Here is a 113,851-nt window from a genome sequence, read left to right as displayed (position 1 = left end):
CATCGATCCTTGCGATCACCTCGCTGAATCGCTTGAAAAAGCGTATCGACCCGCGGCGCGTGAACGGCGGTGTGTTTCTGGGTCTGAACGGCACTGTTGTGAAATCCCATGGCGGCGCAGATGCGACTGGCGTATCGGCGGCGATCAAGCTGGCCTTTACTCTGGCGCAATCGGGCTTTTCCGAAAAATTAGCCGCGCGGGTTGCATCCACGGCCCAGCTTGCACAAGATGCCGCGCAATCAGCGCCGCAGACCGATAAATAACCAAAAAAAAGGCAGTACCCCAAAATGGCAGGCCGTTCAGTTGTAGTAGGTGTCGGGCATTATTTGCCGGAACGCATCGTTCCCAATTCCGAGTTTGAGAGAACGCTGGACACAACCGACGAATGGATCCGCACCCGCTCGGGCATTGAGCGCCGCCACTTTGCCGCCGAGGATGAGACCACCTCGGATCTGGCGACAAAGGCGGCAGAGGCCGCTTTGGAAGACGCCAGCTTGAGCGCGGACGATATTGACGCCATCATTGTTGCGACTTCAACCGCTGATCTGACCTTTCCGTCTGCTGCGACCATGGTTCAGGCGCAGCTTGGCATGACCAATGGCTTCGCCTTTGACATACAGGCGGTTTGCGCAGGATTCGTTTTTGCACTTTCCAACGCAAATGCGCTGATTGTTTCCGGTCAGGCCAAGCGTGTGCTGGTGATCGGCGCCGAGACGTTCTCTCGGATCATGGACTGGACCGATCGATCCACCTGTGTCCTCTTCGGCGACGGCGCGGGAGCTTTGGTGCTGGAAGCGCAAGAGGGCGAAGGCACCGCCGCAGATCGCGGCATTCTGGCAACCGACCTGAATTCGGACGGCCGTTACAAGGATCTTCTTTATGTGGATGGGGGCGTATCAACCCAATCCACCGGGCACCTACGTATGCAAGGCAACCAGGTGTTCCGCCATGCCGTTGAAAAACTTACGAAAACTGCGGAAACGGCATTGGATCGTGCGGGCCTCAGCAATGCGGATGTGGACTGGATCGTTCCGCATCAGGCCAATATCCGGATCATTCAGGGCACCGCCAAGAAAATGGGCCTGCCGATGGAAAATGTTGTGGTCACGGTTCAGGATCACGGTAACACCTCGGCTGCGTCTATTCCTTTGGCGCTATCAGTCGGCAAACAGCGCGGCCAGATCAAGCAAGGTGACCTGATCGTAACCGAAGCCATTGGTGGTGGGCTGGCATGGGGCGCGGTGGTTCTGCGCTGGTAACCGGCGCAAACCGGCTTACACAGCCTCTTGCAATTCATTGATATTGACAGCGAATTTGCCATAGCCATATGCTCTGATATCAACAAGGGGAAATGGCATGGGCGACAAAACACTGACTCGAATGGATCTGAGCGAAGCCGTCTTTCGTGAAGTTGGACTGTCACGAAACGAAAGCGCGCAGCTGGTGGAAAGCGTCTTGAACCACATGTCTGACGCTCTGGTTCGTGGTGAGCAGGTCAAAATCTCGTCCTTCGGCACCTTCAGTGTACGCGACAAGACCGCCCGCGTTGGTCGCAACCCCAAAACCGGTGAAGAAGTCCCGATTCAGCCGCGCCGCGTGCTGACGTTCCGCCCGTCGCATCTGATGAAGGATCGCGTCGCTGCCGGGAATCGCAAGTAACCCCGAGGTCTCGCGGATATGAGCAAGTCTCCCGACGCGTTTCGCACCATCAGCGAAGTTGCGGATTGGCTTGGTGTTCAAGCCCATGTTTTGCGTTTCTGGGAAAGCCGGTTCACGCAGGTGAAACCGGTCAAACGCGCGGGTGGACGCCGGTATTATCGCCCCAATGACATGCGGCTTTTGGGGGGGATCAAAAAACTGCTCCACGAAGACGGAATCACCATCAAAGGCGTTCAGCGCATCCTGCGCGAGCAAGGCGTGGCACATGTCGTATCGCTGTCCCCGTCTTTGGACGAACACTCCCCTGACCCGGCATTACCTGTTGAAGACACCGTGGTGCCATTTGAACCGAAACCCGCGGCCGCCACTGAACAGATCCATATGGATTTGGGTGAGCCCTCTGCACCATCGGTGAAAGAAGAAGCTCGGATCGACTCAGCCCCATCTGCCATTCAGAAGCCAGATTCGGAACCTGAACTTGATACCGCCCCTTTGATCGGGGGAATCGCATCCCTGGCGTGGAACCGGGCCGAGTTTGACGACGACCTGCTGCGCCGCATCGCGCCGATCGCAAAAGACCTGCGTTACTGGCTGGACCGTGTGGAAACACAGGCGGCGGGTTAGGAAAAAAAGGCAGTGTTTTCCTCTTGCCCCTGCCGGGAAAATCTTTATGAACACCCCAACGTCGGGCTATGGCGCAGCCTGGTAGCGCGTCCGTCTGGGGGACGGAAGGTCGCAGGTTCGAGTCCTGCTAGCCCGACCAAATCACACCGACGTTTATGGCACACAGGCCAGATCCCGCTCTGGCACCAGAGGGGATCGAGATGACAGGTGTTTGCCCGAACCAACAGATTGAGGCGATGATCGCGCGCAGCGAAATCACCGCCAGCCCGGACGTTCTGTCTGCACAGATTCAACCCGCTAGCCTTGATTTACGTCTGGGAACAGTCGCTTACCGAGTCCGTGCTTCGTTTCTTGCAGGCGAAGGGCGAACCGTCGCCGATCGTTTGACCGAGTTCGAGATGCACCGCATCGATATTTCGGCTGGTGCTGTTCTGGAAAAAGGCTGCGTCTATCTGGTGCCCCTGATGGAATCGCTCGCCCTGCCCGAGGATGTCAGTGCCGTGGCAAATGCCAAAAGCTCGACCGGGCGGCTGGACCTTTTGACCCGGACCATCACCGATGGCGGCTCCGAATTTGACCGGGTGCCTGCGGGATATACGGGACCGCTCTATGCGGAAATCTGCCCGCGTTCCTTCTCGGTTTTGGTGCGGCCCGGGATGCGCTTGAACCAGATCCGTTTCCGTCAGGGTCAGGCCGTGCTCTCGGATGCCGAGTTGACGGCTTTGCACGTCGAGTCGCCACTGGTGGATGGTCCTGCCGTCATTCAGGACGGTTTGGGCTTTTCCGTTGATCTGCAACTTCCCGATACCGATCTGGTTGGCTACCGTGCCAAGCCACACACCGGCGTGATCGATCTGGATCGTATCGGCGAATACGACCCGCAGGACTATTGGGAAGAAGTGCGCACCAAGGATGGCTGCATCATCCTGGACCCCGGCGCGTTCTATATCCTTGTCAGCCGTGAGGCGGTGCACATTCCACCAATGTACGCCGCTGAAATGGCACCCTATCTGGCGATGGTTGGTGAATTCCGAGTGCACTATGCCGGGTTCTTTGACCCCGGTTTTGGCCATGCCGCTGCCGGTGGGGCCGGATCCCGAGGTGTGCTTGAGGTACGCTGCCACGAAGCACCGTTCGTGCTGGAGCATGGGCAGGTTGTCGGGCGTCTGGTCTACGAGAAAATGACCGAAATGCCCACGCAGCTATACGGCGCAGGCATCGCCTCGAACTATCAGGGTCAGGGTTTGAAACTGTCGAAGCACTTCAAAGCTGTAAGCTAAACCTTAAAACTTCATGAACCGGCGCATTTGCCGGGTCACACGCTGTGCTTGCCTCAGGCTCTGCGCATGGCGTGGCGCGCTGACTTGCCTGGGCCCTTTCGACGTGCCCGATCTGTCGCCCTTTCGGCTGGCCATGTCGATGCCCTTGTTCACACCCTTATTGACCAAACGGCGCATGACCTGACGCACAATCATATCGATGATCCGGTTTGCATTCATCGCTCAACTCCGTGTCTTCTCGCTCAAAGATATGCGGTTTATGCGGCAATAAAAGGGCTGCGCGATCACTCTTCCTCGAACAGTTCGGTCTGGTCTTCGTCGACCTCGTCCTCGGACCCTTCACCCAACGGAATAGCACCCGGTGGAGGCCGGTTCTCCAGAAGCCCCGCGGCCCTTAATTCTTTCAGCCCCGGCAAGTCACGCGCATTTTCCAGACCAAAGTGGTCCAAGAATTCGGGCGTAACCACAAAGGTCACTGGACGGCCCGGGGTCATGCGGCGGCGGCCCAGTTTGATCCACTCCATCTCGAGCAACTGGTCGATGGTTCCGCGTGAAACCGACACGCCCCGGATTTCCTCGATCTCGGCCCGCGTGCAGGGCTGATGATAAGCGACGATGGCCAGCGTTTCGATCGCCGCCCGGCTCAGCTTGCGGGTCTCGACCGTTTCCTTCTGCATCAGAAAACCCAAATCAGGGGCCGTGCGGATGGCCCAGGCATCACCGACACGCACCACACGCACGCCGCGTCCTTCATAGCGTTTTTGAAGCAATTCAACGGCTTGCGCCGCATCGCTGCCATGGGGCATCCGGGCTTCCAGATCCGCGATTGTCACCGGCTCAGAGCTGGCGAACAACACGGCCTCGACCATACGCTCTTGTTCCGCCAGCGGAGGTGCTTCGAACAGTGTGCCGGTTTCTTCAGGGGCGTCAGTCACGTGTTTCGGTCCTCTTGCGCAGATGGATCGGAGCAAATGTCTCGCTCTGCTTCATCTCCATATGTCCTTCTTTCACCAGCTCCAACGAGGCCGCAAAGGTCGCCGCTGTTGCTGACCTGCGGCGTACAGGGTCGGCATCCCAGCCGTCAGGCAGATAGGTCTCCATATCGGTCCACGTCCCGGCAAACCCGATCAACGGACGCATCCGTTCCAGCGCCTGCTCCATTGTGAATACAGCATCGCGATCCATCACAAAGGGGCGGAACTCATCACGGGTGCGGATACGGGCATAGCCCTGCATCAGATCCAGCAGCGTGGCGGAATAGGTTACGGTTCGGATACGGGTGATATCTTCGCCCTGCCCGCGCCTAAAGAAATCGCGACCCAACTGATCGCGCGCCATCAAACGCGCGGCAGCGTCGCGCATGGCCTGAAGGCGCTCCAACTGAAACGCAAGATGCGCTGCCAGTTCCTCGCCCGACGGCCCTTCGTCATCGGGGTCGGGTGGCAGCAGCAAGCGAGATTTCAAGAAGGCCAGCCAGGCCGCCATGACCAGATAGTCGGCGGCCAGTTCGATCCTCAGCGCCCGCGCCTTTTCGACAAAGGTCAGGTACTGCTGCGCAAGTGCCAGAACCGAGATTTTCCTCAGATCAACCTTCTGCGTACGTGACAGGGTCAGCAGAACATCCAGCGGACCTTCGAACCCGTCGACATCAACAATCAGCGCTTCGGCCGCAAGACGATCCGCGACCGAGACAGGGTCTTCGCTGAAAAGGTTATCGTTCATATACCTGCCCGCCCATTAGGGCAGATAGTTCAGCCTCGGCGGCAGGGATGTCAAGTTCCTGAGGAGGTTTGCGCATCGCCAGCGCCTGTTCTGCGCGGGCTTGTGCCTGATCCGTCATCTCTCCGGCGGATTCCATCACTTCGGCACGGTCCGTAAAACTGCCGTTGCAATGCAGAACAACGTCGCAGCCTGCCTGAATGGCCTGACGTGACACATCGGCCGGCGTACCGCTCAGCGCTTTCATCCCGATATCGTCGGTCATGATCAGCCCGTTGAACCCGATCTTTTCACGGATCAAACCCATCATGGTCTTAGAAATCGTAGCTGGTTGCGGGTCGATCTGATCGTATACCAGATGCGCGGTCATCCCCATCGGCAAATCGTTCAGAGCGCGGAAGGGTGCGAAATCGCTGCTGTCCAACGTGTCCATCGGCAGATCAACATGCGGCAGGTCATAGTGGCTGTCCAGCGTAGCACAACCATGACCGGGCATATGTTTGATTACTGGCAGAACACCCCCGTCCAAGTGCCCTTCTGCCACGGCCTTACCGATCTGGGAAATCTTATCAGGATCAGAAGCATAGCAGCGGTTCTTCAGAAAAGCGTGCGTATCCGACCGCGCCACATCAACCATGGGGGCGCAGTTGCTGTCGATACCCAAGCCGAACAGTTCGTCAGCAATCAGGCGATAGCGTAGATACATGGCCCGCTCGGCCTGATCGCCTGATCGCGTCACGTGATCCAACGGTGGCAGCCATTCGCGGGCCAGAGGTGCGCGCAGGCGCTGCACGCGCCCGCCTTCCTGATCAATGGTGATGGGGCAATTACGACCAACCGCCTCGCGGAAATCATCGCACAAGGCACGCACCTGATCGGCGCTTTCGATGTTGCGGGCAAACAGGATGAACCCAAACGGGTTCATCTGGCGAAACAGGTCTCTTTCCTCCTGCGTCAGGCGCAGGCCTTCGGCGTCGGTGATCGTGGCGCCAAATTTCACCGCACGGCTACCGGGATGCAATCGGCCCCTTGAGCGACCAGCGCAGCACAGAACTGGCGCGAGTCACTCAGGTCTTCGAAACCCAGAACGCGCAGACGATAGAAGGTTCGGCCGCCGCTTGAAGTTTTCTGAATAACGCGTTGCTTTCCATCCATATATTCACCGAACCGACCACTCAGACGATCCCATTCGGCCTGGGCCACCTGAGTACTGTCATAGGCCCCAAGCTGCGCAAGGCGTGTGCCTTTGGTCAGCGTATCGGGATCGGCATCCAAGCCAACCGCAGCCTTGACGGCGGCGTTGATGGCGCCCTCAGACGCTTCGCTGGGCGAAACTTGACTGCGTGCCGGGCGTTTAGCCGGGCGCAACGACCTGCGGACCCCCGGCAATTCGGCAATAGCCGGGTCCGGCAAGGCCGCGGCAAAATCGGCAGGATCGATTGCCGGTTCTTCCTCGGGCGTGGACAGCGATGCAACCTGCACGCCCTCTTCAAACTCTTGTTGGGTTTTGGCCGCCTCACCTGCCAGTTCCGCCACCAGCGCGTCTACTGCATTCTGACGCAGTCGCGCGGCTTCCTGGGTTGAGATCGGCTCTTCCACCACATGCAGCGCCGGGGTTGGCTTCAGATCACCACCGGGCAAGTCTTCTGCAGTCAGCGATACCGGGCGCGGCGCAAGGATCAGACGATCCGCCGGGGCGGCGGCGGTGCCTTCGGCCGCAACGGCATTCACGGCCAACCCCTGGTGATCTGCGGGAGTGCCGCCCGGGTTTTCCGGCTGCACGCGCATCGGCCCTTCGGCTGCGCGCACAACGGGCACGCCACTTACATCCCGCATGACCAGTTGATACCCCCAAAAGCCGACACCAGCGACCAACGCCAAGGATGCAACAGCCCCAAGAACGTTAACCATCTGGCCCAGTCCAAACGTGCCGCGCGGCGCGTCATAGTCCTGCATATCCTCTGGATATTCATACGCATCCTCAGGATGCGCCTGATTCGGGTAATGAATCTGCCCGGGGCTTTGGTGCCCCGAGTAATCGTAACTCGCCATGTCCGCCTCACTGCCCGTTTAGCGCCTGAAAATAAGGCGCGCGGGTCATTTCTTGCCTACCTCGTACCGGCGGTTCGGGCGATATTTGTTACCGCATCTCCTGCGCCGGGGTAACGCCAAGAATACCCAAGCCCGCTGAAATCACAACAGAAACGGCCCGGGCCAGTGCGATTTTTGACTGGCTTGTGGCAACATCGCCATCCTGAATGAAACGCAACTGGGTTTCTTCATTGCCCTTGTTCCACAGCGCGTGGAAATCCCCTGCAAGTTCATACAGATAGAAGGCAACACGGTGTGGTTCATTGGTGCGCGCGGCGATTTCCACCAGACGTGGCCATTCGGCCAGTTTCTTGGCGACGGTCAGTTCCGAAGCGTGATCGTTCTTGCGTAAATCGGCCCCGGCAAGCGCTGCGTCATCAGCCGCAATTCCAGCCTCAGCGGCGCGGCGCAGAACGCTCATGACGCGGGCATGGGCATATTGCACATAGAATACGGGGTTCTCGCGGCTCTGTTCCAGCACCTTGTCGAAATCGAAGTCCAACGGCGCGTCGTTCTTGCGGGTCAGCATGACAAACCGGGTCACATCAGGGCCGACCTGATCGACCACATCACGCAGAGTGACAAAGTTCCCTGCCCGCTTGGACATCTTGAATGGCTCGCCATTCTTCCACAGTTTCACCAGCTGGGTCAGCTTGATATCCAGCGGCACCTTGCCGTCGGACAGAGCCGAAACAGCCGCTTTCATCCGCTTGACGTAACCGCCATGGTCCGCCCCAAACACGTCGATCAACGCGTCAAAGCCACGGCTCACCTTGTCATAGTGATACGCGATATCGGGGGCGAAATAGGTCCAGCTGCCATCCGATTTCTTAACCGGACGGTCGACGTCATCGCCATGCTCGGTCGATTTGAACAGGGTCTGCTCGCGCGGTTCCCAATCCTCGGGCTTCTTGCCCTTGGGCGGTTCCAGCACGCCTTCATAGATCAGGCCTTTGTCGGTCAGCGATTTCAACGCCGCCTCGATCCGGCCTGTGCCATACAGTGATTTCTCTGAGAAAAACACATCCATCTCGACACCCAGCGCCTTCAGGTCAGCGCGGATCAAATCCATCATCGCTTCGGTCGAAAACTCGCGCAACTCTTCCAGCCATTCGCTTTCCGGCTTATCGATCAGGCTGTCGCCATATTTTTCTTTCAGCGCCTCACCGATCGGGATCAGATAGTCGCCCGGGTACAGACCCTCGGCAATCTCGGGGCTCAGCCCGTTGGCCTCGCGATACCGCTCATACGCGGAGCGCGCCAACACATCCACCTGCGCGCCACCATCATTGATATAGTATTCGCGGGTCACATCGTGACCCGAATAGGCCAGCAAACTGGCCAAAGCGTCCCCGAACACCGCGCCCCGTGTATGCCCCACATGCAGTGGACCAGTCGGGTTGGCTGAAACATATTCGACGTTGACCTTTTGCCCCTGCCCCATGGTCGATCGTCCATAGTTGGAGCCCTTATCCAGCACCGCGGCCAGCACGCCCTGCCAGACGGACGGCGCGAGACGCAGGTTCAGAAAGCCCGGCCCGGCAACCTCGGCGCTGGTGATCCGGTCATCGGCTGCCAGTTTCCCAGCCAGCACATCGGCAATATCACGCGGCTTCAACTTGGCCGGTTTCGCCAAAACCATCGCGGCGTTGGTCGCCATGTCACCATGCGCTGAATCTCGCGGAGGTTCGACCGCCACGTTGTCAAAGCTCAGCCCTTCCGGCAGAGCGCCCTCGGACTGCATCTGTGCCAGCGCGTCCAGTACAAGGCCGCGGATCTCGGAAAACAGGTTCATTTCGGATGTCCTTTTGCTTGCCCGGCGGTTTACCACGCAACACAGCAAGGTCAATGGAAGCCTAATGTTTAAGCTTGGTTTCGAGGTGTAGCACGTTAATCTCAGCCTGAATTCAACACTCGGAGACCCGCATGCGCTGCACCCTGCCTCTTGCCCTGCTTTTGACGATCGCCCTGCCCGCTCAGGCTGAAATGCCTCAACCACAGGGCCACGTGCTGCTGACGCTTGGCGGCGCTGTCAGCGAATCCAACTTGCCTGCGCGAGGCGAGAACGACGGCGGTTTGCTGGGCTATCTGGAAGTCACACATGACGGCGCAGCCGGATTTGATGCGGCCATGCTGGATGCGCTGGAGCAATTTGAGATCAAAATTCCCTACGGCGCCCCGGGCAATCAACGAGACTATGCGTTCTCAGGTCCTCTCCTTTCCGAGGTCATGATCATGGCCGGAGCCGAAGGGAAAAAGGCCCTGCCCATGGCACTGGATGGATATCAGGCCGAAATCGAGTGGGACAGCATCGCAACAAACAAACCAATCGTTGCCACGCACGCCGATGACGCCCCGTTGGGGATCGGCGGGTACGGCCCCACGATGATCGTGTTCCCGCCCACCGATGACGCCGACCAATCCGCAAAACAGGCAGGTCAGCAAGTCTGGGCCATCGCCTATATCGCTGTAGAGTGATCAGCCGGTCAGCCGCTCATGATCCTGCAAGGCAAAGCGGTCGGTCATACCTGCGATATAGTCCGATACAATACGTGCCAATGCCGTCTCGTCTCTGGCTGCTTCAATGTCATCGTGCCAGCGTGCCGGCATTTGCCTGGGGTCGTTGAGATAGATCGGAAATAGGTCTTCCACTATCTTTGCGACCTCCGCCCGAACTTTCATCACGCTGGGCGCGCGATACATCCGGGTAAACAGAAACGCCCGGATTTCGCGAAGCTGCGCCCAAACCCCATCAGAGAACTGAATAACAGGATGACCCAGATGGCGGATGTCCTCGACCGACTGCGCCCCCGAGCTCTCGATCAAGTCACGGGACGTGTTGATGACGTCTGACACCATCACACCGAACACCCGCCGTAACGCCTCGTGACGCCTGCGATAGTCATCCAGCGCTGGGTATTTCGAATCTACCTCAGCATAACAAGCCCCAACGATTGGCAGGTCTCGCAAATCATCATCTGCGAACAACCCTGCGCGCAGACCGTCCAGAAGATCGTGGTTGTTGTAGGCAATATCGTCAGACAGCGCTGCAACCTGCGCTTCAGCGCTGGCATGGGTGTGCAATTCCAGATCGAAACCCTGATTGCACTCGGCCAGCGCCCAAGGCAGATCACCATTGACCGGACCATTGTGCTTTGCGATACCCTCCAGACAATCCCAGGTCAGGTTACAACCATCAAATTCCGCGTAGTGGCGCTCTAACTTTGTGACGATCCGAATGGCCTGTGCGTTGTGATCAAAACCGCCAAAGGGCTCCATCAACGCATGCAAAGCGTCCTCACCGGTGTGGCCAAAAGGCGTATGTCCCAGGTCATGAGCCAGCGCCACGGCTTCCGTCAACTCCGGGTTCAGGCCCAACGCCCCGGCAATGGTTCGCGCCACCTGAGCCACTTCTATGGAATGGGTCAAACGGGTGCGATAGCTGTCGCCTTCATGCTCGACAAACACTTGCGTCTTGTGCTTGAGCCGCCGAAAGGCGCTGGCATGAATGATCCTGTCCCGGTCACGCTGAAAACATGACCGGAAACTGCTCTCCTCCTCAGGTACCAGCCGCCCTCTTGCGCGCGCCGGATCCGAGGCAAAACTCGCTCTGACCAAAGGTCTAGTCCTTGTCGCCTGTCCTTGGGTTCCATATATTGTAGGATGCTGAGGAAATAAACCTTTGGAGAGCGGCATGAATCTGCCCCCGACAGTCACTGAACGCGCTTTTGAACGTCTGGCCGAGATCGGCGCCGCAGACCAGGGTCAAGCCCTGCGTGTTGCAGTGGAAGGCGGCGGTTGCTCAGGCTTTCAATACGAAATCGCGCTGGACGCTCCAAAAGAGGATGACCTGGTCCTTGAGGGCAAAGGTCAGAAAGTCATCGTTGATGCGATCTCGCTGCCTTTTCTGGAAAACGCAGTTATCGACTTCACTCAAGAACTGATTGGCGCGCGATTTGTGATCGACAACCCCAATGCCACCTCTTCCTGCGGTTGCGGCACGTCCTTTTCGATGTGAGCGCGATGGGGGCCTTGCCCCCACACCCCCAGGATATTTTTAGCCAGATGAAGCAGGGATCCGCTCTCTGATCCAACGACCAGAGAGCTTCACCTGGCGCGGACATCGGCGTCCCCGCCTGTACCGCCACTTCAATTTGAGAAAAATAGGTTAAAGATCCGTTTCTTCATCTGGCTTAAAATATCCCGGAGCGCGAGGCAGAGCCTCGCATACTCGCTCTCCGACTTGCCGTTGGGCTCGTTCTGAGCGATAGGTGCGACAGTGCTTCGGAGGATTGCGCATGAAAATCGCCACGTTCAATATCAACGGAATCAAAGCGCGGGCCGAAGCCCTTCCGCGGTGGCTAGATGACGCACAACCTGATGTCGTTCTCTTGCAAGAGATCAAATCCATCGACGAGAACTTCCCCCGCGAAATGTTTGAAGAGCGTGGGTATAACGTGGAAACCCACGGGCAAAAGAGTTTCAATGGCGTAGCAATCCTGTCGAAACTGCCTTTGGAAGACGTCTCGCGCGGCCTGCCGGGGGATAATCAAGATGAACAAGCGCGCTGGATCGAAGCGACCGTCATCGGCAAAAAGGCGCTTCGAATCTGCGGTTTGTACCTGCCCAATGGCAACCCGGTACCCGGCCCGAAATACGACTATAAACTGGACTGGATGGAACGGCTGTATCAGCGCGCGCGTGATCTTCTGGACAGTGAAGAACCGGCCCTGATGGCGGGCGACTACAATATCATTCCGCAGGCCGAAGATGCCAAACGTCCTGAAGCCTGGCGGGAGGACGCCCTGTTCCGGCCCGAAAGCCGCGCGGCGTTTCGCAAGATTCTGAACCTTGGGTTTACTGAAGCATTCCGGACCACAACCCAAGGCCATGGGCACTATTCATTCTGGGATTATCAGGCGGGTGCATGGAACCGGAATGACGGCATTCGGATCGACCATTTCCTGCTGACACCACAGGCTGCGGACTTGATGCGTGATTGCCGGATCGATTTTGAGATTCGGGGACACGAAAAGCCCTCGGACCATGTGCCGGTTTGGGTTGATCTGGATCTGTGATTCCTCACCCGGTCGGATCGTAGCTGTAGATCCAATCGTATCGCTGCGCAAACCTTGGACCAAGCGCCATCAAAGCAGCTTGAGCGGCCAGACGCATTGGGCCGCTCAGGTGAAAGTTTCGCGCGTTTGATCCTGCGGTCGCGACGACTTTTTGCGCGCGTGGTTTCCGGAAACTCTCATAGGCGGCCAACGCCTTCACGACACCCGACTGCGCCTCGAAGGCGCGGGCAAGGCACCACGCATCCTCCAACGCCAAACAGGCCCCTTGCGCCATGAACGGCAACGTAGGATGTGCTGCATCCCCTAGCAGGGCGAGGCGGCCGTTTTGCCATTTCTCGGCAACCGGGCGCAGGAACAAAGCCCAAATGTTGACCTGCTCGATCTGCGCAAGAATATCACCCACCTCACCACCGAAATCGGCAAAGCGCGCGCGCAAGTCCTCTGGGTGTCCCTCCTGCCGCCATCCTTCCTCGCGCCAGTCCGACCGTTCTTCGATCGCCACGACATTCATTAGGCTCTGATCGCGCAGAGGATACGTCACCACGTGACGCCCAGGCCCCATGGTCAGCGCGGCACGCGGCGTCTGGTCGGGATGGCTCCACGGGATCGTGGCACGCCATGCGACTTGATGGGTGAAGGCGGGAGTTTCAGGCCCGTTGAGGATCGGCCGGATCACGCTGCGCCCGCCATCTGCTGCAATAGCACATTCGGCGCGCAGCCTTTCGCCGCTTTCCAGAACAATCTCGGCCTCTCCGGAGTGTTTCCGCACTTCAGTCACGCGAGACCCAAGGCATATCTCTACTCCGGCGTGCACCGCGGCTTTGTGCAGTAAGTCAAGCAGGTCGGCGCGATGGTAGTAATAGGTCGGTCCTGCAGCGGGACTGGGTACGCGACTGATGACCCGTCCATTGCGATAGTCGCGCAGCACAGTACCAAATGATTTCTGCCCAAAGGCAGGTTTATCATCCGCAACCCCAAGGGCCCGCAGCACAGACATGCCGTTGGCGCTGATTTGCAGGCCCGCTCCGACTTCGGTCAGTTCGCTGGCTTGTTCGAGCACTGTGACCTGTGCGCCCCTGACACGCAACGCAAGCGCGGCCGCCAGACCACCGATGCCGCCGCCAATGACACAGAATTTCAGACCGTTGATATTCATGCCCCCGCCTTAACGCAAAAACGCCGGGGCCACAGGCCCCGGCGCTTATGTTTTTTACCCTGAGCCCGGCGATCAATCGTCGCGGTGGACCTTTTCCCGGCGCTCGTGACGTTCCTGTGCCTCAAGCGTCATGGTGGCAATCGGACGCGCATCCAGACGTTTCAGCGAAATCGGGTCACCAGTCTTTTCGCAGTATCCGTATTCGCCTTCTTCGATACGGCGCAGGGCCGAGTCGATCTTGGCGACCAGTTTGCGCTGACGATCCCGGGTACGCAGTTCAAGCGCGCGGTCTGTTTCTTCGCTGGCGCGGTCTGCGACGTCCGGAATGTTACGAGTGTTGTCCTGCAGCCCTTCGATCGTGTCGCGGCTGCCTGCCAATAGCTCTGTCTTCCAATCCAGCAGCTTGCGGCGAAAATACTCAAGCTGACGATCATTCATGAAAGGTTCATCTTCGGCCGGACGGTAATCTTCCGGCAGAAAAACTTCCTGCTTCATATTTGCTCCCTCGGTATGGCCAGAAACGTCGGTCGCGGCTGTTTCACCTGACATTTGGCTCTCCCTTCTGCGCAGCGTTTAGCCGACGGGCGGTGGAATGTCACTACACAAACGTTGCGTCCACATGTGCCCGCGTGGATTTGTCTAACTATGAGACAAACATCAACAAAACCTTGTTTTTCTATGAAATTCAGCAGGCATTTTTAGGGCGAACCGCACGATGCCAAGCTTTGGCAGCGCGCGAATCAAGCAAAAGGGGTTGGAGATGCAGCAAAAATCCTGTTGACCGACGCAGGGACGCGGGTTGTCAAAATCCTTGCCTCTCTGTAACCCGGAAAACACAATTCACCCATCCATGCCATAAAACCACACGAGAGGCTCATGACCGCACGTTTTCAAGGCACTGCCGAATATGTCGCCACGGACGATCTGACCATTGCCGTGAACGCTGCCGTCACACTCGAACGCCCTCTGCTGGTCAAGGGTGAACCCGGCACCGGCAAGACCGAGTTGGCCAAACAGGTGGCCGGGGCGTTGGGGTTGCGGATGATCGAGTGGAACGTGAAATCCACCACGCGTGCGCAACAGGGCCTGTATGAATACGATGCGGTCAGCCGACTGCGCGACAGTCAGTTGGGTGAAGAGCGTGTGCATGACGTGTCGAATTATATCCGCAAGGGTAAGCTTTGGCAGGCGTTCGAGGCCGATGAAAAGGTCGTTCTGCTGATCGATGAGATCGACAAGGCGGATATCGAGTTTCCCAACGACCTTTTGCAGGAACTCGACAAGATGGAGTTCCATGTCTACGAGACCGCCGAAACGATCCGGGCCAAGAACCGTCCCATCGTCATCATCACGTCGAACAATGAAAAGGAACTGCCCGACGCGTTTCTGCGCCGGTGTTTCTTTCACTACATCCGCTTCCCTGACGAGGCCACGATGCGCCGCATCGTCGAGGTGCATCACCCGGGCATAAAAGACGCACTTCTGACTACTGCGCTGACCCAGTTCTATGAAATCCGCGAGACGCAGGGGTTGAAGAAAAAGCCATCGACCTCAGAGGTTCTGGACTGGCTGAAACTGCTGCTGGCCGAAGATCTGAGCGCCGAAGACCTCAAGCGCGACGGGGCCAGCGCCCTGCCCAAATTGCACGGGGCGTTGCTAAAAAATGAGCAGGATGTGCACTTGTTCGAACGTCTGGCCTTTATGGCGCGTGGCAAACGATAGCCAACACCTGTACAATCGGTGATCTTGGGTTGCGTTGCTGCACCCCGAATGCCAGCATCGCGACAGTAACAAGTTCAAACCCACAGAATTGGATACACCGCTTGGCGAATGCACTGAAAATCCGCCCACTTCGCGCCGAGGACAAAGACCAGTGGGCTGATATGTGGCGGGACTATCTGGCATTTTACGAAACCACCCTGCCTCCTGAGATGTACGAGACAACATTCTCCAGACTTTTGGATGAAGACCCTCAAGACTTCTCGTGTTTTGTCGCGGAACAGGATGGCGCTCTGGTCGGGCTGACGCATTACCTGTTTCATCGACATGCGTGGAAGGTGGAAAAGGTGTGCTATCTGCAAGACCTGTTCGCCAGACCCGAAACCCGTGGAAAGGGGGTTGGACGTGCGCTGATCCAGGCGGTTTATGACGAGGCCGACCGGCAAGGTGCCCCGTCGGTCTACTGGCTGACGCAGGAGTTCAACCACACCGCGCGGCAGCTGTATGATCGCATCGGAACGCTCTCACCGTTCATCAAGTACGTCCGCTCATGATGCGTTGGTCCGCTTTGGTGCTGGCACTGTTTGTGACGGGCTGCACATCGGTTCAAACAATCGAACTGTCCGAAAAAGTGACCTCGGTCGAAGTGGCGCTTCCTCCAACCAAGTCGTTCGGCTCTCCTCGTCCATGGCCACCCGCGCGGTCCAACAAGAACATCGCTGCTGACTTTGTGTCGTTGCATTTCGCGTTGGAAAGCGGGGCCGCCCTGCCCGTATTCACCCGGTTTGAAACGCCGGTCACGGTGCGGCTGACCGGGTCGCCGACCGCCAGTATGCAGCAGGACCTGACGCACCTGCTGAACCGACTGAAACGCGAAGCCGGGATCAATATCCGGCAGATCCGTGAGGGTCAGGCCAATATCACGATCGAGGCGGTCAGTCAGGAAGACATCCTGCGCATTCTGCCCAATGCGGCCTGTTTCGTGGTTCCAAATGCCTCAAGCCTGGACGAGTATCGCCGTGACCGCCGGAAAGCCAAAAGCAGTTGGACCGAGTTACGCCAACGTGAACGGCTGGGCATTTTCATTCCTTATGATGTCAGCCCTCAGGAAATACGCGATTGTCTGCATGAAGAGCTGGCTCAGGCGCTGGGGCCGCTGAATGACCTCTATCATCTGCCGGATTCAGTGTTCAACGACGACAACATTCACACCGTTCTGACCGGGTTTGACATGTTGATCCTGCGCGCCGCTTATGCGCCTGAGCTGCGAACGGGAATGAGCCGGGAACAGGTCGAGGCCGTGATCCCCGGAGTGCTGAGCCGCCTGAACCCGCGCGGGGACAGATTGGCTGTGCAACCCGCGACCGAAACGCCCCGCGAATGGGTCGAAGCCATTCAAAAATCGGTGGGCCCCGGGCCGGGATCGCCCCGGCAAATGAGGGCTGCCAGAAAAGCGGCCCGCATCGGCCAGCAATTGGGGTGGGCGGATCACCGCCGCGCCTACCCTCACTACCTTATGGGGCGGATGGAGCAATTCCGCGACCCGAACGAAGCACTGAGACAGTTCCAGATCGCGCAGCAATTTCTGAAGGCAACGCCTGGAACCGAGGTCCACAGGGCCTATGTCACCACTCAGACCACTGCCTTTGCGCTGGCTCAAGATCAGGGACCCCGCGCTTTACCCGAACTGAACGACGCCATCGACGTGATGACCCGCGCCGAGAACGCCTCGATCCTGGCCACGTTGCTGCTGTTGAAATCCGAGGCGCTGAAACAGGCCGGACAGGTTCAACAGGCCCGTTCGGTCAGGCTGGACAGTCTGGGTTGGGCGCGATACGGCTTTGGCTCGGATCTGGTGGCCCGGTCTTTGGTTGAAAGCGCGGGTCAGCGGGCCTCGGGCAGCACGACAGACGGATGAAACACACATGGTGGTAGTTCTGGGAATGGCGATACTGGGAGCAATCCTGGGCGCTTTGACCGCGAAGAAACGCAACGGCAACGGGGCCGATATGGCGCAATATGCAGCCGGTTACGGGATCGCGTTTGCGCTGATCGGTCTGGTGATCTCGCTGGTTCTGGTCCGTTTGGTGGGCTAACGCGATGTTTCTGCCCTTTTTCGAAAACCTCCGCAAAGCTGGTATTCCCGTTTCCTTACGCGAATACCTGACCTTTCTGGAGGGTATGAAAAAGGGCCTTGCCACCTATGATGTCGAAGCGTTCTATTACCTCGCCCGCGTGTCGATGGTGAAGGACGAACGCAACATCGACAAGTTCGACCGCGCTTTTGCAGCCAGTTTCGATGGGCTGAACGAGATCTGTTTCGATCAGGTTCTGGAAGCCGTGGATATCCCTGCCGAATGGCTGGCCAAGATGGCCGAAAAACACCTGTCGGACGAGGAAAAGGCCGAGATCGAAGCGCTTGGCGGTTTTGACAAGTTGATGGAAACCCTGCGCGAGCGGCTGAAAGATCAACAGGGCCGCCATCAGGGCGGCAACAAGTGGATCGGCACGGCCGGGACCTCTCCGTTTGGCGCCTATGGGTATAACCCCGAAGGTGTCCGCATTGGCCAAAAGGAAAGCCGCCATCAGCGCGCCGTCAAAGTCTGGGATAAACGGGAATTCAAGAACTTAGACGACACAGTTGAACTGGGCACCCGCAACATCAAAGTCGCTCTGAAACGTTTACGCCGCTGGGCCCGTGAAGGTGCGGCTGAAGAGTTGGATCTGGACGGCACCATCCGGGCCACGGCTGAACACGGCTATCTCGACGTCAAGACCCGCCCCGAGCGTCACAACGCGGTCAAGGTTCTGTTGTTTCTGGATGTCGGCGGCTCGATGGATCCGCATATCAAAGTGGTCGAGGAGCTTTTCTCGGCCGCCCGCACCGAGTTCAAGCATCTGGAATACTACTATTTCCACAATTGTCTTTATGAAGGCGTATGGCGCGACAACCACCGTCGCTGGGATCAGCAGACGCCTACCCACGAAGTGCTACGCACCTATGGCGGTGATTACAAGTGCATCTTTGTCGGCGACGCCTCGATGAGTCCCTACGAAATCGCCTATCCCGGTGGTGCCAATGAACATTGGAACCAGGAAGCCGGTCAGGTTTGGTTAGCGCGCGCGCGTGAGCAATGGGCGTCAAATCTTTGGATCAACCCGGTGCCCGAGAAATATTGGGAATACACTCATTCCGTTAACATGATCCGAGAGATTTTCGAGGATCGTATGGTGCCGATGACGCTGGCCGGCTTGGAACGAGGCATGAGGGAACTTACCCGCTAGCCAAAGTAAGGCCCCAAGTGCCGCCTTATTGTTTCCTGATTCCAAACAGACCTCAAATACAATCCTTCCCAAGCGCATATTGCTTACGATCACAGTGCAAGAGACTCCTAAGGGCTCGTCGATTTTCAGTTTCGTGGTAAGGTGCAAGCGGGTCGAAGCTTGGGGGCAGACATGACCAACCACAAATTAAGAAATCTTCTTGCGTCCGTGGCAACCGCCACATCATTGATTGTTACGTTCGGGGCGGCCGCGACGTTTGCACTTGCGCCGGATACTGCCATTGCAAAGAACGGCAAGGGGAATGGGAATTCTGGGAAAGCCGACAATGGGGGCGGATCTAAAGGAAAAGGAAACTCGTCAAGGGGGTCGCAGGCCGACGGCGGTGGTAAAGGAAACTCCGGAAAAGCCGACAAAGGAAACGGAAACTCCTCAAAAGGATCCCGTGCAAATAGTGCCGGCAAAAACAAACCCAAAGGCAAGGCCTCAGTTTCGGGGAAAGGTGCTGGCGCGAAAAAGCAACACGCCGCCAAGACAAAAAAGTCTAAATCTAACGTTGGTGGAAACCAAAAAGCTCGGCGAGTCTCGCTTGGCGAATTTGGGCGAGAATTCAAGAAGGATGTCCAGCAACTGTTTGGGAAGCAGCCTAAAAAGAAGTCGAACGGCAAGTCCGCAAATTTGAAACGCGCATACCAGACCGTTTCGGTCAAACCGATCGAACGTTCTTTACGTCCTGTTGTCCGGTATGATGTTACTCCTAACTTGGATGGCCGCAAGAAACACCGCTATCATGACCCGCTGGTTGCTGCGATCACCGATCCTTACGGGTCGGACAAGCTGCGCAATCTGAATGCATCGAAAGCGGCGGCTCCTGCCTTCCAGAACGCTGCGGCCAACAGCAATGTTGGGAAAATCGCCACTTATCAGGCTGCTGCCGCGGAATACTACGATTTGCGCGGGCAGTTGTATGACACGCGACGCGATTTGCGGGATCTGAACGAAAGTTATGATGGGCAAAGCAGCGACCAGATTGCCGATGACATTGCAGCGCTTGATCCGAATGATCCGGATTACGACAGCAAACGTGAAGCTCTGGAATCCGAATTGCGGGACGCTGAAGCATATGAGGAAACACGCGACGGATTGCGCGCCGATCTGAAAGACTTTCGGCATCAGACAAATGATGCCCTGCAAGAGGCTGAAGATGCGTTCTTTAACGCCTCCAAAGGGCGTAGTCTGACCAAAGATACCTTGGGAGATTTCCATGACAATCTTGGGCTTCCGCAACCCAAGAACCGTTACAAAGACGATGTAACGGTGCAACCGGTGCCTCACGATCCAAGCTATCACCAGTATTCTCAGACCCATAACTACAATGCGAAAGAAACCGAGTATCAACTTCGCTTTGGCACGCCTCATGACGTTAAAAAACACCGCTATCATGACCCGCTGGTTGCTGCGATCACCAATCCTTATGGCTCGGGCAAGCTGCGCAATCTGAATGCGTCGAAAGCGGCGGCCCCGGCCTTCCAGAACGCTGCGGCCAACAGCAATGTTGGGAAAATCGCCACTTATCAGGCTGCTGCCGCGGAATATTACGACTTGCGCGGGCAGTTGTATGACACGCGACGCGATTTGCGAGATCTGAACGAAAGTTACGACGGGCGAAGCAGCGACCAGATTGCCGATGACATCGCTGCGCTTGATCCCGGAGACTCGGACTACAACGAGAAACTCGATGCGTTGGATAACGAACTGCGGGACGCGCAGACCTTTGAGGAGGCTCGGGACGCTCTGCGCGCTGGTTTGAGAGATTTGAGGACGGATAGCCTAGTCGCGCAAAAAGAGGCTGAACACGCGTTTTTTGAAGCCTCCAAGGGGTCCACACTGACAATCGGAACTCTGGCTGACCTACATGAAAACCTGAAGCTTCCAGCACTAGGGAAGTAAGTATATTCCCGGCAGTACAAAACGTTATTGAAGCGTCTGACAGCGCCATTGTGCCTTGCCGAACTCGCGACGAAGAACCATATCTGGGCTATGATCAAACTCACTCCGATCCTTCTGGCCTTACTATACGGCCTGGCTATGTACCGGATTTCCGTCTGGCGCACCCATCGAGAACTGGATGCGAAATCAACGGAACTGGCCGACCCAGCGCTGAAACGCATGACGGACCGGCTGGCCGCTGCTTTGGGTATCGATCGGGTGCCGGTCTATATCTACGAGATCGACCCAGTGAACGGGCTGGCCGCTCCGGACGGGCGGATTTTCATTACGCGCGGGTTTTATCGGAAGTTTCGCAATGGCGAGGTATCGGCCGAGGAAATGGCCAGTGTCATCGCGCATGAGCTCGGGCATGTAGCCCTTGGACATGCGCGGCGGCGGATGATTGATTTTTCCGGTCAGAATGCGATGCGGACGGCATTGATATTGGTACTGAACCGGTTCATCCCGTTCATCGGCGCGATGATTGCCAACGCGTTGACCGCCCTTTTGGCCTCACGCCTGTCACGTGGGGATGAATATGAGGCGGATGAATATGCTGCCGCATTGCTGACCAAGGCCGGTATCGGCATAGGACCGCAGAAGTCACTGTTTCACAAGTTGGAGGACCTGACGCAGCAGCGCGCCGGTGTCGTTCCGGCGTGGTTGATGAGTCACCCCAAGACGGACGAGCGGATTGCAGCGTTGGAAGCTCTTGAGCAGCGTTGGGACCGTGGATGAGGGTGTGCAGCGAGAGGCCAGCCTCTCGCGCTCTCAGGGATATTTTTAGCCAGATGTAGGTGGACCTCGTTTAGCTGCTGAGGGCTTTGCCAAGGCGTGGCAGGCGGGCTTTCTTCATTAGTGCGCGCAGGGTCCATTTGTCGCCCGAGAGACGGTTGGCCTCGGCAAGGATCTGAATGCCGAGCGCGTTCAAGCCTTCCGGGTCCGACTGCCAGAACCCAAGCAGCAGAGTGTCGGGATCGCGACGCTCAAGCCCCTCTTCGGACAGGATATTTCGCGGGAAATCCTTGGCGTTCACTGTGACAATCATAACGGCAGAGGTCGCAACTGCCGTCGCCAGCACATGTATGTCAGCGGCATCCGGCAGCCAAAGTCGGTTTTGCAGACCTTCATTCGATGCGTGCTCGGCATTTGGCCAGTTGGCTTGTGTCAGTGCGATTTCGGCACGCGCTTGTGCCTCACCGGTGGGGCCCAGTTTGCGCGCCGCCCGGGCCCATTCTTCGAGGATGCGTGCGGACCATATCGGGGTAAAATGACCAAGACGTGCTGCACCCAACAGCATCTCGCGCATCACCGTGGGGTAGATGACGCAGGTGTCGAGCACGGCTTTCATAGTCGGTAGAACACCGCTTTGAGATAGCCGCTTTCCGCCAGTTGCGGCAATTGCGGGTGATCCGGTCCTGCAAACCCGGTATGGATCAGTTGCGCCTGCCGTCCGGCGCGACCGATCCCGCGGGACGAGGCATCGCGAAAACGGCCCAGATCAGCGGCATGCGAGCATGAGCACAACCCCAGATAACCGCCGGGTTTGACCAGAGCTGCGGCCAGTCGGGCGATCCGTTCATAAGCGCGCAGACCCGCATCCAGCGCCTGTCTCGAAGGCGCAAAAGCGGGCGGGTCGCAGATCACCACATCGAACTGCGCCCCCTCTTCCCCCAGTTGGGTCAGCACGTCAAACGCATCGCCTTGCCGGGTTTGAAACTTGTCGGAAAAACCTGAAGCTTCGGCCCCACTTGCAGCCAGTGCCAGTGCGGCGGCGGAACCATCGACGGACAGCGCTTGTTCTGCACCGCCTGCAAGCATGGCAAGACCAAAACCGCCCACATGGCTGAAGACGTCCAGCACCTGCGCGCCCGGTTGCACAAGCCGCGCAGCGAAGGCATGGTTGGGGCGCTGATCATAGAACAGGCCGGTTTTTTGCCCACCGGTCAGATCGGCCATATAGGTCGCGCCATTCATCGGCACCGGTAGCGGTGCATCAGGTGCAGTGCCGTGCAGAGTTTGATTGGTGTCGTCCAGCCCTTCCAACCCGCGTGTGCGACCCGAAGCGTTCTTCAGCACAGTGGTCACGCCTGTGACTTTGAGCAAAGCAGTGGTTAGCAGGTCCAGATGCGCTTCGGCCCAGGCCGCGTTCGGCTGGATGACGCAGGCATCGCCAAAGCGATCGATGATCACGCCAGGAAAGCCGTCCGCTTCGGCATGGATCAGGCGATAATATGGGGTGTCAAATAGACTTTCGCGCATCTCAAGGGCGCGTTGCAGGCGGGTTTGGAACCACACGGCGTCAAGCTGCGCGTCAATATCACGGTCCAGCACCCGGCACATGATCTTGGACTCGGGGTTGACCGCCACCAGCGCGATGGGCGCGCGTTTGTCATCCTCAAGCACGGCCAAAGCGCCCGCCGGGATCTTGCGCGTGCGGCGGTCGGTGACGATGTCATTGGCATAGACCCAGGGGAAACCATGACGCAGGCCGCGCGCATTGGCTTTGGGTTTCAGGCGGATACGGGGGCGGTCGGCAGATTGGGTCATGGCGCCCTCATAGTCGGGAACGCGCCGGTGGAAAAGCCCTAGCGGTTACGAGATCTCCATCCACCCCGGCGTTTGGGGGCCTGAGCCGCCTGAAGGCCCTCGCTCAGCACCTGAGTCATAGGATGATCTGGGTTCTGATCTACGTAGCCCGCGTGCAATTCTGCCAGCGCCGTATTCTGATCGCGATCGGCGGGCAGGCTGAGCGCCCAGTCCAGAAAGATGCTGCGGCATTCCGGCAAGGTGATGCCTTCGATGCGATAGGCTTCGCGGATCAAGCCCTTGTGGTCGTTGGGATCAGTGCTGCGCGCCATCTTCGCCCCCTTTAATTACGCCACCGATCAGATCGGCTGCGGTCTCATAGCTCTCTTGCAATGCCGCCTGTAGGGCCTCGACCTGTTCGAACCCGGTCGCCCGGCACAAAAAGGCCGCACCGCCCTCGCCGATCTTATCGGCTTCGATGACCTTGCCAGAAAGCAGCCGCGCCGCGCATTGCACAGACCAGCATAAGTTATAGCAATCTTTCAAAGATTGCGCCTGCGCGACATCCAGCAACCCGGTAGCGACGGCCCCATCCAAACCGGACGATACATCGCGCTGTTGAGACCCGGCCAACAAGGCGCCAGTTTCCGCCATCAGCTCGATATCCATCAAACGGCCGGGACCGTTCTTGGCATCCCAGATGCCCGCAGGCGCCTTGGCGGCGGCCAGACGCGCACGCATCTCGGCCACTTCGCGAAGGACTTTATCCTGATCCCTTGGGCGTGACAGGAATTCGGTCCGGAAGGTTTCAATGTCCCCAGCCAACCCCGCGTCCCCCGCAACGACATGCGCACGGGTCAGGGCCAGGTGCTCCCACACCCAGGCTTCATTTTGCTGATAGTTGGTAAAGCTGGCCCAGCTTGTTGCCACCGGCCCCTGGTTGCCTGAGGGACGCAATCGCATATCGACCTCATACAAGCGCCCTTGGGACATGGGGGCCGAGAGTGCAGTGATCAGCGCCTGCGTAAACCGGGCGTAATAAGTCCGCGTCGCCAGTGGGCGCGGGCCATCCGACATCTCTTGGTCCAGGGGGTCATAGATCACGATCATGTCCAAATCGGATTGCGAGTTGATGCGCCCTGCCCCAAGCGACCCCATACCCAGAATGGCGGCTCCTCGCCCTGGCGCGGGACCATGTTTGCGGGCGAAGTTGTCCGTGACATGAGGGAGTATGGCAGCGATCACCGACTGCGCAAGCTCTGCATATTGCTGACCGGCCTGTGCCCCATCGATCAGGCCCCGCAGATGATGCACGCCGATGCGAAAATGCCATTCCTTGCACCAGCGCCGCGCCAGATCAAGCTGGGATTCATAGTCCGTTTCTTCCGACAGAGCCTGTACCAGTTCGATCTGCAGCGCCTCTTGCCCTGGCCAATCGGTAAAGAAACTGCCCCCAATCACCGCATCAAACACAGACGCGTTGCGCGACAGATGCGAGGCAAGCGCATGGGATGTGCCAACAATATCGACCAAAAGGTCAATCAGATGCGGGTTTGCTTCGAACAGTGAAAACAGCTGCACCCCGGCGGGCAGACCGGCCAGAAACCCGTCCAAGGCCATAAGCGCCTCGTCCGGTTTGGCCGTTTTGGCAAGGCGTGATAGCAATTCGGGCCGCAGGCGTTCGAAAATCCGAGCGCCGCGCTGGCTTCGCAAGGCCGGATACGTCGTCCAACGGGCCAGTATGTTTTTGTCGAACTCCACGTCCTGAACCAGCGCGGGGGCTGGTGAGTGGCCCGGAGCGAAGAACCCCTCGGTCAACTCATGCACCTCAGTCAGGCGGCGGGTTAGGTCTTGTGTCAACTCGGCGCTGCTGATCCCCATCAGGCAAGCGACCCGTTCTATCCCATCCGGCGAATTTGGCACTTTATGGGTCTGAGCGTCGTGAATCATCTGAATGCGGTGTTCGACCTCGCGGTGCGCCCGGTAATGATCGGTCAGTTTTTCGGCCACGTCCTGCGGCACCCAGCCCTTCGAGGCCAGTGCAGCCAGCCCCGGAACAGTCCCCCTCACCCGCAAGTCCGCGTCGCGGCCGCCCGCGATCAGTTGACGGGTCTGGGTAAAGAACTCGATCTCTCGGATACCGCCCTGCCCCAGCTTCATGTCGTGGCCGGGAATCGACAAAGACCCACCTGTTCCTTTGTTTTCCCGGATACGCAGACGCATATCGTGGGCGTCCTGAATGGCGGCAAAGTCCAGATGGCGGCGCCATACAAAGGGGCGCAGGCTGTCCAGAAATCGTTGACCCGCGGCCAGATCCCCAGCACAGGGCCGCGCCTTGATGTAAGCCGCGCGCTCCCAGGTACGGCCAAGGCTTTCATAGTACCGTTCAGCCGCCTCCATCGCCATGCAAACCGGTGTCACGGCGGGATCGGGGCGCAGCCTCAGATCGGTTCGAAACACATACCCATCAGCCGTCTTGTCGCTGAGCGTTGCGCAGAAATTCCGCGTTGCCCGAACCATACCCTGCCGGGCCTCATAAAAGTCATCTGGGTCAAATCGCGTCTCGTCAAACAGAACGATCAGATCTATGTCCGAGCTGTAGTTCAGCTCATGCGCGCCCATCTTGCCCATCGCCAGGATGACCAAACCGGCTGCAGTTTCGACATCTTCCTCGGTCATCCCGGGCAGCTTTTTGCGCCGGATCAATGCTGCAATCTCGGCCTTGGCTGCAATATCCGCTGCCAGAGCTCCGAAATCGGTCAGTGCCGCCGTGACCTTCTCCAAAGACCAAGCACCTGCAATATCGGCCAATGCCGTGAGCAGAGCCATTCGCCGCTTGGCTTGCCGCAAGCCGGGCTTCAACTGGTCTGGCGGCAGGTCGCGTGCAGCGGTCATGACCTCCGCCAGCGCTTGATCCGGTTGCATCAGGGCCTCAGGCAGCCAATCCTTCTCCCGCTCGATCAGACCTTTCAGATAAGGGCTGGACCCGGCGGTTCCCGCAACCAAATCCCCTAACCCCTTAGTCAATCCTGGGATCAAAGCCCGTGCCTCGTCGCCTAAAGACGGATCAAAAGCACGTGGAAGTCGGGTAATAGCAAGAGCGTCAGTCATGCCCGCAAACTGCGCATTGCCGTGTGTGATCGTCAATGGGGCATTCTGATCAGATCTCCTGAAGAGGTGTGTCCTGACTGAAGCTGTTGACCCAGACATCGTTTCTTCTTTCCCAGAGCGAGGAAATCAGCATGGTGTCACGCCGTGTTGCACCCGGTCGCAGATATTCTGCCCGATAGGACAACAGCACAATGTCAGGCGTCAAAACGCGCAACCGCGCATCGCTCAGGTCAAACTCCGCCATCGTCGGCGCGTCCGCAAATTGACCGACATGATCGTCTCGATTGGCAAACCCGGTGGGATAAACCCCCAAAAAATCCGCACTCAGCAAAGCCCGGTCCGCGTTTGCATTTCCTTCCACCAGCGCCATCCATACCTGTTTTTCCAGATCCAGGATATCATTCAGCGCAGGCGCCGTTTTGTTTTCAGTCATATTCATTGTTGTGTGACACTTGTTATTGCAGGAAACTGGAAGAAGCCGGAAGGGCGTTGTAAAAAAGGGCTCATCGCCAAGCACCTCCCTAAAAGTTGCTTGAACCATAGTGGCTTTCAAAAACCGTTAAAATGGGCGTCTGCGCTTCGGTTCTAAAAATTGTGACACCAAATACTGCAATCCCTCTTGAGTGCCGCAATACCTGATTAAACAAGCCGTATGAGGCGCACTTGTCACTCGTGCCGGTGATGGATTTGTTGGTTAAACTCGGTCGGGAAAGCGAGCTGTCGGGTATGATCGACAGCCGACCACCGATCTCAACTCTGTCTGGTGGGCTCCAGGGCATGCGAGGTGGCGACACGATCACCATCACGATCGCACCACCGCCAGGTACCGATCCGGCAGAGATCGCGTGCATGGTGCGAGACCAGATTGAGCGCCTCAAACAAAAGCGGAACGCGGATCTTAATGACCGGGTGGATTACTGATGCAGTTTGGCGGTGTGATGATGGCGCTCGGTGTTTTCCGGTTTGGCATGTCAAACGGGGCCTATCAAAAGATGGCCCGAAGTGCCGGGCATCGCTGGACCGAGGTCAACCGGATCGGGCGGGAAGCCGCCCTGCAATACTTGGGCCAAAGCGCTCAGCAAATCACCATTGAAGGGGTCATTTACCTGCATTTCAAAGTTGGTTTGCGGCAGGTAGAGTTGATGCGGGCGCAGGCAGCTTTGAAGATGCTGTTGATGATGGTCGACAGGTTGGGTGGGGTCTGAAAGCGCTGGGTGATTGTTCAGGTCGAGGAACGCAAAAGCTACTTCATGCCTGACGGGGGCCCGCGCCAGATCGAATTCTCTCTGACGTCAAAACCCTATGGCCCGGATGCACAGGGCCTCACAGGTTTGATCGGGGGTATTCTGTGACAACGTACCGAACCATCGACGGCGACATGGTAGATGAAATCTGCAAGGCTCATTACGGCCGCGAGGATTTCGCCATTGTCGTCTACGAAGCCAACCCCGGCCTGGCAGCAATGGGGCCGGTCCTGCCGAAGGGGCTGGTGATCACCCTCCCGGTTGTTCAGCAACATCCGGTCAGGACACCAAAACGGCTTTGGGGTTGAGGCATGGAAATCGACTTTCGCATCCTCGCAGACGGCACCGATGTCACGGCATCATTTCAGGATCGTCTGATCAGTATGACGATCACTAACAAAGCCGGGTCCAAGTCTGACACCGCAGAGTTCCGCGTGGACAACCATGACTTTCAGTTGGCCCGGCCCCCGACCGGCGCGGCGCTGGAGATGGCAATGGGCTTTACCGGCAATCTGGTGTCGATGGGCCGTTTTGTGGTCGATGACCGGTCTGGCGACTTCGACCCGGCCACCCTTACAATCGACGCGAAGGCGACGGACATGCTGGGCGAAGTCCGCGCCCGAAAAACGCGCGACTGGCTGGGTCTCTCGATCGAGCGGATCGTTGGACAGATCGCAGGTGAACGCGGCCTGAAGGCGGTTATCAGCGACAGTCTGAAGGCGACGTCAAGAAGCGACCCAGTATTGACGTTCTGACCGAAGAGCAGAAACTGAATTTCGGCAACGGCGTCGGCCCCTAATGGATGCCGGGCTGGATACAGAGACTGATTACCCATACCGCCAGTTGGTTCTTCAAGGTCGCAAGTTTTGGATATGGCGTGCGGTCGATTAGCATAGCGTCGTGCTGAACGAAATCCTCCAACCGAAACGGGACAAACGGGCAGCAAATCGGTTGTTGCGGCGTTTGATAAGGAGTCTCGGCTTCATTCCCAAACGTATCATCACCGACAAGCCAAGGTCGTATAGTGCTACCAAGCGAGAGGTCGCCCCGGGCCTGGATCATTGGTCGCACAAGGGCCTAAACAACCGCGCTTAAAACAACCACTTGCCGTTCCGAAAGCGAGAGTGAGCGATGCAAGGGTATCGGTCTCCAGGCGGACTTCAGCGGTTCGTGGGGACCCATTCAATCATCCGTAATTGCATCAGCGTTCCCGCTCGCCGCCGCTCCGCCTCAACACTTCGATACCACCGTCTCGAGGCATATGGCGTCTGGAATGCAGCCACCCGAGCAGCTTGAAACCTAAGCATCAGCATTGCTTGGTCGACCGGAAATTAACGTGACAACACCCTCTCCTCAAATCTCAGCAAAAACGGTCCACTCTGAACGTCTGAGAAATACAGATGCTAACAGCAATCGTCCGACTTGACCTTCAGACCCAGCACGATCTCCTTGACGCAGACCTTGCTGATATCCTGATCGATACCGAGGCATTTCGCAAGGCGCTGCGCCTCGTCAAGGCAATCCTTGTCTTTGGGCTTGTCGGCGTTGTAGGGCCGTTTGATATCCGGGTCGAGCCGATAGGTCATGCCGCCGACGAGCCCATCATTGGCCAGAACATCAATGCGGATATCCCGGTCCGAGGCCGTTTCGACCGAGTCGCGCGTGAAGGGCTGTCCGGGATGCAGTTTGATGAACACCTCGCGCTTGGCCCCCGAGGCCAGCGAAAAGCCCGCGCCCACACCGACGAGCTCCAGCCGCCAGCCACGATCACGCAGAAGTCTGGGCAGATGGATGTCGAAAGTCATCTGACCGCGTTCCGGGTTGGGATTGCCCGCCCAGAAACTCACATTGTCGAGCCCGGCCATCAGGCCCTGCTCGCCGCCGCCGCCCGGAACCGGATTGACGTTTCGCTGACCCACATTGTTGTCGTTGGGGACAAGACGCCATTCGGGGATGGTTTCACCGGCGGTGAAATTGTCGATATTCGACGCATCGCCATCGGCGGTCACGACTATCAGCATGCAATCATGACCGTAGGCGTTGATGTTCGGCGTCCAATCGAACGGTCCGATGATCTTTTCTTCGGAATCGTTCGCGCCCAGCGTGCCGGCATTGACTGACGGCGTGCTGAAAGCCTCGAAATCAGCGGGCCAGTTGAGCCCGGCCCCGGGTTTCGTGTGATAGCCGTAGACAACCACGTTCTGCGCCTGCGCCGTGCCCCGGTTCTTGATCTTCACATAGGCGTAATTCACTTCGTTCAGGGCCGGTTCCTGGTGGGCCTCGATCCCGTCCGCCATGCGCCGGTTCCATATCGTCGTGGTGTTCCAGTGGACATGCTGAAAGTCATACCCTCCGGCGCGCCCGTCATCGATATAGACATCGGTATCGGGCGGATCACCGGCGGTCGTTATCGTCCCGTCCGGAGCGATGCCATCGACCACCAGCGGAGTCTGATATTCGCCCTGCTGTTCGAAACACCAGCGCAGCACCTTGTGATAGGCACCACCAAAGACGCCTTCGCTGGTCCAGTTGAGCGCGTCGGTGCTCATCAGCTGATCGCAGAAATCACGCGCATAGGCGGGATTGGTGCCCGAGGTGAGGTCCCCGATCGCGCGCATGATCAGATACATCGACATGCGCGAGGCAAACTGTCGGCGGCCCAGATTGGGATGATCACCACCAATGGCGCGATAGAACCGGAACAGTGTCGTCGACAGTATCTCTTCGGACGGATAGCCGCCGGTATCGCGCGAGCCGTTCCAGGCCCAGCCATCCGCGATGTCCCGGTCTGCCCGGCGGTTCAGGGATGGATGCCATGGCACATAGGTGAACCGGAGATCACCCGGCTTGCTGACCGCGGTGCCATCGACGCCCCAGCAGTTCGAGTCCGGGTCGAAATAGATCATCGACAGAACGTCACCGGCGCTGTGACAAAAGCCGAAATTGGCGAAGTCGACCCCTTCATAGAGGATGCCGTGGCCCAGCACTTCGTGCAGGTGCACGCGGGGGTCGGCGGCGCGGCCCAGCGGATTCGTGGTATCGGTGGTATCCATCAGGCCGTAGCCCACGGACCCGATGCCGCCCGACCCGTTGCCGTTGCAGAGCGCGTTGATCGTATTGTTCGACCAGTACCGGATATCGACGGGGATCGGAAAGCTCGTATTCGCCATGTAATCGCCGATCACGGTAAAGCCCAAATCCTCCATCGTCCGAAAGATCCGGTCGACATGGAAATAGCCACTCACGGACGCGAAATCATGCGTCCGGGCATCATAGTCGAAATCGGTGCCTGTGGGTTCGGTGGGTTCTCCGGGATCGAGGCCGGCAACCTGCGTCACTTCCGCATAAGTGCCGATCAGCGACTGCGTGCCGCCCGAGGGCGGATCGAGGTTTTGCAGTGTCACGTCGTCCCTCTGGGGATTGAGCGTTGCGTTGTTCGACGCGCTGTTCAACGCGGTGTTGCCGGTCTTGGTGATCGGGTCGTCTTCGAACACCAGCCCGTCGACGCAGCCCGAGAGCGAGCGCAGGTATAGAACGGCATTGCTTTCCAACTCGACCAGCATGCGCCAGACCCGTTTATCCGCACCGACCGTCAGCTCGAAATTGACCTCGGCCACCATGTAATCCGACCCATCCTTGATCCGGTCGGGGACGGCCGGCAGATCGAAGGGCTGCGGCATTCCGTGATCGAACACCTCCCCCCCGCTGCGCTTGCTCCGGCGGCGGGCTGGCGCGTCGTCCTCCTGGATGACCGGGTTCGGATCGTGCCGGTGATGCGGATCGAGGCGGAGGTCGGGATCAAAACGGTAGATCCAGAACCGCCCCTGGATCAAACGGCTAGAGACCCGCTGATCCTCGCCACTTTCCTGGAAGGTAAGCGCCTTGCGGATCAGGTCGCTGCCCGGCTGCTCGCCATCTTCTCCGGCCTCGCCCGCGGCAGGCCCGAAGGTGGTCGTGCGCAGGTCGGCGTTCGCGCGCAGGGCATGGGTCTGGGTCGTGACGGTATTCGCGTTCACAAACACCGACCGCCACCGGTCTATCGTCTTGCGCGACGGCAGCTTGGCATCGACGCCAGGCACTGTCGTGTCCTCCGAGGCGATGACGCGGTTGGGTCCCTGCTTGATGGTGACGCGCAGTCCGGCGCGCCAGACCGGCACGTTGAGGTAAGTCTGGAAGAACCCGTAGACGCGCCCGTCGAACCGCCCCTTTTCGTCGGACAGCCGGTAGTCTTCCGGGGCTTTCTTCGGATCGAGATACGTGACCTTCGTTTCAAGATTGTCGAGGCGTGGCGTCGCGATTTCGTAGACGCTTGCCAGATCCCGCAGATAGCGTGTCGCCGTCGCCAGCCCGCCGCCTCCAACCGGACTTTCCCAGTATTGCTGGCTATGGCGGATCTTGCGGACATGGTTCCCGTCATCGGTGCGGACATGCGCTTTCAGGTCGGAACGATAAAATTCTTTCATGACAAATGTCTCCCATAGTCTGTTTGTTACGACTTCTTGCGGGCAGTCTTGGAGCGTCTCTTCGCGGGGGATTTCCGGGATTTGCGGGCCCTGATGACGACCGAGACCGAGATGCCGCCGATCACGGTGCCATCATCATCGCGCTGGACCAGATCGACGCGGATCCGGTCGCCCTCGCTGGCATCTTTCGGGGCGGTCAACCGCAATGTGGCGGGCAACAGTTCGCACTCGCGCAGCCCAAGCGCGATGCCACTGGACGCGGCGCGATCAAAAACAACCTCTTCGTTGCCTTTCGTATCCTTGCGCAGGCGCGCCGTCAGCCGCATATCGGGCCATACGCGCGGCTTCTTCTCAGCGGCTTTTCCGGGCGGAAATGTCATCTCGGACCCCGGAGCGAGGTCGAATACGGCGGTGTCATTGCTCGCGTCCAGCAGCTCGGTCAGTTCCACACGTGCTTCGGTCAGAAAGCGTAGGCCGACGTTTTTCCTGGGCGGCGCGGATCGTGCGACATGCGCGAAGATGCCGCTGCGCCGCACCGCCCGGCCCAGCGCCGGGGCGCTTTGACTGCGGATCGCGGCCGACAGCATAGGGCCCTTGACGGATTGCCAGAGCTCGAGAACCACGCGGCGGGAGGTAAGCACGGCACGATTGCCGATCACAAAGGCCATTTCCGCAGTCTCGCCCGGCGCCATCTCGACGACCGAGAGATTTTTCTGCCCGAGGTTGTTGGAGTCCCAGACATGAGATCCTGTGGCGATTGCGTCCCCGGTGAAATAGGCGGCGGACAGCCAGCAGGCATGGGTGCCCTCGGGCGGGACATTGTCCGCTTCCCACTTGACGACCGCGATCTGCGGCTCGTCCGGCACTAGATTGAGTATCCCGATCATTGCGGTATGCGGGACGAAATCGTTCGGGTGCACGAATTGCGTTCCGGCCCATTCCTGAACAGCGTGGGTGACCAGCACGAGACGTGCGATGCCTTCTCCGCGATTGTGCAACCGCGTATGAAACCAGTTGTCGGTCCCGGCTTCCGGGTTCTGATGCGCGGTGCCGCCATCGTTCTGATTGCGAATCCACAGGTCCGGCGAATTCCAAAAACTGCCGCTCGACGGCTCGTCTCCGTCATCGCCTGAATTGTCCCGCATGTAGACGTCGACCTCAAGCGGGGGAAACAGGTCGAGAAGATCGTCCAGTGCCTCGACGCATTCCCCCGAGGCAGTTGTACAGGTGGCGTTGTAGGGGGTGTGGATCGCCCGCCAGCCAAGATTGCGCGCCGCCTCGATATGGTTCAGTGTTTCGGTGATGAAAACCGTGCGTATGCTGCCCGCCGTGTACCCAACCTTGCTCAGCGCGTGGTCAAAGATTTCCGGGTCCGGCTTGCTCTTGGGCGGATCAAATTCCGAGGAAAACGTGATCGCGTCGAATTTTGCGGCGTCCAGCCCGTAGTCATTGAGCTTGTCGATCATCAGCGCATTCGTCATCCCGACCGGCTGGTTGGACAGAATCCCGATCCGGTAGCCGCGTTGCCAGAGCGTCTCGATCGTGGCGACCGCGTCAGGCAGCGGCACCCGGTTGTCGGATGGCCCGTGAACCAGGGTGTTGCCCAGGTCGAAATATAGAACGGGAGGTGTCATTGCCGCGGCTCCATTTCTTCAGGGTTTCCCAGGCCGTAGGACACGCCACCCACTGCCCGGCCTTCGCGATCGCTTTGGACGAGGTCGATACGACCGCCTTTCGGCGGGGTCTTTGGCGCGCGCAGACAGAGCTGGAAGTGATGCTCCTGCCCCGGCAACAGCCCGATGAGTAGGCCAGCCCTTGGCCCGGGATCGAACGCGATGGCCAGCCCGCCCTCGCGGGTTTTCACCAGGCGCGCGCCCTGCGCGCCGCCCACAGGCCAAAGCTGCGATCTCTTCACGAAGGTAAGGCTTGATCCCGGTGCCGGGCGCAGGGTTGCAGATCCGCCGACCAACAGAATTGGTCCGGGATCCAGGATGGCACTCTTCGCTTTTGCGGCGTGCGGCGCATCGGCGGTCTTCAGCCGTTCGGCGCTGCGAAACAGGGCCTCGACCCGCGCGGGATCGCGATGGGTGAGCTGCACCTCGACGGCGCGCGCGGTGCGTGAACGCAGCAGTTCCAGCCGGTGAAATTCCGCAAATTTCCGGTAGCGGCTGCCGATGCGCAGGGCATAGTGTTCCCATTCATTGGGGGCCAGATCGACAACCGTCATGTTGCGCTGCGCCAGCGTGTCCTCTTCCCAGACATGCCGTCCGGGAACCGGCCGATCGTCCAGACACCATGCCATGGCCAGCAGACAGCCATGAGTGCCTTCGGCCGGAATGTCGCCCGCAGGCCAGCGGGTGTGCATGATCTGTGACGCCCCCGGCGCCAGATCGAACCCGACGGCCACACCGGTCAGTGGAAACCAGTCGCCCGGATAGACGAACTCGGTTCCCGCCCAGACCTGCAGCTTGAAGCCCACGACGAAGGACCGGGCGGTTGCGGAACCGCGATTTCTCACCCGGGCATAAAGCCAGTTGTCCTGACCGAATTCCGGGCTTTGCGGGCTGGTGCCGCCATCTTCGGCCTGTCGCACCCACACGTCAGGCGACAGCCAGAAGGTCCCCGAATAAGGCTCGGTACCGGTATCATCAGACGCATCGCGCAGGTGCAGATTGGCTGCACCAGGCTGGGCGGTATCGCCGCCATAGACAAAACGCTCAAAGTAGTCCGCGATGGGCATATGCCCGGATCTGCGGATCAGTTCAGCTTCGATCCCTGGGGTGTTGTAGTGGCGTCGCTGCGCGGATTGATAGATCGCGGACATATGACTTTGCAGCGCATTGATCCCGATGTCAGCGGCGATACCCGAAAAGACGCTGGCGCCATGCCCGTAGGACGCCCCCGGCGTGGTCCGCGCCCAGGGGTTCCCCGGCCACAGCGTGACCGGCGGGTCCGCCAAATCCAGCGGAGTCGCGGATGGCCCGCCCGCCCCAGTGTTGTAACTCGTCCATGCCTCGTCCAGCCACCCGTCCTGACCCTGTGCCGGGACCAGACCGCGGGCCCACCAGCTGTGGAAAACTTCGTGCGAGAGCGCCCCGGTGCTGGTCGTGGTGGCCCCGTCATATTCCATGTTGTGATAGCCGGGATCCGTCAGAAGAGCGACGTAACGCCCGCCGTGACGGTAGGGGCCAATTTGCGAGGTATTGGTTGCAAGATCCGCGGCGATGCTTGCAGCGCCGGATGCCAGATCGACGCTATCGCTGGTGCGTCTTGCCACCTCGATCGAAACCGCCTGCCCCCCAGGCAGGATGGTGTTCTGCGTTTGCGTCGTGATCCTGTCCGCAGCCTCAATCACCAAAAAATGCGAACAGGGTGCGAAATCTGCTGGAAACTCGATCGACCAGTGATTTGTCCCCAACACGGAAACGGCACCGTTCGACATCAGCACATGCGCGGGCGCGCCCGACATCGAGATGTCCAGCGTGACGGGAAACGCCCCCCACAGCATGGACGAAGGCAGCCAGCTTTCCAGATACCGTGCCGGGTTCAGATCACTGAGGAAGAAATCGAATGACAGGCGCGACGATCCGGCCTCCCAGATAAGGCCCCGGGAGTTGGGTGACGCCGGCTGCTGCAACGCATAGTCCAGGCTCAGCAGGTGCGATGTGCCTGCGATCAGCCAATGTTCGAGAATGCGCATCTCGGCGTTGACGCCACCGCCGAAGTCGTGATGCGCCATATCCGAAGGGCTAATTGATACACCGTCGAGCGTTGCGGACGCAATCGTCTGCCTGAGATCAAAGACCGGAAAGCCATCATGCAACCCCAAGGTGAACGCCATCTCTGCTGTTGCGGAGGCGGTCTTTGCAGCAGCATCAATCGCATAGGTTGCTGTGACCGATTCAATTTTGACCGGGACTGCAAATAGCCCATCAACCGTCACCGCTGCAGGTGCGTATCTAAATTCATTCTCCACGAAAAAATCCCGTCAAATGCCGTCACATATGGATCGAGATTTCGATCTGTTGCCGACATCTTAATAACGCTCGACCATACACCAATAACGGGCATTTGTCACGAAAGCTGGTGCCCGAAGATGGCGCCCGGCAACCGATCATTTCGGATTCGTGCCTGTGCGAAACCGCCACTCTTCGGTGCTTTTGCCGCACCTGCGGCCAAGGCTGGTGGCAGGTGATAAACGAATTCAAGGTGATATGCGGACAAGCTCACCAATGGGCGCAGCCTAAACAGGTCGTTTCGGTCACCTCGCGGTGCAGTGGTTCAGACAAACCACCGGCGCAATAGCAGTCTGCCTTTAAATTCGTCGAGCGGAGAATCCCGCTCTGTCCTTCGCTATGATTCTTGCACCTGACCGCAGCCAATGAGCCGATTGGGAATCACTTATCGTGTTACGATGAATGTCAGGCCCGGAGGCGTCTACACCTTCAAAGCCTCCTGGAATGAAACAGACAGCAAGGAGCGTATCATCTCGTTTGCTACAAGCGCCACCGACCTCAGATCCGATGACTATGTTACCCCATTCGACCACATCGCGGTTTTTGACAAGGTTCTGTCTCAAACTTCGTCCCTACCTGTCAGGTTGACTGCTTTTCTGGTGGCGCGCACTAGAACATAACAGGAGCATACCGTGACGCTCTCATTTAAGGGTGCGCATTTTCCGAAAGACGTGATCTTGCGCGCGGTTTTCTTCCACCTGCGCTACTGTGTGTCATACCGGGTATGGCAATTTGATAGAGGCTGCAAACGATTGAGGGCGGCAAGAACGTTGTCATCTTGTGCCACGCAGCTGCCGTTCGCTGTGGTTGCGGCACGTGTTGGCTCCAATGGCGGCAATAGTGCAGAATCGGACTACAAAACTCTTACGCTCTAATCTGAAGCTGGAATTTAGTGCAGCAGCCAATCGACCTTGAACGTCTGCGGGAATAGTCGCAATTTTGCACGGATGGCGGCAGCGCGCCAATTTACATCCCTTCAAAGGAGAAGAAATTGCTGACTGAGTTTTTCGCGTCCGTCGCATTTGACATCATTGAAACGCCAGCGCGTTTCGTAGTCACGTTCTGGCACGGGCTGGTCACACTCCTTGAGCCAAGTCCCGATACGCTGAGCAAAAGTGATTGGCTATCCTTCTGGTCAACAATTGGTGCGGCACTTGGTACTGCGGTGTTAGCTCTAGTAGCGGCTGGTTTCACGATTGCGAGAATGAACCGCCAAATAAAGTTAATGCGAGAGCAAATTCAATTAACGGAGGCCCACGAGAAGAGACGAGATTTGCTGCAATTGGCAACAAAAAAGGAAAGTATGATCTTAGATTGGACATTTTCCAATCTGGCTCCCAGCCATGAGTTGGTTCGGAAACTGATAGAAAGAATGGTTGAAAAGGGGGAGCTTCCAGGTGACCGAAACTATGAAATCTTCACGCACCATGAAAGCAAGATGGTCAAAATCCAAAGTCCGGATAAGCCTCTGGATTATTCGCGAATCTCAGAATTCTCGGGTCCAGTTCACTACGTAAAGTCAGCGATCGATCTATTTGGCGAAGATGAAGTCAGGTCAAAGTACGCCGATCAATCCGACGATTTTTTCAACTTGCGCCCTCAAATCGCTTCCATCGCAGGAACCTACTATCACCTAGTTTATGTTGTTAGGGACTTGGTGAGTAAAGGATTTGGGATCGACGAAGCTGCAGTTCTGCTTGGAGCAACCACAGATATTTCTCGGGTGCTTTATAGCATAGGGGCGATTGACCAAGTACTTTACGATCTCTCGAAGCTATTCTCGGACGTCGGGCTCTTCGATTTTAGGACTATAAAGATCCAAATGTCAGAGCGCTGGCTACAAGAGCTTGCCAGCAGCGACCTTGTTGATCCCAACACACAGTCATCCGATTTGGTTACTGAGATTATGCAGTACCCTGATAGCCGCGACTATGTATTTAAGACACACCTCCAGAGTGACCCGAGCAAGCGGTTTATCCGTGAAGATAGAAAATGGCGGTTAGAGCCAGAGTGCTAAACTTTGTATTGGCGCCTCTCTGCCGCTGTTGTCTTTCCCTGAACGATCACTCGGCGCCGTTTGCGACGTGCCGCACGTGCAGAAGGCCGAAGCGTGACTAACGGCGACAGTGGGCTCACTTCAGCCTGAGTTTAGAGTTGCTGCAAACATCCGTGTCAAAGTTTGCAAGGATCCGTGGCGCGCTACATACATCCGCGCCCTGCGATCCGAGATGTTCTGCGTCAACCGAATGGCGGAATGTAAATCTTTTTCACATTACCCCTTGCATCACCCGAAAGCGCCCCCATCTAGACAATGTGAAAACAGTTTACATCAACCCTGGAGAGCTTTCATGACTGCACTTTCCGACCCCGCCGTCCCCGCAAATCCGGGATGGCTTTACCGAATTGAAGCCTGGCTGGACGACAAAGGCAAAGGGGCCTGGATCGCCGCCATGGTCCTTGGTTTCATATTCTTCTGGCCCGTTGGCCTTGCCCTTCTGGCCTACATGATCTGGAGCAAACGCATGTTCAGCAAATCCTGCAGCCGCCGCAAATCCTGGCACAGCCACATGAGCGCAATGAAGCCTTCGGGAAACAGCGCGTTTGACGCCTACAAGACCGATACCCTGGCCCGTCTGGAACGCGAACAACAGGATTTCGAGGCTTTCCTGCGCCGCCTGCGCGAAGCCAAGGATAAGGCCGAGTTCGACCAGTTCATGGACGATCGCGCACGCGAAAACCACGAAGACGACGGCAACGGCGCGCCTGCTTGATGAGCCTTGCCCTGACCCGGTATTTCGGGTCAGGGTGCCTCAACCCCTATTTCGGACATGAAGAATGAACCATCTGCCTGACCCGGATACCCAACCCGAATTCTACAGCTCGGTCGCGACCAAGCGATTTGTCGCGTGGCTGTTCGATGTCGCGTTCATCTCGCTGCTCTGTACGGTCGCAATCCTTCTCACCGCAGGTTTGGGCCTGTTCTTTCTGGCTCTGATTTACGCGGTTGTCAGCTTCGTCTACCGCGTCGTGACCATCGCCAACGGCTCCGCCACGCTTGGAATGCGGTTCATGGGGATCGAGCTTCGTGATGCATTTGGCGAGCGTATGGATATGGGCAAGGCCATCGCGCACACTGCTGGCTACTTCGTCAGCATGGCCGTTGCCGTAATCCAGATCATTTCGGTCATCATGATGTTGACCAGCGCCCGCGGTCAGGGGCTGACCGACAGTTTCCTGGGCACGGTCATGATCAACCAAAGGGCGTGAAAACCAGCTGCGTGAATCACTTGGCGGTCTCGGGAACGATTGTTATCATCCGTCCCGAGGCTAAATGGGAACTTCATGCGACACACGCTGCCAATAGCGCCACAGTTTTATGTAACCGCCCCGCAACCCTGCCCTTATCTCGACGGCAGGATGGAGCGTAAACTGTTCACAGCCCTTCAAGGCGAAGGCGCGGAACAGCTGAACAATTCACTGTCTCAACAGGGGTTTCGTCGATCTCAGAATGTGCTCTACCGACCCTCCTGCACGGATTGCGCCGCCTGTCTGTCCGCCCGAATAGATGTCTCGGCCTTCCGCGCCACCAAAAGCCAGAAGCGCGCGGCCAGGCGCAACGGGTATCTGCTACGCCGCGCAACATCGCCCTGGGCCACGGACGAACAATACGAGCTGTTCCGCCGTTATCTCGATACCCGGCACGCCGACGGGGGTATGGCGGACATGGACGTGTTCGAATTTGCCGCCATGGTCGAAGAAACCCCGATCCGCAGCCGCGTGGTAGAATATGCAGACCCGGAAACAGGCGACCTGATCGCTGTCAGCCTAACCGATGTGCTCGATGACGGGCTGAGCATGGTTTATTCCTTCTATGACCCGAACCAGCCCCAGAACTCGCTGGGCACCTATATGATCCTGGATCATATTGACATCGCACGCGAGGCCGGCCTGCCCTATATCTATCTGGGTTACTGGGTCCCTGGCAGCCCCAAAATGGGCTACAAAGCTAAGTTCTCTGGGCTTGAAGCCTATATTCAAGGTCAATGGCAGAAGATCAACAATCCCAATGCTTTTTCCGACGCTGCGCATCACCCGTTGTCCGCAGCGCCCATTGCAGAACAAGTGGCCAATATCCAGCTGCCCGACCGACATCCGACCAAAGGCTGACAATGCCATGAAGCAGAACCTGCACGCGGTTGCCCTTGTAGTGCCCGATTACGACGCCGCGATCACATTTTACACCGAAACACTCAAGTTCCAGCTCCTGCAAGACATCGACCTGGGCGCCGGCAAACGCTGGGTGCTGGTCGCCCCACCCGGATCGAAGGGCAGCGCCATTCTTCTTGCCAAGGCCGTCGGCCCCGAGCAAGAGGCCGCCATTGGCAACCAGACCGGTGGCCGCGTCGGATTCTTCCTACAAACCGATGATTTCCACCGCGACCATGTCGACATGCTGGCGCAGGGTGTCACATTCGAAGAAGACCCCCGCTCTGAGCCCTATGGCAACGTCGCAGTCTGGCGCGACCCCTTCGGCAATCGGTGGGACCTGATCCAATTCACCTGATCCGCCGCTTCATCTGGCCAGAAATATCCCGGGGATGAATTGGCCACGGGCCAAGAAGGGGCTGGCCCCTTTCCCAACACAAAAAAAGAAAAGGGGGCCACCGGGCCCCCTTTGCATTTTGTTAACCGGGATCAATTCGGGATCAGATCCGGCACTATGGTGACGATCGAGGGGAAGAACCACAAGATCGCAATACCGACCACCTGGATCAACACAAACGGTATGATTCCTCGATAGATATGCCCGGTCGTGACCTCTTTTGGCGCCACCCCCCTCAGATAGAACAGCGCAAACCCGAAGGGCGGTGTCAGGAACGACGTCTGCAGATTCACCGCCACCATGATCGTCACCCATTTGGGATCAAAAGAACCGCCATAGATCACCGGGCCCACGATGGGAATCACGATGTATATGATCTCGAGGAAATCCAGCACAAAGCCCAGAATGAACAGCACCAGCATCACGATCAGGAAGACCGTGAACTCATTGTCAAAGCTTTTCAGGAACTGCTGGATATAGTGCTCCCCTCCGAAGGAAATCACCACCAGGTTCAGCAACTGCGACCCGATCAGGATGGTGAACACCATCGAGGTCACCTTGGCCGTCTCTCGCACCACCGGAGTCAGAACTCCGCTGGAATAGAGCACCCAACACCCGAACAGCAGCCCGAACAGGGCATACAGGTATGACGCATATGCGATGATGAAGGCGATCCAGGTTTCAAACGGCACATTGCCCTGACTGATGCGCAGATCGAAGTTGACCCCCATCAGCAATGCAATCATCACGGCAAAGGTCGACCAAATGATCACTTTGCCAGACCGGCCCTGATCCTGCAGCTTGCGATACGCCGCCAGCATGATCGCACCACCCGCACCCAACGCAGCAGCCGGTGTCGGGTTGGTCACGCCGCCCAGGATCGACCCCAGCACCGCGATGATCAGAACCAGCGGCGGAAAAACCACTCGGATCAGATCATTGGTCGCACAGCGTGCAGCAGCTTCCTTACAGCCATAAATGGCCAGCGCGAACGGCAATGCGAGCAACACGAATGTCGCACCAGAAGATGTGGTGGGCGAGATCATCAGGATATCGACCAGCAACATCAGCAGCAAACCAATCGCACCCAGGATCAACGGCTGCGGCGCGCGCGACGGTGCGATCCCACGGCCCAGAACCAGGGTCAGACCCAACAGTAGGACGACAACGGCCACACCTGTTCCAATCGGTGCTGCTTCTGCGATCATTTCCTGCTGGGCTGCTGCCAGTTCTTCCTCGGTCAAGCGCTGCGATTCAGCTGCGCCACCTGCTGCGTCAATGGCTTCCTGCTCGGCCACGGCCTGATCCCACGCGGACTGACCGTGTAGATCGATCATTGCTACTTTACATTCTTCCGACACGTTGGTGCGCAGGGACGCGCCCTGCCCGATATCCGAGAAGGCCGAGACCGAGACATTCTGGCTGCCGATAACACCGACATTTCCCAGCAGAACGGCTCCGACAATCAACGCAACCGGTGCGCCCAGCAGCCAGGTCAGACCTTCTGACCGGGTGATTGGCTCACCAGACCCACCCGACATTGCAACGGCAGGCGCCTTGTCCGGATTCAGGAGCGCATATCCAAACGCATAAAGAGCATAGAGCAGCGCCAATAGGATCCCCGGCAAAAGCGCCGCCTGGAACAACGTCCCGACCGACACAACCGCAGGCTCCCCTAGATAGGTCAGCGCGTCGGTACACCCTGCCTCAACAGCCCGCGTCTCCTGCGCTGTCGAGTACAGATCGCCCGCCAGTGTACCCAGCAGAACGATCACGATCGACGGTGGAATGATCTGTCCCAGCGTACCCGAAGCCGCGATCACGCCAGTTGCGAGTTCTGGCGAATAATTGTTCCGCAACATGGTTGGCAGAGCCAACAGGCCCATGGTCACAACGGTCGCACCAACGATACCGGTTGAAGCCGCAAGAAACGCCCCCACAACCACGATCGACACAGCCAGACCACCCGGAAGCGGTCCAAAGACGCGCGCCATCGTCGTCAGCAGATCGTTGGCAATCTTCGAGCGTTCCAACGTGATACCCATCAGCACGAACATCAGCACGGCCAGCAGTGTCTCGATAGACTGCCCCGCCAGTACGCGCTCGTTCATACGGTTCACGATGAACGAAACGTTGCGGTCCAGTGCCGTTTCCCAGCCCGAGACAAACACCGGCTCGGCAATCCTTGGCAAGTCCGGGTATCGGAACACGGATACGGCGTCCGCTTTGACACCGGAATTCACCAGATCCCTATAGGCTTGCGACCCGGTGTCGATTGCCTGATGGATCAACAGCCCGGCACTGTCGAGCGCTGCGATGATCCCGAAGGAAATGACCCCGGCCCCACCGATGGCAAAGGCCACCGGGAACCCGGAAAGAATGCCTCCGAAAAGGCAGAAAAACACGATAATGAGGCCTATCTCGACGCCATCAAGTCCGAATAGCATTGTCTGGTTCTCCGTCCCTAATGCGCGCCTTCGTAGGCTTCTTCACCCTCACCAAGGCTGTCCTTGTCGAGGTATTTTCCAGTGCTTTCAGGCCCTTCCACATATTCCAGATACGACCGGTACAGGAAGGCAATGGCGTGCAGGAACACCATGGCCGCAAAGGCCACCAGAAGGATCTTGAACAGGAAGTAGGCGTTAAAGCCATTGGGGCTGAACCCGATGGTTTCCACGTTCCAGCGCAGCGCGCGGGACTTGGCCACCAAACGATCCAGCGAGTCACTGGCCGACGGTTTCGGCACGATCAGGTGCCGCCACATGAAGTACCAGCCATACATCCAGGTCAGAACCGCCATGGGCATCATGAACAGCACCGCGCCGCACATATCCACCACGCGCTTGGCGCGGTGGCTGATGCCGGCGTAGATGAGGTCAACGCGCACATGGCCGCCCTGCACAAACGTGTAGGTACAGCACAGACAGACGACCATCGCGTTGTAAAGTTTCAGTTCTTCCGCAAACCAGCTGATATCCATCTGGAACGGAATACCCAGACCGAAGGACATGTCAGGGCGCGTAAACACTCGCTGCATGAATACGATCACGATCTGCTGGATCACCATCAGCAGCCCCGCCCAGGCAAAGAACCGCCCGGTGGTGTTCGCGAACCCTTCCAGACCCCGCACGATGGCCCACATGAAATTCCGGTAATACAGCCCGATGGCTGTCAGAACCAGAAAGAAGGTGAACACCACAAAGAAGAACTCGACCGAACCACCGTAATAGACAAAGCGCATGATTGACGCCTTGTCGGACCAGTCCAGCCAGAGTTGCGGATGCGTGATGGCGTATCCGAAATTATAGAAGGCTTCGGCAATGTTCTGAATGAACCAAACCAGTCCATTCCACAGGGCGCCGAAGAACGAGATACCGTTTTCGTCCTGCATATTGTCCCCAGGTCGTCTCAGTTGCACGTGGGATTAGTGTTGCTTGCCCATACCCCTTAGTGCAACGGGAAAGGTTCCCCCGCCGCGCGGGGGAACCGGTTTTCCTTGGATCAGAAAGCCTTAACCGCGAACGCGGTTACGCTGCGCGGTATAGACACCCGACGACAGTCCCTGCCAGCCCGACGACGACGCCGACGACGCCATTGCGCTGTCGTGGATCTTTTTGAACAGCTCGTCGCCCATGTTTTCGTCCAGCACTTCCTGGCTGGCCGTTCCAAAGGCATCCCAAACGCTGTCCGGGAATTCCATGACTTTGACGCCGCCTGACTGCAGACGCTGCAGAGCGGCACCGTTGTTGGCCAGGAACTGCGCCAGATTCCACTGGTGCGCTTCGGCAGCGGCGATCTCGATGATCTTCTGCTGCGCCGGTGTCAGGCTTTCGAAGACTTCGCGGTTGGTGGCCAGCGACAAGCCCGCATTCGGCTCGTGGAAACCAGCGGTGTAGTAAACCTTGGTGATTTCTTGGAAACCGGCCTTTTCGTCCGCCCAGGGACCGATCCACTCAGTTCCGTCAATCGCGCCCGACGACAGTGCCTGATACACCTCTGAGCCCGGAATGTTCTGAACCGATGCGCCCAGTTTACCCAGAGCTTTACCGCCCAGACCCGGCATACGGAACTTCAGACCGTTGAAGTCTTCGGGGCTGTTGATCTCTTTCGAGTACCAGCCGCCCGCCTGCGCGCCGGTGTTACCGGCCAGGAAGGACTTCAGGCCAAAGATTTCGCCCAGCTCGTCATGCAGCTCCATGCCGCCATCCTGGTAGTACCAGTTCACCATTTCCTGAGCGGTCATGCCAAAGGGTACCGCCGTAAAGAAGGCATAACCCGGGTGCTGGCCCACAAAGTAGTAGTCTGCCGCGTGGTACATGTCGGCTTGACCCGACGAAACCGCGTCAAACACTTCGAACGCACCTACCAGCTCGCCCGCCGCCTTGATCTCAACATTCAGGCTGCCATCCGACATGGCATTAATGCTGTCGGCACAACGCTGCGCGCTGTCAAACACGCCCGCCAGACCACGACCCCACGAGGTCACCATTGTCAGGGTACGCTGGCCCTGCGCATAAGCCGGTGCCGCCAGAGCGGTTGCTGCCGCTGCCGAGCCGCCCAACGCGGATTTTTTCAGAAATGAACGACGATCCATATGAGTATTCCTCCCCTTCATAGTCACAATCCGGCACAGCCGGACCTGTCGCATTCAGTGCGCGCCAGCGTAATGACAGAGATGTGAAAGGAAATACCTACTACTACGTAGAGAAGCGCATTCTTTTACGGATAGCCGCAGAAAATTGGGCAACATCCTGTCGAACGCCACTGCAATCAGCGTATTTTCCTGATCCGGGCCATTCCTTTTGCATTTTCGCCGCTGCTTGCGTATCGATTCGATTATGCAAAGACTCCGTCCTCTGGTCTCGCTGACCTATGCACAGAAACTGTCACTGGTGGCCGCAATCCCGCTTGTCTTCACCGTGGCTGCAATCGCTGTAGTGGTGGCTTACGAGGCGCGTGAAACCGCCGAAAGCGAAATCGAGGCTCTGGAACGCAGCTTGATCGAGGCCAAGAAGGAAGAATTGCGAAACTACGTCACGCAGGCGCGCAACGGGTTTGCGTATATCTACGGCCGGGCTGAGCCAAATGATGAAGTGGCCAAAAACCTCGTCACCCAGATTCTTTCGGCAATGATCTATGGTCAGGACGGGTTCTTCTTTGTCTACGACTATGACGGCACCAACTTGGTCAGCCCACGCCAGACGCAGTTCATCAACCAGAATTGGGAGGGTCTGACCGACAGCGAAGGCACGCCCATTGTTGACGAATTTATCCGCCTCGCCCGTCAGGGGGCGGGTTGGCACAGTTTCATGTGGCAAAAACCTTCGACAGGGGAAGAGGCGCAGATGATTGCCTATGTCGTCGGGCTGCAAGACTGGCGCTGGGTCGTGGGCACCGGTGTCTTCATCGACGATATTGTCGCAACGGTTGCTAACGCGCGGGCTGAGGTCGAAGCCCGTGTGCGACGAACCTTCATGTATATCGGCGCTATCGTTGTCGCCGCTGTACTCATTGTTTTTGCCTCGGGCATGTTGCTGAATATTCGCGAACGCAGGCTAGCCGATGCCAAGCTGAAGGAACTGACCCAGCGGGTGTTTGATGCGCAGGAAGAAGAACGCGGCCGAGTTGCACGTGAGTTGCATGACGGGATCAGCCAGATCCTGGTCGGGGTACGCTATGCGTTGGACAATGCGCGCCGCCGCGTGTCGCGCGGCGATGGTGCGGGCGCGCGCGATCCGCTGGACAAAGGCATCGATCACCTTGGCACCGCCATTACCGAGGTTCGCCGCATCAGCCGTGACTTGCGCCCCGGCGTTCTGGACGATCTTGGTCTTGGTCCCGCCTTGAAGGCTCTGACCGACGATTTCCGCGACCGCACCGGGATCGAGACAGAATTCTCGACCGTGGTGTTCCGCAACAGGTTGGATCAGGACAGCAAGATCGCCCTTTACCGGATTGCACAAGAAGCCCTAACCAATATCGAACGCCATTCAGGGGCCACGCATGTTATCATAGACCTGCGCGGGCATAAGAAAGGTGCGACCATGCGGATCACCGACAATGGCCATGGGTTGCGCACCGAGTCCGGCACCACCACCACGGGCATCGGTCTGCGCAACATGCAGGAACGTATCGAACAGCTTGACGGGTCCCTGCGGATTCTGTCATCACGCGGACCGCGTGGCGGTACGGTTATCGAGGCCAGCCTGCCGCTGAGCCACCTTCTGCCGCCGCAGGAAGATGCAACTCCGAACCGAAAGGCCGGCACATGAGCGCCGACAGAACCCGAGTTCTTATCGTTGACGACCACCCGATGGTGGCCGAGGGCATTCAGTCGATCCTTGAAAGTTATGACGACATTAACGTGGTCGGAACCCTCGGCAGTGGTCAGGCTGCGGTGGACCAGGCCGTCAATCTGGCCCCCGACGTGATCCTGATGGATCTGAACATGCCCGGCCTTGGCGGTCTCAGCGCCACTGAGATTATTCTGGAACGCCTTCCCGCAACATGCATTCTGATCCTGTCGATGCATGACAGTCCCGAATACATTTCTACGGCTCTCAGCCACGGCGCAAAAGGCTATGTTCTCAAGGATGTGCCTACGGACGAGATTAAACAGGCCATCGACGCCGTCATGCGGGGTGAGCAATATCTGTGCACTGGTGCCAGCGGATCGCTTAAACCCAAAGGGGATAGCGCGCGCGAAGCACTCACCGGGCGCGAACAGACGATCCTGCTTGAACTTGCACAGGGCAAGTCCAACAAAGAGGTCGCTCAGGCACTTGAGATTTCGGTGCGTACGGTCGAAACCCACCGCAAGAATATCAAGCGCAAACTGGGCATTTCCTCGACAGCCGGTCTGACGCGCTATGCGCTGGAACACGGCGTTCTGCAAGGCACCGGCGTCGGCTTCTGATCTGCGCGCGCACGCAGCGCGCGGCGCTGCCTGGCCCAACCAGTAGAGACGCGCCACAGGCATGGCGACAATGGGCGGGAGTGTTCACGCCCTGGGTCTGATACCCTGGCCAAAGAACACAAGTGTTCCGTCTTCATCCAGAACGTGAAACTCACGCTGCAAATAAGGTTGGTCAAACGGGGGCCGTACGCGCCCCTCGGGCAAATCGGCCAGCCCGGCCCGCAGGCTTTCAAAAAGGCCGTCTATATCGTCTACATCAATGTAAAACGACTGGTCATCGCCCAACGCCCTTCCATCCTCTCGCGGCGGGCATTCCAACAAGCGTATGGCCACCGGCCCAAGCGACAAAAACGCGTAATTGTCCTGCCTGAATCCACAGGTGAATCCCAAGCGGTTACAGTAGAAATCGATCTGGTTCTGCAAGGATGAACACAGCACGAAAGGGGTGAGTTGCAAGATCTCAGGCATCTGAAGCTCCGAACTGGAAACAGCTTCAGATTACCCGCGATTGTCTCTTAGTCCAGCAATTGGTCATTGCGCAGACCTGCACGTTCATGATGGTGCGGCAGCACCCGCCCATACAGTTGCTGCGTTCGCTCGACTCCGCCACACATGCCCTCGGCCTCGACAAACGAGAATATCCCGACATAGCGTCGGCGCTGCCCTGTTACCGGCGCGACCCGATGGAGTGAATACCGCCCCTTGAAGATCTGCAAATCTCCGGGTTGAAGCTTCAACTGGTGAACGCGTGTCATGTTCCCGTCCAAGACAGAGGCGACCTGAGCAAAATTCTCATCCTCTGCGGTGCGAAGATTGGGAACGTATTCGAACGCGCCACCTTCCTCACCATTCTGAATGGCCAGTGTTACCGTGTAGTTGTTGGTGTCGAAATGCCAGGGAAAGCCCTGCCCTTCTTCCACCACGTTGACGATCACATCTGCCAGCGGATCATCGTAACGGTAAAAACGGTCCGCAGGCTCATCCAGGGCATCCCGAATAAAAGGCAGAAAATCCTCGAACTCGTAAATCCGCCGCAAGGGGCCGGACTTGGGGAAACTGTCCGCTGGCACAAAAGCGTTCGAGCGCTCATAGAACCGGCGGATCGGATGACCGATGCCAAACCTCGTGTCGTCCTTGGTAAAATACGCGTTTGTGCGGCTGAACGAGCGGTGTGCCTTGGACGCGACTGCGTTCGCCTCTTCAACCAAAAGATCAATGCCTTTTTCATGCACGAACCCTGGCAGAACCGCGCATCCATCTTGTTCCAACTCCTGCCTCAGTTCCCCGATCAATCGGTCATAAGCTGGCGAGTCTGGGCAATCGATCGGGTAACGTCCAAGATCTAACAAATCTTGCAGCATTTTCCGCCTCCCTCGTGTGTTCCCTCAGGGCCAGCGTGACGCAGTCACCTGCGCGTATCATGCCAGTTTCAGACATCGCCTTGACGCTTTCAGACCCCCAAACGCAACCTCAAAACTAGAAAATCGAACCGCGTTTTCCCAGAAGTTCCCAACACGCGGCAATCTGCGCAATAAAATGTCGCAAAATACCGCCGCCAAGACAGGAAATTTGCGATTTTGCCTGTTGACGCCCCTTCCCCTCGATCATAATGTCCCTGCACGCAAAGAAGGAGCCTCTGGCGATGAAAACGCTAGTCGTAATCGTAGGAAAAACGCGCATGGGCCGGTAACGGAAAACCATAATCGAACCCATGCGCCTCCGAAAATCTCGGGGGCTTTTTTTTGGCAGAACGCAAGACACATGTCGCGAACGGAGCAAAGCAGATGACACGTGAGATGACCGGCGCAAAGATGGTGGTTCAGGCCCTCAAGGATCAGGGCGTGGACACGGTATTCGGATACCCCGGTGGCGCCGTCCTACCGATCTATGATGAGATCTTTCTGCAGAATGACATTCGCCACATTCTGGTGCGTCACGAACAGGGCGCGATCCATGCTGCCGAAGGATATGCCCGTTCGACCGGCAAACCCGGCGTAGCACTTGTTACATCAGGCCCCGGAGCGACCAACGCCGTCACCGGCCTGACCGATGCGCTGCTGGACTCGATCCCGCTGGTTGTTCTGACGGGTCAGGTTCCGACCTTCATGATCGGCTCGGACGCGTTTCAAGAGGCTGACACAGTTGGGATCACCCGCCCCTGCACCAAGCATAACTGGCTGGTGAAAGACACGGATTCGCTGGCCGAAACCATGCACGAAGCCTTCCACGTCGCCACCTCGGGCCGCCCCGGCCCGGTGCTGATCGATATCCCCAAGGACGTACAGTTCGCCAATGGCGAGTATACCTCGCCAAGGCCGTCGACGTCGCATTATCAGCCCGTGGTCAAAGGCGATCTGGAAGAGATCACCGAACTGGTCGCCGCGATGGAAACCGCCAAGAAGCCGGTATTCTACACCGGCGGCGGCGTCATCAATTCGGGCCCAGCGGCCAGCCAGTTACTGCGTGAACTGGTGGATGGTACCGGCTTTCCGATCACCTCAACCCTGATGGGCCTGGGCGCCTATCCGGCATCAGGTGAGAACTGGCTGGGGATGCTGGGGATGCATGGTCTGTATGAGGCCAACCTGGCGATGCATGACTGCGACTTGATGATCAATATCGGCGCACGGTTTGATGACCGGATCACCGGTCGCATCGATGCATTCTCGCCGAATTCGAAGAAAGCGCATATCGACATTGATCCCTCGTCCATCAACAAGGTGATCCGCGTGGACATCCCGATTGTCGGTGACGTAGCCCACGTGCTGGAAGACATCCTGAAGGTCTGGAAAGCGCGCGGGCGAAAAACCGATGCGGCGGCCATCAAGCAATGGCAGGCGCAGATTGGGGAATGGCGCAAGATCAACTGTCTGGCCTTCACCAACAGTGAAAAGTCCATCAAACCGCAATACGCCCTGCAACGTCTTGAAGAACTGACGAAAAAGCACGACCGTTACATCACCACCGAGGTCGGTCAGCACCAGATGTGGGCCGCGCAATATCTTGGCTTCGAAGACCCCAACCGCTGGATGACTTCGGGCGGTCTGGGTACTATGGGCTATGGCTTCCCGGCCTCTATCGGTGTGCAGATGGCACATCCGGACGCGCTGGTCATCAACGTGGCCGGTGAGGCGTCGTGGCTGATGAACATGCAGGAAATGGGCACCGCCATTCAGTACCGCCTGCCTGTCAAACAGTTCATCCTGAACAACGAACGCCTGGGCATGGTGCGTCAGTGGCAGGAATTGCTGCATGGCGAGCGGTACTCGCATTCCTGGTCCGAAGCCCTGCCCGATTTCGTCAAGCTGGCTGAGGCCTTTGGTGCCAAGGGCATCCTGTGCAACGACCCCGCCGATCTGGACGATGCGATCATGGAGATGATCAACTATGACGGTCCGGTGATCTTCGATTGTCTGGTTGAAAAGCACGAGAACTGCTTCCCCATGATCCCGTCAGGCAAGGCGCATAACGAGATGCTGCTGGGTGAAGCGGAAACGCAGGGCGTGATTCAGGCTGGCGGCGCCGTGCTGGTTTGACCGTTCTCGTGGCGGCGTTTGTCGAAGCGATCTATAGATCGGCTTTTGGCACCGCTGACGTTGCCGCGCGCAGTCCGAAAGGAAACAAACATGCGTGACCGAAACACGTCTATACCCTCAAGCGCCTCGAGCGCAGAGGAGAACTTGGCTGTTTTTAACGGTCAACGTGGTTGGCAAGTCGGCACGCTGGCACCCGCATTTGTGCTGGCTTTGTTTGTGTTCTTTCTAGGGTCCGCTTGGTACCAGCTGTCGCTTGAGGGGAAACAGGCGTTGAACTTTGATTTCAAAGTTTTCTGGTCCGCTGGGCGGCTTGCTTACCTGGGCGAGCCCCTCGCCGCATTTGATGTCGAACGATTGATCGATGTCCACCAGGCGTACAAGGAAGGCGAGTGGGGTCCCTGGTTGTACCCACCTGCTTTTCTGCTGGCCATGCAACCGCTGGGCGCTCTGACTTTTTCCCAAGCCTGGGCGGTTTTTTCTGCCATCTCGATTCTGGCGCTGGTTCTGGCCGTCCGCCCCTTTTCCGGCGGCATCCTACCGGTATGGTTTGCCTTTGCCCTGCCGCCAGCTCTTCTTCCAAGTCTGTATTTGGGGCAAACAACTGCGCTTTGGACAGCCGGGCTCTTGGCGGCGCTGGCTGCGCTTCGCGATCATCGCTATGTTCTTGCTGGCATTTTCATTGGCTTGCTAACGCTTAAACCGCAATTGGGATTGCTGATCCCCGTTGCTTTGATTGCTTGCGGAGCCTGGAGAACAATTGCTTCAGCCGTCATCACGACCATTGCGATATCCGTCTTTGCAACACTGGTTTTCGGCACCGAATATTGGTTGGAATTGCGGGAAATGATGTCCGTACATGCCGACAAAATCAGGGACGGTATCGGTTCGAACCCTTATATGGTGAGCCCATACTCTTTATTGGCAAGCCTTGGTTTCGGCGAGTTATTCGCATTGATCCTGCAGTGGGTGATAACTGCTCTGGCTGCAATCGCCGTCTTCTTGGCATGGCGCAGCACTAAAGTTGGCTTTGATCTGCGGGTTGCCGTGCTCATTCTGGGTATCTTGTTGTCGACACCATATCTTTGGCACTACGAAGCGGCTTTGCTTGCAATGGCGGCCCTGTTTTTGCTGAGGGCCGGCGTCCTGACACAGCGACCGTGGGGTATCCTTCTGGCGGCAGCTATGTGGATCGGCGTCACGCCTGCGTTCCTGTTTGATGCCTTTCGAGACAGCACGTTTTTTTCTCTTCGCCTGTTGTTCTTCCCCATTCTGATACTCGCTTGCCTAGTCTGCCTTCGTGCTTTGATTTCAGAGTTGCGAAGACCATCCGAACTCTCTGCTCATGATGAGGTTTTCCCATGACTCCGCTAAATATCGTAAAGGGCTCAACCCGCCATTCGGCCTATAATCTAAGGCCTACCTTTTCGGACGTTCAGGAACGGCACACTATTGCCGTTCTGGTCGAGAACGAACCGGGCGTTCTGGCTCGTGTGATCGGCTTGTTCTCTGGCCGCGGCTACAACATCGAAAGCCTGACCGTGGCCGAGGTCGACCACACCGGACACCTGAGCCGCATTACCATCGTCACCACCGGGACACCGCAGGTGATCGAACAGATCAAAGCGCAGCTGGGCCGGATCGTGACCGTGCATGACGTGCATGACCTGACGGTCGAAGGCCCCTCGGTCGAGCGGGAGCTGGCTATCATCAAGGTTGTGGGAGAAGGCGACAAACGGGTCGAGGCGTTGCGGCTGGCAGACATCTTCCGCGCCAACGTCGTCGACAGCACATTGAACTCGTTCATCTTCGAGATCACCGGCGCGCCCGACAAGATCGATGCCTTTGCCGACCTCATGCGCCCGCTGGGTCTGGTCGAGGTGGCACGGACCGGTGTAGCGGCCCTTCTACGCGGCGATTAAATACGTTTCCCGCCTTGGAGCTTTTCCTTAATCCAAGGCGGGAACATCCTTGAAGTTGATAGCAGCACGCATTCAACTCATACGATCTCTATGCGCTAATTTTACCATAGGGTCAGTTTTTCCAGATAAAGATCACGCAAAATGGGATAAACCCTATTGCGTTTGCGCTTTTGGGTATTAACTTTAGTGCCGCAACGCGACGTGGGGATACGTTGCTTGGGGTCATTCTGTACGATTTATCTATGCGCATCCAGCTTCGGCCTTGGTGCTCGGATGGTTTCATCTGGAAAAACAACTAAACATGGGCGCCCATGACCGAAGACATCCGCAGTCCTGAAGAACTTCGCGATATGTTCAGCGCGAACCTTCGTCAATTGGCGCGGCAGCATCGCTCGGTCTCGGCCCTGTGTCGTCAGCTTGGCGTGAACCGGACGCAGTTCAATCGGTATCTTTCCGGCGAAAGCGTTCCCCGGCCGGATGTTCTGGATCGGATTTGTCGCTTTTTCGATGTGGACGCCCGCATCCTTCTGAAACCACTGGATGAAATCGAAAAAATAGAAGACCACCCCGCCACCTCGACGCTGACCAAGTTTTTGGGGTCCGGGTCTGACGCGATTGAAAAATCCGCCTTTTCACCAGGGTTTTATGCGGTGATCGAAAGCACTTCGGACGAGCATCGCATGACGTTATTGCACGCCCGACCACTGCCCCAATGCACCTTGATACGTGGATATTTGTCCCGCGCGGCGATGCCCGAAGCAACGCCGCAAGCCCGTGAGATACAAGGGATTGCAGCCGGTAGCGGCGACACCGTTTATATGCTGACCTCCCAGCGGGCCGGTCACAACAGCCGAGTCTATCTGATCTCACCGGACCCGACAGGTACAGCAGTTCAATGGCGTGGTTCGGTCATCAATACAGCCGAGGCGTCCTCTCCGGAACCTGTTGTTCTCAAGTATCTCGGGCACGATTCCGCTGCCATATTTGCCGCTGCGCGCCTGTCCACGAACAATCTTGCACAGCAGGTCTAACCTGTCGCAGATGCGGATGCCTGCGGATTATCGCCCTGCGTGATCTGCCGATAAAGATGCCAACTTGCGTGGCCAAGCAATGGCAAAACCACGAACAGCCCCAGAAACCAGGGCACCATCGCCACGAATGTCAAAATCGCGATAAGCGCGCCCCACCCAAGCATCACGAACAGGTTTTCCTTTACATAGGAAAAGCTTGTGATCATGGCGGTGACAAAATCCAATTCGCGATCCAACAGCAATGGGATCGAGAGAACAGTGATCATGTAAAGGACGGTTGCAAAAACCGCCCCAACCGCCGTGCCTACGGCCAGCATGGTCAGACCGTTCAGCGTCAGGAACACTTCGGTCGACGTCGAAATGTTTGTCATCGTGGCCAGCCCCAGGAACAGGGCAAAGATCATGTGCCCCAAAAAGAACCAGAACAGGAACATCACAACGATGATTGCGCAGATTGAGGGTAACTGCCTGCGGCTTTGCTGCAGCACCACCCCAAAGATCGCACCAATATCCAAGGGCTCACCCTGCTCAATCCGGTGCGAGACCTCGTAAAGCCCGACCGCTGCGAAGGGTCCGATCAAAGGAAACCCAATGGCCGCCAGCACCAGCCAGAAGGTTGTTCCGGTCTGCACAGTCACCCACGCCATGGCCCAGCCGGCCAGCACGTAAAAGCCCGCAAAGATCAGCCCGAAAAGCGGTGCGCGGCGGAAATCAGCCCACGCGCGCTGCAATGCAGTACGCAGCATGGCGGTATCGACCGGTCGCAATTCCGGCACACCAAAAGGCTTATCCATATAATCTCCTCCTCCCTGTCCGACGTTATGACATCGCCGGTCTCTTGTTTGGCCAATTGGTTTCGGCGTGATAGGCCGCCCCAACCGACAGTAGTTTCTGATCCGCGCCCCGTGGCCCAAACAGCTGGAACCCCATCGGCAGACCGTTTGAACCGAACCCCGCAGGTGCTGCCAGACAGGGCAAACCGATCAGACTGACCGGTACTGTGACGTGCATCCATCGGTGATAAGTATCCATGGCCCGGCCCGCGATACTGGTCGGGTACGGCGTCTCGACCCCGAAGGGCCAGACCTGTGTGGATGGCAGGACCAATGCGTCAAACTGATTGAACAGGTCCACTGCGCGCCGGAACCAGTCCGAGCGAATTAAACTGGCGTGCTGCACCTCCATCGCACGCATCGCCAAACCGCGATCCAGCTCCCACTGCGCTGTGTCTTTCAGATGGTCTTTTTGTGAGGCCAAAGGCTCCAGCCCCGCTGCAACGCTGAAGGACCGCAACGTGATCCAACTGGTCCAAAGCTGTTCAGCATCGAAGGGCGGATCCACGTCTTGCACATCAGCACCAAGCCCTTCAAACACGTTCAAAGCATCTTTGCACAGGTCGAGAATGCCTGGCTCGGTCGGGAACGCCCCGCCCCAATCCCCAAGCCAACCGATCCGCAGCCCCTTCATATCCGCCGCAGCCACCGGAGACACCGGAGCACTTTCAGAGACCAAAGGCAGGCGCGGGTCTGGCCCCGAGATTACGTCGAGCAAGATGCCCAGATCCTCGGGGTTGCGCGCCATGGGACCAAGCGTGGACAGTTGATGCAGAAAGTTATCGCCAACGGGGTCAGATGGCACCCTGCCCCAGCTTGGGCGAAAGCCATAGACGTTGTTCCAGGCCGCCGGATTGCGCAAGCTGCCCATCATGTCGGATCCGTCTGCCAGCGCCACCATACCCGTGGCCAAGGCAACCGCCGCGCCACCGGACGAGCCTCCGCAGGTATGATCTGCGTCATACGGGTTGCGCGTCGCGCCATAAACCGGGTTGAACGTGTGAGAGCCCAATCCAAATTCCGGCGAGTTGGTCTTACCGATCAGAATGGCCCCCGCGTTCCGCATCCGGGCGGCAATCAGATCGTCACTGTCCGGCACGACGCCCTTGAACAATGGCGATCCGTGAGACGAGACCACACCTGCTACATTGACCAAATCCTTGACCGCAATAGGTAGACCGTGCAGCGGGCCGGTGATTGGGCCGCTGTCGCGCCTCTGTGCCTCGGCCATCAACGCGCTCTGTTCCCGTAGCGCTACAATAGCGTTCACTTCGCCATTCACTTTGGCGATGCGATCCAGGGTGGCGCGCATCACGTCCGTGGCTGAAACCTGCCGGGTTGCCAGCTGTTTCAAAAGGTCTTTGGCCGATATCCGGGTCAGGTCCATAAAACGCCATTCTGTTGTTGGTCTTCAACAACCTAGCGAGCAGTTCAGCTCATTTAAACCCACTGTTTAAATGTATCTTTTCCTGACTGCACCACTGGACAGCTTCACCTCGCTGCCTGACCAAAATGCAGGTTGCTGTCGGGTCCAAGGCAGTAGCGCAGGCACAAGTAGATCGCGATGCCACTCAACACCAACCATACCCCGCCCCACATCATCGTGGTTCCGCCGAATTCCTCGGCCAACATGAACGCATCTGACCGCATCCCAGAGCGCCGGATCGTATCGTCAAAGATATCGAACGGCACGTAGATCACGCTGGTCAGCCCGATCACACGCAGCACAAGGTCGCTGACCTCGCGGCGCAGATACCAGGCTGTGGCGATCATCGCCGCCCCGGTTCCTACGCAGAAAACAAGTGCAAACAGGTCACGGATGTACATCACGGACACCAGACACATGACGCCGCCGAAAACTGCCAGAATGACGCGGTCGGCCTTTGTCTGCAAAGCAAAGATCAGCAGAACCATACCCAGCATAAGCGATCCAAGATATCCGGCGGACAGGCTGAGAAACCGGTTGCCGCCCCTGCCGATCACCATTCCACCCTGCTGTGGTGAGATCGAAAAGCTCTCGACAGATCCACCGGTCAAAAGAATCGTCACGGCGTGGGACAGCTCATGCAGGAAGACGGTCAAAATCTTCAGTGGAATCACAACCGATGTGTTCCAAAGAAGAAAGACCGAACCAGTGATCAGAATAAGCTGCCAGTGCCCTTTCAGCAGGTTCAGGAAAGCGCTCTGGCCTTGCACCTTAACTGTCGCCCTGCGCCTCGGACCGGCTTTTGCCTGCAACGTTCAGGGCCAGCGTCGCCGCCATGAACCCGTCCAGATCACCATCCAGCACACCCTTGGTGTCCGAGGTTTCGTGATTGGTGCGCAGATCCTTCACCATCTGGTACGGCTGCAACACGTACGACCGGATCTGGTTGCCCCAGCCTGCATCGCCTTTGGCCTCATGCGCGGCGTTGATATCGGCATTCCGGCGGTCCAGTTCCTGTTGATAGAGGCGCGATTTCAGGGCCTTCATGGCAATGTCACGGTTCTGGTGCTGCGACTTCTCGGACGAGGTCACAACAATTCCGGTTGGGATGTGCGTGATCCGTACTGCCGAGTCGGTGGTGTTCACGTGCTGACCACCCGCACCCGAGGATCGGTACGTGTCGATCCGAATATCCGCTGGGTTCACCTCGATCTCGATATTGTCGTCGACCACCGGATAGACCCAGACCGAACTGAACGAGGTATGCCGCTTGGCCGCAGAATCGAACGGCGAAATCCGCACCAGACGATGCACGCCGCTTTCAGATTTCAGCCAGCCATACGCGTTGTGGCCGGAAATCTTGTAAGCGGCGGACTTGATCCCTGCCTCTTCACCCCCCGTCTCCGATTGCAGCTCGACGGTATAGCCCTTCTTCTCGGCCCAGCGCACATACATCCGCGCCAGCATCGAGGCCCAGTCGCAGCTTTCGGTGCCACCGGCACCCGAGTTGATTTCGAGAAACGTGTCATTGCTGTCAGCCTCGCCGTCCAGCAGAGCCTCAAGCTCTTTCTTGGCGGCTTTGCCATGCAGCGCCTTGATCGCGGCTTCGGCGTCCTGAACGACCTCTTCGTCCTCTTCCATTTCGCCCAATTCGATCAGCTCGATATTGTCGCTGAGATCGGTCTTGATGGTTTCATAGGTCTCGATCGCGTCGACCAGCATCTGCCGTTCGCGCATCAGCTTCTGCGCGTTCTCGGGGTTGTCCCACAGGTTCGGATCTTCGACACGCGCGTTGAATTCCTCAAGGCGATGCGGTGCGGTTTCATAGTCCATACGCTGCGCCAGCAGCTCTAGCGACTTTTCGATTTCAGTCACGATGTTCTGGGTTTCGGCGCGCATGGTCTTGTCCCAACTTGCTCAATCAGGCCTGCGTGATAGCAAGAGGTGCGAGACACCACAAGACAGGCAGGACGGGAATGCAGGCTGCACCGGTCGAGATTTTGGAAAGATGGGGTTTGACCCCAATCTCACAGGTATCCGAAACCGCGCACGCTTTGGTGTGGAAGGTAAGGGCTCAGGCTGGTGTTGACCGGGCTTTGAAAGTCTATCGACGTATAGATCGGGGGAATGAGGCCCCCGGCGCACACCTGATGGCAGCCTGGCAAGGTCGCGGGGCCGTTCGGATCGTAAACGAAACGGCAAGTGCTGTGCTGATGGAGTGGTTGGAAGGTCCATCCCTGGGGGACATTGCCCGCAACGGTAATCCGGATCGCGCGGTAAAGCTTTTGGCCCGGGCCGCACAGGGCTTGCATAAACCACCGCAAATCAGTGTGCAGGGGCTGAAGCCATTAGAAAGGGTCTTCGCACCTCTGTTCACTGTTCAATATGCCACCAACTGCTCAAGGTCACTGAGGCGGAACATTGAAAAAGCGACCACCCTTGCCCAAGCCCTGCTAGATAAACAGCCCCATCGCACCGCTCTGCACGGCGACTTTCACCCCGACAACATCATTGTAACGCCTGACGGCCCCAAGATCATTGACGCCAAAGGCTATTTTGGCGAACCGGCTTTTGAGCTGGCGAATGCCTTGCGACACCCCAAAGGGATGCCCGACCTGGTGCGAAAACCCACGCAAATTGAGTATTGTCTTTCGCTGTATGCCCGCGCCATGAACGTACCACGGCACAGGCTGGCCCAATGGGCAGCCGCAAAATGTGCCTTGTCGATCTATTGGAGATCACGCGGCCCGATCACACAGGATGCAGAGGCCGACCTGCTTCAATTTCTGCTGCGTCACGCCGATCAATAAAGACCGCCTGTGCTCAGGTCGCCCTGCGTGGCTTTGGGCCCAACAGTCACCGTCTGACCTGTCGAGGTCTGCACCTGTACGCCTGCGCGCTGCACTTCCTCAAACAACGGCAGGTCCGAACCGATCGCAAAACCGCCATCGTAGACGCGGTCGATAAAGCCATCGACGCCGTCACGGAAGAATTCAGCAACGACATAGTCACCACTGGCATCGTCAGGCAGTCGCGCGCCACTGAACCGGTCGATCTTGATGAAGTGTCCGCCTTCCGGCACTTCGAACGGACCGCCACCGTATTTCTCGACAGCTTTTTCCATGAAGCTCTGGAACACAGGGCCACACATCGTGCCACCATAAGCCCCTCGTCCCATCGGGCGCGGGCGGTCATACCCGATGTAGCAGCCTGCCACGATGTTCGAGGTAAACCCGATGAACCACGCATCCTTGGATTCGTTGGTGGTTCCGGTCTTGCCCGCTGTCGGAACCGGCAGGTTCACAACGCGCGATGCCGTTCCGCGATCCACCACGCCTTTCATCATCGACGTCAGCTGATAGGCCGTGATGGCATCCATGACCTGCGCGCGATCTGTCACGAGGGTCGGAGATTCGTCGGGCGCCATCCATGTGGAATCGCAATCCAGACACTGACGATCATCGTGGCGATAGATGGTTTTGCCAAACCGGTCCTGAATACGGTCAACCAGCGTGGGTTCGACCCGCTCACCACCATTTGCAAACATGGCATAGGCGGCCACCATCTTGTACAGCGTCGTCTCCTCGGATCCCAGCGAGTTCGCAAGGAAAGCCCCCATCCGGTCGTAGACGCCAAAACGTTCCGCATACCCCGCGACAACCGGCATCGTGACTTCTTGCGCCAGACGGATGGTCATCAGGTTCCGCGACTGCTCGATTCCGGTGCGCAACGGCGTCGGTCCGTAGAATTTGTTTGACGAGTTTTTGGGACGCCACAGTCCCTGCGGGGTGTTCACCTCAATCGGTGCATCCACAACGATGGTGGCCGGGCTATAGCCACTGTCCAGCGCAGCGGCATAGACGAAAGGCTTAAAGGATGAGCCAGGCTGACGCTGCGCCTGCGTAGCGCGGTTGAACACAGTGTCCTGATACGAGAACCCACCCTGCATGGCCAAAACGCGGCCCGAGTTCACATCCATCGCAACAAAGCCGCCCTGCACTTCGGGCACCTGCCGGGCGGACCATTGCCCCTCTTCCCCGGCCATCACAAGGATCACGTCGCCGCGTTTGAAGTTTGCAGCAAAATCACCCTGCATCCATTTGATGTCCGAGCGCGGGACGGCGCCATCGGCGGGGCCGTCCTCGATACCAACCGTCAATTGCTGGTCGGCCACGTCTAGAACCACTGCCGGATGCCAGCGCGTTGGCAGAACGACGTCACGCGGGATTTCCATAATCGCAAGCGCTTCGCGCCATTGCGCTTCGTCGGTCAATTGTTCTTCTGCAATGATTTCGCCCGTGCCGCGCCATTTGCCGCGTGAGCGGTCGTATTTCTGCAACGCCTCGCGCAGGGCACGCGCCGCTTCGACCTGCATCTCTTCGTCTACAGACGCACGGACCGTGAAGCCGCCGGTAAAGAACTCACCTTCTCCAAAATCCTCACTCAGTTGACGACGGATTTCATCGGTGAAGTAGTCACGCGGCGGCAAAGCGGTGCGGAAGCTTTCGAAATCGCCGTTCTGGACCGAGCGCAACGGCAATTCGACCTCGGTCTGATAGGTCGCCTGATCGATATATCCGTTCTGATTCATCTCACGCAGAACATAGTTGCGGCGGGCCAGCAGGCGCTCTTTTTGACGAACCGGGTGATAGTCGGACGGTGCCTTGGGCATGGCCGCCAGCATTGCGGCCTCATGCGGGGCCAGTTCCTGCAAGGTCTTGTTGAAATAGGTCTGCGCGGCAGCGGTTACGCCATAGGAGTTTTGGCCCAGAAAGATCTCGTTCATGTAAAGTTCGAGAATCTGTTCCTTGTCCAAGGTATCCTCAAGCCGGGTGGCGAGGATGATTTCCTTGATCTTGCGTTCAGCCCGACGGTCGCCCGACAAAAGGAAGTTCTTCATCACCTGCTGGGTGATGGTCGACGCCCCGCGCACGGTTTCGCCCTTGGTGCGTACGGCCTCAACGCCGGCAGCAATAATGCCGCGCGGGTCATACCCCTGATGGGTATAAAAGTTCTTGTCTTCCGCAGAAATAAAAGCCTGCTTTACCAGATCGGGGATGTCTTCGGACGGGGTGAACAGGCGACGTTCCTGCGCGAATTCGTCGATCAACTGCCCTTCGCCCGAATAAATCCGGCTGATGGTTGGCGGCTTGTATTGGGCCAGCGATTCATGGCTTGGCAGGTCGCGGCCATACATCCAGAACACCGCACCGATTACCAGTGCGACCATGAAGATACTTAAGGTGACGATACTGAAGATCGCCCCGAAAATCGAAAGTATGAACCGGATCACGTTACTGCCTTTTTCTCGCGGTGGTGCCTATATAGTGTCGCACCGCCCAAGGGTCAAAACACCAAGCGTATTCTAGCCGTTTTGCGCCGTAAGGTCACTGGCCAATCAGGGATTTGCGGATCACATCCTGTTGGCGCCAATCCTCAAGCCCCTGATAAATCCCCAGCGTCATTTTTGCCCGCCATGCCTGATCCTTGAGGTTTTTTAAATCTCTGGGACTGGACAGAAACCCAAGTTCGACCAGAACCGACGGGATATCTGCGGCCTTGAGCACCGAAAAAGACGCCGTGCGCAGCGGTTTGCGGTTCATCGGGCCGCCCTGCTGCGCCATACCGTTGGCAATCGCTGTGGCCAGGGACCGTGTGCGTGGCCTGGTCTCTTGCCGCGCGAGGTCCAGCAAGATATCAGCCACCTGATCATCCGAGCCGCTGAGGTCTACACCAGACAGCAAATCCCCGCGATCGTGTCGTTCCGCCAGCTTTGAACTCGCCACGTCCGAGGCGTCCTCGGACAACGTATAAACCGCCGCGCCATGTGCCTGTCCCTCGGACAGGGAATCAGCGTGCAGCGAGATGAACAGGTCCGCCCCGGCCCGATGAGCCAAGGCAATCCGACGCTCAAGCGAGACGAATTGATCTTCGACCCGCGTCAAGACCACCTCATATCCGCCTGAACGTAAAAGAACTTCGCGCAGCTCGCGTGCGAAGGTCAGCATCAGGGTTTTCTCATCGACCTCACCAACCTCGGCCCCCGGATCTATACCGCCATGCCCAGGGTCCAGCATGACGCGAAGGGGCCGGTCAGCACTGCGGGGTGCTGTTTGCGGCAGGTTGGCGGGTTCAGGCAGGTCCCATCCCGGATTACGTGGCGCGCCCGCAGTTGCGTTGAACGTGTCGAAATCCGTGCCTTTGAGGTTAAGGGACAACAAAGCCGCGCCAGAGTCTTCGGCGACAGTCAACTGCGCTGTCTCGACCGCCATCGGCGCGCCCAGTTCCAGCACTAGACGCGACCAACCCGGAACGTAGGCCCCGAACTGAACACCGCTGATACGATCCGATTGCAGGAAGTCCCGGGGCTTCAGCCCGGTCCAGTCGACCTCGTTAAAATCCAAAACCATCCGATAGGGATCCTGCAAGGTGAAAATCCGGTACGGCACCCCCTGGCTGAGGCCGATATCCACCCGCACGCCAGTGCGCCCGACGTCTGTTATGCGGCTTTGGTCCGGCTGAATACGCGCCAGAGCGCTGAAATCCTGCGCGACCGCGCCACTCTCCAGCGCCCAGATCAGAGCGATGCAAAAGAAGATCCTGCTCATAGCCTCAAGTTTTCCCGAGATCGTTTGGATCGAACCCTACACCACACGGGGAACTTTGTGAACGGTTCAAACCTGCGCGCCAACGGCCTTTCGGTCCGCCATAAAACGCTGCAAACGGGCAAGACCTTCCTTGATATCACCCGTCGCACGGGCGTAGGAAAAGCGCAGGGTTGTATGACCCCTTTGCGGGTCGAAATCCAACCCCGGCGTGACCGCGACACCTGCCTTTTCCAGAATCTCTGCCGCAAAGGCTCGGCTGTCATTGGTCAGGTCAGACACATCGGCATAGACATAAAACGCGCCATCAGGCGGGGCGATGTTTGCGAACCCGGCCTTGGGCAGCCCCGCAAGCATCAGTGCACGATTTTGGCGATAGACGTCCAGATTGGCCTGCAATTCGTCTTCGCAATCCATCGCGGCCAATGCCGCGACCTGGCTGGCATGGGGGGCGCAAATGAACATGTTTTGGGCTATCCGTTCGACCACACGCACCTGATCCTCGGGCACGACCATCCATCCAACGCGCCAGCCGGTCATCGAAAAGTACTTTGAGAATGAGTTGATCACATAACACTCATCCGTCAGCTCCAGCGCGGACACGGCTTTGGCTTCGTATTCCAGCCCGTGATAGATTTCGTCGCTGATGAACGACGCCCCTTGCCCACGCCCGGCTTCAATCAGCGCGCCCATAGCTGCATGATCCAGCATTGTGCCGGTTGGGTTTGCAGGCGAGGCAACCATTAGACCTTTCAGGTCCATCCCTTGAATATCCTTGGCTACGGGCTGCAACCTGTTTTCCGGCGCGGTTGGCAGATCGACGGGCACCAGCCCCAGCGCTTTGAGGATCTGGCGGTAGGACGGATAACCGGGCGCTCCGATGCCAACCCGGTCCCCGCTGTCGAACAACGCCGTGAAGGTCAGCAGAAACCCGCCTGAGGATCCGGGGGTGATCACCACTCGATCCGGGTTCAGATCAACATCATACCATTCGCCATAAAGCCGCGCGATCCGTTGCCTGAGCGCGGGCAGCCCCAAAGCCACCGTGTAACCCAAAGGACCCTGTTCCATTGCCTTTGCCAAGGCTTCGGTTGCCCCTTGAGGAGCACCAGTTCCGGGCTGTCCCACTTCCATATGGATGATGTGGCGTCCGGCCTCTTCCGCCTTGCGCGCGGCCTCCATCACGTCCATCACAATAAACGGATCGACCCCGGACCGGGTTGAGTTTCTCATGCCCATCTCCCATGTTGCAGCCATGGCTTTTGAACGCGTATCCAGGCTGGCGTCAATCCCGGCTCTGATGCTTGCAGCTGTCGTCTGGCTCGTGGCAGCGGCGCAAGCCCATGCGCAAAGCCTGATCCGTGATCCTGATATCGAATATGGGCTGCGTGAACTGGCCTTTCCTGTGCTGCGCGCTGCCGGGTTAAACACCAATCGCGTTCAGATTCTGGTAGTCAATGACAACACGTTCAACGCTTTCGTCATCGACTACAACGCGATTTATGTGAATTACGGCCTGATTCTGAGCGTCGAGAGCCCTGAAATGCTGCAAGCCGTGATCGCGCACGAAGCCGCCCATATCGCCAATGGCCATCTGGCGCGACGGGCCGAGAACCTGAAGGCAGCACGGCGCAATGCCGGCCTTGGCACCGCTCTGGCCCTGCTGGCGGCGGCTGCCGGTGGTGGCGAAGCAGCCATCGGCATCGCCGCAGGTACTCAGGGCGCGGCCCTTCGCAGTTTTCTGGGCCACACTCGTGCCGAAGAATCCTCGGCCGATCGAAGTGCCGCCAGCTATCTGAGATGGGCCCAAATTTCTCCCAGCGGCATGGTCGAGCTGCACCGGAAGTTCGCTGGTCAGGAATTGCTGAGCGTTGCCAATCAGGACCCTTACATGCGGTCGCACCCAACAAGCCGCGAACGCCTGCGTGCCGCCGAAGCCTTTCTGGACGAATTTGGTGACAGGGCCGTGCCCAATTCCAGTGCCGATTACTGGTTCGCCCGCGTCAAAGGCAAGCTGTCAGCATTCCTGCGGTCGCCAAGCTGGACTTTGCGGCGCGCCAAAGAAGAATCCGACCGTGACATCCGCCTGATGCGCGAGGCATCGGCATATCACCAGAACCGCGACCTGTCCCGCGCCCGTGCCGCCATAGATGAGGCGCTGACCATCCGCCCAAATGACCCATTCTATTACGATCTAAAAGGGCAAATCCTTTTGGAAAACAGGCAGATAAACGACGCAGTGCAAGCGTTTCAGAGCGCCGTGGAAATGGCTCCGAACAACGCGCTGATCCTTGCAGGTTATGGACGCGCCTTGCTGGCGCAGGGCGAAACCGATCAGGCCCTGACGGCACTGGAACAGGCCCGTTCCCGAGATTTTCGCAATGCGCGCCTGATGCAGGATTTGGGCGTGGCCTATTCAAAGGTTGGTAACAACGGTATGGCATCCACCGTGACGGCAGAGCGGTATGCGCTGCAAGGGCGGCTGGAAGATGCCGGAATTCACGCGAAACGCGCCGTAGCGCGACTGCCCGAAGGTTCACCGGGTTGGCAAAGAGCACAAGACGTGTTGATTGCCTCAGAACGATTCAAGAAAAGCAAAAGGAAACGGAAATGATCCTCAGACATGCTGCACCCGCCCTTCTGGGGCTTTCCATGGCTGCGACCTCGGCGCAGGCGCTGGACCTGAACGCATTGAGCGATGCCGAAAAGGCCGAATTCGGCGCGCAGGTGCGCGAATACCTTCTGGAAAACCCCGAAGTGATCATCGAGGCGATCAACATTCTCGAACAACGCAACGCTGCTGCCGAAGCTGTTGCAGACAAAGAGCTGGTCACAGCCAACGCGGACGAGCTGTTCAACGATGGCTATAGCTGGGTCGGTGGCAATCCGGACGGGGATATCACTCTGGTCGAATTCATGGATTACCGCTGTGGATATTGTCGCCGTGCTGTCCCCGAAGTGGCCAGCCTGCTGGCCGAAGACGGCAACATCCGTCTGGTGATCAAGGAGTTCCCGATTCTGGGTGACGCGTCTGTCCTGTCTTCGCGCTTTGCCGTCGCCACCAAGCACGTGGCTGGCGACGATGCCTACAAGCAGGTCCATGACGCCCTGCTGGAGTTCACCGGCGAGCCTTCTGAAGTCTCGCTGCGCCGCATCTCGGACGGTTTGGGTCTGGACAGCGATGCAATCATTGCCGCGATGGACAGCGACCGCGTGTCGGACGAAATCACCCGCACCCGCGCGCTGGCGCAGCGAATGCAGATTTCGGGCACGCCGTCCTTTGTTCTGGGCACCGAAATGCTGCGTGGCTTCCTGCCCGCCGATCAGATGAAGCAAATTGCGGACGGCGTACGCGCAGAACAGGGTTAAGGAAGTGGGGCGGCATCGCCGCCCTACACCACGCATAGGCCAGAGTTTTGTCATTCCTCTAATTCAAGGCTTTAGAAGTATCTGTTTGGAGTAAACCGCGGGTTACTTTTCTGACGCTGAATGCATCTCAGTAGATCGAAACCGCTTCCAGCGGTGAATGCATTTAGATAATTATTCTACCTGAACGCGATTAATTGTACCGATTCAGAGCAGACAACAAATGAAAAACAGGGGTCCTCTCGTTTACTATGTAACGGCAGGTTGGGCCTTGCTGACCGTTGTGGTAGGACTGTTTTTTCTAACTTCCAGCACGAAGCCTACAGCTGACGTCAAAGCCAAATATCAATCCAGCGTACACTCTGTCCCGACAAAAAACTGGGAACCCGGTGATGCCAAAACTCTTCTATTTGATGGGAAACCCGTTGTGCTATGGCGTCGCGACCTTACCGAAATGGCCGCAGCAATGGCCCAGCTCGACCCAAGCATAACTCAGGAAGATTGGTCTGCAGTTCTGAATGACGGATCTCTTGCACGCGACCTCGACAAAGAGGCCTTCGCCCAACTGGAATGGCTGATCGTCAGCCCCATAAATGTCGGGGGATATGGATGCATCGTTCAAACAAACGCGGGGGACTACGGTGGATTCTTCGATCCATGCCTAGCCGTACATTTTGATTTGTGGGGCCAGCCCAGAAAAGGCCCAACCAACCAAAATCTAAGAGTACCGCCAGTTCAATTCAGTGAAGACCGGCAGTTCGTTTTTGTTGACCTTGCAGAAATGCCTTCGATGAGATGATCCTGACGATACACATCTACTCCGCTGCCTCTGCTGCGGCGTCCAGTTCTGCTGCTTTCTTTTCGACCTGTTCAACGATGTGTTCAATCATCTGGTCGTTCGACATCTTGTGGCTGGCTTTGCCCGCCAGATAAACCATTCCGGACCCTGCCCCGCCACCGGTAAAGCCAACATCCGTCATCAGCGCCTCACCCGGACCGTTTACGACGCAACCTATGATCGACAGAGACATGGGCGTCTTGATGTGTTCCAGCCGATGCTCCAGCGCTTCGACGGTTTTTATGACGTCGAAGCCTTGCCGCGCGCAGGACGGGCATGAGATTATGTTCACGCCGCGATGACGAAGCCCCAGCGACTTGAGGATTTCGAACCCGACCTTCACCTCTTCCACTGGATCTGCGGACAGGCTGACACGGATCGTGTCACCGATCCCCATCCACAACAGGTTGCCCAAACCGATGGCGGATTTGATGGTGCCGCTGACCAACCCTCCGGCTTCGGTGATGCCCAGATGGATCGGTGCGTCCGTCGCTTCGGCAATGCCCTGATAAGCAGCGGCTGACAGGAAAACGTCGCTGGCCTTCACGCTGATCTTGAACTCGTGAAAGTCGTTGTCCTGCAGGATGCGGATATGTTCCAGCCCGCTTTCGACCATCGCCTCGGGGCACGGCTCGCCGTATTTCTCAAGCAGATGCTTTTCCAGTGACCCCGCGTTGACCCCGATACGGATCGAACAGTTGTGATCGCGCGCGGCCTGGATGACCTCTTTCACGCGGGTTTCATCCCCGATATTACCCGGATTGATGCGAAGGCAGGCTGCCCCCGCCTCAGCGGCTTCGATGCCACGGCGATAGTGAAAGTGAATATCTGCCACGATTGGCACCGGACTTTCGCGCACGATCTCTTTCAGCGCTTTGGACGATGCCTCATCCGGGACCGAAACGCGCACGATATCCGCGCCCGCCTCAGCCGCCGCCTGAACCTGCGCCACGGTGCCTGCCACATCGGTGGTCAGCGTGTTGGTCATGGTCTGCACCGCAATGGGCGCATCACCCCCAACAGGGACATTGCCGACCATGATTTGACGGGATTTGCGACGGTATATGTCGCGCCAGGGACGTACGTGATTGAGGGACATAAGGACGGATCCGCATCTGCCTGAGTTGCGACAGTAGATAGTTCGGCAACCGGGTTATCGCAATGGCTAGATCACTCGGCGGGCGCTTCTGTCGCCTCGGTCTGGAGTTCCGCCACCAGTTGCTTGAGCGCGCTGTTCTGCTCTGCCTCAAGATCGGCCACCGCATAGGTCTCGGATACCGCGTCTTTCGACAGGACAACCCCTTTGGCAACGGTGCCCGGTGCGCCCGCTGGGCCGTAATGTTCGCCATTCATCGAGAAATAAACCGACCCGGATGCGCCCGCACGCAATGACGGCGGCTCTTCGGTCAGCGGCACTTCAAATACGCTACCCTGCTCAACCGTGCCCAGCGTGCCTTCGAAAATGACGCTGCCATCCGCAGCCGTCACACGCATCCAAGCGGGGTCAACGGCCACGATCTTGAGCATTGTGTCGATCTGTTCGACCACCTGCGGCAGCGCCGGACGTTCAACTGTGTGGAACTCAGCCACTTCGAACTTTGGCAATTCCGGTGGACGGAAGGTACCCACCTCGCGTGGATCAAGAGTGGATATCGGTGCATCACGGGCCACCAGAACCGGTACGTCCAGCGCCTGAGGACGATAAAGACGATCCAATGCTTCGGTGCTCGCAGTTTCCACTTCGGCATCAGCAGCACTGCTGCGCGCCGCATCAAGCGGATCGAGATCCGACAGGACCACCGGTGCCTGTTCGACTGGGCTGACCTGAACCTGCTGAATCTTGTTCAAAACAGCCCAGCCGCCATAGCCGATACCGCCAATCACCGCCAACAACACCAGCGATGAGCCGATGGCGCGCGGTTCAATCTGACTGACCAGGGGTTCTTTGCCCGGAATGAAGGGCGTGTTGGGCGAGATAAACGGATCGCGCCCCATCGGACCACGCGCTGGCAGTCCACCAGTGGGTTTGCGAACCACGGACGCCTCGGCCGACATGCCGTGCGCCACCTCAAACCCGCTTTCCATACAGAAGGTTGCAAAGGTGTCATCCGGGTTCATACCCAGATACCGCGCATAAGAACGCACATACCCGGCTATGAAGCCGGGTGTGTCAAACGCATCGGGATCGGCGTTTTCAATTGCAGCAATGTAGTTGGCTTTGATCCGCAGCTCGCGTTGAACGTCCAAAAGAGATTTGCCCATCGTTGCGCGTTCGCCGCGCATCTTGTCGCCTAGACGAATCTCGTAATCGTCAAACCCTTTTGGTCTGACATCCACGTCCTCTTCGGAATTGCGCTGTGATCTGCGCCCAATCATCCCTGCTGCCCCATTCTGCCTGTCGCGTATTTCGCGTTAGCAACGAATCATCTCAACAATGATTCGTCTGCTTATTTTGTTAGCGTAAGCTTAACACGCGGCAAACTCGTTGCACACTTTGGCGTGAGGTTATCCGGCAAGTTCGGCGCGATTTAGCGCACAATGTGACCAAAGTTCGTCCATCGCCTGCACCAAACGGTTCATTTCGTCGGGTCCATGCACCGGAGACGGGGTAAAACGAAGCCTTTCGGTTCCGCGCGGGACGGTCGGGAAATTGATCGGTTGCACGTAAATGCCATAATCGTCCAGCAGCATGTCACTGAGCTTTTTGGTGTGCACAGGGTTTCCGACGATCACGGGCACGATGTGACTGCCGTGATCGATCAATGGCAGACCCATCCCCTTCAGCCGCAGCTTGAGGATCTTTGCCTGGGTCTGATGCTGATCGCGTAGATCCTGCGCGGTCTTTAGATGAGCAACCGAAGCAACAGCCCCAGCTGCAACAGCAGGCGGTAGCGATGTGGTAAAGATGAAGCCCGGCGCGTAAGAGCGCACGGCGTCACACATCTTGGCGCTGGCCGCGATATAGCCGCCCATCACGCCGTACGCCTTGGCCAGAGTGCCGTTGATAATGTCGATCCGATGGGCCAGACGATCCCGCTCGGTCAGGCCGCCACCACGTGGGCCGTACATGCCGACCGCGTGCACTTCGTCGATGTAGGTCAGCGCGCCAAATTCATCCGCCAGATCGCAGATCTCTTCGATCGGGCCAAAATCCCCATCCATCGAATAGACCGACTCGAAAGCGATCAGCTTGGGCGCCTGCGGATCGTCTGCTTCAAGCAGCTCGCGCAGATGCGCCACGTCATTGTGCCGGAAGATACGCTTGGCACCGCCGTTGCGGCGCACACCTTCGATCATCGAGGCATGGTTCAGCGCGTCGGAATAGATAATCAGGCCGGGAAACAGTTTGGGCAGCGTGCTGAGCGTCGCATCATTGGCAATATACGCGCTGGTGAACAGCAGCGCGGCTTCTTTGCCGTGCAGATCAGCCAGCTCGGCCTCAAGCCTTTTGTGGTAGACCGTGGTGCCAGAGATGTTGCGCGTACCGCCCGAGCCTGCGCCTGCGGCGTCAACAGCCTCGTGCATGGCATTCAGAACAACCGGATGCTGCCCCATGCCCAAGTAGTCGTTGCCGCACCATACAGTGATGTTCTGCTGCGACCCATCCGGGCGCGTGCGCACCGCATGTGGGAAATGTCCATTGCGACGTTCGATGTCGATAAAGGTCCGGTAACGTCCTTCATCATGCAGCCTGGCAATCGCTGAATCGAGCTGAGCAGTATAGTCCAACGGACCCTCCTTGAGCGCCCAATATCGGTTTCCCCTGGGCAAATAGTCTGCCACTTATACAGTGTACCCTGCTTTGGCGGCTTTGTGTTCCTTTATACAGCTGGTTACAGCCGAACATGTGAACCCAACTTTGATTTGCATCAAATAGAAGGTTGCGCCTTCTACGACAAGTATTGTTACGGCCATCGAACGCGTGGAAACGACGCAGGCACCGCTTTGTTACAATACTTCGCTCGATAGCTGTGGTTTTCCCTGCAACCACTCTGGACGGCGCTGATCACGCTGTTAGGGTTCGCCAAACCTAGAAAAGCAGGAGCCCCCTATGCCGCTAGACACCGTGCTGAACCGGATTGACGATGATCTTAACGCCTCGATCGACCGCCTGATGGAGTTGCTGCGGATCCAGTCCATTTCGACCGATCCCGCATTTAAAGACGAGGTCAGCCGCGCCGCCGATTGGCTGGTCACCGATCTGCGCAGTATCGGAATTGACGCGGAAAAACGGGAAACTCCGGGCCACCCCATGGTTGTCGGTCATGTGGGGGAAGACCCGGACGCCCCTCATATCCTGTTTTACGGCCATTATGATGTGCAGCCAGTCGATCCGCTGAATCTGTGGACCAGCGCGCCCTTCGATCCTGCCATCGAAGACACCGCACACGGACCTGTCATCCGCGGGCGCGGCGCATCGGACGACAAAGGGCAACTGATGACCTTTGTCGAAGCCTGCCGCGCCTGGAAGGCTGTGAACGGATCCCTGCCCTGCCGCATCACCTTCTTCTTTGAGGGCGAGGAGGAATCGGGCTCTCCGTCACTGGTCCCGTTCCTCGAGGAAAACGCGGCCGAGCTCAAAGCGGACCTGGCACTGGTCTGCGACACCTCGATGGTATCGCGCGGGGTTCCATCCATTGCCGCCCAACTTCGCGGAATGCTGAAGGATGAGTTCACCATCATAGGGCCCCGCATCGATCTGCATTCCGGCCATTACGGCGGTCCTGGCCTGAACCCGTTGCGTGAGATGTCAAAAATCGTCGCCTCGTTCTACGATGACGAAACCGGGCGCGTTGCGGTTGAGGGCTTTTACGAAGGCGTCCACGAAGTGCCTGATGACCAATTGCGACAATGGCAAAACTGCGGTTTCGACGAAGCAGACTACCTGAATTCGGTCGGTTATACCCAGCCACATGGCGAAAAGGGGTATTCGACACTCGAACAGCAATGGGCGCGCCCAACGCTTGAGGTGAACGGCCTGTGGGGCGGCTACAATGGAGCGGGCTCGAAAACCGTGATTCCATCGGAAGCGCATTGTAAAATCACCTGCCGCCTCGTGGGGGACATGGACCCCGATGCACTGCGTACAAAAATTCGCAAACATGTGGAGGAGCGCTTGTCTCCGGACGCCAAAGTGGTCTGGGACAACGACCTAGAAGGCTCTCCCGCTTCGGTCATGAACATCAACCGCCCTGAATTCGAAGCCGCGCGCGCCGCACTTTCAGACGAATGGGATCGCGAGGCCGTCTTTACCGGGATGGGCGGGTCAATTCCTGTCGTCGGGTATTTCAACACCGTACTGGGGCTTGATTCGATGCTGGTTGGCTATGCAAACGACGATGATGCCATCCATTCTCCGAATGAGAAATATGACGTCAAAAGCTTCCACAAGGGCATCCGCTCCTGGGCCCGTATTCTGGACGCTTTGAACAAATAGACGGGGGTTTTTGCGAGGCTCTGCCTCGCGCTCCGGGATATTTTCGGCCAGATGAAGTACGGATCCCCTGCTTCATCTGGCTATAAATATCTCGGGGGAGTCGCGGCTTGCCGCGGCGGGGGCAGAGCCCCCTTTCCTTACATGTGGATCACGCGATCATACGCATCAAGCACGCTTTCATGCATCATCTCTGACAAGGTTGGGTGTGGGAAAACGGTGTTCATCAGGTCCTCCTCTGTTGTCTCCAACTGGCGACCTACGACATATCCCTGAATCAGTTCCGTCACTTCCGCGCCAATCATATGTGCGCCAAGCAGCTCTCCCGTCTTGGCATCAAAGACTGTCTTGATCAGACCTTCCGGCTCGCCCAGAGCAATCGCCTTGCCGTTGCCGATGAAGGGGAAGCGACCGACTTTGATGTCATACCCCAGCTCTTTGGCTTTGGCTTCGGTGTATCCCACGGATGCCACCTGAGGCTGGCAGTAGGTGCATCCCGCAATGCTCTCGGGTTTGACCGGATGCGCATGTTGACCCGCGATCAGGTCCGCGACCATGACGCCTTCGTGGCTGGCCTTGTGTGCCAGCCAGGGCGCGCCCGCGATGTCACCGATTGCATACAAACCTTCGACACCGGTGCGGCAATATGCATCCGTCACAACATGGGTCCGATCGATCTTGACCCCCAAAGCTTCGAGCCCAAGGTTCTCGACATTGCCGACAATGCCAACGGCCGAGATCACGGTGTCAAAATCGTGCTTCTCAACCTTGCCCTTGACCTCAATATGAGCCGTCACCTTGCCTTTGCCGCGCTCCAGTTGTTTGACCATGGCTTTTTCCATGATGGTCATGCCTTGCTTGGTGAACGCCTTTTTCGCCAATGCGCTGATCTCGGCATCTTCTACGGGCAGCACCCGGTCCATCACTTCGACCACGGTCGTATCTGCGCCCAGCGTGTTGTAGAAGCTGGCAAATTCGATGCCGATCGCGCCTGAACCGATGACCAGCAGTTTCTTCGGCATCCGCGGCGGTTGCAACGCATGTTTATAGGTCCACACCAGATCACCATCCGCCTCAAGCCCCGGCAATTCCCTTGCGCGAGCACCGGTCGCCAGAATGATGTTCTTGGCGGTGAGTTCTTCGGTGCCCTTGTCGGTCTTGACGCTTACCTTGCCCTTGGCCGGAATTGTGGCCTCGCCCATCACAACAGCGACCTTGTTCTTCTTCAGCAGATGGCCAATCCCGCCCGAGAGTTGCCCGGCCACGCCCCGCGATCTTTTGACCACCGCGTCCAGATCGTAGCCGATCTTATCGGCCTTCAAGCCAAAGTCCTTGGCGCGTTCCATCAGATGAAACACCTCGGACGATCGCAATAGCGCCTTGGTCGGGATACAGCCCCAGTTCAGGCAGATGCCACCCAGATGCTCGCGTTCGACAACAACGGTTTTCAGACCCAACTGGGCGGCACGGATTGCAGCGACATAGCCGCCGGGGCCAGCCCCGATTACGATCAGATCATAAGATTGTGCAGCCATGTGTCCCTCTCGGCGCAGGTGTTGAGAAATTAGTTTACCATTAAACTACTTTTCGAAACACATCAACAGGACCTCCCCGCGACAAATGCGACGCAGGGTAAGCAATATCTGAAGACATGGATTTCAGCCTATACCCAAGGCCCGGCTCTGGCTAGAACAGAACCGCCGACACTGTTCGAGCATTTCTTATCAAAAGACATTCAAGAGGTTGACCATGGCGAAAACACTCAAAGACCTGCTGCTTGCTCTGCTCAACGCTACATTAATCCTTGTGGCGCTGTGCCTGTTTCTGGGCTGGCAGCTTGCGTCAAAGGTTGAGAGCATTACAGCAGAGTTTTCCGAAACCGTGCAGGCCGTTGCCCCGATCCGGGACGAGACGAAAGGCATTCGAACAGAGCTTGCTGCATTGCGCGAAGACTTGTCTGCGCTGTCACTGGAAGCCCCTGCCGGTGCAAATAGCCAAGTTGCACAGGACATCAGGTCAACCCTGGCCCGGCTGAACAGCTTGGACAAAAAGCTGCAGGCAGTACAGGAACGGTTGATAAATCTGGCAGATGAGCCTCAGGTTCTGATCGCTCAGACAATCGAAAACGGCGCGGACGTCGTATCCGCGCGCATTTTGGAGTTCAAAGGTTGTGAACCGGGCTCGTAAGCCCGAGCCGCGCCATTTGCGCGCGGCCTCTCAACCAGTTTCGGTACGCTCAGACAGCCGCCTGAAGCTCGCGCACGGTTGCACCGTATCCGCCCATATCGACATACTCGACTTCGTGCGGCGTCGAATTGCGCGACAGCGCTTCGTTCCGATAGGGGAACCGGCCAAACTTGCGGATGACTTCGCGATGGGCCCGTGCGTGTAGCAGGTTGCTTGTGTCACGGCTGAGGTTTTCACAGATCAGCCGCACACAGCGTTCCTGATCGCACAGGTTTTCCGAGTGCATCATCGGCAGGTAAAAGAACTGCCGCGCCGGTTCGTCGATCTTTTTGTCCCAACCTTTGTCAACCGCGCATTTCGCTGCCGCCAAAGCCGCCTTGTCCGTCGCGAAAGCACGCGCCTGACCTCGGAACATGTTACGTGAAAACTGGTCTGTCAGAATAACATAAGCCAGTGCACCGCTGGGATACGTGAGCCAGAGTGAAAACTTTCCCTCGGCCGCAGCCTCCCAAGTGGATAAGAAACGTTCGCGGATCTCTGCGTCCAGCGCGTCATCCTGAATATACCAGCCCTTTGGGCCAACTTTATCTAACCAAAAACTCAATACTTCTTCAGGCGTTGCCATTGCCTTAAACTCCGTCTTGTGCCCACATCCGGGACGTAACGTCATTTAAGTCCGTTTTACAGAACTGTTACAGTAACATATTGCAACATAGTCGACATAAATCCGTGTCTTAAGCAGTTTCTTGCGCGGCTTCTTCGACTTCGGCCTCGGCTGCTTCGATCGCAACCTCCTGCGCAACCTCAAGAGCAACAGGCGAGGCGGTCGGATACATGGGCGACATGGTGCCAGTTTCGTCCACTGGGATCGCCGCACGCTGCGTCATCCGGTACGCGGCATAAACGGCCAGAAAGAATAGCAGCACCGCAATGATGAGGAAAAAGCCTGGCGGGCCGAATACAGCCTTTCCCATCAACCAACCGGTGATCAGTGGACCAGCGATGGCACCCAGCCCGTTAATGAAAACCAGACCGCCGGATGCCGCCGCCATATCCTCATGATCAAGGAAGTCATTGGTGTGTGCAATAAGCAATGAATACAAAGGGTTGGACATTCCCCCGATGAAAAACGCCGATACAAGCAGGATTTCAAAAGTTACCCCGTAGAGCATTCCCGAAAGGGATGCGACTGCCCCTGACGCCGATACCAAAAGGATCAATAAACGCCGATCCATACGATCGGAAAACCAACCTAGCGGATACTGCAAAACAACTGCGCCGATGTAGAACGCGGCAACGAAGATCGAAATCTCAACCAAGCTCAGCCCTGCCTGCGCGCCGTATACCGCTGACATACCAAATTGAGCAGAGAATACTCCGCCCAGAAGGAACAAGCCAACACATCCCAGCGGCGATTTGTTCATCAACTCGCGCAAGGTCATAGGTTTGGTGGTATCAAAGGCCGGTGTCGGTGAAATAGACAGCAAAATCGGGGCAAAAGACACAGAAACGAGGATTGAGGCGATTACGAAGGTCTCATAACCCGCCGGATCGCCCACAAGGAATAGGGCTTGGGCGCCGATGATCCCTGACATCTGAACGATCATATAAAGGGACAATGCCTGTCCTCGATTTTCATTGTTCGCTGCGTTGTTGAGCCAGCTTTCTGCGGTGACATACACGCCGGAGAAACAAAACCCGATGATCACACGCCCCAAAACCCAAGCGATTGGGTTGGTCATCATCGGGTACATGATCATGACAGCAGAAATAAAAGACGCCAGCGCCGCGAAGACCCGCACATGCCCAACGCGCCTGATCATTTCCGGCGCAAGACGTGAGCCGCCCAGAAAGCCGACAAAGTAGGCTGACATCACAAAGGACATTTGTAGAGTCGAAAAGCCTTCGATCTCACCACGGACACCCAGAAGCGTGCCTTGAAGGCCGTTTCCGACCATCAGCAACCCCATGCCGAGCAGCAACGCCCACGCGCTGGAAAGGACCTGAATCATTGGGGTCTCCGACTTATGCTTCCGAAACTTGCGAGTCTTCGTGCGACCAATGCCTACGACTGTCGCGCTTGTCTACGACATCGTGCGGTATTGATACCAAATCAACGCCGTTCACGGGATCAAAAGCGACGCGTCGCCGTAAGAAAAGAAACGATAGCTCTGTGCGATCGCGTGTTCATACACCCGCAGCATCCGATCTTGCCCCATCAGTGCCGAGACAAGCATCAACAGCGTTGATTTTGGCAGGTGAAAATTGGTCACGAGCGCATCAGTGACGTGGAATTGGAAGCCCGGATAGATGAAGATATCCGTGCCCCCTTCCCATGGCTGAATCCTGCCGGAGCGCGCAGCACTTTCGATCAACCTCAAGGCCGTGGTGCCCACCGGGATCACACGCCCACCTGCATCTTTGGTCGCCTGAATCTCGGCGGCCGCCGTGGGGCTGACCTGCCCCCATTCCGCGTGCATCTTGTGGGTCGTCACGTCCTCGACCTTGACCGGCAGGAAGGTCCCTGCACCAACATGCAGAGTCACATGGGTAAAACTCACGCCACGCTCGGCCAATGCCTGCATGAGCGCATCATCGAAATGCAGCGATGCGGTCGGGGCCGCGACGGCGCCGGAGTTACGCGCCCAGATGGTTTGATAATCGGTTTTGTCCTGCTCGTCCGCCGGGCGTTTGGCCGCGATGTAAGGGGGCAGAGGCATCGCGCCGGCCTGCTCCAATGCGGCATCGAAATCTTCGCCACTCAGGTTAAACCGCAGATGGGCCTGCCCGTCCTCGACCCGATCCAGCGTAGCGCTCAAATCGTCCGAGAAGACAATCTCTTCCCCAATCTTCACTTTTTTCAAGGGCTTGATCAGTGCCGACCAAGTGCCGTCAGCCTGCGGATCCAGCAAAGTCGCTTCGACCCCGGCAGACACCGGACCTTGGGCGCTGTCCCGGTGGCGACGGCCATTCAGCCGTGCCGGAATAACGCGCGTGTCGTTCAGAACCAGCCGATCGCCTGGTTGCAGAAAATCAGGCAAGTTGAACACACGGCTGTCCGTCGTCTCATTCCCCTGCGCCACCAGCAAACGCGCAGAAGAACGCGGGCTGGCTGGCCGCGTGGCAATCAGGTCTTCGGGCAGATGGAAATCAAAATCGCTGAGTTTCATGCCCGCGCCTTACATCCCCACAAGAGATTCGGCCATATCCTGTCAGCGGTCGCTGGGGGGTGACCCAAAGGGCTGCTTGGGCTCATCCGGTAATTGCGGCGTTGCGTTTGGGCCATCCGACACTTTTGGCGCGGGCTGGCGCAGCAGATCACGCAGGAAAAGCGGAGCCAGACCGGACAGAGGGTTGACCGAGACTTTCGGAGACGCAAGCGGCCCTGTGAGGGTGTAGTTGAAACCAAAAACCCCTTCGCCTTTTCGGGTGAAAACACTGCCCACAGCATTCAGCAAGTAAATCGGCGATATAGCCCCACGCAGGTTCAGCCTCTCATTCACCGTGTCGATGGTGCCATCAAATGACAGGCCCATTGACGGCCCGACGGCGCTGCCATTGAGAACTTTGATTTCTGTTGGCGTAATCCTCATGCGGCTGTCGATCGCCGAGAAAAAGATGCCCTGCCCTGCCATCTCGTCCAGCAGGCCAACAAGGCTGATCGCATTCAGCAAGGCCGCCATGGCCGGAGCATCGGTGATGCGTGTATTGACGATTTTCAGGATGACGTCGTAGCTGCCGGGTCCGGCAACCGGCTCGAGATTGAGGGTCATGTCACCACCGCGTGCTTGGGTCAGCACCTCGGCAGAGCGCAACACGGCTCCCGCATCTTTCGACGAAAGTGTTACCGCGCTACGGTTTCCGCGTGGGCTCACCTGGCCGGCAACCGATGCCCCGCCATTGACCTGAGCGGTAAACCCTCCGTTCACCCCGCCGGTTGTCTGAAACGTGCCCTTGAAACCCGTCAGCGCAACTGTTTCGGTCACTTGCAAACGATCAAGTGCCACTTCCAGTTTGGGCCCTGCACCGCCACCGCTGCTTTCGCCGAACGTCGCCTTGCCCATATCCAGCACACCGCCGAGAACACGAATGTCCGGAACGGCATTCCCGCGCCCGATCATCTCGGCCGGAACTGCCAGCCAATTCCCAAGATCGAATGAGCTGAACCTTATGCGGTCGAAATCGCCATTCTCGTGAAAGGTCATCGATGCGCTTGTACGTAAGCCAGCGCCCTCGATGCGCAGGCTGTCGACCTTCAGTTGCTTGCCCAACGTCGCTTCTGCGGTCAGCGAGCCCGTCGTGTTAGCCCCCTTCCGCCAGCCCAATTCCGGGATCGCCAGCGAAACGCCTTGAAGGTTCGATTCCACTGACAGCTTGGGGGGAAGGTCCGCACCAAGACCCAGAGTGAGATTTGCAACACCAGACCCGGTCAGCATTCCCGGAGGCAAACCAGCCCCGATTTCATCCATCAAGCGTGGGGACAGATCGATCTGGCCGATCAGCGTGCTGCGCTGAGCATTTTCGCCATCAATCGGTTGCCGCCAAAGTGCCTCAAGCGGCACATCTCCAAATTGCCCCTGTCCCTGTATCTGAACACCCGACTGGTTGCCGGACAGGTCCAGCAATGCAGCGCTGACCGTGAACCCCGGCACCAAACGATCACTGAACAGGTTGGCCAGCGTGCCATCGAAGTGAAACGTCGTGTCCTGAAACTTCAGCCCCTTTTTCAGCGGCAAGGACAGGGTACCGACCAGCGAGGCCGTTCCATTGGCAACATCGACGGGCAATCCCGCTTTGGTCAGCAATTCAAGCGGGGGCCGGTCCAACAGGGACAGTGCAGCCGTCACACTGCCCTTGGCCTGGATGCGCACAATTCCAGGTGCGGATTTCTTGATATCCGTATCGGGAATGATGAAAGACGTGCCCGCGGCATCCACGGCCCCACCTTCGTCCGCAATCACCTCTCCCTTTTGCGCGGTGACGGTAAAGCGCCGATTAATCAGGCTGGCCTGCCCTTGGGCGCTTTCGATCGGCGGCAGGGTTTTAACGAACTGGATCTTGGCTTTCTCGAATCCGAAGTCCAAATACAGATCGGGCTTCGATCGGGGCTCGAGCCGCAGCGCGAAATCCATGTCCGACAGAACGCCTTCGTAAAGGTTCTTCGTGACCCACTCGCGCGGTTTCGGTGCCAAAAGCTCGGGCCAGTAGCTGAGAACCTTGTCAGAGGTCATCTGATCCAGATGGGCATCAAGCTCTACGGCCCAGCCATCGGGCCTGCCGCTCAGCACCCCAAAAGCGCGCACGATGTGATCTGGATCTTCGACAGTAACCTGCCCCAGCTGCAACCTGAACGGGTCCAATTCCATTTTGAAATCCAGGCTGGCGCGGGACAGCTGAATTGGTTCCGGAAACAGGTTGGCCGGGTTCACATTGATCCCGGACAGGCGCATCTGCGCGGTCAAACTATCCAGAACGCCTTCTTCCACCCCTTGCAGGAACGCCTTGCCGTCCGCCTGCACTTCGCCCCAGGCCGAAACCACCGAGACGTCGTTAAAATCCAGCATCTGCGATTTTGGGTCATAGGTAAAATAAGTGCGGGCAGATTCAAACGGCACCGGGCGCGTTTTGGGGTTGGGCTGCACGGCCCCGGCGCCAAGATTGAGCGTTGCAAAGCCCGTTCCGATGGCACCGCTATCGTCGATACTGCCCCGCAACGCGCCCGAGATCGGCGCCCGCAAGACCTGCAGCCATGCCAATACAGGGCTTTGACCGGCAATGTCTTCGGCGGGCAGGTCCGAGACCGAGATTCCAAAACTCGCGGCGGGGGTGCCCAGGACGCTGGTGTAATTGGCCTCGATGGCGCTGACGTAATCCCGCCCCGAAAGAACCGAAAACCCGGTGGCCAGTCGCACTTCGTTGTCACTGCGGTTGGCCTGAATATGGCCACCATCCAGCACCCATGATCGCCCCTGTCGCAAATCACTGTAATCCAGCGTGATCGCATCCAGTTCGATCGAAGTCAGTGCAGACAGGGCCGGAGACAGGAACACCTGATCGGATGCCTCGATCAACTCTGCCAGGTTCGGTGCCTCTTGCACCGGTGCGCTGTCCGACCCCACCGTCAGGGTCAGCGCGCCATCCGTGTCTCGGGTCAGGGCGATCTGCGCTCCGCTGAGGATGATGCGTTTCGGGCGGACATGTCCACGCAACAACGGGCGCATGGCAAGGCTGGCGCGCATGTCCGAGACCTGCGCAATCTGCTGGCCCGCCGCGTCGCTGATGGCAACGTCGGTCAGGCGCAGCCGAGGCCGCCAGCCTTCGTGAATGATGAAACTGACATCACCAAAGTGGATTTGCAGCCCCCCCAGCGCCTGTTCCAGCCGGGCCTCGACCCTGTCTCTTAGCCAGGCGGGCGCGTGCATCCTTTGCCCCACCACCATGAAGCCAGTGAACATCGCCAGCAGCACAAGTATGATGACACCACGCATGGCCCAAAGACCGGCTGCGCGCCGACGCGACCGACGACGCACCGGTTGATCCGGTTCGTTTAGTTCGTCGCCGTCATGCTGCTTCAATTTGCTATCCACGCCTTCCAACCCGCACGTGTTGCCCTATGATATCAGGCAGCCTTTAAAAACCTTTAGCGGAGTTTCCAATGCCCGACATTTCAGACATGGCCCCCGACTTCACTTTGCCGCGCGACGGCGCCGGCGAGGTGACGCTTTCGGCACTGCGCGGTGGCACTGTGGTTTTGTTCTTCTATCCCCGCGATGATACGCCGGGCTGCACCAAGGAATCCATCGGTTTCTCGGAGCAACTTCAGGCCTTTGCGGATGCAGGCGCTCAAGTTTTCGGCATCTCGCGCGACAGCATCGCCAAGCATGACAAATTTGTTGCGAAACACGGGCTGACCACGCCGCTTCTGTCGGATGAAAACTCGACCGTTTGCGAGGACTACGGTGTTTGGGTGGAAAAGAACATGTATGGCCGAAAGTCGATGGGCATCGAACGCTCGACCTTTGTGATTGATGCCGATGGTCGTATTGCCAAAATCTGGCGCAAGGTCAAAGTGCCCGGTCACGTGGACGAGGTGCTCGATGCGGTGAAAGCTTTGTAAGCCCCCCTCGACCTGTCATGCCATCCGGTTTATCACCCGCCTCGACACGACTGAGGCGGAGCGACCCCCGTGACCAAGACACTGACACAGATGGCGACAGAGGTTCTGACAACAGCGGACGGGCGGGCCAAGACCGCCCTGTCCAAGGCCCACGCAGCCGCATGGTTCGCAGCCCGCAAGAGCGACGCCGGCGCAATCGAGATCGGTACAGCTACTCCGCCCCTGAACCCCGCCCGCCCGGATAAGCCCGAGCTTCTGTCACCCCGTGAAGTGCCAAAGCGGAAACCGGGGACCGAGGCAGGGCGCATAGCCCTATTGCACGCTGTGGCGCATATCGAATTGAACGCGGTTGATCTGCACTGGGACATCATCGCGCGGTTCGGGCATGTGCCCATGCCGATCGGCTTTTACGATGACTGGGTGAAATGCGCCGAAGAGGAATCGCGCCATTTCGAAATGATCTGCGATTGCCTGGAGCAAATGGGCAGCCATTACGGCGCCCTGCCCGCCCATGCCGGCATGTGGCGGGCCGCCGAGGATACAGCCGAAGATTTGATGGGGCGGCTGGCCGTTGTTCCAATGGTGCTTGAAGCACGCGGGCTGGATGTTACCCCCGGCATGATTGAGATCTTCCGCAAGGCCAAGGCAGACCAAGCTATCGCGGCGCTAGAGGTGATCTATGCAGAGGAAGTCGGTCACGTCGCCTATGGGTCCAAGTGGTTCCATTTCCTGTGTGGTCGCGAAAATGCCGATCCTAAAGATGTGTTTCACGCGCTGGTCCGGCGCTATTTTCACGGTGTGCTGAAGCCGCCCTTTAACGAGGAAAAACGTGCAGAGGCTGGCCTGCCCCCCGATTTCTATTGGCCACTGACCGAAGACCTGCCCGCGCCCGGCGAAATCACAAACTGACACTTCTCTGTCATTTTCGGCAAATTCCCGCCGATCTTCGGGGGATTCTTGCGCTGTTTGACGCAGACAGGTCAACAAACTTGCCCGAACGCGAGCGTCCGTTTATGCAATCGGCCCAAGGGACGGCAGGCACTCATGACCGGTCCCGATCTTGGGGATGAGAGGTAAGACGCGTGCGAACACGTCTGGCAATAAAGTTTCACTCGCTGCTTGAACGGCGCTTCCCGGAACGCCGGGTTTTTCTGAAATCCGACAAAGACACGCGTTTTATCCGGCTCAGCTCGGAAACGCAGGTGATAGCTGTCGCTGGTGTTTCGGTGATGGTCGGTTGGGCGGTGATTGCGACGGCCATTCTGCTGATGGACAGCATCGGGTCGGGCAACTTCAGGGAACAGGCCAAGCGCGATCAGGCTACTTATCAGGAACGCCTGAATATCCTGTCAGCCGAAAGGGACGCACGCGCTCAAGAAGCTTTGGCGGCGCAAGACCGCTTTAACGCTGCACTGGAACAGATTTCCGCGATGCAGTCCGAGTTGCTGGCGTCGGAAAACCGTCGTCGCGAACTTGAGACCGGCATCGAAGTCATCCAGACGACGCTGCGCAGCACGATGAAGCAGCGGGAAGAGGCACGGACGGAACTGGCAAACCTGAAACAGGAAACCAGTGACACCGACATGTACATGACGGCCTCCACCGCCCCGGTGCAAATGGCCTTCATGACCGATGCACTGGCCCGCACTGCCGAAGAACGCGACCAAATCGCTTCGGACGCGCAAGATGCATTGGTTCAGAGGGACGAACTGGAGCTGGAAATCCGTCTGATGCAAGAGCGCAGCGACGAGATTTTCCGCCAGTTGGAAGAAGCCATGGTGATCTCGGTCGAGCCACTGGACAAGATGTTCCGCCAGGCGGGAATGCCCACCGATCGCATCATTGAAGAGGTCCGGCGCGGATATAGCGGTATGGGCGGTCCGCTGACCCCTTTATCCCTTAGCACGCGTGGCGAGGAGGACGAGCTGTCCGCCGAAGAAGCCCGCGCGAACATATTGCTTCAACAGATGGATCAGCTGAACCTGTACCGGATTGCTGCGGAAAAGGCCCCCTTCGCCAGTCCGGTCCACAGCGCGGTTCGATACACCAGCGGGTTTGGCACACGTCGCGACCCCAAATCCGGCGGTCGCCGTATGCATAACGGCGCGGATTTTGCTGGTGCGCACGGCACTGATATCTTTGCAACTGCGGATGGCGTGGTCACTCACGCAGGCTGGCAATCGGGTTTCGGACGGCTTGTGAAGATCAAGCACGCGTTTGGAGTTGAGACACTTTACGCTCATAACACCAAGATCAACGTGAAGGTTGGCCAAAGGGTCTCGCGCGGGGATCATATTGCTGATATGGGTAGCACCGGACGGTCTACCGGCACGCATCTGCACTATGAGGTTCGCGTCGACGGTGTGCCAAGAAATCCAATGACTTACATTAAGGCTGCGAGAAATGTTTTCTAAAAGCAAAATCAACGAACCCGCATCCAAGGCACCTGAGGCGGCCAAACCTGCCGCATCGGCGACCCCAGCGGCACCTGCACCGACAGAGTCGAAACCTGCCACTGCACCCAAGCCAAAGCCGCCTGCGTCGGTTCTGTCCTCGGACCTGCACATCACCGGCAACATCAAGACCTCTGGTGACATTCAGGTGGAAGGCACCGTGGAGGGCGACATTCGTGCCCATCTGCTGACCATTGGTGAGTCGGCGACGATCAAAGGTGAAGTCACAGCAGATGACGTCGTCATCAACGGACGTATCGTGGGCCGCGTACGTGGCCTGAAGGTGCGCCTGACTTCGACCGCACGCGTCGAGGGCGACATCATCCACAAGACCATCGCGATCGAAAGCGGCGCGCATTTCGAAGGTTCCGTGCAGCGTCAGGACGATCCGCTTAACCCCGGTCGCAGCGCCAAGGCCGGATCGAACCCGGCAGCAGACGTCAAACAATAATCCTGACTCTCAAGTCAGAACCGAGACGCCGCAGGGAAACCAGCGGCGTCTTTTTTTTTGGCAATTGCTTGCCCGGGAAACTGGTTTTGATCCCGCAGGGATCGCGCTAGGGTCGGGCCATGTTGGTATTCCTGACACTTCTTGCGCTGATCGCTGGAGGTGTGACTTATTACTTTTGGTCGAAACAGCAGGCGCGCCGCGCCTTGTTGTCCGCGCCGTTGACCGATCAGCAACGGCACCTTATCGACGCTCAGGTGCCGATCTTGCGGAAACTGCCGCAAGATTTGCGCGCAAAGCTTGAGGGCAAGGTCAACCTGTTCATGGACCAGGTTGAGTTCATCGGCTGCGACGGTCTGGACGTTACCGAAGACATGCAAATGTCCATCGCCGCGCAGGCCTGTCTGTTGGTCGTGAACACCGATCTTTGGTATGACAACCTGACCACCATCCTGATCTATCCCAGTGCTTTCAAATCCAGACAAAGCCGTCACAGCGGTTATGTCGTCACGGAAAAAGAGATCGTACGCACCGGAGAAAGCTGGAACCGTGGTCCTGTGATCCTGTCCTGGGCGCATAGCCAGCGCGGCGCGATGAACGATCACGACGGGCAAAATGTGGTCTTTCACGAATTCGCCCATCAGATCGACGATCTGACAGGTTCGGCCAATGGTGTACCCGTACTCAGCGGCAACCAGAGCTTTTCAGAGTGGGAGGCTGCGTTTCTGACGGCTTATGACGCCCATGTACAGGCCGTTGAAATGGGGCGCCCAACTGTGATTGATCCCTACGGCGCGGAAGGGCATGAAGAATTTTTTGCCGTTTCGGTTGAAGTGTTTTTTGAACGACCCAGGGCGCTGCGCACCTCTGATCCGGAGGTCTATGAACAGTTGTCAAAACTGTTTCACCTGGACCCCGTACGATGGCACTAATCTCTTATTGCCTAAGATGAGAGGGCACCCGGCAAATTCCCCGTTCGCCATAATTTAACAAAAGTTAATTTTTGAATTACACTTAACCTAATAACATTGTGGAGGATTTTTGATGTCATCGAAATTACTTGCCGAATTCTTCGGCACTTTCTGGCTGGTTCTTGGGGGGTGCGGCAGTGCAGTATTGGCAGCCGGTGTTGCGGATGTCGGCATCGGGTGGCTTGGCGTGTCCTTCGCCTTTGGCCTGACGGTACTGACCATGGCCTACACGGTGGGCCACATCTCGGGCGGGCACTTCAACCCGGCTGTCAGTTTAGGATTGATGATCGGCGGGAGATTTCCGGCCAAAGACCTGCTGCCCTATTGGGTCGCTCAGGTTTTGGGCGCAATTGTCGCCGCCGTTGTCCTCTATCTGATCGTCAGCGGCGCACCTGATTTTTCGGGTGTCGGAGGGTTTGCCTCCAACGGTTATGGTGAAGCTTCACCCGAAGGGTATTCGCTGACCTCGGCGCTGGTGATCGAGATTGTCCTGACCGCGTTCTTCATTCTGATCATTCTGGGTTCAACATCGGAAAAGGCCCCCCCCGGATTCGCCCCCATCGCCATCGGCTTGGCACTGACCCTGATCCATTTGGTATCGATCCCTGTGACCAATACCTCGGTCAATCCTGCACGGTCTACCGGAGTGGCCTTGTTTGCCGAAGGCCCAGCCCTGGCGCAGCTCTGGCTGTTTTGGGTGGCCCCACTGATCGGTGGAGCGATCGGCGCGGTGATCTGGAAGTTGATGTCACCCGACGATTGATGCTTGTTCTCGCAACCAGTGACAAGATAAGGCCCGACGCTCTGAATAGCGTCGGGCTTTTCGGTTTATTCGGTGACGGTGACTTTTTTCATCACGTCCGGTGCGCCGATAATCGCACCGTTCTGACCTGCGCCTCGTTTGATCGCATCAACGACATCCATACCGTCGCTTACTTGACCAACAACAGTATATTGGCCATCCAGAAACGGGCCCGGTTCAAACATGATGAAGAATTGCGAATTGGCTGAATCCGGGTCGTTCGAGCGGGCCATGCCGACCACGCCCCGATCAAAGGTTACATCGGAAAACTCGGCTGGCAGATCCGGGCGATCGGAACCGCCGCGTCCGGCTTTGCGCATGTCGAATCCGCCAGCGCTGGAATCGCCGAATTGAACATCTCCGGTTTGCGCCATGAAGCCGTCGATCACGCGATGAAACACGACGCCATCATACTGGCCATCGGCAGCCAGAGCGGTGATCTGTTCCACATGCTTGGGCGCAACGTCTTCGAAAAGGTCGATCGAGATCGTGCCATTGGCCCCTTCCCCTTCGACGTCGATCTGCAAACCGCTGGCCAGCGCGGGGCTGGCCAGAAGTGCAAAGGCTGCGGCCAGCTTATGCATCGGCGGCCACCTTGACGCTGATCATGCGATCCGGGTTCGCAGGCGGCTCGCCCCGAACGATCGCGTCCACATGCTCCATGCCATCGATGACCCGGCCATAGACGGTGTACTGGCCGTTCAGGAAATGGTTGTCATTGAAGTTGATGAAGAACTGCGAGTTGGCCGAATCCGGGTTCTGCGACCGAGCAGCACCCAACGTGCCGCGATCATGGGGCAGCTTGGAAAACTCTGCCGGAACGTTCGGCAGCGAGGACCCGCCAGTACCCGCCATGCGCAGGTTGAAACCGTCTTCCATATCGCCATGCTGCACGTCGCCGGTTTGCGCCATGAAGCCGTCGATCACACGATGAAAGGCCACGTTGTCATATTCTCCGCCACGGGCCAGTTCCTTCATCCGCGCGCTGTGCAAAGGTGCCACATCCGGCAGCAGCTCGATGACGACGTTACCGCCCTTCAGCTCGACGATGATTGTGTTTTCGGGATCTTTGATCTCGGCCATGTGGCCCTCCTGTCGTTAGTCTTGCGCAAATACCTATGCCCCAAGCGCGTGAATGCCAAGTGACGCATTGACCTGAGGGCAAAATGCAGGAAAAGAACCGCCTAAATCGGTTGCCACTGAGAAGGAATGCACGATGGGCTGGAACACACTGGACGATATGGATCTGAACGGCAAACGCGTGCTGGTGCGCGTGGACATCAATGTACCTGTCGTTGACGGTGTTGTGACCGACGCCACCCGAATTCAGCGGATCGTGCCAACTGTGCGCGATATTCTGGCCGCTGGTGGCAAGCCGATCCTTCTGGCTCATTTCGGCCGCCCGGGTGGCGAGCGGCGCGAGAACCTGTCGCTCAAGCAACTTGTGCCGACACTGGAAAGCGCCTTTGGTGCTCCGGTCCTGTTTGCAGCCGATTGCGTCGGAACCGAGGCTGAACTGGCCGCCGATGCGCTGCAACCGGGTCAGGTATTGCTGCTGGAAAACACGCGCTTTCACGCATCCGAAACCAAGAACGACACCGATCTGGCCGCAGGCATGGCCAAGCTGGGTGATGTCTATTGCAATGACGCGTTCTCGGCCGCGCACCGCGCCCACAGTTCAACCGAAGCTCTGGCGCGGCTTTTGCCCGCTTGCGCAGGCCGACTGATGCAGGCTGAGCTTGAGGCGCTGGAAGGTGCTCTGGGCGCTCCGAAACGTCCTGTGACTGCGGTTGTGGGCGGTGCGAAAGTGTCGACCAAACTGGAGTTGCTGGGCAACCTGATAGACAAGGTGGACTACCTGATCATCGGCGGCGGCATGGCCAATACCTTCCTGGTGGCCAAAGGTCTGAACGTGGGCAAATCGCTGGCTGAACGGATCATGAAAGACACCGCCGCCGAGATCTTGACCAAAGCCGAAAGCTCGGGCTGTACCATCGTCCTGCCGACGGACATTGTTGTGGCAGAAAAGTTCGAAGCCAACGCTCCAACTCAGATCCTGCCCGCCGATCAATGCCCCGAGGATGGTTTGATCCTGGATGCGGGCCCTGAAAGCGTCGCCGCAATCACCGAGATCTTTGCAAAAAGCCTAACTCTGATCTGGAACGGTCCACTGGGTGCGTTCGAGCTCGAACCCTTTGATAAAGCCACCAATGCAGCAGCCCTGAAGGCGGCGGCTTTGACACGTTCGGGCCAATTGGTGTCGGTTGCTGGTGGCGGCGATACTGTTGCAGCGCTGAACGCATCGGGCGCAGCGCATGATTTCTCTTACATCTCCACCGCAGGCGGTGCGTTTCTGGAATGGATGGAAGGTAAAACCCTGCCCGGGGTGGCTGCGCTGGAACAGTAAGCCCGACAAGCGGTTCTTGTATTCACGGTACTGTCCTTATTGACAGTACCGTCTTGCTGCACGCAATAAACCGTTTTCCTCGGTGCACACTCGTTGTTTGAAACGGTTAAGACCGAAGTGTCTAAACTTGCGGCCTTTTCAAACCCTTACGGACGGCAAAAGTGAGTGATGGAACTGCTTCCAAACTCTTCAGTGCCAATCTTCGTCCTCTTCATAACCCAGCTTTAGCAGACAATCGTTGTAGCGCTCTTTGAAAAGGTCGATATGCCGATCTTCAAAGTAGTTCCGCCAATCCCCAGCGACACCCTTTCTGTAATGGTGTCCAACATTCTCTTCACCGCGCTTCCGGCCTTTTGATTTCTTGGAAAAGCTGTTGTCTTGAGTGATTTGCATCAATTCCGAAAAATAAATAAAGTCTCTGGCCCGCTTCCTGGGAATACGGTTTCGAATATGAGAGCCCACCAGGCGCACAATCTGATTTGTCCTATGTGCATGGATTTCTTTGACAAGGCCCAAGTGCAGGAACACGTCCAAGAGAACTCGGTAAGGGTCCTGTATAAGCTCTTCGTATTGGAGTTCGAGGATGTTGCTCTGATCGTAATCCCATTCGGTAAGATCGGTAATTGTGTTGACCATCGCATAAATCTCATACATCAGACCATCCGAGATCGACATTTCCGCAATTTCTTCTCTAATGTTCATCAACTCAGGCCATTTATCGATGCCATGACTGTTTTTGTGAGAGAAATACGCTGAAACAATGATGTCGCGGGGGTCTCGCACCACGTGAAAGCCTTTAAAATCGCCTTCAAGCAGTCTGACTGTTTTGATCTTCGCGTTGGAGAAGTAAACGAAATCGACAGGGTCAGCCTTCAGCTCAGCGGCGAAATCTTTGTTGTCCGACACATCATGGTGATACTCTCTATCATTCAACTCAATCCGTCTGCAGACTTGTTCGCAAATGGAGATGAGATATCGGGTCGCGCATTTGTGGTGCCCAAAGTAAAACCTAGTCTCAGACGTCATTAACAGCGGATCCTTCTCGACAAAATGATGTGGAAAGCAACGCACATCTTTTCAATTATCGCATTCTTTGCATTTGATTTTCCACAACCTTTTCCGACGGGTGTTTTTCGGCACACCAGCGGCGTAGAAAAGCGAGCATTTCGCGAACCACATATTTAACAAAAGACATCGACCTAAAGCTGCCCTCACTAGTAACTGGGTAGAAGAATGCATCCTTCCACGACTTCTGAGATCAGCCTTTGATTGTAAGTTGTGATGAGTACTACAGTTTGCTCAAACGATTGAGGACTCAATTGTGAGCCAGACTTTTTAACGAGGTATCTGCCTTCCCTAGAAACACTTGGCAGGTCAACAATCAAGCTTAAGGCACGGGGCGCCACCTAAGGTAAACAACTTATGGGAGAACTCGGTAACGTGCCTTCGATGGCCTATCAGACATGCATGAAGTAGCAGACAGGCGCACGAAATCGGGCACATGTGCCCCGGCGATGATCTGAATTTAACCCCCGCAAAATACTGACGAAAAAATCGAATCAGGGGATTCACAACCCGAATCACCTGTGACATAGTGCAGGCAGAGGTTCGCAAAGAACCCGTTATTGAGGCAAGTTTTCATACGGCGGTAAACAGAGTGTCCCGTTCCCATCGGCCCGGTTTGGGCGCAGTAGTCTTCTTTTCGGTGGCTTTCATGCTGGGTGTGTACTTCACCTTTGCTGCCGTGCAAGGCGACTATGGCTTGTTCCGACGAGTCGAAATTGCAGCGGAACGGGACGCCCTGTCACGCAACCTGAAAAACCTGAATGTCGAAATTGCCGAGATGGAAAACCTGACCCGGCGCCTGTCGGATACGTATCTGGATCTTGACTTGCTGGATCAGCAGGCGCGTTCGGTGCTGGGCATGATCCGTGCAGATGAAATCGTGATCCGCTGATCCGAGCCTGTATTTTTCGTCAGAAAGTCCCATACAATCCGTCGTTTGCCCTTCGTCGACTGGTTTTTCGAAGCGTGTCACGACGCTGCGTCACATTAACACTCGCCAGAAAGCCCTAAATGCTTTATGAAATAGTTTAACGCTAAACTATCTGTCCGAAGGGGGGAGATCGCCACGATGGCTGCGCGAAAAACCACAAAGAAACCAAACGTTTCTGCGGAAGAACTCAAAACGTACTACCGCGAGATGCTATTGATCCGCCGATTCGAGGAAAAGGCGGGTCAGCTTTATGGTATGGGTCTGATTGGCGGCTTCTGCCACCTTTATATCGGACAGGAAGCGGTTGTTGTCGGCCTCGAAGCCGCAGCTCAGGAAGGTGACAAACGCATCACCTCTTATCGCGACCACGGCCATATGCTGGCCTGCGGCATGGAGCCGGGCGGCGTGATGGCCGAACTCACCGGACGCGAGGGTGGCCTGTCCAAAGGTAAGGGCGGATCGATGCACATGTTCTCGAAAGAGAAGCATTTCTATGGCGGCCACGGGATCGTTGGCGCACAGGTGCCTTTGGGTGCAGGTTTGGCCTTCGCCGACAAGTACAAAGAGAACGGCGGCGTGACGTTCACCTATTTCGGTGATGGTGCGGCCAACCAGGGTCAGGTCTACGAGACGTTCAACATGGCCGCTCTCTGGGATCTGCCGGTGGTTTTCGTGATCGAGAACAACCAATACGCCATGGGCACCGCGCAGGCGCGCTCGACGTCTTCGCCTGATATCTATGTGCGCGGCGAAGCGTTTGGCATCCCCGGCGAGATCGTCAACGGGATGGATGTGTTGGCGGTGAAGGCTGCCGGCGAAAAAGCTGTGGCCCACTGCCGAGCGGGCAAAGGCCCTTACATCCTAGAGGTGAAGACCTACCGCTATCGCGGTCACTCGATGTCCGACCCGGCCAAGTATCGCACCCGCGAAGAAGTTCAGAAGGTCCGCGAGCAAAGCGACCCGATCGAACATGTGCGCGAACTGCTGCTGACCGGAAAACACGCGACCGAGGATGACCTGAAAGCGATCGACAAAGAGATCAAAGAGGTCGTCAACCAAGCCGCCGAATTCTCGAAAGAAAGTCCCGAGCCTTCCGTCGAAGAGCTCTGGACCGATATTTACGCCTGAGAGGACGATTAAGACATGGCAACCGAAATTCTCATGCCCGCCCTTTCGCCCACGATGGAAGAGGGCACGCTGGCCAAATGGCTGGTCAAGGAAGGCGACACCGTATCCTCGGGTGATATTATGGCCGAGATTGAAACCGACAAGGCGACGATGGAATTCGAAGCCGTCGATGAAGGCATTGTTGGAAGAATCCTGATCGCAGAAGGCACCGAAGGGGTCAAAGTCAACACCCCCATCGCGGTGCTGGTCGAAGAAGGCGAAGACGCCTCTGCCCTGCCCGCGGCCGCACCTGCTGCCGCAGCGGTCGCCGAGGCCACCCCTGCGGCGGTTGAGGCCCCCGCCCCGACCGCGGCACCCGCGGCCCCGGTGGTCGATATGTCACCCGACTGGCCAGCCGACGCCGAAATGAAATCGGAGACTGTACGCGAAGCCCTGCGCGACGCGATGGCCGAGGAAATGCGCGGCGACGAAGATGTCTATCTGATGGGCGAGGAAGTTGCCGAATATCAGGGCGCATACAAGATCTCGCAAGGTCTACTGGATGAGTTCGGCTCCAAGCGCGTGATCGACACGCCGATCACCGAACATGGTTTTGCCGGTATCGCCGTGGGTTCGGCCTTTGGCGGTCTGAAACCGATTGTCGAGTTCATGACCTTCAATTTCGCTATGCAGGCGATTGACCAGATCATCAACTCTGCCGCCAAGACGCTTTACATGTCCGGCGGTCAGATGGGTTGCCCCATCGTGTTTCGGGGCCCCAACGGTGCTGCGGCGCGCGTGGCTGCTCAGCACTCTCAGGATTACGCTGCTTGGTACATGCAGATCCCTGGTCTGAAGGTGGTGATGCCTTATTCGGCGGCTGACGCCAAAGGCCTGCTGAAATCGGCTATCCGCGACCCCAACCCGGTGGTCTTCCTGGAAAACGAAATCCTCTACGGTCGCACCTTCGACGTGCCGCAGGTGGATGACCTGACTATCCCGCTGGGCAAGGCGCGCATCTGGCGCGAAGGGTCTGACGTGACCATCGTCAGCTTCGGCATCGGTATGCAATATGCACTGGAAGCTGCGGACAAGCTGGCCGAAGACGGCATCAGCGCCGAAGTGATCGACCTGCGCACCATCCGCCCGATGGATACTGGCGCAATCATCAACTCGGTGATGAAAACAAACCGTCTGGTGACAGTGGAAGAAGGCTGGCCGCAAGGCTCGGTCGGCAGCTACATCAGTTCGGTGGTGATGCAGGAAGCGTTCGACTACCTCGACGCCCCGGTCATCAATTGCACCGGCAAGGACGTCCCGATGCCCTACGCCGCGAACCTCGAAAAGCTGGCGCTGATCACCACGGATGAGGTGATCGCCGCCGTCAAACAAGTGACCTACCGGTAAGGAGCGACAGACAGATGCCCACTGAAATTCTGATGCCCGCCCTTTCACCGACCATGGAGGAAGGCACGCTTGCCAAATGGCTGGTCAAGGAAGGCGACACCGTCTCCTCCGGCGATCTGCTGGCCGAGATCGAAACCGACAAGGCCACGATGGAGTTCGAGGCTGTTGACGAAGGCACCATCGGCAAGATCCTGATCGCCGAAGGCTCTGAAGGGGTCAAGGTCAACACCGCCATCGCAGTTCTGCTGGAAGATGGCGAAAGCGCTGATGACATAGCTGCCACGCCTGCCAAGGCGCCTGAGGCGGCCCCTGCCGCCGCGGGCAACGAGGCCGCCGCGCCAGCGGCACCCGAGGCGTCCGCCCCTGCTCCGGCAGCTCCGGTCAAAGCGGATGGCGGTCGTATCTTTGCTTCTCCCCTGGCCCGCCGGATTGCCGCGCAGAAGGGCCTCGATCTGGCTCAGATCGCAGGCTCTGGCCCGCATGGCCGCATCGTCAAAGCAGATGTCGAAGGGGCAACTGCCACCGCACCGGCACCAACTCCTGCGGCTGCTGCCGCAGCGCCAGCGGCTGCACCAGCTGCACCCACTGGTCCGTCCGCGGACATGGTCGCGCGGATGTATGAGGGCCGCGAGTATGAAGAGATTCAGCTCGACGGTATGCGTAAAACCATCGCTGCGCGTCTGAGTGAAGCCAAGCAGACCATCCCGCATTTCTACCTGCGTCGCGACATCAAGCTGGATGCGCTGCTGAAGTTCCGCAGCCAGTTGAACAAGCAGTTGGAAGGGCGCGGCATCAAGCTGAGCGTCAATGATTTCATCATCAAAGCCGTCGCCAATGCGTTGCAACAGGTTCCGGCCTGCAATGCGGTTTGGGCGGGTGACCGTGTGCTGCAACTGAAACCTTCGGACGTAGCCGTCGCGGTCGCTATTGAGGGCGGTCTGTTCACCCCGGTTCTTCAGGACGCTGACATGAAATCTCTGTCCGCACTGTCAACCGAAATGAAAGACCTTGCGGCCCGTGCCCGCGAACGCAAATTGGCCCCGCATGAATACCAGGGCGGAACCTTTGCGATCTCGAACCTCGGCATGTTCGGCATCGACAACTTCGACGCCATCGTGAACCCGCCTCATGCCGGTATTCTGGCCGTGGGAACCGGTGTGAAAAAACCTGTTGTCGGGGATGATGGTGAGTTGACAGTGGCGACTGTGATGTCTGTCACCATGTCAGTCGATCACCGCGTCATCGACGGCGCGTTGGGGGCGGAACTGCTCAAGGCCATCGTCGAAAACTTGGAAAACCCGATGGTCATGCTGGCCTGAGGATTTGTCTCAAGGCCCTCGCCCGAAAGACTCAGGGCGAGGGTCATAGCACTGATTTGAGCCCATGTGATCGGGGCTCAGATTGCTTTGCGCAAAAAGACCTCCCACCTTCCTAACTCCTGGCGCAGACAGAAGGAAGGTGCGTGATGTCCCCGAAAACCCTCATTCAAAGTCTGATCGTTCTGGCCCTGCTGACAGGTACAACACCTGACGCAGCTATGGCAAAACCCAACAGTTACCCTGGTGAGAACTCCAAGTTCAAATCGAGTGATCCTGCGGTGATCGCTCAGCAAAAAGCCGAGCAAGACCGCCGCAGGGAATTGCGCAAAGAAAAGAGGGAAGAACGGCGGCGCGAGCGGTTGGAAAGACGCAGTAACCGCTCGAACTGAAACCGTTTACTGGTCTTTACCCAGCATGTGATCCATCGATATCGAGGGCTGATCACACCCAGCCTCACCGACGATCTTGGCCGGAATGCCTGCTACGGTTTTGCAGGGGGGCACCTCTTGCAGAACCACCGAACCGGCAGCGATACGGCTGCAATGGCCAACTTCAATATTGCCCAGCACTTTCGCACCAGCTCCGATCAGTACGCCATTGCCAATCTTGGGATGACGCTGTTCTTCTTCCTTGCCAGTCCCGCCCAGCGTCACCGAATGCAGCATCGAGACATTGTCACCCACAACAGCTGTTTCACCGATGACGATGGAATGGGCATGGTCGATCATGATCCCCTTGCCGATCTTGGCAGCAGGATGAATGTCTATGCCGAAAATCTCGGACGAGCGCATCTGGAAGAAATACGCTAGATCATGACGACCCTTTTGCCATAGCCAATGCGCCACGCGATACGCCTGCATGGCTTGGTAACCCTTGAAGTACAGGATCGGCTGCAACAGGCGGTGGCAAGCGGGATCGCGTTCATACACGGCCATCAAGTCCGCCCGGGCCGATTCGATCAAACCGGGATCATCGGCATAAGCCTCATCCACGATCTCACGCAGGACCATCATCGACATCTCGTTTGAACACAGCTTGGCCGCGACCCGATATGACAGCGCGCGCTCGAGGCTGCGGTGATGCAGGATACAAGCGTGCACAAGACCGCCCATAAGGGGCTCTTCTTCAACGGCCGCATGGGCCTCGGAGGTGATGCGGGTCCACACCGGATCGACCGGTGTCACGTGGCTGCGCTTTTCAAACATGGCTTTTGATCCTTTGCTGCGCCTAGAATGCCATTTAGTGGTAAAAAGACCAAACGCAAACCCGTGATCTGCACTGCAACGAAAATGAATGAGTCCAAACGCGCATATTTTGAGACACGAATTCGCGAGCGACTGGTTGAACTGGAACAGCATTCAGCCTCGGGGCGAAAGGCCCAGGCCGTTGTCGAGCTGGATCAGCAAGCCGTTGGTCGGCTGAGTCGCATGGATGCGCTGCAAAATCAGGCCATGGCCAAGGCGCAACAAGCCAATCGCGATATTGAAGGAAGCCGCCTTCAAGCCGCATTGGCGCGACTTGACGAGGAAGAATACGGGTATTGTGAAGACTGCGGCGAACGCATCCCGGATGGTCGATTGAAACTGGATCTTGCGGCCAGCAGATTTGTTAGCTGTGCTGCCGGGTGACTAAAAACCTCGAAAGATGGTGCAGAACTGTTTCAAAACACTGACAATATTGCAGATTATCGAACCCCGGCTCATCCGCCAGGGGTCTGTTTCGGGCAACGGCCATGAGCGAGCCGTTGCCATACACGGGGTGAAGCCGCCCTGTGCGTTCAAGATGCTGGTCGGCCAGTTCGGCCTCATGGATCATCCGAACACATAAACGGGCCCGGTCCATTTGCGGAACGGCCAACAAGGCACGCGCTGCAGAACTGACATCTCCGTGCAGGACCGGCCGCATCAGATCATTTGCCCAACCAAATGACGGGCAGTCAGACCTGGGCCATAGATGGCGGACACCTGTGCCACTTCGACCTCGTAATCGCCGCTCAGGCCATCCGCCGCTTTCATTGCCGCTGAATAGGTCCATCTCGGCTCGTCGACCAGATCTTCACGCAGCAAGGTGCCATTCGCGCGGATACGCACCAGATAAGACTCACGCTCTTCGCCCAAGGGAATCTCCAGCCCGGACCAATCATCCGCGTCCAGGCGTGCCCGTCGGACCCAAGTGACGTCATCCCCTGAATCGCTGGATTGCACTTTCAGATGTACGGGGGCGTACGGGCGTAATCCGTTCCCGTCGAAAGAGGCGATCAAATGTTGGAAAGACCCGTCATCGTAACTGCGGCTTGCTGGGCCAATGCGGTAATGCTTGGCAATCCGGCGCTCGGTGCGAAGCAAGTTGATCTGTTGCACCCGATCATTCAGCAGCACAAAGATTGATCCGTCCGGCCAGACATCCGGCATTAACGCATCCGACCCCAACTGCCCCCTAAGGCGCCCTGACAACGCATAGACACCCGGTGCTTCGAGGACCGCGTCAGAGAATTGAAACACTTCCCAATTTCCGGGTGTTCCATCACCGATCGCGGCCAGATTGACGCCGCTCAGGACCGAGCTGCGTGGGCGCGACTCCAACTGCCCTGAAATCAGTTTGACGCGCAACGCAGGCCCTTCATCCCAGATCCCTGCGCTGGCACGCCGCAGCGGCGTCTCGGTAGCACCGATGATCGCCCGATTTGGGATGATATCGCCCAGAGCATAACCCTCGTCGTTGGACGAAGTGTAGACTGTTGCAGCCCCAGGCCAGGGATCACCCGTGACGGCCAGATAAGGTGCGTGTGGAATTTCTGCACCTGTGAACAAAGGCAGGTCCAGAAAAACCGGCAGCACAGGCGTTGGCGCGGCATAGGGTTTGACTGTCGGCGCCTCGTCCAGCAAGTCCGATGCTTTATAGACGCCCTGTTCCACCCGAACCGCCTCGGCCAGTTGCAAGTCTGATGTTTCCAGACGGTCGATGCGGTAGATGGGGCTGGTTTCACCGTCTGCCAACCGCACCAGATCACCCGCCCCCAGATGCATCTGCGACGGTGGCAACGCAAAACGTATCGTATCGCGCGAGGCCCGGGCCTCGCTCAGCCAGCGCTCTGCCGTTTGTCGGCCTTCGGTTCGGGTCATCGACAGGGGCATTTCGTTCACCGACACCGAATGGGTCTTGTCCTCGGGCAGGACGGCTTCTTCGGCTACCAGGTCGTGGTCCGCATCTGACTGCACAAACCGCAGGCGCACCCGCCCCGTCATCTCGGCTTCGGCTTCGCGCCTGTGTTCGATCGTACCTTCAAGATCGCTGCTAATTGCGAAATGGTCAGAGTTGATGGCAACCGCGCCGTAGCCGTCGCGCATCTGAAACCGCAACAGACCATCCCGTTCGATGGCATCGAAACCATAGCGCAGCATCAAAGGCTGCAAAGCAGATCGAGCGTTGGTTACATCCTCGATGACGTACCCCCTGACCACGCCATAAAGTCGCGAGACATCAATATCCGTCACCCCTGCCCCATGGCAAATTTCAGTTACCACCGACGCCAATGTACGCGACCCGGATCGCCCGTTCAGCCAATGCCCCCGTGCGTAGTTTGTCCCATCGTCCCATTGGCGTCGCAGGTTGGGAAAGGTCGGAAACGGGCGGGTATCCCACGCCCAGACATAGGCGTTCGACAAGTCCAGCATCGGCCTGCCGTAGATACGTGATACCGGATTGACTTCGGGGTCGTTCCAGTAGCCAAGGGTCGCCGTCAAATATTGGGTCTGAATGAAATCATCCCGCAACCCGTTCGAATAGACCGGCAACAGCGATTCCGACGACTTGGGGTCCAGGAACTTGTTCGGCTGGTTCGTCCCCTTGTCGATTGCCACCCACCGCGTAATCATACGCCTTGGGCCACCCATCCGCGCCAGGCACCACGCTCATCCGGTCCGAGCGCAAGAGATGCAACTCAACCGGCAGGCTCTCGTCAGCCTGCACCGCCTCAACATAGGCATTGCCCGACAGCAGCAACTGCCCGAACAGCGCCTCCATCAACTCCGCCTGCCCCTGTGCCGCATTCGGACGGCGCATCAGGGATAGGATCGGATGCACATCATATCGCTGCACCTGATCCTGAAGAACCAGAGGCAGAGCCGCCGCCGCCTCGGCAATCAGCTTGACCGAACGGAACCCCACCGGGTTCCCCGAAAACCCCGTCCGCGTCAGCGATACCGCATCCCGAGGGCTCCACGCCACGCGCCCGCCCGTTTGCCAAGCCACCACAGGCCCCGCCGCGCTCGCCTTTGCCTCGGGCGCTTCCCCAGCCGATCCACGACGCAAGAAATCGAATACCATCTGTGCTCCTTTCTGCCGCCGCTCTGCCCGGCTTGTTGAAAAGAGTTATGACGGAAAGAAGTTTAAGCCTCGGGAATGGGGCGTACGGAGGATGGGCAACAGGCTTAGCCAAAGGGGTGGCCAATTTCGAATGAATGGCTATTGGTAGAAGCACTTGACATCAATCCAGGACCGACCGGATGACTCAGCCAGATTTGGCCACCAGAAAACGAATGGAAAGTCGCGCACTCGTGGTAGCCATGTGGGGCAACCTCTTTATGGGTGCAGCTGGAATCCTAGCGAGCATTCTATCGAACTCGAACGCAATCATGATGGACGGTCTGTTCTCGCTGATAGGTTTTTCTTCGGCTTTTCTCGGCCGAAAGATCAGCCAACGAATTGATGCAGGACCCGACAAGCTTAGACCTTTCGGCTATGCCGCAGACGAGGCGATCTTTTCAACATTCCGCTCTCTATCTCTTTTGGGTCTTGTACTGTTTGCGATTACCAGTGCCCTCAAAAACATCTACAACTATCTGATCGGCCTGCCCCCTGAACCCCTAAGCTTTGCGCCCATGATCCTCTATTTCTCGGGGATTGGCATGACCTGCACTTTTCTCTGGGCCTTTCATCATTTCACCTGGCACCGCATCGGACGAAACAGCGCAATTCTGCGACTGGAGGCCAAGGCGGCGCTTTTTGACGGGCTGATCACTGCGGCGGCAGGCATCGGTTTGGCAGCCATCTACTACTTCAAGGAAGGCCCTCTTGCTGCGCTCGCACCGATCGGGGATTCCGTGGTTGTCTTGCTACTTTGTCTGCTGGCCCTCGGGTCGTATATCCGTGAATTCAGAGGCGGATTGGGCGAGCTTGCTGGCGTAAGCGCCAGCCCCGCAACCATCGCGACCGCGCGCCGCGCCCTACGTGCAACCCTGGTCGAGGATGGCGGGAAGATCCGGGATCTGTCTGTCACCAAACTGGGCCGTTCCTATTATGTAACGGTTTACTACGACCCACATCGTTCCATTCTCGCGCACGAAGTCGATCGCCTCAACCTGCGCTTGATACACGATATTCAAGCCGTTCTACCCGGGGCAGACGTTCTGCTGATTATCTCTGAACTTTCCAGACGATGGCCAGATGAACTGGCCCCTGTCTAAAGCGCTTGCTGCACTTGCCGCAATGGGTTTACAAACTTCGCACCCTAGGCCGCCGATACGCCCCCGCCGGACCCACCACCAACTCATGCAGCGCCCAGACCAAAGCGTCCACTCGGTCCGGCGAACCCTGCCCCACGAACCCGCGTGCGGTCATCTGGCACATCTGCTCCTCCAGCGCGTCCAGTCCGGTGACATGCGCAACCCGTCCCTGTTCATACAGTGCTGCCACGGGTTCAGCCCGCGCGACCTTGCCGCGCGACGCCCGCACCGCGCGATAAGGCACCAGAGGGTCCACCTGCCGCACGACCTCTTCTACCAATTGCCCGCCCTGATTGACTTCGGCCACTAACCGCTCGGCCCCGAATTCATCCATTGCGTCAATCGCTGCCTGCGCCCAGCCCGCCGGACCAACGCCCTGCACCGTCCGGTCGGCCAGCACATAGGCGCGCCAACTCTCGGGCGGCCCTTGCACCTGAGCGCCCACAACCAAGATCCCGCAGGCATCCGCATTCGACCCAGCCGTCACCGCCGGGTCCAACGCCACCACGATGCGATCCAACTCTGGCACCTGCGTACAGCGCGCCGCCTCCAGCATCGACCCGGTCCACAACGCGCCCTCTGCATCCGATAAAAGCACCCCGTCCAACTCCTGCCGCCCCAACCGCGTACCCGCATAGCGCGCGCGCACCTCGTCCAGAAACGAGCCCGCCAGATTGGCCCGGTTCGCCTCAGTCGGTGCATGGGTCTGCACGGTGGACGGCGACGCCAGCAACTCCTTCAGAACCTTCACATTGCGCGGCGTGGTCGTTACACAGACCCGGGGCCGATCCCCCAATCGAAGCGCAAATTGCAGCATGTCCCAGGTTTCCCCGGCCTTCTTCCACTTGGCCAACTCATCTACCCAGGCCGCATCAAACTGAGGGCCGCGCAGCCCCTCAGGATCATGCGCCGAAAACGCCTGCGCCTCAGCCCCATTGGGCCAGATCAACTTGCGTTCCGACGCTTTCCACACAGGCCTGCGATCCGGTGGCGAGCATTGCAATATCCCGCTATCGCCAAAGATCATCACATCGCGCACCTGATCAAAGGTCTCACCGACCAGTGCCACGCGACTGGCCTCCCCTTTATCCAACGGTTTCGACCCCTCAACCATCGACCGTACCCACTCGGCCCCAGCCCGCGTTTTGCCTGCACCACGCCCGCCCATGATCACCCAGGATCGCCAGTCGCCCTCGGGCGGCAATTGATGCGGCAGTGCCCAAAACTCAAACAGGAAAGGGAGGGCACACAGCCCCCCCTCCCCGATCTCACTCAGAAATCTGTTCTGCACCGCAACAGGTGCGGAGGCGAGCCAACCTGCACCCGACCTCAAACCGAGCTCGGTCAAGGTCAAGCGCGTACCCGCCTTGGGCAATTCCGGCTTGTCTGTGATGTTGTTCGACAAAGCTTGTCTCCACTTTCTGACAACTTCGGATCACCCCCTCTAACTGCCCGAGCTGTCTGGCTGAACCAGCAAGATCTGCATCCTCCCCGGCACCGATCTGTTTGCGCAGGTCTTCCGCCGCTTGCCGCAGATCGCGAATGGACCTCTCAAGCGACTGCAACAAGTCAGCCGTCTGGGAAATCCGCTCTTCCGGGGTAATCAAAGTCATGTTTGCCTGTGACCTCATGCGTGAGTTTTCTCCGCACGAGAGAAACGAAAAACGGCCACCGGGTCGCCCCGGGGCCATTGCCCACTTCTTCTAGCATGACACAACCTATACGGGATTAAGCACGTAAAGTCAATGATTTGCGCAACACAGACGCAACACAGACCGTTCGATGCGATAAGTTTTTCCTTCCTCAGCTTAACTGTTTTGCGAAAACGGCTCGCGCTGAAAAATCCGTTTTGTATGGCCAACACGTTTCAGAACGTCATTCAGAATTGGGCGGAGAAACGACGGAAATGCGACGACTTCATTGCCAACACCTCGCTCCAATTTCAAATGCCAGCTTGACAATTCCTCCCTCAACCCTCATGTGCCCTCAATCAAAGCGCTGCTGCGTGAGCTTGCGCGGACCTCTTCCGCCCTACAGCGCCCGATCCACATCACAGTTCCCCATCACGCAGGGTTCTTGACGCGATGACCGGATGGCGCAGGGTGCGCCTGCCCGTCCCGAGGTCTCGCACAACCCCTGCAGGTCGCCATGTGCGACCCGTCACGATTTGTCCGTGGGCGATTGCTCCGGGCATAAAGGATAGTTATTTGTTCGACTTCGATATGCTGGGCCTTGCCCCCGCACTTAACAAAGCGCTGAAAAGCGCCAATTTTACACAACCCACTCCGATTCAGAATCAGGCCATTCCGCTGGCGCTGAATGGGCACGATATCCTCGGCCTTGCTCAGACCGGCACTGGTAAGACTCTGGCCTTCGGCCTGCCGCTGATCGATCACCTTCTGGCGCAGCCTGGCAAACCCGAGCCGAAAATGGCCAAGTCATTGATCCTGGCGCCGACCCGCGAGCTGGTCAACCAGATCGCCGACAGCCTGCGCGGTCTTTGCAAGAACACCAAACTGCGCGTCGCCACCGTGGTTGGGGGCCAATCGATCAACAAACAGATCATGTTCCTGTCGCGCGGCACTGACATCCTTGTCGCCACGCCGGGCCGCCTGATTGACCTGATGGATCGCCGCACGGTCGACCTAAGCTCGGTCCGGCACCTGGTGCTGGACGAGGCTGACCAAATGCTTGACATGGGCTTCATCCACGCCCTGCGCCGCATCGCGCCCGAACTGGGTACACCGCGCCAGACCATGCTGTTCTCGGCCACGATGCCAAAGCAGATGGAAGAGCTCAGCCGTGCCTACCTGACCAATCCGCAGCGCGTTCAGGTCTCGCCCCCGGGTAAAGCCGCCGACAAGATCACTCAATCGATCCATTTTGTCAGCAAGCCGGGAAAACCCCACAAACTACGCGAGATTCTGTCCAAGGATATGAACGCTCTGACGTTGGTATTCTCGCGCACGAAGCACGGCGCTGAAAAACTGATGAAAGGACTGGTCGCCGACGGATTTAACGCCGCCTCGATCCATGGCAACAAGAGCCAGGGGCAACGTGACCGCGCGATCAAGGCCTTCCGCGCAGGCGAGGTTAACGTTCTCGTGGCTACCGATGTCGCCGCGCGTGGTATCGACATCCCCGGTGTGGCTTATGTCATCAATTATGATCTGCCCGAGGTTCCCGATAACTACGTCCATCGCATCGGTCGAACTGCACGTGCGGGCCGAGAGGGTGAGGCAATTGCATTCTGTTCAGCCGAAGAAGTTGATCTGCTGCGTCAGATCCAAAAGCTGATGAAAATCGAGATCCCGGTCGCTAGTGGGACCCTGCCTGAAGGAACCGTAGCAGAAAAGCCTGCGCGCCGCCCGAACAACCGCCGTCGGGCGTTCAAGCCCAAGCCTGCTAATGGGGATGGAAAACCCGCTGCCAACAAACGGCGTCGCCCCCGCGGCAAACGCCCTGCGGCGTAAGGCCGGAACGGCACCAACAAAAAAGCCAACGCCGGGTCAAGAACCGGCGTTGGCAAATCCAAAGAACGAAAACGCTTTTCGTTCCGACTAATTTCCCGAGTTCTGCTCTGCCTCAATCTCGCGCCATTTGGCGACGTTGCGATTGTGTTCTTGCAACGTCTCGGCAAATGCGTGCCCACCAGTGCCATCCGCGACAAAGAACACAAAGCTCGTGTCATCCGGTGCAACGGCGGCTTCAAGACTTGCCAAACCGGGGTTGGCAATCGGCGTCGGTGGCAACCCGTCGATCTGATAGGTGTTCCACGGCGTCGGGCGGTTCAACTCGCTGCGCCGCAATCCACGGCCCAAGGTGCCCTGCCCTTTGGTGACACCATAGATCACAGTCGGGTCCGTTTGTAGCCGCATCCCTTGATTCAGCCGGTTCACAAATACGCTGGCCACTTGCCCGCGCTCTTCCGAAACGCCGGTTTCTTTTTCGATGATCGACGCAAGGATCAGCATCTCTTCGGGGCTCTCCAACGGTAGCCCGTCCTGACGGTTTTCCCAAACGGCATTGATCCGCAACTGCTGCTTATCCTGCATTTCTTGCAAAATGGCACTGCGATCCTGACCCGCCACGACATCGTAACTGTCGGGTGCCAGCATTCCTTCCGCCGGGATCTCGGTCACCTCACCTGACAGGGCCTCGAAGGACTTCAACGCCTCAACCACTTGCCACGAGGTCACACCTTCGGCCAACGACACGCGATACCTTGTGTCCGCCTCGTTGCGTTTCTCGGTGTAGGCTTCCGGTGTCTCTTCTTCAGTCGCATCGAACGAAGCGATCTCGATAAAATCCAAGGTTGCCGGGTTCAGTTCGCGCACCCGTGTCTGGGCCCGCGTAACGCCGATACGATATTCGATCTCAGACCCGCAGGTGCTGGCGCCGCTGCTGGTAACCTCATCGATGATCTGCTCCATCGACGCGCCTTCGCGCACCAGAAAGCTACCCGCTTTCAAACGTTGCGCCCGATCCGTATAGTCCGCAGCCATCCGAAAGATCGTGGCGCTGCGGATCGCGCCTTGCTCTTCCAGTTCCTGGCTGACACGCGTCATATTCGACCCGCTTCTGACCTGCAGGCAGATTGCGGTTTCAAGCGGGCCTTCCGCTTTGTACTGGGACTGCCCCCAAAGGATCAGACCGCCCATCAGAAACAGGCCGACCACCAACATGGTCAGCGCGTTCGAAGCAATGGCCCGCCACATTTAACTGACCTTTCCGAAGATTACGCTGGCATTGGTACCGCCAAACCCGAACGAGTTGGACAGAGCCACGTTGATCTCACGCTCGCGCTTTGCGTTTGGCGCCAGATCAATCGGGGTTTCGACAGCCGGGTTGTCCAGGTTGATCGTAGGTGGCGCAACCTGATCGCGGATCGCCAGGACCGAAAAGATCGCCTCAATCGCGCCCGCAGCCCCCAACAGGTGTCCGGTTGCCGATTTAGTCGAGGTCATTGTGGCGCTTGCGGCGTGATCCCCCAGCAAACGTTCAACAGCGCCAAGTTCGATCGTATCCGCCATGGTCGAGGTTCCATGCGCGTTAATATAGTCTAGGTCTTTCGGCTCCAGCCCAGCACTGCGCAGCGCGGCTTTCATTGAGCGTTCGGCCCCATCGCCATCCTCTGACGGTGCGGTGATGTGATACGCATCACCCGACATGCCATAACCCAGTACCTCGGCATAGATCTTGGCGCCACGCGCTTTGGCGTGTTCGTAATCCTCAAGCACCACAATGCCCGCGCCCTCGCCCATGACGAACCCGTCACGGTCGACATCATAGGGGCGGCTGGCTTTCTTGGGGTCATCGGCGTACTTGGTCGACAGCGCCTTGCACGCGTTGAAACCTGCAATACCAATTTCACAGATACAGCCTTCACCGCCACCCGCGACCATGACATCCGCGTCGCCCGCCCGGATGATCCGACTGGCATCGCCGATGGCGTGGGCGCCGGTAGAACATGCTGTCACAACCGAATGGTTTGGCCCTTTGAATCCGTGACGGATCGATACCTGACCCGAAGCCAGATTGATCAGAGCGCCCGGAATAAAGAACGGCGATACACGGCGCGGGCCTTTGTCGCGGATCAGATTGGCGGTGTTGGCAATCGAGCCCAGCCCACCGATACCCGAACCAATCAGGACACCTGTCCGCAGGCGGTCTTCCTCATCTTCAGGCAACCAGTTCGCGTCCTTGCAGGCCATTTCCGCAGCCGCAATCGAATACAGGATGAAATCCTCGATCTTGCGCTGCTCTTTCGGCGGCATCCAGTCGTCAGGGTTGAACGTGCCGTCGGTTCCGTCACCGCGCGGCACTTCGCAGGCATAGGTCGTGGTGACCCCGCTTGCCTCGGCGTCGAAATGCGTGATGGGGCCCGCGCCGGATTCTCCGTCCAGCAGCCGCGACCATGTTTCCTCGACCCCGCTGGCCAAAGGAGTGACCAATCCAAGACCGGTTACAACGACTCTGCGCATGAAATGCCTCTTGCCTGCTTCCTGTTATGAGAACCGCTCATACCCCGGCCCGGGGTGCGGGGGCAAGAGCAAGGGCGATTTCCGAGCAGGCATCCTGCCGCCGATCATCCAAAGAAGTACAAATTGTGGAAAAACGGTGTGCCCGCCCTTTCATGCACACGTCAGAAAGGGCGGAACGGGTTATTGAAACTGTGCCACCGGCTCATGCGCCGCTTTCGCCGTATCCAGCGCCTCGGCCAGATCCAGCGATTTGCGGAACAGCGCGCGCCCGACAATCGCGCCCGAGATGTTGGGAATATAAGCCAACCGGGAAATATCATCCGCCGTACGCACGACACCGCTTGCAATTACCGGGGTACGGGAATGCGCGGCCAACCCAGAAATCAGACCCAGCTGAGCGTCGACATCTTCCATGTCACTGTCGATATCCGTCACGACGATGGCGGCAAGCGGTACACCCTCGAACGCGTCGATGAATGCTTCGGGGGTGAAAGCGCTCTGGTTGCGCCAGCCATCCGTCATGACATATCCCTGCCAGACGTCGACAGACAGCACGATCTGATCCGGATACAGCTTGGCCAGTTCCTTGACCAGATTCGGCTCGAGTGCGGCCAAAGTGCCGATCACGACACGCCCCACCCCTTTGTCGATCCAGTATTCGACCTGTTCACGGGTGCGCATACCACCGGCCAATTGCACCGGAATCTCGGCACCCCGAATGATTTCCTCGATCAGCTCCGCGTTGGTGTCTTTGCCTTCAATCGCATCGAAATCGGTCAGATGCATCCATTCGGCGCCGGCCTCGGCCCAGCTCCGCGCGGTTTCAACCGGATTCACGTGCCAGATCATCGCATTATCCAGACGGCCTTTGTCCAGCGTGACACACCGGCCGTTCTGTAGTTCCATCGTGGGGTAAATCCTCATGAGCTTGTTCCTCCGCTCAATCGCTTTGAAGTCCCCGGCAGCATAGATCGCGCAATCCAAACCCGATTCACCGGGATCGGCACAGTTTGGCCATTTTGCGGCATATAGGCAAAGTGGCGGAATTACGCGCGGGCGGGCGGTCCGTTGCGCCGTAACAAATGCACCGGGGTTTCACTATACACCCCTTCCCGCATCAAAACATAGCCCAGCTTTTTCGCCAGTTTCTGCGAAGACAGATTGGACGCGTTCACCATCGCAACCAAAGGTCCGGGAATCACGCGGTCGAACCAGTCATGCGCGGCCTTCGCCGCCTCATACCCCAGCCCCTGCCCCTGCGCTTCTGTGGCCAGAATCCAACCGGCCTCAGGGAAACCATCAAAATCTTCGCCCATGCGACGGTTGCCGTAAAAGAACCCTGCCTGCCCAATCAGCGTTCGCGTTGATTGCTGCATCACTCCCCACTGGCCAAATCCGGCCATTTGCCAGTGTCCCGCATTGCGTAGAAATGAATCCCACGCTTCGCCACGTGTTCGCGGAGTCGCGCCAACATGTTGCACGACGCAAGGATCACGCCAGATCTCGGCAAACCGCTCAAAATCCTCGGGGCGCATGGCGCAGAGCGTCAAACGCGCGGTATTTATCATTGGAGTGGATCTTATCATGCCCTGTCCACATCGAGTTTTGCCTCATTGGAAACAGTGCGCAGTGTAAAAAAGCCGTGCAAGACCGAATTTTGACCAGGCATAAAAAAACGGCGCCTCCGTTGCCCGGAAGCGCCGCTTTTGATCAGAAAGAAGCGCTTAGGACGCTTCGCTGATGAACTTGACCGCGTCGCCGAAGGTCTGGATGGTTTCGGCTGCGTCATCAGGGATCTCGATGCCGAACTCTTCTTCAAAGGCCATTACCAGCTCAACGGTGTCCAGGCTGTCTGCGCCCAGATCGTCGATGAAAGACGCGTTTTCCACGACTTTGTCTTCTTCAACACCCAGGTGCTCAACAACGATCTTCTTAACGCGATCTGCGACGTCGCTCATGTCTATTCCTCATTCCTTTACAGGGCGGTCTGCCCGATTCTGCCCATGCCCGCACGGGTTGGCTTTGATTTGCCCGTTTCGGGCGGTTTGGGTCCCGTGTAAACGGGAAAGTATAAGGCCGACCTGAAAGACCGGCCCCGCATAGATGCGCCGCCTATAGCATAGTCGACGCAAGAGGCAAACGCTTTCGCGTTCGCCCCTGACGCGATCACAACATGGCCATACCGCCGTTCACATGCAAGGTGCTTCCAGTAACATAGCCTGCTTCGGGGCTTGCAAGGTACAGAACGGCTGCCGCGATTTCTTCGGGATCGCCCATGCGGCCCGCCGGAACCTTCAGCAACAGACCCTTTTTCTGTTCCTCGGTCAGTTTCTCGGTCATTGCGGTCGTGATAAAACCTGGTGCAACGGCATTCACGGTAATTCCGCGTGTTGCAACTTCGTGGGCCAAAGCCTTGGAAAAGCCAATCATTCCGGCCTTAGACGCGGCATAGTTCGCCTGCCCCGGATTACCGATCACGGCCACTACGGACGAGACATTCACAATCCGGCCCCAGCGCGCCTTCATCATGCCCCGGATCACACCTTTGCACAGTTTCACGGTCGAGGTCATGTTCACGTCAATGACGCTCTGCCATTCCTCGTCGGACATGCGCATGAACAGGTTGTCCCGCGTGATGCCGGCGTTGTTGACCAGAATGTCCACCGAACCCATCGCCTCGACCGCTTGCTTCGGCAATGCGTCGACCGCCTCTGGATCACTCAGGTTGCAAGGCAGTACGTGCGCGCGCTCGCCCAGTTCATCTGCCAAAGCTTGCAGGGGCTCGACTCGCGTACCGGATAATCCAACCGTTGCGCCCGCCCCGTGCAGCGCACGCGCAATATCACCTCCGATGCCACCAGATGCACCGGTGATCAGCGCGCTCTTACCTGTCAAATCAAACATTCGGTTTCCCTCTTCGTGCGTCGGCTACGACGCGTTTTGAGCTTACGATTCGGCCTGAACGGCCTTTTGAACATCTTCCGGGGTGCCAACAGCCTTGCCCGCGATGGCACGATCAATCTTGCGGATCATGCCGGACAGCGCTTTACCAGCACCGATTTCCCATGTTTCAGTCACGCCCTGCGCCGCCATGAACTGCACACTTTCCCGCCAGCGTACCGAACCTGTCACCTGCTCGACCAGCAACTGACGGATCAGATCCGGGTCACTGACCGCTTCAGCGCGCACATTGGCCACCAAAGGCACCGCAGGCGCCTTGATTTCTACAGCAGCAAGCGCTTCTGCCATAACATCTGCAGCCGGTTGCATCAGCTTGCAGTGAAATGGAGCACTTACAGGCAACATTACTGCACGTTTTGCGCCTTTTTCCTTGGCGATTTCAGCAGCACGCTCCACGGCGGCTTTTGATCCTGATACTACTACCTGGGTTGGGTCGTTGTCATTTGCAGCCTGACAAACCTCGCCCTGCGCGGCTTCTTCAGCCACGGCACGTACAGTATCCAGATCCAACCCGAGGATGGCAGCCATGGCTCCTTCGCCCACGGGCACGGCGCTTTGCATCGCTTGCCCACGCGCGCGCAAAAGACGTGCGGTGTCGGCGACCGACAAAGCACCAGCAGCAGCCAATGCGGAATATTCACCAAGCGAGTGACCAGCCACATAAGCCGCCTTGCTGGTCGAAACACTTTCGGCCTCCAAGGCACGCATAGCGGCCATCGATGTCGCCATCAGTGCGGGCTGGGCGTTTTGTGTCAGCGTCAGCTCGGCGATGTCGCCTTCCCAGATAAGGCTGCTCAGCTTCTCTCCCAGCGCTTCGTCCACCTCATCAAAGATGGCTTGAGCCGCCGGGTAAGTCTCGGCCAGAGCTTTGCCCATACCGATAGTCTGGGCGCCCTGCCCCGGAAAAACGAACGCGAGTGTCATGCCAACCTCATGCATATTGTTAGGTTGCGGCGGGGTGTAAACTGACTGACCGTCTGGCACAAGCGCTGCCTGCGTTCTGCATTCTGGCACTATTACTGTGCACCCACGCTTACTTGTGTAAGCCTCGCGTGGCTTTACTTTGGACAAAACCAAGAATCTTGGAGTCCTCGACACATGGCCGCGACCAATTCTTTTATCAGCTACGGAAGCGTTACAAAGACGTTTCACTGGCTCACCGCCCTGCTGATCCTGACGGCCCTGCCGCTCGGCTGGATCGCGGACAACCTGGCGTATGCGGTTCTTCACGCCAACACCGCCCCGACCGAGGCCGAGATCGCCCGCGCAGCGCGTGTCTTCTCATTACATAAAACGGTCGGGATCACTGTATTCTTCGTCGCCCTGGCGCGCATTCTGTGGGCCTTAACTCAGACCAAACCGGGCCTTTTGAATGCCGACAACAAACCCGAAGCTTTTGCCGCAGAAACCGTGCACTGGCTCCTGTACGGGTCGCTGGTCCTTGTTCCTCTGAGCGGCTGGGTCCATCACGCCGCAACAGAAGGCTTTGCCCCGATCTTGTGGCCTTTCGGGCAAAACCTGCCATTTGTCCCGAAATCCGAAGCAGTGGCCGAAGTAACAGGCGTACTTCATTGGCTGTTCATGTGGGTTTTGGTTGGATCCCTTGTCTTGCACGTCGCTGGCGCGCTGAAACACCATGTCGTTGATAAAGACAGTACACTGCGCAGAATGTTGCCAGGCCAGGCAGACTCACCCGAGCCTCCGCAGCAACACCATTCTCTGGTTCCTGCGGTTGCCGCTGTGGCCGTTTGGGCCATGGTGTTGTCGGGCGGCTGGATCACAGGGGAATTTGCGAAAGAAGCCGACGACGCCGACATCGAACTGGCCGAGGTTCAATCGGACTGGCAGGTACAGACCGGCACCCTGTCAATAACCATCTCGCAACTGGGCAGCCCCGTCACTGGTTCCTTTGCAGATTGGACGGCGGCCATTACCTTCGACGATCCGGCGCAAGCCGGGCCTGCGGGATCGGTGGATGTTACCATTGCCATTGGCTCGCTCAGCCTTGGTTCGGTCACTGATCAGGCTATGGGTGCAGACTTCTTTGACTCAGCGCAGTTCCCCACGGCTCAATTCACTGCGGATCTGTTCAAAACCGAATCCGGATTCGAGGCTCGCGGCCCGCTGACCATCCGTGATAGCACGATGGACATCATTCTGCCCTTCTCGCTGGATCTTCAGGGCGATACGGCCAGCATGGCAGGGTCTGTTGAACTGAATCGGCTGGACTTTAACGTCGGTACGTCACAACCCACAGAAGAGTCGTTGGGCTTTGCTGTATCCGCTACCGTCGAGCTCACAGCCAGCCGCAACCAATAAAGCTAAAAAAACCGCCGGTGAAACAATCACCGACGGCTTCGATTTTCGAAACTCTGTATTTACTCAGCTTTTTGAGCTTCGACCGAAATCTGAACCTGCACTTCGTCGCCGACGAACGGTGCAAATTGACCCAGATCGAAATCGCTGCGGACCAGAGTTGTGGTCGCGTTGAAACCGGCCCAAGGCTTGTTTGCCATCGGGTGGTTGTCAGCTTTGTTCAACTCGGCGTCCAGAACAACAGACTTGGTCACGCCGTTCATGGTCAGGTCGCCGGTGATATTGGCAGTGTTTTCACCGGTTACCTCAATACCTGTCGAGGTAAAGGTAATCAGATCACCCTCGACCGCACCAAAGAAATCTTCCGTCATGAAATGATCTTCACGCGGCTTCCAGCCTGTGAACATCTCCAAGACCGGCATCGATACGCTTACGCTCGATGCAGCCGGATCTTCCTGATCAAACATGATCTCGCCTTCAAAGCCCGAAAACATGCCAGTTGTGGTCGAGAAGCCCAAGTGGTCATAGCTGAAGACAACTTGGCTGTGGCTCGGGTCCAACACGTATTTCTCGGCGCTGGCGAATGCCGTGGTCGCCGATACAGCCAGTGCGGCAGCAAGAAGGGTGGATTTCATAACAATCTCCGCGTTTTTGTGAATGCAAACCGTAACGGTTGCTCACAAACTAAATGTGCCGCCAATAGGCGGCACACAACCCTCATTTCGACACAACTTCTGTTCCTTTTTGAACAGAATAGAATTCAGCCGAAAATTGTTACGCTTTTGCTCAACTGTCCTTTCAGGGCTCGGCTGACATCCGCCGATTCAAGCGGCAGCTTCATCAACAGGCTGCCGTCCACGTCGAACAGATGAACTTCGTTCTCTTCGAAACGCGCACCACCCAGCGAGTCGTAGCTGCGGCGCAAAACGGTCTGCGGACGCCCACCTTCGTTCTTCTGCAGCACCCGAACTTCACGACGAATGGGATCAAAATAGGCATCCGGCCGGGGGTCCATGATATCGATCGTCAGCAAGCTGACTCCCACGATCAGAAACAGCATCGATGCCACCATCTTGATCGGCCAAACATCTGCGCTGATCATCGATCCAGGCATCAGCCACATCGAGAATGCCGAAACGATCAGGAATGCACCGACCATACGCGCCAGGATCAAACGGGCCTTCCAGTTCGGTGCGAAGGTGATCATTACCGGTACCGAATTTTCAAAGCGCGAACTTGTCGCCTCTTCCCGGTATGTGTTTGTGTTTGTCGCGGTCATACCATTTCACCTTTTATCAGGTTACTGTCGAAATTCGGTTGGGTCCGGGTAACGCCCGGTACGAAAAACAACTTTGAGCCGAAAAGCGTCAGCAATTGGGCGTCCCAAAGGAAATTGGGCGGCCTCTCAGAGGCATATGTGGCAGGGCTTGCCCCTACGGATCAAACGTGTATACGGGGCCATCCTTCGCAGTCATATGAATCGCGCAGCCTCTCGTGGCAGGGTCGCGAAGGACCAAATGGCCCCGCCTATGAAATGCGCCTTGATATAAACAGGAGTGCACATGCCACTGTATGAGCATGTAATGATCGCGCGTCAGGATCTGTCCAACGCGCAGGCGGAAAGCCTCGTCGAACATTTCGGCACCGTTCTGGCTGACAACGGCGGCAAGCTGGTTGATAGCGAGTACTGGGGCGTCAAGACGATGGCCTACAAGATCAACAAGAACCGCAAAGGCCACTACGCCTTCCTGAAGACCGACGCCCCCTCGGGTGCGGTTCAGGAAATGGAACGTCTGATGCGCCTGCATGATGACGTCATGCGCGTTCTGACCATCAAGGTCGACGGCCACGTAGACGGCCCGTCGGTTCAGATGCAGAAGCGTGACGAACGTGGCGACCGCCGCGAGCGTCGTTGATCACCGCCTGAGGAAAGGACACTAAACCATGGCCGCAAAACCATTTTTCCGCCGTCGTAAGGTCTGCCCGTTCTCGGGTGAGAACGCGCCGAAGATCGACTACAAAGACACACGTCTGCTGCAGCGTTACATCTCTGAGCGTGGCAAGATCGTACCTTCGCGCATCACCGCCGTTTCGGCGAAAAAGCAGCGTGAACTGGCCCGTGCGATCAAGCGCGCGCGCTTCCTCGCCCTGCTGCCCTACGCCGTGAAGTAAGGAGAGACTGACATGCAAGTTATCCTGCTGGAACGCGTTGCGAAACTGGGTCAGATGGGCGACGTCGTTGACGTCAAGTCCGGATATGCCCGCAACTTCCTGCTGCCCCAGGGCAAAGCCCTGAGCGCGTCGGACGCCAACATCGCGTCGTTCGAAGCCCAGAAAGCGCAGCTGGAAGCACGCAACCTGGAAACCAAGAAAGAAGCTGAAGCGCTGGCTGAAAAGCTGGACGG

At 57.7% G+C, this 113,851-nt stretch carries 108 protein-coding genes, 1 tRNA gene and 4 pseudogenes (2 of these 113 running past the window's edge); 59 read left to right on the top strand and 54 right to left on the bottom strand.

All coding sequences use genetic code 11. The features are described from left to right. From plsX to AC2FJZ_RS07535, 6 genes are all read left to right on the top strand, one after another. Positions 1–263 carry the 3' end of a phosphate acyltransferase PlsX gene (plsX, locus tag AC2FJZ_RS07560; RefSeq protein ID WP_050602208.1) on the top strand. Its footprint begins 826 nt before the window's first position, so only the last 263 of its 1,089 coding nucleotides appear in the window; its start codon lies beyond the left edge, outside the window; the stop codon is at positions 261–263. Positions 264–287: 24 nt separating this feature from the next. Further along, on the top strand, positions 288–1,259 hold the full coding sequence (locus tag AC2FJZ_RS07555) for a beta-ketoacyl-ACP synthase III (RefSeq protein WP_496668958.1): 972 nt from the start codon (positions 288–290) through the stop codon (positions 1,257–1,259). 97 nt (positions 1,260–1,356) lie between these two features. Further along, positions 1,357–1,659, top strand: a complete 303-nt coding sequence (gene ihfA / locus AC2FJZ_RS07550) for an integration host factor subunit alpha (RefSeq protein WP_152458234.1) — start codon at positions 1,357–1,359, stop codon at positions 1,657–1,659. An 18-nt stretch (positions 1,660–1,677) separates the two neighbouring features. Further along, positions 1,678–2,283: a MerR family transcriptional regulator gene (locus AC2FJZ_RS07545; protein ID WP_496776798.1), complete on the top strand. Its 606-nt coding sequence runs from the start codon at positions 1,678–1,680 to the stop codon at positions 2,281–2,283. A 62-nt stretch (positions 2,284–2,345) separates the two neighbouring features. Then, positions 2,346–2,422, top strand: a tRNA-Pro gene (locus tag AC2FJZ_RS07540). Between the two features lie 61 nt (positions 2,423–2,483). Continuing rightward, positions 2,484–3,563, top strand: coding sequence for a 2'-deoxycytidine 5'-triphosphate deaminase (locus tag AC2FJZ_RS07535; protein ID WP_496669304.1), 1,080 nt, complete (start codon positions 2,484–2,486; stop codon positions 3,561–3,563). Between the two features lie 3 nt (positions 3,564–3,566). Here AC2FJZ_RS07535 and AC2FJZ_RS07530 read toward each other — a convergent pair whose 3' ends face one another. The 6 genes from AC2FJZ_RS07530 to argS form a co-directional block, all read right to left on the bottom strand. Next, positions 3,567–3,782, bottom strand: coding sequence for a hypothetical protein (locus tag AC2FJZ_RS07530; protein ID WP_496668961.1), 216 nt, complete (start codon positions 3,780–3,782; stop codon positions 3,567–3,569). Positions 3,783–3,847: 65 nt separating this feature from the next. Next, positions 3,848–4,498, bottom strand: a complete 651-nt coding sequence (gene scpB / locus AC2FJZ_RS07525) for an SMC-Scp complex subunit ScpB (RefSeq protein ID WP_050602203.1) — start codon at positions 4,496–4,498, stop codon at positions 3,848–3,850. Then, complete coding sequence (locus AC2FJZ_RS07520) at positions 4,491–5,285, bottom strand: segregation and condensation protein A (protein WP_050602202.1); 795 nt, start codon at positions 5,283–5,285, stop codon at positions 4,491–4,493. Before AC2FJZ_RS07520 ends, scpB begins: the two co-directional genes overlap by 8 nt. Next, positions 5,275–6,282 carry a beta-N-acetylhexosaminidase gene (nagZ, locus tag AC2FJZ_RS07515; RefSeq protein WP_496776797.1) on the bottom strand — a complete coding sequence of 336 codons (1,008 nt, stop codon included), beginning with the start codon at positions 6,280–6,282 and terminating at the stop codon, positions 5,275–5,277. Before nagZ ends, AC2FJZ_RS07520 begins: the two co-directional genes overlap by 11 nt. Beyond that, entirely contained in the window at positions 6,279–7,334 is a 1,056-nt protein-coding gene (locus AC2FJZ_RS07510) for an SPOR domain-containing protein (protein WP_496776795.1), read from the bottom strand. Before AC2FJZ_RS07510 ends, nagZ begins: the two co-directional genes overlap by 4 nt. 88 nt (positions 7,335–7,422) lie before the next feature. Next, the gene (argS, locus tag AC2FJZ_RS07505; RefSeq protein ID WP_496776793.1) at positions 7,423–9,168 is read right to left on the bottom strand and encodes an arginine--tRNA ligase; all 1,746 of its coding nucleotides are present in this window, start codon (positions 9,166–9,168) and stop codon (positions 7,423–7,425) included. A 131-nt stretch (positions 9,169–9,299) separates the two neighbouring features. Between argS and AC2FJZ_RS07500 the strand changes: the two genes are divergently transcribed. Further along, positions 9,300–9,851 (top strand): putative pterin-binding protein, encoded by a 552-nt coding sequence (locus AC2FJZ_RS07500; RefSeq protein ID WP_496776791.1) that lies wholly within the window; start codon positions 9,300–9,302, stop codon positions 9,849–9,851. Here AC2FJZ_RS07500 and AC2FJZ_RS07495 read toward each other — a convergent pair whose 3' ends face one another. Next, positions 9,852–10,991, bottom strand: a complete 1,140-nt coding sequence (locus AC2FJZ_RS07495; protein ID WP_496776789.1) for a deoxyguanosinetriphosphate triphosphohydrolase — start codon at positions 10,989–10,991, stop codon at positions 9,852–9,854. Positions 10,992–11,067: 76 nt separating this feature from the next. Between AC2FJZ_RS07495 and AC2FJZ_RS07490 the strand changes: the two genes are divergently transcribed. Further along, positions 11,068–11,391, top strand: a complete 324-nt coding sequence (locus AC2FJZ_RS07490) for a HesB/IscA family protein (protein ID WP_496668975.1) — start codon at positions 11,068–11,070, stop codon at positions 11,389–11,391. Between the two features lie 280 nt (positions 11,392–11,671). Then, a complete protein-coding gene (gene xth, locus AC2FJZ_RS07485; RefSeq protein ID WP_496776788.1) occupies positions 11,672–12,451 on the top strand; it encodes an exodeoxyribonuclease III in 780 nt (259 codons plus the stop codon). Positions 12,452–12,455: 4 nt separating this feature from the next. On the opposite strand, the gene AC2FJZ_RS07480 is transcribed toward xth, so the two are convergent. Further along, positions 12,456–13,607, bottom strand: a complete 1,152-nt coding sequence (locus tag AC2FJZ_RS07480; protein ID WP_496776787.1) for an FAD-dependent monooxygenase — start codon at positions 13,605–13,607, stop codon at positions 12,456–12,458. Positions 13,608–13,679: 72 nt separating this feature from the next. Next, positions 13,680–14,102, bottom strand: coding sequence for an RNA polymerase-binding protein DksA (dksA, locus tag AC2FJZ_RS07475; RefSeq protein WP_050602554.1), 423 nt, complete (start codon positions 14,100–14,102; stop codon positions 13,680–13,682). A 381-nt stretch (positions 14,103–14,483) separates the two neighbouring features. Between dksA and AC2FJZ_RS07470 the strand changes: the two genes are divergently transcribed. The 7 genes from AC2FJZ_RS07470 to AC2FJZ_RS07440 all read left to right on the top strand — a co-directional run bounded on the left by AC2FJZ_RS07470 (position 14,484) and on the right by AC2FJZ_RS07440 (position 21,335). Continuing rightward, on the top strand, positions 14,484–15,329 hold the full coding sequence (locus tag AC2FJZ_RS07470) for an AAA family ATPase (protein ID WP_496668980.1): 846 nt from the start codon (positions 14,484–14,486) through the stop codon (positions 15,327–15,329). 101 nt (positions 15,330–15,430) lie between these two features. Further along, on the top strand, positions 15,431–15,880 hold the full coding sequence (locus AC2FJZ_RS07465) for a GNAT family N-acetyltransferase (RefSeq protein ID WP_496668981.1): 450 nt from the start codon (positions 15,431–15,433) through the stop codon (positions 15,878–15,880). Beyond that, complete coding sequence (locus AC2FJZ_RS07460) at positions 15,877–17,244, top strand: DUF2927 domain-containing protein (RefSeq protein WP_496776786.1); 1,368 nt, start codon at positions 15,877–15,879, stop codon at positions 17,242–17,244. The genes AC2FJZ_RS07465 and AC2FJZ_RS07460 overlap by 4 nt, the downstream gene beginning before the upstream one ends. A gap of 7 nt (positions 17,245–17,251) precedes the next feature. After that, the gene (locus AC2FJZ_RS07455) at positions 17,252–17,422 is read left to right on the top strand and encodes a hypothetical protein (protein WP_172677845.1); all 171 of its coding nucleotides are present in this window, start codon (positions 17,252–17,254) and stop codon (positions 17,420–17,422) included. Positions 17,423–17,426: 4 nt separating this feature from the next. Continuing rightward, entirely contained in the window at positions 17,427–18,611 is a 1,185-nt protein-coding gene (locus tag AC2FJZ_RS07450; RefSeq protein WP_496776785.1) for a vWA domain-containing protein, read from the top strand. 675 nt (positions 18,612–19,286) lie between these two features. Continuing rightward, positions 19,287–20,558: a hypothetical protein gene (locus AC2FJZ_RS07445; RefSeq protein WP_496776784.1), complete on the top strand. Its 1,272-nt coding sequence runs from the start codon at positions 19,287–19,289 to the stop codon at positions 20,556–20,558. Positions 20,559–20,648: 90 nt separating this feature from the next. Beyond that, complete coding sequence (locus AC2FJZ_RS07440) at positions 20,649–21,335, top strand: M48 family metallopeptidase (protein ID WP_050602189.1); 687 nt, start codon at positions 20,649–20,651, stop codon at positions 21,333–21,335. A 70-nt stretch (positions 21,336–21,405) separates the two neighbouring features. On the opposite strand, the gene AC2FJZ_RS07435 is transcribed toward AC2FJZ_RS07440, so the two are convergent. From AC2FJZ_RS07435 to AC2FJZ_RS07415, 5 genes are read right to left on the bottom strand one after another with little or no spacing between them, the layout of a single operon-like run. Beyond that, on the bottom strand, positions 21,406–21,948 hold the full coding sequence (locus AC2FJZ_RS07435) for an RSP_2648 family PIN domain-containing protein (RefSeq protein WP_496776782.1): 543 nt from the start codon (positions 21,946–21,948) through the stop codon (positions 21,406–21,408). Further along, entirely contained in the window at positions 21,945–23,147 is a 1,203-nt protein-coding gene (locus AC2FJZ_RS07430) for an RSP_2647 family RNA methyltransferase (RefSeq protein ID WP_496776780.1), read from the bottom strand. The genes AC2FJZ_RS07435 and AC2FJZ_RS07430 overlap by 4 nt, the downstream gene beginning before the upstream one ends. A gap of 38 nt (positions 23,148–23,185) precedes the next feature. Next, a complete protein-coding gene (locus tag AC2FJZ_RS07425; protein WP_050602186.1) occupies positions 23,186–23,458 on the bottom strand; it encodes a hypothetical protein in 273 nt (90 codons plus the stop codon). Beyond that, complete coding sequence (locus AC2FJZ_RS07420; RefSeq protein WP_496776778.1) at positions 23,442–26,237, bottom strand: [protein-PII] uridylyltransferase family protein; 2,796 nt, start codon at positions 26,235–26,237, stop codon at positions 23,442–23,444. The genes AC2FJZ_RS07425 and AC2FJZ_RS07420 overlap by 17 nt, the downstream gene beginning before the upstream one ends. Before the next feature lie 49 nt (positions 26,238–26,286). Further along, positions 26,287–26,670 (bottom strand): DUF4440 domain-containing protein, encoded by a 384-nt coding sequence (locus AC2FJZ_RS07415; protein ID WP_496668995.1) that lies wholly within the window; start codon positions 26,668–26,670, stop codon positions 26,287–26,289. A gap of 230 nt (positions 26,671–26,900) precedes the next feature. On the opposite strand from AC2FJZ_RS07415, the gene AC2FJZ_RS07410 reads away from it, so the two are divergent. From AC2FJZ_RS07410 to AC2FJZ_RS07390, 5 genes and pseudogenes are all read left to right on the top strand, one after another. Continuing rightward, positions 26,901–27,158 (top strand): hypothetical protein, encoded by a 258-nt coding sequence (locus AC2FJZ_RS07410; protein ID WP_496668996.1) that lies wholly within the window; start codon positions 26,901–26,903, stop codon positions 27,156–27,158. Next, a complete protein-coding gene (locus tag AC2FJZ_RS07405) occupies positions 27,158–27,442 on the top strand; it encodes a phage tail protein (protein WP_496776776.1) in 285 nt (94 codons plus the stop codon). Before AC2FJZ_RS07410 ends, AC2FJZ_RS07405 begins: the two co-directional genes overlap by 1 nt. 143 nt (positions 27,443–27,585) lie before the next feature. Beyond that, positions 27,586–27,789 (top strand): tail protein X, encoded by a 204-nt coding sequence (locus tag AC2FJZ_RS07400; protein WP_496668997.1) that lies wholly within the window; start codon positions 27,586–27,588, stop codon positions 27,787–27,789. 3 nt (positions 27,790–27,792) lie between these two features. Beyond that, the gene (locus AC2FJZ_RS07395) at positions 27,793–28,236 is read left to right on the top strand and encodes a phage late control D family protein (RefSeq protein WP_496776775.1); all 444 of its coding nucleotides are present in this window, start codon (positions 27,793–27,795) and stop codon (positions 28,234–28,236) included. Between the two features lie 94 nt (positions 28,237–28,330). Then, positions 28,331–28,777, top strand: a pseudogene (locus tag AC2FJZ_RS07390) (DDE-type integrase/transposase/recombinase); the annotation flags it as partial. A 107-nt stretch (positions 28,778–28,884) separates the two neighbouring features. Here the strand turns inward: AC2FJZ_RS07390 and AC2FJZ_RS07385 are convergent. From AC2FJZ_RS07385 to AC2FJZ_RS07375, 3 genes are read right to left on the bottom strand one after another with little or no spacing between them, the layout of a single operon-like run. Further along, positions 28,885–31,944: a hypothetical protein gene (locus tag AC2FJZ_RS07385; RefSeq protein WP_496776773.1), complete on the bottom strand. Its 3,060-nt coding sequence runs from the start codon at positions 31,942–31,944 to the stop codon at positions 28,885–28,887. Positions 31,945–31,970: 26 nt separating this feature from the next. Next, the gene (locus tag AC2FJZ_RS07380) at positions 31,971–33,578 is read right to left on the bottom strand and encodes an HAD family hydrolase (RefSeq protein ID WP_496776772.1); all 1,608 of its coding nucleotides are present in this window, start codon (positions 33,576–33,578) and stop codon (positions 31,971–31,973) included. Further along, positions 33,575–35,920, bottom strand: a complete 2,346-nt coding sequence (locus tag AC2FJZ_RS07375) for a hypothetical protein (protein WP_496776770.1) — start codon at positions 35,918–35,920, stop codon at positions 33,575–33,577. Before AC2FJZ_RS07375 ends, AC2FJZ_RS07380 begins: the two co-directional genes overlap by 4 nt. Positions 35,921–36,325: 405 nt before the next feature. Between AC2FJZ_RS07375 and AC2FJZ_RS07370 the strand changes: the two genes are divergently transcribed. The 7 genes and pseudogenes from AC2FJZ_RS07370 to AC2FJZ_RS07340 all read left to right on the top strand — a co-directional run bounded on the left by AC2FJZ_RS07370 (position 36,326) and on the right by AC2FJZ_RS07340 (position 40,524). Continuing rightward, positions 36,326–36,580, top strand: a complete 255-nt coding sequence (locus tag AC2FJZ_RS07370) for a hypothetical protein (protein ID WP_496776768.1) — start codon at positions 36,326–36,328, stop codon at positions 36,578–36,580. Between the two features lie 12 nt (positions 36,581–36,592). Beyond that, positions 36,593–36,682: pseudogene (locus tag AC2FJZ_RS07365) on the top strand (IS6 family transposase); the annotation flags it as partial. A 269-nt stretch (positions 36,683–36,951) separates the two neighbouring features. Next, the gene (locus tag AC2FJZ_RS07360) at positions 36,952–37,977 is read left to right on the top strand and encodes a hypothetical protein (RefSeq protein WP_496776766.1); all 1,026 of its coding nucleotides are present in this window, start codon (positions 36,952–36,954) and stop codon (positions 37,975–37,977) included. A gap of 331 nt (positions 37,978–38,308) precedes the next feature. After that, positions 38,309–38,731: a DUF2852 domain-containing protein gene (locus tag AC2FJZ_RS07355; RefSeq protein WP_050602176.1), complete on the top strand. Its 423-nt coding sequence runs from the start codon at positions 38,309–38,311 to the stop codon at positions 38,729–38,731. Between the two features lie 64 nt (positions 38,732–38,795). Beyond that, on the top strand, positions 38,796–39,227 hold the full coding sequence (locus AC2FJZ_RS07350) for an RDD family protein (protein WP_496776764.1): 432 nt from the start codon (positions 38,796–38,798) through the stop codon (positions 39,225–39,227). Positions 39,228–39,302: 75 nt separating this feature from the next. Further along, positions 39,303–40,127, top strand: a complete 825-nt coding sequence (locus AC2FJZ_RS07345; RefSeq protein WP_496776762.1) for an arginyltransferase — start codon at positions 39,303–39,305, stop codon at positions 40,125–40,127. Positions 40,128–40,134: 7 nt separating this feature from the next. Further along, positions 40,135–40,524, top strand: coding sequence for a VOC family protein (locus AC2FJZ_RS07340; protein ID WP_496776760.1), 390 nt, complete (start codon positions 40,135–40,137; stop codon positions 40,522–40,524). Positions 40,525–40,655: 131 nt separating this feature from the next. Here AC2FJZ_RS07340 and AC2FJZ_RS07335 read toward each other — a convergent pair whose 3' ends face one another. From AC2FJZ_RS07335 to AC2FJZ_RS07325, 3 genes are all read right to left on the bottom strand, one after another. Beyond that, positions 40,656–43,010 carry a TRAP transporter large permease subunit gene (locus AC2FJZ_RS07335; RefSeq protein WP_496776759.1) on the bottom strand — a complete coding sequence of 785 codons (2,355 nt, stop codon included), beginning with the start codon at positions 43,008–43,010 and terminating at the stop codon, positions 40,656–40,658. A 17-nt stretch (positions 43,011–43,027) separates the two neighbouring features. Then, positions 43,028–43,954 (bottom strand): TRAP transporter small permease subunit, encoded by a 927-nt coding sequence (locus tag AC2FJZ_RS07330; protein WP_496669014.1) that lies wholly within the window; start codon positions 43,952–43,954, stop codon positions 43,028–43,030. A gap of 120 nt (positions 43,955–44,074) precedes the next feature. Next, complete coding sequence (locus tag AC2FJZ_RS07325) at positions 44,075–45,157, bottom strand: TRAP transporter substrate-binding protein (RefSeq protein WP_496669016.1); 1,083 nt, start codon at positions 45,155–45,157, stop codon at positions 44,075–44,077. Between the two features lie 244 nt (positions 45,158–45,401). On the opposite strand from AC2FJZ_RS07325, the gene AC2FJZ_RS07320 reads away from it, so the two are divergent. Both AC2FJZ_RS07320 and AC2FJZ_RS07315 read left to right on the top strand, forming a co-directional pair. Then, positions 45,402–46,835: a cache domain-containing protein gene (locus tag AC2FJZ_RS07320; RefSeq protein WP_496776758.1), complete on the top strand. Its 1,434-nt coding sequence runs from the start codon at positions 45,402–45,404 to the stop codon at positions 46,833–46,835. Beyond that, entirely contained in the window at positions 46,832–47,479 is a 648-nt protein-coding gene (locus tag AC2FJZ_RS07315) for a response regulator transcription factor (RefSeq protein WP_050602169.1), read from the top strand. Before AC2FJZ_RS07320 ends, AC2FJZ_RS07315 begins: the two co-directional genes overlap by 4 nt. 84 nt (positions 47,480–47,563) lie before the next feature. On the opposite strand, the gene AC2FJZ_RS07310 is transcribed toward AC2FJZ_RS07315, so the two are convergent. After that, complete coding sequence (locus AC2FJZ_RS07310) at positions 47,564–47,947, bottom strand: bleomycin resistance protein (protein ID WP_050602168.1); 384 nt, start codon at positions 47,945–47,947, stop codon at positions 47,564–47,566. 47 nt (positions 47,948–47,994) lie between these two features. After that, positions 47,995–48,840 (bottom strand): HalD/BesD family halogenase, encoded by an 846-nt coding sequence (locus AC2FJZ_RS07305; protein WP_496776757.1) that lies wholly within the window; start codon positions 48,838–48,840, stop codon positions 47,995–47,997. Positions 48,841–49,263: 423 nt separating this feature from the next. On the opposite strand from AC2FJZ_RS07305, the gene AC2FJZ_RS07300 reads away from it, so the two are divergent. From AC2FJZ_RS07300 to AC2FJZ_RS07285, 4 genes are all read left to right on the top strand, one after another. Next, complete coding sequence (locus AC2FJZ_RS07300) at positions 49,264–51,015, top strand: acetolactate synthase 3 large subunit (protein WP_496776755.1); 1,752 nt, start codon at positions 49,264–49,266, stop codon at positions 51,013–51,015. Between the two features lie 144 nt (positions 51,016–51,159). After that, positions 51,160–52,377: a glycosyltransferase family 87 protein gene (locus tag AC2FJZ_RS07295; RefSeq protein WP_496776753.1), complete on the top strand. Its 1,218-nt coding sequence runs from the start codon at positions 51,160–51,162 to the stop codon at positions 52,375–52,377. Then, positions 52,374–52,934, top strand: a complete 561-nt coding sequence (gene ilvN / locus AC2FJZ_RS07290) for an acetolactate synthase small subunit (protein ID WP_050602164.1) — start codon at positions 52,374–52,376, stop codon at positions 52,932–52,934. The genes AC2FJZ_RS07295 and ilvN overlap by 4 nt, the downstream gene beginning before the upstream one ends. Before the next feature lie 311 nt (positions 52,935–53,245). After that, positions 53,246–53,965 carry a helix-turn-helix domain-containing protein gene (locus tag AC2FJZ_RS07285; protein ID WP_496669033.1) on the top strand — a complete coding sequence of 240 codons (720 nt, stop codon included), beginning with the start codon at positions 53,246–53,248 and terminating at the stop codon, positions 53,963–53,965. Here the strand turns inward: AC2FJZ_RS07285 and AC2FJZ_RS07280 are convergent. The 4 genes from AC2FJZ_RS07280 to prfB form a co-directional block, all read right to left on the bottom strand. Then, positions 53,962–54,759, bottom strand: a complete 798-nt coding sequence (locus tag AC2FJZ_RS07280) for a DUF2189 domain-containing protein (protein WP_496776751.1) — start codon at positions 54,757–54,759, stop codon at positions 53,962–53,964. The genes AC2FJZ_RS07285 and AC2FJZ_RS07280 overlap by 4 nt on opposite strands. 25 nt (positions 54,760–54,784) lie before the next feature. Continuing rightward, positions 54,785–56,185: an amidase gene (locus tag AC2FJZ_RS07275; RefSeq protein WP_496776750.1), complete on the bottom strand. Its 1,401-nt coding sequence runs from the start codon at positions 56,183–56,185 to the stop codon at positions 54,785–54,787. A gap of 104 nt (positions 56,186–56,289) precedes the next feature. Next, on the bottom strand, positions 56,290–56,994 hold the full coding sequence (locus tag AC2FJZ_RS07270; protein WP_496776748.1) for a M50 family metallopeptidase: 705 nt from the start codon (positions 56,992–56,994) through the stop codon (positions 56,290–56,292). 1 nt (position 56,995) lies between these two features. Then, a complete protein-coding gene (gene prfB / locus AC2FJZ_RS07265; RefSeq protein ID WP_496669043.1) occupies positions 56,996–58,123 on the bottom strand; it encodes a peptide chain release factor 2 in 1,128 nt (375 codons plus the stop codon). Between the two features lie 77 nt (positions 58,124–58,200). On the opposite strand from prfB, the gene AC2FJZ_RS07260 reads away from it, so the two are divergent. Next, a complete protein-coding gene (locus AC2FJZ_RS07260; protein ID WP_496776746.1) occupies positions 58,201–59,034 on the top strand; it encodes an aminoglycoside phosphotransferase family protein in 834 nt (277 codons plus the stop codon). Here the strand turns inward: AC2FJZ_RS07260 and AC2FJZ_RS07255 are convergent. The 3 genes from AC2FJZ_RS07255 to AC2FJZ_RS07245 form a co-directional block, all read right to left on the bottom strand. Beyond that, on the bottom strand, positions 59,028–61,517 hold the full coding sequence (locus AC2FJZ_RS07255) for a penicillin-binding protein 1A (RefSeq protein WP_496776744.1): 2,490 nt from the start codon (positions 61,515–61,517) through the stop codon (positions 59,028–59,030). The two genes, AC2FJZ_RS07260 and AC2FJZ_RS07255, sit on opposite strands and share 7 nt — an antisense overlap. A gap of 94 nt (positions 61,518–61,611) precedes the next feature. After that, entirely contained in the window at positions 61,612–62,832 is a 1,221-nt protein-coding gene (locus AC2FJZ_RS07250; RefSeq protein WP_496776742.1) for an N-acetylmuramoyl-L-alanine amidase, read from the bottom strand. A 66-nt stretch (positions 62,833–62,898) separates the two neighbouring features. Continuing rightward, a complete protein-coding gene (locus AC2FJZ_RS07245) occupies positions 62,899–64,062 on the bottom strand; it encodes a pyridoxal phosphate-dependent aminotransferase (protein ID WP_496776740.1) in 1,164 nt (387 codons plus the stop codon). Here AC2FJZ_RS07245 and AC2FJZ_RS07240 point away from each other — a divergent pair. The 3 genes from AC2FJZ_RS07240 to AC2FJZ_RS07230 all read left to right on the top strand — a co-directional run bounded on the left by AC2FJZ_RS07240 (position 64,061) and on the right by AC2FJZ_RS07230 (position 66,994). Next, the gene (locus tag AC2FJZ_RS07240) at positions 64,061–65,443 is read left to right on the top strand and encodes a M48 family metalloprotease (protein ID WP_496669053.1); all 1,383 of its coding nucleotides are present in this window, start codon (positions 64,061–64,063) and stop codon (positions 65,441–65,443) included. The two genes, AC2FJZ_RS07245 and AC2FJZ_RS07240, sit on opposite strands and share 2 nt — an antisense overlap. Then, a complete protein-coding gene (locus AC2FJZ_RS07235; protein ID WP_050602154.1) occupies positions 65,440–66,198 on the top strand; it encodes a DsbA family protein in 759 nt (252 codons plus the stop codon). Before AC2FJZ_RS07240 ends, AC2FJZ_RS07235 begins: the two co-directional genes overlap by 4 nt. 220 nt (positions 66,199–66,418) lie before the next feature. Then, positions 66,419–66,994, top strand: a complete 576-nt coding sequence (locus tag AC2FJZ_RS07230; protein ID WP_496776738.1) for a Rieske (2Fe-2S) protein — start codon at positions 66,419–66,421, stop codon at positions 66,992–66,994. Positions 66,995–67,010: 16 nt separating this feature from the next. Here AC2FJZ_RS07230 and ispG read toward each other — a convergent pair whose 3' ends face one another. The 3 genes from ispG to hemA form a co-directional block, all read right to left on the bottom strand. Further along, on the bottom strand, positions 67,011–68,132 hold the full coding sequence (gene ispG, locus AC2FJZ_RS07225) for a flavodoxin-dependent (E)-4-hydroxy-3-methylbut-2-enyl-diphosphate synthase (protein ID WP_496669055.1): 1,122 nt from the start codon (positions 68,130–68,132) through the stop codon (positions 67,011–67,013). 71 nt (positions 68,133–68,203) lie between these two features. After that, positions 68,204–69,409, bottom strand: coding sequence for a helix-turn-helix domain-containing protein (locus AC2FJZ_RS07220; RefSeq protein WP_050602152.1), 1,206 nt, complete (start codon positions 69,407–69,409; stop codon positions 68,204–68,206). A 129-nt stretch (positions 69,410–69,538) separates the two neighbouring features. Continuing rightward, positions 69,539–70,762 carry a 5-aminolevulinate synthase gene (gene hemA / locus AC2FJZ_RS07215; RefSeq protein WP_496669057.1) on the bottom strand — a complete coding sequence of 408 codons (1,224 nt, stop codon included), beginning with the start codon at positions 70,760–70,762 and terminating at the stop codon, positions 69,539–69,541. 322 nt (positions 70,763–71,084) lie between these two features. On the opposite strand from hemA, the gene AC2FJZ_RS07210 reads away from it, so the two are divergent. Further along, complete coding sequence (locus AC2FJZ_RS07210) at positions 71,085–72,470, top strand: dipeptidase (RefSeq protein ID WP_496776737.1); 1,386 nt, start codon at positions 71,085–71,087, stop codon at positions 72,468–72,470. Positions 72,471–72,607: 137 nt separating this feature from the next. Here the strand turns inward: AC2FJZ_RS07210 and lpdA are convergent, their stop codons facing one another. Next, positions 72,608–74,002, bottom strand: a complete 1,395-nt coding sequence (gene lpdA / locus AC2FJZ_RS07205) for a dihydrolipoyl dehydrogenase (protein ID WP_496776736.1) — start codon at positions 74,000–74,002, stop codon at positions 72,608–72,610. A 214-nt stretch (positions 74,003–74,216) separates the two neighbouring features. Here lpdA and AC2FJZ_RS07200 point away from each other — a divergent pair, with 214 nt between their 5' ends. Beyond that, positions 74,217–74,654: a hypothetical protein gene (locus AC2FJZ_RS07200; protein WP_050602148.1), complete on the top strand. Its 438-nt coding sequence runs from the start codon at positions 74,217–74,219 to the stop codon at positions 74,652–74,654. Positions 74,655–74,703: 49 nt separating this feature from the next. Here AC2FJZ_RS07200 and AC2FJZ_RS07195 read toward each other — a convergent pair whose 3' ends face one another. The 4 genes from AC2FJZ_RS07195 to AC2FJZ_RS07180 form a co-directional block, all read right to left on the bottom strand. Continuing rightward, positions 74,704–75,279 (bottom strand): DUF924 family protein, encoded by a 576-nt coding sequence (locus AC2FJZ_RS07195; protein ID WP_050602147.1) that lies wholly within the window; start codon positions 75,277–75,279, stop codon positions 74,704–74,706. A gap of 109 nt (positions 75,280–75,388) precedes the next feature. After that, positions 75,389–76,666, bottom strand: coding sequence for an MFS transporter (locus tag AC2FJZ_RS07190; protein ID WP_050602146.1), 1,278 nt, complete (start codon positions 76,664–76,666; stop codon positions 75,389–75,391). A gap of 111 nt (positions 76,667–76,777) precedes the next feature. Then, positions 76,778–77,824 carry a tRNA preQ1(34) S-adenosylmethionine ribosyltransferase-isomerase QueA gene (gene queA / locus AC2FJZ_RS07185; RefSeq protein ID WP_496776733.1) on the bottom strand — a complete coding sequence of 349 codons (1,047 nt, stop codon included), beginning with the start codon at positions 77,822–77,824 and terminating at the stop codon, positions 76,778–76,780. A gap of 42 nt (positions 77,825–77,866) precedes the next feature. Further along, on the bottom strand, positions 77,867–81,229 hold the full coding sequence (locus AC2FJZ_RS07180) for a YhdP family protein (RefSeq protein ID WP_496776732.1): 3,363 nt from the start codon (positions 81,227–81,229) through the stop codon (positions 77,867–77,869). An 80-nt stretch (positions 81,230–81,309) separates the two neighbouring features. Here AC2FJZ_RS07180 and AC2FJZ_RS07175 point away from each other — a divergent pair, with 80 nt between their 5' ends. From AC2FJZ_RS07175 to aqpZ, 6 genes are all read left to right on the top strand, one after another. After that, complete coding sequence (locus AC2FJZ_RS07175) at positions 81,310–81,771, top strand: peroxiredoxin (protein WP_496669072.1); 462 nt, start codon at positions 81,310–81,312, stop codon at positions 81,769–81,771. A gap of 90 nt (positions 81,772–81,861) precedes the next feature. Beyond that, positions 81,862–82,680, top strand: coding sequence for a ferritin-like domain-containing protein (locus tag AC2FJZ_RS07170; protein WP_496669306.1), 819 nt, complete (start codon positions 81,862–81,864; stop codon positions 82,678–82,680). A gap of 173 nt (positions 82,681–82,853) precedes the next feature. Beyond that, positions 82,854–84,185: a M23 family metallopeptidase gene (locus tag AC2FJZ_RS07165; RefSeq protein WP_050602142.1), complete on the top strand. Its 1,332-nt coding sequence runs from the start codon at positions 82,854–82,856 to the stop codon at positions 84,183–84,185. Next, positions 84,175–84,675, top strand: a complete 501-nt coding sequence (locus AC2FJZ_RS07160; RefSeq protein WP_050602141.1) for a bactofilin family protein — start codon at positions 84,175–84,177, stop codon at positions 84,673–84,675. Before AC2FJZ_RS07165 ends, AC2FJZ_RS07160 begins: the two co-directional genes overlap by 11 nt. Positions 84,676–84,794: 119 nt before the next feature. Continuing rightward, a complete protein-coding gene (locus AC2FJZ_RS07155; RefSeq protein ID WP_496776731.1) occupies positions 84,795–85,604 on the top strand; it encodes a M90 family metallopeptidase in 810 nt (269 codons plus the stop codon). A 112-nt stretch (positions 85,605–85,716) separates the two neighbouring features. Continuing rightward, a complete protein-coding gene (gene aqpZ, locus AC2FJZ_RS07150) occupies positions 85,717–86,406 on the top strand; it encodes an aquaporin Z (RefSeq protein ID WP_496669077.1) in 690 nt (229 codons plus the stop codon). Positions 86,407–86,471: 65 nt separating this feature from the next. Here the strand turns inward: aqpZ and AC2FJZ_RS07145 are convergent, their stop codons facing one another. After that, positions 86,472–87,029, bottom strand: a complete 558-nt coding sequence (locus AC2FJZ_RS07145) for a peptidylprolyl isomerase (protein WP_496776730.1) — start codon at positions 87,027–87,029, stop codon at positions 86,472–86,474. Continuing rightward, on the bottom strand, positions 87,022–87,528 hold the full coding sequence (locus AC2FJZ_RS07140) for a peptidylprolyl isomerase (RefSeq protein ID WP_050602137.1): 507 nt from the start codon (positions 87,526–87,528) through the stop codon (positions 87,022–87,024). The genes AC2FJZ_RS07145 and AC2FJZ_RS07140 overlap by 8 nt, the downstream gene beginning before the upstream one ends. Before the next feature lie 133 nt (positions 87,529–87,661). Here AC2FJZ_RS07140 and AC2FJZ_RS07135 point away from each other — a divergent pair, with 133 nt between their 5' ends. Continuing rightward, positions 87,662–88,852 (top strand): phosphoglycerate kinase, encoded by a 1,191-nt coding sequence (locus AC2FJZ_RS07135; RefSeq protein ID WP_496776728.1) that lies wholly within the window; start codon positions 87,662–87,664, stop codon positions 88,850–88,852. A gap of 189 nt (positions 88,853–89,041) precedes the next feature. On the opposite strand, the gene AC2FJZ_RS07130 is transcribed toward AC2FJZ_RS07135, so the two are convergent. After that, complete coding sequence (locus AC2FJZ_RS07130) at positions 89,042–89,785, bottom strand: sulfotransferase domain-containing protein (RefSeq protein ID WP_496776727.1); 744 nt, start codon at positions 89,783–89,785, stop codon at positions 89,042–89,044. Between the two features lie 724 nt (positions 89,786–90,509). Between AC2FJZ_RS07130 and AC2FJZ_RS07125 the strand changes: the two genes are divergently transcribed. The 5 genes from AC2FJZ_RS07125 (at position 90,510) to AC2FJZ_RS07105 (ending at position 95,070) form a co-directional block, all read left to right on the top strand. Next, the gene (locus AC2FJZ_RS07125) at positions 90,510–90,809 is read left to right on the top strand and encodes an FtsB family cell division protein (protein WP_050602133.1); all 300 of its coding nucleotides are present in this window, start codon (positions 90,510–90,512) and stop codon (positions 90,807–90,809) included. Positions 90,810–90,986: 177 nt separating this feature from the next. Continuing rightward, positions 90,987–91,976, top strand: coding sequence for a pyruvate dehydrogenase (acetyl-transferring) E1 component subunit alpha (pdhA, locus tag AC2FJZ_RS07120; RefSeq protein ID WP_050602132.1), 990 nt, complete (start codon positions 90,987–90,989; stop codon positions 91,974–91,976). 15 nt (positions 91,977–91,991) lie between these two features. Further along, positions 91,992–93,362 (top strand): pyruvate dehydrogenase complex E1 component subunit beta, encoded by a 1,371-nt coding sequence (locus tag AC2FJZ_RS07115; RefSeq protein ID WP_050602131.1) that lies wholly within the window; start codon positions 91,992–91,994, stop codon positions 93,360–93,362. A gap of 14 nt (positions 93,363–93,376) precedes the next feature. Continuing rightward, positions 93,377–94,681, top strand: a complete 1,305-nt coding sequence (locus tag AC2FJZ_RS07110; RefSeq protein WP_496776724.1) for a pyruvate dehydrogenase complex dihydrolipoamide acetyltransferase — start codon at positions 93,377–93,379, stop codon at positions 94,679–94,681. A gap of 146 nt (positions 94,682–94,827) precedes the next feature. Then, on the top strand, positions 94,828–95,070 hold the full coding sequence (locus tag AC2FJZ_RS07105; protein ID WP_496776723.1) for a hypothetical protein: 243 nt from the start codon (positions 94,828–94,830) through the stop codon (positions 95,068–95,070). A gap of 6 nt (positions 95,071–95,076) precedes the next feature. Here the strand turns inward: AC2FJZ_RS07105 and cysE are convergent, their stop codons facing one another. Beyond that, positions 95,077–95,886, bottom strand: a complete 810-nt coding sequence (gene cysE, locus AC2FJZ_RS07100) for a serine O-acetyltransferase (protein WP_496776721.1) — start codon at positions 95,884–95,886, stop codon at positions 95,077–95,079. A gap of 84 nt (positions 95,887–95,970) precedes the next feature. Between cysE and AC2FJZ_RS07095 the strand changes: the two genes are divergently transcribed. After that, positions 95,971–96,309 carry a TraR/DksA family transcriptional regulator gene (locus AC2FJZ_RS07095; RefSeq protein WP_496776719.1) on the top strand — a complete coding sequence of 113 codons (339 nt, stop codon included), beginning with the start codon at positions 95,971–95,973 and terminating at the stop codon, positions 96,307–96,309. Here AC2FJZ_RS07095 and AC2FJZ_RS07090 read toward each other — a convergent pair. The 3 genes and pseudogenes from AC2FJZ_RS07090 to AC2FJZ_RS07080 form a co-directional block, all read right to left on the bottom strand. Further along, complete coding sequence (locus AC2FJZ_RS07090; RefSeq protein ID WP_496669097.1) at positions 96,290–96,586, bottom strand: DUF7742 family protein; 297 nt, start codon at positions 96,584–96,586, stop codon at positions 96,290–96,292. The two genes, AC2FJZ_RS07095 and AC2FJZ_RS07090, sit on opposite strands and share 20 nt — an antisense overlap. Then, positions 96,586–98,577 (bottom strand): annotated as a pseudogene (locus tag AC2FJZ_RS07085) (phage tail protein); the annotation flags it as partial. The gene AC2FJZ_RS07090 and the pseudogene AC2FJZ_RS07085, both read right to left, overlap by 1 nt. After that, positions 98,531–99,007 (bottom strand): annotated as a pseudogene (locus tag AC2FJZ_RS07080) (phage portal protein); the annotation flags it as partial. The pseudogenes AC2FJZ_RS07080 and AC2FJZ_RS07085, both read right to left, overlap by 47 nt. 179 nt (positions 99,008–99,186) lie before the next feature. Between AC2FJZ_RS07080 and AC2FJZ_RS07075 the strand changes: the two are divergent. Continuing rightward, positions 99,187–100,146 carry a cation efflux transmembrane domain-containing protein gene (locus AC2FJZ_RS07075; protein WP_496776718.1) on the top strand — a complete coding sequence of 320 codons (960 nt, stop codon included), beginning with the start codon at positions 99,187–99,189 and terminating at the stop codon, positions 100,144–100,146. Positions 100,147–100,174: 28 nt separating this feature from the next. On the opposite strand, the gene AC2FJZ_RS07070 is transcribed toward AC2FJZ_RS07075, so the two are convergent. Further along, a complete protein-coding gene (locus tag AC2FJZ_RS07070; protein ID WP_496776856.1) occupies positions 100,175–101,476 on the bottom strand; it encodes a DNA-packaging protein in 1,302 nt (433 codons plus the stop codon). Between the two features lie 916 nt (positions 101,477–102,392). Between AC2FJZ_RS07070 and AC2FJZ_RS07065 the strand changes: the two genes are divergently transcribed. Further along, positions 102,393–103,658, top strand: a complete 1,266-nt coding sequence (locus AC2FJZ_RS07065) for a DEAD/DEAH box helicase (protein WP_496776716.1) — start codon at positions 102,393–102,395, stop codon at positions 103,656–103,658. Positions 103,659–103,745: 87 nt separating this feature from the next. Here AC2FJZ_RS07065 and mltG read toward each other — a convergent pair whose 3' ends face one another. The 7 genes from mltG to fabD form a co-directional block, all read right to left on the bottom strand. Further along, positions 103,746–104,903, bottom strand: coding sequence for an endolytic transglycosylase MltG (gene mltG / locus AC2FJZ_RS07060; RefSeq protein WP_496776715.1), 1,158 nt, complete (start codon positions 104,901–104,903; stop codon positions 103,746–103,748). Next, positions 104,904–106,169, bottom strand: a complete 1,266-nt coding sequence (gene fabF, locus AC2FJZ_RS07055) for a beta-ketoacyl-ACP synthase II (RefSeq protein WP_050602119.1) — start codon at positions 106,167–106,169, stop codon at positions 104,904–104,906. A gap of 180 nt (positions 106,170–106,349) precedes the next feature. Next, entirely contained in the window at positions 106,350–107,093 is a 744-nt protein-coding gene (locus AC2FJZ_RS07050; RefSeq protein WP_496669107.1) for a 1-(5-phosphoribosyl)-5-[(5-phosphoribosylamino)methylideneamino]imidazole-4-carboxamide isomerase, read from the bottom strand. 122 nt (positions 107,094–107,215) lie between these two features. Next, positions 107,216–107,755 (bottom strand): GNAT family N-acetyltransferase, encoded by a 540-nt coding sequence (locus AC2FJZ_RS07045; RefSeq protein WP_496776714.1) that lies wholly within the window; start codon positions 107,753–107,755, stop codon positions 107,216–107,218. 138 nt (positions 107,756–107,893) lie between these two features. After that, positions 107,894–108,127 (bottom strand): acyl carrier protein, encoded by a 234-nt coding sequence (locus AC2FJZ_RS07040; RefSeq protein ID WP_050602116.1) that lies wholly within the window; start codon positions 108,125–108,127, stop codon positions 107,894–107,896. 208 nt (positions 108,128–108,335) lie between these two features. Then, positions 108,336–109,073: a 3-oxoacyl-[acyl-carrier-protein] reductase gene (gene fabG / locus AC2FJZ_RS07035; protein WP_496669111.1), complete on the bottom strand. Its 738-nt coding sequence runs from the start codon at positions 109,071–109,073 to the stop codon at positions 108,336–108,338. A 42-nt stretch (positions 109,074–109,115) separates the two neighbouring features. After that, on the bottom strand, positions 109,116–110,054 hold the full coding sequence (gene fabD, locus AC2FJZ_RS07030) for an ACP S-malonyltransferase (RefSeq protein WP_496776712.1): 939 nt from the start codon (positions 110,052–110,054) through the stop codon (positions 109,116–109,118). Positions 110,055–110,228: 174 nt separating this feature from the next. On the opposite strand from fabD, the gene AC2FJZ_RS07025 reads away from it, so the two are divergent. Further along, positions 110,229–111,449 (top strand): cytochrome b/b6 domain-containing protein, encoded by a 1,221-nt coding sequence (locus tag AC2FJZ_RS07025; protein ID WP_496669115.1) that lies wholly within the window; start codon positions 110,229–110,231, stop codon positions 111,447–111,449. Between the two features lie 59 nt (positions 111,450–111,508). Here AC2FJZ_RS07025 and AC2FJZ_RS07020 read toward each other — a convergent pair whose 3' ends face one another. Continuing rightward, positions 111,509–112,081 carry a YceI family protein gene (locus tag AC2FJZ_RS07020; RefSeq protein ID WP_496669117.1) on the bottom strand — a complete coding sequence of 191 codons (573 nt, stop codon included), beginning with the start codon at positions 112,079–112,081 and terminating at the stop codon, positions 111,509–111,511. Between the two features lie 125 nt (positions 112,082–112,206). Then, on the bottom strand, positions 112,207–112,725 hold the full coding sequence (locus AC2FJZ_RS07015) for a hypothetical protein (RefSeq protein ID WP_050602112.1): 519 nt from the start codon (positions 112,723–112,725) through the stop codon (positions 112,207–112,209). A 283-nt stretch (positions 112,726–113,008) separates the two neighbouring features. Between AC2FJZ_RS07015 and rpsF the strand changes: the two genes are divergently transcribed. The 3 genes in view from rpsF to rplI are tightly spaced (at most 28 nt apart) and all read left to right on the top strand, a layout consistent with a single transcriptional unit that may run on beyond the window. Beyond that, complete coding sequence (gene rpsF, locus AC2FJZ_RS07010) at positions 113,009–113,362, top strand: 30S ribosomal protein S6 (protein WP_050602111.1); 354 nt, start codon at positions 113,009–113,011, stop codon at positions 113,360–113,362. A 28-nt stretch (positions 113,363–113,390) separates the two neighbouring features. Beyond that, positions 113,391–113,618, top strand: coding sequence for a 30S ribosomal protein S18 (rpsR, locus tag AC2FJZ_RS07005; RefSeq protein ID WP_005608650.1), 228 nt, complete (start codon positions 113,391–113,393; stop codon positions 113,616–113,618). A 12-nt stretch (positions 113,619–113,630) separates the two neighbouring features. Further along, positions 113,631–113,851: the 5' end (the start) of a 50S ribosomal protein L9 gene (gene rplI, locus AC2FJZ_RS07000; protein WP_050602110.1), read on the top strand. 400 nt of this gene lie beyond the right edge of the window; 221 of the gene's 621 nt are visible here — the first part of the coding sequence; it begins with the start codon at positions 113,631–113,633; its stop codon lies off the right edge, out of view.

The organism is Ruegeria sp. CDSA079, from assembly GCF_059612245.1.
The sequence above is the reverse complement of the archived record's forward strand: the minus strand, read 5'-3'. Positions and strand labels throughout refer to the sequence as shown.

Excerpts from the sequence above, each read along its gene's own strand:
- AC2FJZ_RS07555 (WP_496668958.1), top strand. The coding sequence starts at position 288 with ATGGCAGGCCGTTCAGTTGTAGTAGGTGTCGGGCATTATTTGCCGGAA.
- ihfA (WP_152458234.1), top strand. The coding sequence starts at position 1,357 with ATGGGCGACAAAACACTGACTCGAATGGATCTGAGCGAAGCCGTCTTT.
- AC2FJZ_RS07545 (WP_496776798.1), top strand. The coding sequence starts at position 1,678 with ATGAGCAAGTCTCCCGACGCGTTTCGCACCATCAGCGAAGTTGCGGAT.
- AC2FJZ_RS07535 (WP_496669304.1), top strand. The coding sequence starts at position 2,484 with ATGACAGGTGTTTGCCCGAACCAACAGATTGAGGCGATGATCGCGCGC.
- AC2FJZ_RS07530 (WP_496668961.1), bottom strand. The coding sequence starts at position 3,782 with ATGAATGCAAACCGGATCATCGATATGATTGTGCGTCAGGTCATGCGC.
- AC2FJZ_RS07520 (WP_050602202.1), bottom strand. The coding sequence starts at position 5,285 with ATGAACGATAACCTTTTCAGCGAAGACCCTGTCTCGGTCGCGGATCGT.
- AC2FJZ_RS07510 (WP_496776795.1), bottom strand. The coding sequence starts at position 7,334 with ATGGCGAGTTACGATTACTCGGGGCACCAAAGCCCCGGGCAGATTCAT.
- argS (WP_496776793.1), bottom strand. The coding sequence starts at position 9,168 with ATGAACCTGTTTTCCGAGATCCGCGGCCTTGTACTGGACGCGCTGGCA.
- AC2FJZ_RS07500 (WP_496776791.1), top strand. The coding sequence starts at position 9,300 with ATGCGCTGCACCCTGCCTCTTGCCCTGCTTTTGACGATCGCCCTGCCC.
- AC2FJZ_RS07490 (WP_496668975.1), top strand. The coding sequence starts at position 11,068 with ATGAATCTGCCCCCGACAGTCACTGAACGCGCTTTTGAACGTCTGGCC.
- xth (WP_496776788.1), top strand. The coding sequence starts at position 11,672 with ATGAAAATCGCCACGTTCAATATCAACGGAATCAAAGCGCGGGCCGAA.
- AC2FJZ_RS07480 (WP_496776787.1), bottom strand. The coding sequence starts at position 13,607 with ATGAATATCAACGGTCTGAAATTCTGTGTCATTGGCGGCGGCATCGGT.
- dksA (WP_050602554.1), bottom strand. The coding sequence starts at position 14,102 with ATGAAGCAGGAAGTTTTTCTGCCGGAAGATTACCGTCCGGCCGAAGAT.
- AC2FJZ_RS07470 (WP_496668980.1), top strand. The coding sequence starts at position 14,484 with ATGACCGCACGTTTTCAAGGCACTGCCGAATATGTCGCCACGGACGAT.
- AC2FJZ_RS07460 (WP_496776786.1), top strand. The coding sequence starts at position 15,877 with ATGATGCGTTGGTCCGCTTTGGTGCTGGCACTGTTTGTGACGGGCTGC.
- AC2FJZ_RS07455 (WP_172677845.1), top strand. The coding sequence starts at position 17,252 with ATGGTGGTAGTTCTGGGAATGGCGATACTGGGAGCAATCCTGGGCGCT.
- AC2FJZ_RS07450 (WP_496776785.1), top strand. The coding sequence starts at position 17,427 with ATGTTTCTGCCCTTTTTCGAAAACCTCCGCAAAGCTGGTATTCCCGTT.
- AC2FJZ_RS07440 (WP_050602189.1), top strand. The coding sequence starts at position 20,649 with ATGATCAAACTCACTCCGATCCTTCTGGCCTTACTATACGGCCTGGCT.
- AC2FJZ_RS07435 (WP_496776782.1), bottom strand. The coding sequence starts at position 21,948 with ATGAAAGCCGTGCTCGACACCTGCGTCATCTACCCCACGGTGATGCGC.
- AC2FJZ_RS07430 (WP_496776780.1), bottom strand. The coding sequence starts at position 23,147 with ATGACCCAATCTGCCGACCGCCCCCGTATCCGCCTGAAACCCAAAGCC.
- AC2FJZ_RS07425 (WP_050602186.1), bottom strand. The coding sequence starts at position 23,458 with ATGGCGCGCAGCACTGATCCCAACGACCACAAGGGCTTGATCCGCGAA.
- AC2FJZ_RS07420 (WP_496776778.1), bottom strand. The coding sequence starts at position 26,237 with ATGACTGACGCTCTTGCTATTACCCGACTTCCACGTGCTTTTGATCCG.
- AC2FJZ_RS07415 (WP_496668995.1), bottom strand. The coding sequence starts at position 26,670 with ATGACTGAAAACAAAACGGCGCCTGCGCTGAATGATATCCTGGATCTG.
- AC2FJZ_RS07405 (WP_496776776.1), top strand. The coding sequence starts at position 27,158 with ATGCAGTTTGGCGGTGTGATGATGGCGCTCGGTGTTTTCCGGTTTGGC.
- AC2FJZ_RS07395 (WP_496776775.1), top strand. The coding sequence starts at position 27,793 with ATGGAAATCGACTTTCGCATCCTCGCAGACGGCACCGATGTCACGGCA.
- AC2FJZ_RS07385 (WP_496776773.1), bottom strand. The coding sequence starts at position 31,944 with ATGAAAGAATTTTATCGTTCCGACCTGAAAGCGCATGTCCGCACCGAT.
- AC2FJZ_RS07380 (WP_496776772.1), bottom strand. The coding sequence starts at position 33,578 with ATGACACCTCCCGTTCTATATTTCGACCTGGGCAACACCCTGGTTCAC.
- AC2FJZ_RS07370 (WP_496776768.1), top strand. The coding sequence starts at position 36,326 with ATGAGCCGATTGGGAATCACTTATCGTGTTACGATGAATGTCAGGCCC.
- AC2FJZ_RS07355 (WP_050602176.1), top strand. The coding sequence starts at position 38,309 with ATGACTGCACTTTCCGACCCCGCCGTCCCCGCAAATCCGGGATGGCTT.
- AC2FJZ_RS07350 (WP_496776764.1), top strand. The coding sequence starts at position 38,796 with ATGAACCATCTGCCTGACCCGGATACCCAACCCGAATTCTACAGCTCG.
- AC2FJZ_RS07345 (WP_496776762.1), top strand. The coding sequence starts at position 39,303 with ATGCGACACACGCTGCCAATAGCGCCACAGTTTTATGTAACCGCCCCG.
- AC2FJZ_RS07340 (WP_496776760.1), top strand. The coding sequence starts at position 40,135 with ATGAAGCAGAACCTGCACGCGGTTGCCCTTGTAGTGCCCGATTACGAC.
- AC2FJZ_RS07335 (WP_496776759.1), bottom strand. The coding sequence starts at position 43,010 with ATGCTATTCGGACTTGATGGCGTCGAGATAGGCCTCATTATCGTGTTT.
- AC2FJZ_RS07330 (WP_496669014.1), bottom strand. The coding sequence starts at position 43,954 with ATGCAGGACGAAAACGGTATCTCGTTCTTCGGCGCCCTGTGGAATGGA.
- AC2FJZ_RS07325 (WP_496669016.1), bottom strand. The coding sequence starts at position 45,157 with ATGGATCGTCGTTCATTTCTGAAAAAATCCGCGTTGGGCGGCTCGGCA.
- AC2FJZ_RS07320 (WP_496776758.1), top strand. The coding sequence starts at position 45,402 with ATGCAAAGACTCCGTCCTCTGGTCTCGCTGACCTATGCACAGAAACTG.
- AC2FJZ_RS07315 (WP_050602169.1), top strand. The coding sequence starts at position 46,832 with ATGAGCGCCGACAGAACCCGAGTTCTTATCGTTGACGACCACCCGATG.
- AC2FJZ_RS07310 (WP_050602168.1), bottom strand. The coding sequence starts at position 47,947 with ATGCCTGAGATCTTGCAACTCACCCCTTTCGTGCTGTGTTCATCCTTG.
- AC2FJZ_RS07305 (WP_496776757.1), bottom strand. The coding sequence starts at position 48,840 with ATGCTGCAAGATTTGTTAGATCTTGGACGTTACCCGATCGATTGCCCA.
- AC2FJZ_RS07300 (WP_496776755.1), top strand. The coding sequence starts at position 49,264 with ATGACACGTGAGATGACCGGCGCAAAGATGGTGGTTCAGGCCCTCAAG.
- ilvN (WP_050602164.1), top strand. The coding sequence starts at position 52,374 with ATGACTCCGCTAAATATCGTAAAGGGCTCAACCCGCCATTCGGCCTAT.
- AC2FJZ_RS07285 (WP_496669033.1), top strand. The coding sequence starts at position 53,246 with ATGACCGAAGACATCCGCAGTCCTGAAGAACTTCGCGATATGTTCAGC.
- AC2FJZ_RS07280 (WP_496776751.1), bottom strand. The coding sequence starts at position 54,759 with ATGGATAAGCCTTTTGGTGTGCCGGAATTGCGACCGGTCGATACCGCC.
- AC2FJZ_RS07275 (WP_496776750.1), bottom strand. The coding sequence starts at position 56,185 with ATGGACCTGACCCGGATATCGGCCAAAGACCTTTTGAAACAGCTGGCA.
- prfB (WP_496669043.1), bottom strand. The coding sequence starts at position 58,123 with ATGCGCGCCGAAACCCAGAACATCGTGACTGAAATCGAAAAGTCGCTA.
- AC2FJZ_RS07260 (WP_496776746.1), top strand. The coding sequence starts at position 58,201 with ATGCAGGCTGCACCGGTCGAGATTTTGGAAAGATGGGGTTTGACCCCA.
- AC2FJZ_RS07250 (WP_496776742.1), bottom strand. The coding sequence starts at position 62,832 with ATGAGCAGGATCTTCTTTTGCATCGCTCTGATCTGGGCGCTGGAGAGT.
- AC2FJZ_RS07240 (WP_496669053.1), top strand. The coding sequence starts at position 64,061 with ATGCCCATCTCCCATGTTGCAGCCATGGCTTTTGAACGCGTATCCAGG.
- AC2FJZ_RS07245 (WP_496776740.1), bottom strand. The coding sequence starts at position 64,062 with ATGAGAAACTCAACCCGGTCCGGGGTCGATCCGTTTATTGTGATGGAC.
- AC2FJZ_RS07235 (WP_050602154.1), top strand. The coding sequence starts at position 65,440 with ATGATCCTCAGACATGCTGCACCCGCCCTTCTGGGGCTTTCCATGGCT.
- AC2FJZ_RS07230 (WP_496776738.1), top strand. The coding sequence starts at position 66,419 with ATGAAAAACAGGGGTCCTCTCGTTTACTATGTAACGGCAGGTTGGGCC.
- ispG (WP_496669055.1), bottom strand. The coding sequence starts at position 68,132 with ATGTCCCTCAATCACGTACGTCCCTGGCGCGACATATACCGTCGCAAA.
- AC2FJZ_RS07220 (WP_050602152.1), bottom strand. The coding sequence starts at position 69,409 with ATGATTGGGCGCAGATCACAGCGCAATTCCGAAGAGGACGTGGATGTC.
- AC2FJZ_RS07210 (WP_496776737.1), top strand. The coding sequence starts at position 71,085 with ATGCCGCTAGACACCGTGCTGAACCGGATTGACGATGATCTTAACGCC.
- lpdA (WP_496776736.1), bottom strand. The coding sequence starts at position 74,002 with ATGGCTGCACAATCTTATGATCTGATCGTAATCGGGGCTGGCCCCGGC.
- AC2FJZ_RS07200 (WP_050602148.1), top strand. The coding sequence starts at position 74,217 with ATGGCGAAAACACTCAAAGACCTGCTGCTTGCTCTGCTCAACGCTACA.
- AC2FJZ_RS07195 (WP_050602147.1), bottom strand. The coding sequence starts at position 75,279 with ATGGCAACGCCTGAAGAAGTATTGAGTTTTTGGTTAGATAAAGTTGGC.
- AC2FJZ_RS07190 (WP_050602146.1), bottom strand. The coding sequence starts at position 76,666 with ATGATTCAGGTCCTTTCCAGCGCGTGGGCGTTGCTGCTCGGCATGGGG.
- queA (WP_496776733.1), bottom strand. The coding sequence starts at position 77,824 with ATGAAACTCAGCGATTTTGATTTCCATCTGCCCGAAGACCTGATTGCC.
- AC2FJZ_RS07175 (WP_496669072.1), top strand. The coding sequence starts at position 81,310 with ATGCCCGACATTTCAGACATGGCCCCCGACTTCACTTTGCCGCGCGAC.
- AC2FJZ_RS07170 (WP_496669306.1), top strand. The coding sequence starts at position 81,862 with ATGGCGACAGAGGTTCTGACAACAGCGGACGGGCGGGCCAAGACCGCC.
- AC2FJZ_RS07160 (WP_050602141.1), top strand. The coding sequence starts at position 84,175 with ATGTTTTCTAAAAGCAAAATCAACGAACCCGCATCCAAGGCACCTGAG.
- AC2FJZ_RS07155 (WP_496776731.1), top strand. The coding sequence starts at position 84,795 with ATGTTGGTATTCCTGACACTTCTTGCGCTGATCGCTGGAGGTGTGACT.
- aqpZ (WP_496669077.1), top strand. The coding sequence starts at position 85,717 with ATGTCATCGAAATTACTTGCCGAATTCTTCGGCACTTTCTGGCTGGTT.
- AC2FJZ_RS07145 (WP_496776730.1), bottom strand. The coding sequence starts at position 87,029 with ATGCATAAGCTGGCCGCAGCCTTTGCACTTCTGGCCAGCCCCGCGCTG.
- AC2FJZ_RS07140 (WP_050602137.1), bottom strand. The coding sequence starts at position 87,528 with ATGGCCGAGATCAAAGATCCCGAAAACACAATCATCGTCGAGCTGAAG.
- AC2FJZ_RS07135 (WP_496776728.1), top strand. The coding sequence starts at position 87,662 with ATGGGCTGGAACACACTGGACGATATGGATCTGAACGGCAAACGCGTG.
- pdhA (WP_050602132.1), top strand. The coding sequence starts at position 90,987 with ATGGCTGCGCGAAAAACCACAAAGAAACCAAACGTTTCTGCGGAAGAA.
- AC2FJZ_RS07115 (WP_050602131.1), top strand. The coding sequence starts at position 91,992 with ATGGCAACCGAAATTCTCATGCCCGCCCTTTCGCCCACGATGGAAGAG.
- AC2FJZ_RS07110 (WP_496776724.1), top strand. The coding sequence starts at position 93,377 with ATGCCCACTGAAATTCTGATGCCCGCCCTTTCACCGACCATGGAGGAA.
- AC2FJZ_RS07105 (WP_496776723.1), top strand. The coding sequence starts at position 94,828 with ATGTCCCCGAAAACCCTCATTCAAAGTCTGATCGTTCTGGCCCTGCTG.
- cysE (WP_496776721.1), bottom strand. The coding sequence starts at position 95,886 with ATGTTTGAAAAGCGCAGCCACGTGACACCGGTCGATCCGGTGTGGACC.
- AC2FJZ_RS07095 (WP_496776719.1), top strand. The coding sequence starts at position 95,971 with ATGAATGAGTCCAAACGCGCATATTTTGAGACACGAATTCGCGAGCGA.
- AC2FJZ_RS07090 (WP_496669097.1), bottom strand. The coding sequence starts at position 96,586 with ATGCGGCCGGTCCTGCACGGAGATGTCAGTTCTGCAGCGCGTGCCTTG.
- AC2FJZ_RS07075 (WP_496776718.1), top strand. The coding sequence starts at position 99,187 with ATGACTCAGCCAGATTTGGCCACCAGAAAACGAATGGAAAGTCGCGCA.
- mltG (WP_496776715.1), bottom strand. The coding sequence starts at position 104,903 with ATGTGGCGGGCCATTGCTTCGAACGCGCTGACCATGTTGGTGGTCGGC.
- fabF (WP_050602119.1), bottom strand. The coding sequence starts at position 106,169 with ATGCGCAGAGTCGTTGTAACCGGTCTTGGATTGGTCACTCCTTTGGCC.
- AC2FJZ_RS07050 (WP_496669107.1), bottom strand. The coding sequence starts at position 107,093 with ATGAGGATTTACCCCACGATGGAACTACAGAACGGCCGGTGTGTCACG.
- AC2FJZ_RS07045 (WP_496776714.1), bottom strand. The coding sequence starts at position 107,755 with ATGATAAGATCCACTCCAATGATAAATACCGCGCGTTTGACGCTCTGC.
- AC2FJZ_RS07040 (WP_050602116.1), bottom strand. The coding sequence starts at position 108,127 with ATGAGCGACGTCGCAGATCGCGTTAAGAAGATCGTTGTTGAGCACCTG.
- fabG (WP_496669111.1), bottom strand. The coding sequence starts at position 109,073 with ATGTTTGATTTGACAGGTAAGAGCGCGCTGATCACCGGTGCATCTGGT.
- fabD (WP_496776712.1), bottom strand. The coding sequence starts at position 110,054 with ATGACACTCGCGTTCGTTTTTCCGGGGCAGGGCGCCCAGACTATCGGT.
- AC2FJZ_RS07025 (WP_496669115.1), top strand. The coding sequence starts at position 110,229 with ATGGCCGCGACCAATTCTTTTATCAGCTACGGAAGCGTTACAAAGACG.
- AC2FJZ_RS07020 (WP_496669117.1), bottom strand. The coding sequence starts at position 112,081 with ATGAAATCCACCCTTCTTGCTGCCGCACTGGCTGTATCGGCGACCACG.
- AC2FJZ_RS07015 (WP_050602112.1), bottom strand. The coding sequence starts at position 112,725 with ATGACCGCGACAAACACAAACACATACCGGGAAGAGGCGACAAGTTCG.
- rpsF (WP_050602111.1), top strand. The coding sequence starts at position 113,009 with ATGCCACTGTATGAGCATGTAATGATCGCGCGTCAGGATCTGTCCAAC.
- rpsR (WP_005608650.1), top strand. The coding sequence starts at position 113,391 with ATGGCCGCAAAACCATTTTTCCGCCGTCGTAAGGTCTGCCCGTTCTCG.